This is a genomic window from Pseudoalteromonas piscicida (assembly GCF_002208135.1).
GTDB lineage: Bacteria > Pseudomonadota > Gammaproteobacteria > Enterobacterales > Alteromonadaceae > Pseudoalteromonas > Pseudoalteromonas piscicida_A.
In genome coordinates this window covers 1,050,243-1,165,585 of the sequence record NZ_CP021647.1, presented here as the reverse complement: position 1 = coordinate 1,165,585, position 115,343 = coordinate 1,050,243, and the positions used below count along the sequence as shown (strand labels likewise).

Annotated in this window: 71 protein-coding genes and 2 pseudogenes (1 of these 73 only partly in view); 39 read left to right on the top strand and 34 right to left on the bottom strand. The window is 44.0% G+C overall.

Annotation, left to right across the window (positions count from 1 at the left end; translation table 11 throughout):
• The 13 genes from B1L02_RS23535 to B1L02_RS23470 form a co-directional block, all read left to right on the top strand.
• On the top strand, positions 1–287 hold the final stretch of the coding sequence (locus tag B1L02_RS23535; protein ID WP_088533115.1) for an HlyD family secretion protein. It extends 664 nt beyond the left edge of the window; only the last 287 of its 951 coding nucleotides appear in the window; its start codon lies beyond the left edge, outside the window; its stop codon occupies positions 285–287.
• Positions 277–1,431, top strand: a complete 1,155-nt coding sequence (locus B1L02_RS23530; protein WP_088533114.1) for an efflux RND transporter periplasmic adaptor subunit — start codon at positions 277–279, stop codon at positions 1,429–1,431. The genes B1L02_RS23535 and B1L02_RS23530 overlap by 11 nt, the downstream gene beginning before the upstream one ends.
• Positions 1,428–2,618, top strand: coding sequence for an efflux RND transporter periplasmic adaptor subunit (locus tag B1L02_RS23525; RefSeq protein ID WP_088533113.1), 1,191 nt, complete (start codon positions 1,428–1,430; stop codon positions 2,616–2,618). The genes B1L02_RS23530 and B1L02_RS23525 overlap by 4 nt, the downstream gene beginning before the upstream one ends.
• The gene (locus B1L02_RS23520; protein ID WP_088533112.1) at positions 2,618–3,853 is read left to right on the top strand and encodes an ABC transporter permease; all 1,236 of its coding nucleotides are present in this window, start codon (positions 2,618–2,620) and stop codon (positions 3,851–3,853) included. Before B1L02_RS23525 ends, B1L02_RS23520 begins: the two co-directional genes overlap by 1 nt.
• A 305-nt stretch (positions 3,854–4,158) precedes the next feature.
• Positions 4,159–4,695: a hypothetical protein gene (locus tag B1L02_RS23515; protein ID WP_088533111.1), complete on the top strand. Its 537-nt coding sequence runs from the start codon at positions 4,159–4,161 to the stop codon at positions 4,693–4,695.
• Between the two features lie 507 nt (positions 4,696–5,202).
• On the top strand, positions 5,203–8,880 hold the full coding sequence (locus tag B1L02_RS23505; RefSeq protein ID WP_088533110.1) for a PKD domain-containing protein: 3,678 nt from the start codon (positions 5,203–5,205) through the stop codon (positions 8,878–8,880).
• Positions 8,881–8,890: 10 nt separating this feature from the next.
• Positions 8,891–10,837 (top strand): Hint domain-containing protein, encoded by a 1,947-nt coding sequence (locus B1L02_RS23500; protein WP_088533109.1) that lies wholly within the window; start codon positions 8,891–8,893, stop codon positions 10,835–10,837.
• A gap of 56 nt (positions 10,838–10,893) precedes the next feature.
• Positions 10,894–12,141, top strand: a complete 1,248-nt coding sequence (locus B1L02_RS23495; RefSeq protein WP_088533108.1) for an internalin — start codon at positions 10,894–10,896, stop codon at positions 12,139–12,141.
• Positions 12,142–12,152: 11 nt separating this feature from the next.
• Positions 12,153–12,992: a GEVED domain-containing protein gene (locus B1L02_RS23490; RefSeq protein WP_088533107.1), complete on the top strand. Its 840-nt coding sequence runs from the start codon at positions 12,153–12,155 to the stop codon at positions 12,990–12,992.
• 11 nt (positions 12,993–13,003) lie between these two features.
• Entirely contained in the window at positions 13,004–14,512 is a 1,509-nt protein-coding gene (locus B1L02_RS23485) for a hypothetical protein (protein WP_088533106.1), read from the top strand.
• 124 nt (positions 14,513–14,636) lie between these two features.
• Complete coding sequence (locus tag B1L02_RS23480; RefSeq protein ID WP_088533105.1) at positions 14,637–15,773, top strand: hypothetical protein; 1,137 nt, start codon at positions 14,637–14,639, stop codon at positions 15,771–15,773.
• 317 nt (positions 15,774–16,090) lie between these two features.
• Positions 16,091–18,772, top strand: a complete 2,682-nt coding sequence (locus B1L02_RS23475; RefSeq protein ID WP_088533104.1) for a leucine-rich repeat domain-containing protein — start codon at positions 16,091–16,093, stop codon at positions 18,770–18,772.
• Between the two features lie 177 nt (positions 18,773–18,949).
• Positions 18,950–19,486 carry a YaeQ family protein gene (locus B1L02_RS23470; RefSeq protein ID WP_088533103.1) on the top strand — a complete coding sequence of 179 codons (537 nt, stop codon included), beginning with the start codon at positions 18,950–18,952 and terminating at the stop codon, positions 19,484–19,486.
• A 56-nt stretch (positions 19,487–19,542) separates the two neighbouring features.
• Here the strand turns inward: B1L02_RS23470 and B1L02_RS23465 are convergent, their stop codons facing one another.
• Complete coding sequence (locus B1L02_RS23465; RefSeq protein WP_088533102.1) at positions 19,543–20,835, bottom strand: hypothetical protein; 1,293 nt, start codon at positions 20,833–20,835, stop codon at positions 19,543–19,545.
• A 236-nt stretch (positions 20,836–21,071) separates the two neighbouring features.
• The gene (locus B1L02_RS24890) at positions 21,072–21,341 is read right to left on the bottom strand and encodes a hypothetical protein (protein ID WP_232003208.1); all 270 of its coding nucleotides are present in this window, start codon (positions 21,339–21,341) and stop codon (positions 21,072–21,074) included.
• 225 nt (positions 21,342–21,566) lie between these two features.
• Here B1L02_RS24890 and B1L02_RS25155 point away from each other — a divergent pair.
• Positions 21,567–21,790: pseudogene (locus B1L02_RS25155) on the top strand (YaeQ family protein); the annotation flags it as partial.
• 130 nt (positions 21,791–21,920) lie between these two features.
• On the opposite strand, the gene B1L02_RS23450 reads toward B1L02_RS25155, so the two are convergent.
• From B1L02_RS23450 to B1L02_RS23440, 3 genes are all read right to left on the bottom strand, one after another.
• Positions 21,921–24,398 (bottom strand): M4 family metallopeptidase, encoded by a 2,478-nt coding sequence (locus B1L02_RS23450; RefSeq protein ID WP_088533101.1) that lies wholly within the window; start codon positions 24,396–24,398, stop codon positions 21,921–21,923.
• 136 nt (positions 24,399–24,534) lie between these two features.
• Positions 24,535–27,177 carry a glycosyl hydrolase family 18 protein gene (locus B1L02_RS23445; RefSeq protein WP_088533100.1) on the bottom strand — a complete coding sequence of 881 codons (2,643 nt, stop codon included), beginning with the start codon at positions 27,175–27,177 and terminating at the stop codon, positions 24,535–24,537.
• A gap of 21 nt (positions 27,178–27,198) precedes the next feature.
• On the bottom strand, positions 27,199–28,773 hold the full coding sequence (locus tag B1L02_RS23440) for a lytic polysaccharide monooxygenase (protein ID WP_088533099.1): 1,575 nt from the start codon (positions 28,771–28,773) through the stop codon (positions 27,199–27,201).
• A 679-nt stretch (positions 28,774–29,452) separates the two neighbouring features.
• Here B1L02_RS23440 and B1L02_RS23435 point away from each other — a divergent pair.
• The gene (locus tag B1L02_RS23435) at positions 29,453–29,902 is read left to right on the top strand and encodes a DM13 domain-containing protein (RefSeq protein ID WP_232003207.1); all 450 of its coding nucleotides are present in this window, start codon (positions 29,453–29,455) and stop codon (positions 29,900–29,902) included.
• A gap of 123 nt (positions 29,903–30,025) precedes the next feature.
• Here B1L02_RS23435 and B1L02_RS23430 read toward each other — a convergent pair whose 3' ends face one another.
• On the bottom strand, positions 30,026–30,487 hold the full coding sequence (locus B1L02_RS23430; RefSeq protein ID WP_088533098.1) for a hypothetical protein: 462 nt from the start codon (positions 30,485–30,487) through the stop codon (positions 30,026–30,028).
• 132 nt (positions 30,488–30,619) lie between these two features.
• Positions 30,620–31,706: pseudogene (locus B1L02_RS23425) on the bottom strand (ISAs1 family transposase).
• Between the two features lie 747 nt (positions 31,707–32,453).
• On the opposite strand from B1L02_RS23425, the gene B1L02_RS23420 reads away from it, so the two are divergent.
• Together B1L02_RS23420 and B1L02_RS23415 are read left to right on the top strand one after the other, a co-directional pair.
• Positions 32,454–32,828, top strand: coding sequence for a winged helix-turn-helix domain-containing protein (locus B1L02_RS23420; protein ID WP_088533097.1), 375 nt, complete (start codon positions 32,454–32,456; stop codon positions 32,826–32,828).
• A gap of 23 nt (positions 32,829–32,851) precedes the next feature.
• Positions 32,852–33,052 (top strand): MbtH family protein, encoded by a 201-nt coding sequence (locus B1L02_RS23415; protein WP_088533096.1) that lies wholly within the window; start codon positions 32,852–32,854, stop codon positions 33,050–33,052.
• A 136-nt stretch (positions 33,053–33,188) separates the two neighbouring features.
• Here B1L02_RS23415 and B1L02_RS23410 read toward each other — a convergent pair whose 3' ends face one another.
• The 13 genes from B1L02_RS23410 to ahpC form a co-directional block, all read right to left on the bottom strand.
• A complete protein-coding gene (locus tag B1L02_RS23410; RefSeq protein ID WP_088533095.1) occupies positions 33,189–34,127 on the bottom strand; it encodes a CPBP family intramembrane glutamic endopeptidase in 939 nt (312 codons plus the stop codon).
• A 113-nt stretch (positions 34,128–34,240) separates the two neighbouring features.
• Positions 34,241–35,110, bottom strand: coding sequence for a cupin-like domain-containing protein (locus B1L02_RS23405; protein WP_088533094.1), 870 nt, complete (start codon positions 35,108–35,110; stop codon positions 34,241–34,243).
• Between the two features lie 12 nt (positions 35,111–35,122).
• A complete protein-coding gene (locus B1L02_RS23400; RefSeq protein WP_088533093.1) occupies positions 35,123–38,209 on the bottom strand; it encodes an efflux RND transporter permease subunit in 3,087 nt (1,028 codons plus the stop codon).
• Positions 38,209–39,369, bottom strand: a complete 1,161-nt coding sequence (locus B1L02_RS23395; protein WP_157757281.1) for an efflux RND transporter periplasmic adaptor subunit — start codon at positions 39,367–39,369, stop codon at positions 38,209–38,211. The genes B1L02_RS23400 and B1L02_RS23395 overlap by 1 nt, the downstream gene beginning before the upstream one ends.
• On the bottom strand, positions 39,362–40,447 hold the full coding sequence (locus tag B1L02_RS23940; RefSeq protein WP_157757280.1) for a hypothetical protein: 1,086 nt from the start codon (positions 40,445–40,447) through the stop codon (positions 39,362–39,364). Before B1L02_RS23940 ends, B1L02_RS23395 begins: the two co-directional genes overlap by 8 nt.
• Positions 40,447–41,757 carry an MFS transporter gene (locus tag B1L02_RS23390; protein WP_088533091.1) on the bottom strand — a complete coding sequence of 437 codons (1,311 nt, stop codon included), beginning with the start codon at positions 41,755–41,757 and terminating at the stop codon, positions 40,447–40,449. The genes B1L02_RS23940 and B1L02_RS23390 overlap by 1 nt, the downstream gene beginning before the upstream one ends.
• Positions 41,757–45,842, bottom strand: a complete 4,086-nt coding sequence (locus B1L02_RS23385) for a type I polyketide synthase (protein ID WP_088533090.1) — start codon at positions 45,840–45,842, stop codon at positions 41,757–41,759. The genes B1L02_RS23390 and B1L02_RS23385 overlap by 1 nt, the downstream gene beginning before the upstream one ends.
• Positions 45,836–67,000 (bottom strand): non-ribosomal peptide synthetase, encoded by a 21,165-nt coding sequence (locus B1L02_RS23380; RefSeq protein ID WP_088533089.1) that lies wholly within the window; start codon positions 66,998–67,000, stop codon positions 45,836–45,838. Before B1L02_RS23380 ends, B1L02_RS23385 begins: the two co-directional genes overlap by 7 nt.
• A 36-nt stretch (positions 67,001–67,036) precedes the next feature.
• On the bottom strand, positions 67,037–68,185 hold the full coding sequence (locus B1L02_RS23375) for a retropepsin-like aspartic protease (RefSeq protein WP_157757279.1): 1,149 nt from the start codon (positions 68,183–68,185) through the stop codon (positions 67,037–67,039).
• 40 nt (positions 68,186–68,225) lie between these two features.
• On the bottom strand, positions 68,226–69,524 hold the full coding sequence (locus tag B1L02_RS23370) for a hypothetical protein (protein ID WP_088533087.1): 1,299 nt from the start codon (positions 69,522–69,524) through the stop codon (positions 68,226–68,228).
• 5 nt (positions 69,525–69,529) lie between these two features.
• Positions 69,530–70,903: a diaminobutyrate--2-oxoglutarate transaminase family protein gene (locus tag B1L02_RS23365; protein ID WP_088533086.1), complete on the bottom strand. Its 1,374-nt coding sequence runs from the start codon at positions 70,901–70,903 to the stop codon at positions 69,530–69,532.
• Between the two features lie 506 nt (positions 70,904–71,409).
• Positions 71,410–72,978 (bottom strand): alkyl hydroperoxide reductase subunit F, encoded by a 1,569-nt coding sequence (gene ahpF / locus B1L02_RS23360; protein WP_088533085.1) that lies wholly within the window; start codon positions 72,976–72,978, stop codon positions 71,410–71,412.
• Between the two features lie 106 nt (positions 72,979–73,084).
• Positions 73,085–73,654: an alkyl hydroperoxide reductase subunit C gene (ahpC, locus tag B1L02_RS23355; RefSeq protein WP_088533084.1), complete on the bottom strand. Its 570-nt coding sequence runs from the start codon at positions 73,652–73,654 to the stop codon at positions 73,085–73,087.
• Between the two features lie 228 nt (positions 73,655–73,882).
• Here ahpC and B1L02_RS23350 point away from each other — a divergent pair, with 228 nt between their 5' ends.
• The 3 genes from B1L02_RS23350 (at position 73,883) to B1L02_RS23340 (ending at position 76,472) form a co-directional block, all read left to right on the top strand.
• The gene (locus tag B1L02_RS23350) at positions 73,883–74,305 is read left to right on the top strand and encodes a DUF3429 domain-containing protein (protein ID WP_088533083.1); all 423 of its coding nucleotides are present in this window, start codon (positions 73,883–73,885) and stop codon (positions 74,303–74,305) included.
• Between the two features lie 82 nt (positions 74,306–74,387).
• Positions 74,388–75,215 (top strand): GGDEF domain-containing protein, encoded by an 828-nt coding sequence (locus B1L02_RS23345; RefSeq protein ID WP_232003206.1) that lies wholly within the window; start codon positions 74,388–74,390, stop codon positions 75,213–75,215.
• Between the two features lie 174 nt (positions 75,216–75,389).
• Positions 75,390–76,472, top strand: coding sequence for a methyl-accepting chemotaxis protein (locus B1L02_RS23340; RefSeq protein WP_088533081.1), 1,083 nt, complete (start codon positions 75,390–75,392; stop codon positions 76,470–76,472).
• A 103-nt stretch (positions 76,473–76,575) separates the two neighbouring features.
• Here the strand turns inward: B1L02_RS23340 and B1L02_RS23335 are convergent, their stop codons facing one another.
• Both B1L02_RS23335 and B1L02_RS25255 read right to left on the bottom strand, forming a co-directional pair.
• On the bottom strand, positions 76,576–76,878 hold the full coding sequence (locus B1L02_RS23335) for a YrhA family protein (protein WP_232003245.1): 303 nt from the start codon (positions 76,876–76,878) through the stop codon (positions 76,576–76,578).
• Positions 76,875–79,307 (bottom strand): hypothetical protein, encoded by a 2,433-nt coding sequence (locus B1L02_RS25255; protein WP_223192126.1) that lies wholly within the window; start codon positions 79,305–79,307, stop codon positions 76,875–76,877. The genes B1L02_RS23335 and B1L02_RS25255 overlap by 4 nt, the downstream gene beginning before the upstream one ends.
• Before the next feature lie 53 nt (positions 79,308–79,360).
• On the opposite strand from B1L02_RS25255, the gene B1L02_RS23315 reads away from it, so the two are divergent.
• From B1L02_RS23315 to B1L02_RS23290, 4 genes are all read left to right on the top strand, one after another.
• The gene (locus tag B1L02_RS23315) at positions 79,361–79,663 is read left to right on the top strand and encodes a helix-turn-helix domain-containing protein (RefSeq protein WP_088533080.1); all 303 of its coding nucleotides are present in this window, start codon (positions 79,361–79,363) and stop codon (positions 79,661–79,663) included.
• Positions 79,629–79,877 carry a helix-turn-helix domain-containing protein gene (locus tag B1L02_RS23310; RefSeq protein ID WP_197697000.1) on the top strand — a complete coding sequence of 83 codons (249 nt, stop codon included), beginning with the start codon at positions 79,629–79,631 and terminating at the stop codon, positions 79,875–79,877. Before B1L02_RS23315 ends, B1L02_RS23310 begins: the two co-directional genes overlap by 35 nt.
• Positions 79,878–80,611: 734 nt before the next feature.
• Complete coding sequence (locus B1L02_RS23295) at positions 80,612–81,412, top strand: class I SAM-dependent methyltransferase (RefSeq protein ID WP_088533078.1); 801 nt, start codon at positions 80,612–80,614, stop codon at positions 81,410–81,412.
• Positions 81,413–81,579: 167 nt separating this feature from the next.
• Positions 81,580–82,428: an EamA family transporter gene (locus B1L02_RS23290; protein WP_088533077.1), complete on the top strand. Its 849-nt coding sequence runs from the start codon at positions 81,580–81,582 to the stop codon at positions 82,426–82,428.
• 80 nt (positions 82,429–82,508) lie between these two features.
• Here B1L02_RS23290 and B1L02_RS23285 read toward each other — a convergent pair whose 3' ends face one another.
• Positions 82,509–84,992 carry a S9 family peptidase gene (locus tag B1L02_RS23285; RefSeq protein WP_088533076.1) on the bottom strand — a complete coding sequence of 828 codons (2,484 nt, stop codon included), beginning with the start codon at positions 84,990–84,992 and terminating at the stop codon, positions 82,509–82,511.
• Between the two features lie 137 nt (positions 84,993–85,129).
• On the opposite strand from B1L02_RS23285, the gene B1L02_RS23280 reads away from it, so the two are divergent.
• The 4 genes from B1L02_RS23280 (at position 85,130) to B1L02_RS23260 (ending at position 92,322) form a co-directional block, all read left to right on the top strand.
• Positions 85,130–86,140 carry a LacI family DNA-binding transcriptional regulator gene (locus B1L02_RS23280; RefSeq protein ID WP_088533075.1) on the top strand — a complete coding sequence of 337 codons (1,011 nt, stop codon included), beginning with the start codon at positions 85,130–85,132 and terminating at the stop codon, positions 86,138–86,140.
• 341 nt (positions 86,141–86,481) lie between these two features.
• Positions 86,482–87,708: a threonine/serine ThrE exporter family protein gene (locus B1L02_RS23275; protein WP_088533074.1), complete on the top strand. Its 1,227-nt coding sequence runs from the start codon at positions 86,482–86,484 to the stop codon at positions 87,706–87,708.
• A 443-nt stretch (positions 87,709–88,151) separates the two neighbouring features.
• Entirely contained in the window at positions 88,152–90,728 is a 2,577-nt protein-coding gene (locus B1L02_RS23265) for a TonB-dependent receptor (protein ID WP_088533072.1), read from the top strand.
• Between the two features lie 313 nt (positions 90,729–91,041).
• On the top strand, positions 91,042–92,322 hold the full coding sequence (locus B1L02_RS23260) for a TonB family protein (protein ID WP_232003205.1): 1,281 nt from the start codon (positions 91,042–91,044) through the stop codon (positions 92,320–92,322).
• A 17-nt stretch (positions 92,323–92,339) separates the two neighbouring features.
• On the opposite strand, the gene B1L02_RS23255 is transcribed toward B1L02_RS23260, so the two are convergent.
• Positions 92,340–92,816 (bottom strand): SixA phosphatase family protein, encoded by a 477-nt coding sequence (locus B1L02_RS23255; RefSeq protein ID WP_088533070.1) that lies wholly within the window; start codon positions 92,814–92,816, stop codon positions 92,340–92,342.
• The gene (locus B1L02_RS23250) at positions 92,813–94,918 is read right to left on the bottom strand and encodes a winged helix-turn-helix domain-containing protein (RefSeq protein WP_088533069.1); all 2,106 of its coding nucleotides are present in this window, start codon (positions 94,916–94,918) and stop codon (positions 92,813–92,815) included. The genes B1L02_RS23255 and B1L02_RS23250 overlap by 4 nt, the downstream gene beginning before the upstream one ends.
• A 99-nt stretch (positions 94,919–95,017) precedes the next feature.
• Between B1L02_RS23250 and B1L02_RS23245 the strand changes: the two genes are divergently transcribed.
• Complete coding sequence (locus tag B1L02_RS23245; protein WP_088533068.1) at positions 95,018–97,618, top strand: TonB-dependent receptor; 2,601 nt, start codon at positions 95,018–95,020, stop codon at positions 97,616–97,618.
• Here B1L02_RS23245 and B1L02_RS23240 read toward each other — a convergent pair.
• Positions 97,601–98,506: a LysR family transcriptional regulator gene (locus B1L02_RS23240; RefSeq protein ID WP_088533067.1), complete on the bottom strand. Its 906-nt coding sequence runs from the start codon at positions 98,504–98,506 to the stop codon at positions 97,601–97,603. The two genes, B1L02_RS23245 and B1L02_RS23240, sit on opposite strands and share 18 nt — an antisense overlap.
• Before the next feature lie 96 nt (positions 98,507–98,602).
• On the opposite strand from B1L02_RS23240, the gene B1L02_RS23235 reads away from it, so the two are divergent.
• From B1L02_RS23235 to B1L02_RS23220, 4 genes are all read left to right on the top strand, one after another.
• Positions 98,603–98,908, top strand: coding sequence for a hypothetical protein (locus B1L02_RS23235; protein ID WP_088533066.1), 306 nt, complete (start codon positions 98,603–98,605; stop codon positions 98,906–98,908).
• Between the two features lie 133 nt (positions 98,909–99,041).
• Positions 99,042–101,096, top strand: coding sequence for a S9 family peptidase (locus tag B1L02_RS23230; protein ID WP_088533065.1), 2,055 nt, complete (start codon positions 99,042–99,044; stop codon positions 101,094–101,096).
• Positions 101,097–101,154: 58 nt separating this feature from the next.
• Positions 101,155–101,700 carry a GNAT family N-acetyltransferase gene (locus B1L02_RS23225; RefSeq protein ID WP_088533064.1) on the top strand — a complete coding sequence of 182 codons (546 nt, stop codon included), beginning with the start codon at positions 101,155–101,157 and terminating at the stop codon, positions 101,698–101,700.
• A gap of 229 nt (positions 101,701–101,929) precedes the next feature.
• On the top strand, positions 101,930–102,850 hold the full coding sequence (locus tag B1L02_RS23220) for an acetoacetate decarboxylase family protein (RefSeq protein WP_088533063.1): 921 nt from the start codon (positions 101,930–101,932) through the stop codon (positions 102,848–102,850).
• Positions 102,851–102,894: 44 nt separating this feature from the next.
• Here the strand turns inward: B1L02_RS23220 and B1L02_RS23215 are convergent, their stop codons facing one another.
• The 3 genes from B1L02_RS23215 to B1L02_RS23210 form a co-directional block, all read right to left on the bottom strand.
• Complete coding sequence (locus B1L02_RS23215; RefSeq protein ID WP_088533062.1) at positions 102,895–103,146, bottom strand: TIGR03643 family protein; 252 nt, start codon at positions 103,144–103,146, stop codon at positions 102,895–102,897.
• Positions 103,147–103,206: 60 nt separating this feature from the next.
• Complete coding sequence (locus B1L02_RS24080; protein WP_171040955.1) at positions 103,207–103,380, bottom strand: hypothetical protein; 174 nt, start codon at positions 103,378–103,380, stop codon at positions 103,207–103,209.
• 324 nt (positions 103,381–103,704) lie between these two features.
• Entirely contained in the window at positions 103,705–103,959 is a 255-nt protein-coding gene (locus B1L02_RS23210; protein WP_410477314.1) for a LysR substrate-binding domain-containing protein, read from the bottom strand.
• 232 nt (positions 103,960–104,191) lie between these two features.
• Between B1L02_RS23210 and B1L02_RS23205 the strand changes: the two genes are divergently transcribed.
• On the top strand, positions 104,192–104,638 hold the full coding sequence (locus B1L02_RS23205; protein WP_010379331.1) for an Hsp20 family protein: 447 nt from the start codon (positions 104,192–104,194) through the stop codon (positions 104,636–104,638).
• Positions 104,639–105,717: 1,079 nt separating this feature from the next.
• Here B1L02_RS23205 and B1L02_RS23200 read toward each other — a convergent pair.
• The 5 genes from B1L02_RS23200 to B1L02_RS23180 all read right to left on the bottom strand — a co-directional run bounded on the left by B1L02_RS23200 (position 105,718) and on the right by B1L02_RS23180 (position 107,049).
• On the bottom strand, positions 105,718–105,939 hold the full coding sequence (locus B1L02_RS23200) for an EF-hand domain-containing protein (RefSeq protein WP_088533061.1): 222 nt from the start codon (positions 105,937–105,939) through the stop codon (positions 105,718–105,720).
• Positions 105,940–105,996: 57 nt separating this feature from the next.
• Positions 105,997–106,218, bottom strand: a complete 222-nt coding sequence (locus B1L02_RS23195) for an EF-hand domain-containing protein (RefSeq protein WP_088533060.1) — start codon at positions 106,216–106,218, stop codon at positions 105,997–105,999.
• Between the two features lie 57 nt (positions 106,219–106,275).
• A complete protein-coding gene (locus tag B1L02_RS23190; protein ID WP_088533059.1) occupies positions 106,276–106,497 on the bottom strand; it encodes a calmodulin in 222 nt (73 codons plus the stop codon).
• A 65-nt stretch (positions 106,498–106,562) separates the two neighbouring features.
• A complete protein-coding gene (locus tag B1L02_RS23185) occupies positions 106,563–106,784 on the bottom strand; it encodes a calmodulin (RefSeq protein ID WP_010604274.1) in 222 nt (73 codons plus the stop codon).
• Positions 106,785–106,827: 43 nt separating this feature from the next.
• Positions 106,828–107,049, bottom strand: coding sequence for an EF-hand domain-containing protein (locus B1L02_RS23180; protein ID WP_010369619.1), 222 nt, complete (start codon positions 107,047–107,049; stop codon positions 106,828–106,830).
• A gap of 373 nt (positions 107,050–107,422) precedes the next feature.
• Here B1L02_RS23180 and B1L02_RS23175 point away from each other — a divergent pair, with 373 nt between their 5' ends.
• The 5 genes from B1L02_RS23175 to B1L02_RS23150 all read left to right on the top strand — a co-directional run bounded on the left by B1L02_RS23175 (position 107,423) and on the right by B1L02_RS23150 (position 115,318).
• Positions 107,423–108,793, top strand: a complete 1,371-nt coding sequence (locus B1L02_RS23175) for a sensor histidine kinase (protein ID WP_088533058.1) — start codon at positions 107,423–107,425, stop codon at positions 108,791–108,793.
• Positions 108,790–109,326 (top strand): hypothetical protein, encoded by a 537-nt coding sequence (locus B1L02_RS23170; RefSeq protein ID WP_088533057.1) that lies wholly within the window; start codon positions 108,790–108,792, stop codon positions 109,324–109,326. The genes B1L02_RS23175 and B1L02_RS23170 overlap by 4 nt, the downstream gene beginning before the upstream one ends.
• Positions 109,323–110,651: a sigma-54-dependent transcriptional regulator gene (locus tag B1L02_RS23165; RefSeq protein ID WP_088533056.1), complete on the top strand. Its 1,329-nt coding sequence runs from the start codon at positions 109,323–109,325 to the stop codon at positions 110,649–110,651. Before B1L02_RS23170 ends, B1L02_RS23165 begins: the two co-directional genes overlap by 4 nt.
• 184 nt (positions 110,652–110,835) lie before the next feature.
• A complete protein-coding gene (locus B1L02_RS23155) occupies positions 110,836–112,788 on the top strand; it encodes a methyl-accepting chemotaxis protein (RefSeq protein ID WP_088533054.1) in 1,953 nt (650 codons plus the stop codon).
• 361 nt (positions 112,789–113,149) lie between these two features.
• Complete coding sequence (locus B1L02_RS23150; protein WP_088533053.1) at positions 113,150–115,318, top strand: S9 family peptidase; 2,169 nt, start codon at positions 113,150–113,152, stop codon at positions 115,316–115,318.
• Positions 115,319–115,343: the final 25 nt, after the last annotated feature.

Here is a 115,343-nt window from a genome sequence, read left to right as displayed (position 1 = left end):
AAGTAGCAGAAATCCCTTCTACAGCAGGTCTGTATCTAGAAGCATGGATCCATGAAGTAGATGCTATTGGTATTAAGGAGGGTCAAACTGCCGATTTAAAGTTTGACGCCTTTCGCTCCTCATCAACGCCTAGTACGCTCACTGAGCTATCAACACAACCTGAAAAGCGCCAAGACTGGGGCCAAGGCATGTATTACCGAGCTAAGTTCACATTCAACACCGATTTGCCACTACTACCGGGCATGAGCGGAAGCATAACTTTGCCAGGAGAGAAAAATGAAAGTTAAGTTACTGGCAGTCATCATTCCACTCTATTTACTAGGCTGCAGTCAGGCCCCCAGCGATATACATATCGTTAAGGCACAGCCAATCACTATCACAGTGGAAGCGAATGGTGAATTGGAATCAAAAAGCCGCGCTTTGATAGCACCACCTTCAATCAAGCGTATGTGGCAATACAAGATAAAACAGCTAATGCCAGAAAATACCTCGGTTCAGAAAGGTCAAATTGTTGTTTCATTTGACGATCAAACCGTTAGAGATCGCTTGATGGAATACAATTCTAAGCTAAGCCAAGCGCAAAAAGAGCTAGAAAATAAACAAGCTCAAGTCGAGAAGCAAGAAGAAGAATACAAACTCGCACTCGCTGAAGCGCAAATGAACTTTGATAAGGCAAAACGTCGCGCAGAGATCATAGATAACTCACGCTCAGACAACGATCGTAAAAAGGCGCAAATCGACTTCACCATTGCAACCAATGATTTAGAGCTTGCCCGCAGTAAACTCGCTTTTCATCTAGACAACAAAGAGCTGAGTATCCAAATGGCAAGAAGCAAGGTTGCACGAATGGATGCTGAAGTAAAAGAACTAAAACGTGACATAGAGCGTTTACAAGTAAAAGCGCCAATGGATGGGTTAATCGCATACCGAGCAAACTGGGAAGGTGAAAAGCCTAGTGTTGGTGAATCCATGCAATTTGGTCAACCTGTTGTTGAGCTATCAGTTATTGAACAAATGCAAGTAAAAGCACAAATTAAAGAAGCCGACTTTGGACGGATTAAATTGGGGCACAAGGTCAAAGTTACCATAGACAGTGCCGACGGTTATGTTATCGGCGGAACACTCGTTGAAATTGGAAAGGCCTTTAGAGAAAAGTCGCATCAAGATAAAAGCCGCATTGTCGATGCTATCATTGAGTTGGACAAGGTTGATACTGAAAAGCTGAGACCAGGCTTGAGCGCTCGCGTAGAGATAGTGACAGCACAACTCGATAACGCCTTGACCGTGCCATTGAGCGCCTTAAAACAAAGTGCTGGTAAAGTGCTCCTAGACACAAATAGCGGAGAAAAAGAAGTAACCGTCTCGTATACGACTCCGACGCTTGCCGTGCTTTCTTCTGGGATTAGTCAAGGCGCGGAGGTGAAGCTATGAGAAAAAAAATACTCGCGATTGTTGTCACACTTTGGTTACTTGGCTGCCAAGAAGCGCCTGAGCAACCAACACAACTCCTATATACCGTAGAGTCGAAGCCATTTTCGATCACTGTGGATGCAGAGGGAGAATTAGAAGCCACAAGTGAAACTGTCATATCCGCCCCAACCTCAGCGAGAGGGGCTCAAACGCTCGCTTGGATCATGCCGGAGTACACTCAGGTGAAAAAAGGCGATGTTATTGCACGTTTTGATGGCAGCCAATTAGAAAGACGAAAACGCTTTAGTGAATTCGACAAGGGCAAAGTCGCGCAAGACATCACCGTAACAGATAGTGATTTAACCACGAGAAAGTCCCATTTGGACAGCGACAAAGTGATCGTCAGTGAAGAGAAACACTTTGCTGAAACCTTTTCAATTGATGATGAACGGATCCGCTCAAAGCTCGACATTTTGGATCAAATGCAAAATGTTGAATACCTCAATGCAAAAGAGGCATATTTTGGCTGGCAGACAGAGCAGTTTTCATCCTCTGCACTTGGGGAAATGGAACTGTTAAAGCTGCAGTCAAAACAACATGAAAGCAAAATTGCGATGTACAACGCGAATTTAGAAGGTCTTGAAGTCATCGCACCACATGACGGCTTACTTACCCTAAATGCTGATTGGCGTGGCGAAAAACCAAAACCAGGGCAAGCATTATGGCCTGGCCAGAAGATCGGGGGATTACCAGATATTTCATCACTGCAAGCCAAGCTTTTCGTTCATGAAAAAGAAGCGCTCAGCCTTGCGATTGGTCAAAAGGTAGAGTTTACTCTGCTCTCGAATAGTGATGAACGCTTTGGTGGCAAAGTCACGAAAGTATCACCTTACCCACAATCTATTCGTCGCGGAGATCCACAAAAGTACTATGAGGTCATTGCCAACCTTGATGAGACTCCAGCCTACTTTAAACCTGGCAATAAGGTGCTTGCAACGTTATTTGTCCAAGAAAATAAGCAAGCGTTACTTGTGCCTAAACATAGTATTATCAATGACAACAATGCGTTTTTTGTTCAAGTTAAAGACGGTAGTCAGTTTAAACGCGTAAAAGTGGAGTTAGGTCAAAGCAACCTAAGCCATACCGAAGTATTGGCAGGTTTGTCTCCCAACCAACAAATTGCACTTGTCCCGAATAAGGAACTGTAATGAAATATTTGGATTTATTTACCGATGCTATTGTGCAATTAAAACAACATAAGCTTAGAACTTTGCTGACCCTGCTCGGGATGATTTTTGGTGTGGGTGCCGTTATTGCTATGTTAAACATCGGTGAAGGTGCTGAACGAGAAGCCCTCAAAATGATCGATTCAATGGGGATTAATAATGTTATTGTCAGCGCCAAAGACATTGAAGAGAACGACCTAAAAGAGCAGCGAAAACACTCGCAAGGTCTTAATCTACTAGACGGCCAAGTGATTGTCGACGCCCTACCCTTTGTGACCGACTTCTCGGCTGAACGACTGGTGGATACCTACCAGATATTTAGCGAATTCGGCAGCTTTGAAGGGGAAGCGGCAGGCGTCACAGCAAACTATTTTAGCCTCGCGCATTATGAACTCGCTGATGGTCGCCTATTAAATACTGAAGATAGCAAGGAATATAGGCAGGTTGCGTTACTTGGCGCAAACACCGCAAAAACCCTATTTCCACTCGGAAGCGCTGTTGGCCAACAAGTAAAAATCAACCATTTATGGTTTGAGGTTGTTGGCATTTTGCAAGCACCGCACCTGAATAAAAAGGAGTTTCAAGGCGTTGCATTAGGTGGTGAACAAAGCCGTATTTTTGTGCCTCTGACAACCGCTATTCATCGCTTTAATAAAGGATTACTTGAGCCAGAGCTTACCGAACTGAAACTCGCCATCGACAAATCGCAAAGTCCAATTTTAGCATCTCAAGCTATCACTAACATTCTTACCAACCGCCATAGCGATATTGATGACTATAGACTGACTATTCCCGCAGCTTTGCTTGCTCAGCAAAAGCAAACGCAGGCCATTTTTAATATGGTCATGTCTTGCGTTGCGGGTATATCACTCCTTGTTGGTGGTATTGGTATTATGAATATCATGCTCGCAACCGTGCTTGAACGAACCAAAGAAATCGGCTTATTACGCGCAATCGGTGCGACTCGGAAAAATATTCAAGTTCAGTTTATTACAGAGAGTTTTACCATCTCGATACTCGGCGGGCTGTTAGGTGTGGTGTTTGGTATTTTACTTTCAGAGATAATTGCATTTTATTCAAACTGGGCGGTATCTTGGTCTCTAAGCGCTATTTTCCTTTCTTTTAGTATTTGTGCCTTAGTTGGCTTAACATTTGGTGTATATCCCGCTATTAAGGCTTCAAAGCTAGACCCGATCGAAGCGTTACAAAGTGACTAACCAACAAGAAGGAGCACTACCGCTGCTCCTTTATCTCACATATAACCCGTTTCTTCGCCTGCAGCTCTATGACTAAAGTCATTAATTTGCATGCTTTTTGTTGGACTTTTTTTCGCCACAAGGTAAACTTTTATGCGATTTAACTCAAAAATAACTGGAAGCATTGTATGAGCAAAGAATGCTCGTATTGCTTTGTGTTAGTTTTACTGCTTAGTAAATCTTTGAATATGTTACTTACTAAGCGTTGAAGAAAACAGTAACACTAAGTAAAAATGCTGATGCGAATGGAACTTCAAGGACAAATAATGAAAAAAGTAACGCTTATCGCACTTTCACTTATCTCTCTCACCGCATGTAAAAGTAATGATATCAATCGCGTAGTTAACGACGGTGTTGACGGTGCCATCAACGGTATTTTTGGCGGCTCAAGCACTGTGGTTTCAGCAACGGGTAGTGGCTCTAGCAATGATTATTCAATCAAAAAAGAAAAGGTATGGCCTCACCAAGCGACAAAAACTGCTCGAGATTATGGCTCATTGGCATTTGTGAAAACGGCAAAGAACCCAGAAGGTAAAACCAGACTTAAATTTAACGAATGCAAACACCCGCGGATCGGCAAAATAAAGTGCGAAGGCTATTTGTATGAAGTTTCACCTGAGGGCTGGTTAATAAAAGGCGATTCAATTCACTTTGGTACGCATTACTACACTGATATTGTTATCCCCGCTGGGCAGTACTATATAAAAATTGAAGGTGAAGATGTGGGTAAAGATGTCTACGCGACAGGAACCATTGAAATTTCTCCCTTTGTTACTAACTATATTAATGTAACCGTCCAATAAGAGTCACAATAAGTACCTAGTTTTCGCAAAGCAGCTAGGTACTTTTTACCAGAACAATTCCCTCTTTAATCAACCAACCCAAAATGACGCTTCTTATTCATTTTATTTCATCAATATTGCAAAAAAGTTCCCAATAAAGAAACTGGCAGTCAACGCGTTAACTTTTAAATTCACTTTAAATTACAAAATGATGACTATTTTCCCTAACGTTTGAGCGCTTCTTTATTTTTCCTCAACTCTCAAAAAGTTTAGATTTATTCAACAATAATAATTAGTTAGTTAAAAATAACAAAGACTAAAACTTCTCTCTAAATTTCCAACGGAAACATAAGGTTATTATTTTGTTTATTTTTTGTTATTTATTTATTTGAAATTCTTTATTACCTTAGAGTGTGTGCTCAAAGTAATAGCACTAATAATCAGCCGCACTCATTCGCTCGTTTATCTCATGTATTGAGTCATCGCGTTTTAGTGGGAAGGAATCTTCAAAATAATTATGGAGTTAACATGCAAGGGTTAAAGTCTCTATGCGTTTTAGCATCTGCAATAAGTATGCATTGTCACGGCGCAGAACGTGTCTCCTTATTCAATGACACGCAGAAAATCGCGCCTACTTTACAACAAAAACAATCCACATTTAGTGATGATTCTAATCAAAACTATCTACTTGCGCTTAAAGCATTTACAGCGCAATACACAGGCCATACGCTTACCTTTCATCAAAGCCAAGTAGGTCAAACCAAGCAAAGCCATACCATAACTCAAAAGTACCACAATATTCCTATCTGGAATCATGACCTTGTTGTGCTGACAGACGAGAATGGAGTCGTTGAACAAGTTTATGGTGATCTCATTGTTAACGTCGCTAAAGATATACCCACGCTAACTCCTGTTACAGAAGAACAACTTAGCGCGACGCTAGACTCTATTATTTCTCAGTTTACCAGTGAACGTCCTAGAGTTTTTAGACGTGCATCAGCAGAAGAAGTCATTTATATCGATGCGCATGGTAAAGCCCGACACGCAGCCAAACTTGCTTTTTTCACTGATTTTAAATCAGGTCCTTTTAAGCCTCAAAGGATCCTCTCTTTTGTAGACTTAACAACAAACGAGCTTATCAGCCAAACCGATGTGTTGCAGCGGGTTGTGTATGAGGGCGGAAGCGGTCCATCTGGCAATGATAAGGTTTCACGTCCAGATTACCAACAAGCAGATTATGTTTCTTACCCACCAAAGACCTTTGTTGTAGCGATGGAAACAGACGCTCAGCAGACTAACTGCTTATTTGATGCAAAAAACGTAGAGACCAGAAACTACAATCACGGCACCGCACAAGTTAATACGCCATATAGCTATAACTGCTCAGATTCAACTCGTAATGATTATAAAGAATATCATGGTGCTCGCTCTGCTTTAAATGATGCCCATCATCATGGACAAACAGCGAGTTTGATGTTCGAGGCGTATCTTGGACATAAGCCCTACTTTAATAAAAAGATAATTCAAAATGTCCATTATGGTCTGAACATGGATCAGGCATTTTATGAAAACGGCGAGGTCTATTTTGGTGATGGTGACTACCTCTTCTACCCTATGGTTTCGTTGGATGTCGTTGCCCATGAAATCGCTCACGGATTTACCGAAGAATATGGCTCAAATACGCCAAAATCAATGCTGACAGGTCAAGCTCGTGCCATTAACGAAGCCTTTTCTGATATGGCGGGTGAAGCAGCTGAATTTTTCTACTCAGGGACGAATGATTGGAAAAGTAATCACGAAACGTTCCGCCTTGATGATGCACTACGTTATTTCAAAACTCCTACGCTAGATGGAAATTCAATTGATCATGTTGAGGACTATGACGACTCAGTCACTTCTCACCATGGCGCAGGCGTATTTAACAAAGCTTTTTATTACCTCACTACTGCTGATCTAGACAACGAAACCTCACCGTGGAATACAAAGTACGCCTTTATCTTGTTTGCTAACGCAAATAAAAACTGCTGGACCAGCAATAGTACTTATCTTACTGGTGCTGATTGTGTCATGCGACAAACCGACACGGTGACTGATCAGCTGATCCATGATGGGGTCAAAAAGCAAGATGGAAGCAACTGGCAAGTCACTGAATTACAAAACCACGTTCGTAAGGCATTTGCACAAGTCGGTATAGGTCTGAAGGTCGACCGTGGACTCGAGAGTGAACTTGGCTTTGATCGTCAATTCTTAGCTTTTGACTTTAAAAACTTAACTCGCCGTGACGGCCAGCAAGTTTCGGCTAGTAACAGCGAAGGCTGGCAATGGCAGTGGAATTTTGGTGATGGAAGTGCACAAAGTAGCGCCTTTGAGCCCACACACAACTATACTACTGCGGGCGAATACAATGTTGAACTGACCGCCATCGCCCCCTCTGGTCAGTCAGATACTTTTATGCTGCCTATTGAAGTTTTTGACGACTATTGCCCCGCGCAAGGCATCAATCATAGCAAGTACTACTTATCATCAGTTTCGTTGAACAGCTACAAAAACGATTCTACATCAAGCAATTATAGCGACTACTCACATGATGTAGTCGAAGTTAAGGATGGTAAAGCACTCAATGTAACGCTAACCGCAGCCCCCCATCCAGATACTCAAGACAAGACAAAGAACTTTTATGTCTGGTTAGACAAAGATAATGATGGCTTATTTCATAAGACGGAAGAACTCGCACTTTTTGGCAGCAGTAAAACGCAATTGACTGGCGAGATCTCATTGAGTGGTGAGCTAAACCAAAGCTACCGCCTTCGAACTATGGTGTCATTTGGTCTAGTGAAATCCGCGTGTGACGACATGTCTTGGGGCGAAGTTGAAGACTACACAGTGAAGCTCATTGAAAACACAGATCCTGTTGATTTAAGGATCAGCACAAACCAAGGTGTCAATCAGATTAGCTTTGAAAACAATACTGTCGATGCACGTGTTAAACGTTGGCATTGGAAATTTGGCGATGGCACAACCAGTAGTGAAAAGTCGCCTATTCACCAATATGCGCAATCTGGCAACTATGCGGTCGAGCTAAAAGCATATGACAGATTCAACAAGGTAATTGGAAGCTGGAACAAACAAGTTCAGTTCAACACCACTATCACGGCAAGATTCACACCTCGTAAATCCGGTAGTACTGTTTATGTAGATACAAATCAGAGTGTTATCCCTAAAGGTAGCACAATACAGTGGCAATTTGGAGATGGTGTCACGTCCTCGGTAAGAGACACTCAGCACACCTATCAAGCCGATGGCGAGTACACGATCACACTCACAATTAATCATGCTGATGGCACACAATCTACCACTGAAACAGTGAAAATTGGTGAGACGAGCTTTACGCCTGATGTGAGCTACACGGTAAGCGAACAAGCAGACGGTACGTTTAAGGTCAGCTTCAGTAATACCACCACAAAACCTGATAATGCTTCAAGATACCCAGATGTAACATTGGAATGGAACTTTGGAGATGGCTCAACACTTACGCAAACTGGTGATTTTGGCCAAGACACCGAACACACCTATCAAGCCGCTGGTAACTTTAGCGCAAGCCTTACTATTAGTTACAACAAACCTATTTGGGATGATTGGGGAAGCCGAGTTACAGGTACCAAAAATATGCTGCTAGAGCTTAAATCAACACAACCTGTTGAATATTGCACGGCTGTAGGTCTGACCGATTATGAACACATCAGTAACGTGACTTTCAATCAAGATGGTCCATTTAGCAATGCACAGCAACCTGGTGTCGTTAATCCTAACAATCCAATTAAGCTCTATGCCACGCAGAATAATACTTATCGTATTGAGGCAGGTTATGCAGGCAATGAAGCCTTCGCTGAAAACTACCACATCTGGATAGATTTAAACGGCGACGGTCAATTTGGCGATGGCGATTGGAGAAACAACAAATCAGAGTTGCTGGTCATGGATTTTGACCAAACTAACCAAGACTACGGTAAAGGCTATGTTGAGGGGGAATTTAGCATTCCAAGCAATAAGCTGTCACAACCTGTCACAACGACTCGAATGAGAATTTTGCAGTATTACGGATTTAGCAGAGTAAATAGTATCGATCCTTGCTCTGACTATAGCAGTGCCGCGACCTCGGGGAGCGGAGAAATTGAAGACTACCTTGTAGAAATCTATAAGAATTAAGGAAAATAAAATGAAAAAACTAAACAAAAAGGTGCTCATGCCGCTTGCAATCGCGTTAGCAGTCAGCAATGCGGTTGCTGCTAGCAACAGTGTTAATGAACAACCAACTACCACGGCGTCGAAACAGAAGTCTGGGCCTGCTGCAACCCAGGGTATTGCAGTAACTCAGCCAGACCAATTCGGGATCCGTAAACTCGATATGTCCAATCCGCAGCACTATCAATTGGCTAAGTCACGCTTAATCAAAGCAAACCGTATTGAGAGCGAGTTCCCACAGCTACACAAAACGCTAGATGTAGCAAAAGGACAGCACTTATCAGCCAAAATGAATATGACCACCTCTGAAGTGCCGCCAGTTAGTGAAACTGAAGTGGATATCATTAAAGAAGCACATTTCTTCTTGGATATGAACTTAGCTATTTCGTCTGATACAAACGAGCCTTATCTCATTGTACGTGCAAAAAGCTCACGCTTTGGTGGTACAAAGGCGACCTACATCGACTTGTTGTTAGAAGATGCAAATGGTAATCAGCTTGCGCCTTTAGGTTCTACATTTAATGTACTAGATGGTAAAGACACACTTGCAACTTCGACTATTTCCCTGAAGTCGTTGAAAGCAAACTTTCCCAACCTAGATACCATTTACGCAAGTTCATACGTTGAACTAGAGCAAGAAGATGGCACTATCAGTACGACGATGAAGTACACTGAATATCCATTTTCGTGGGAACACTTTGAAGCGCTTTATGGCTCAGCTTTGCCAGCGGCAAAAGGTGAGGCTTCTGCACTTAACGTAGGGATCAGCTCATCATTGGACACACGTCCGAAATACAATGCGACTGCACCTATCGATAAAAACAACGACGCGGTTATTAAAATCTGTTTAAACCGCAGTCACACTGACTGTGACTACGCAGCAGATCAATACCGCGAACCGAATGAAATTACTAATGTAAATATCCCATTCAACGGCGAACTACGAGTTCCTCACGAGATCACTGAGATCTATCCAACTGTAGGCGATTTGCCAAACGGTATTGATGAACCAACAAATATCTATCTACAAGAAGGTATCTATGGTGGCGCGACAAAACAAAGCTATAAGGGCCTTGAAAATGCAGTTAAGCAATTTTCTGATTATTTAGAGTTTGAAGTTGATACGGTAAATCAAGAGTCGATTATCCGTTGGAATATTCCACGCTCGGAAGGCCGTTTTGGTAATGCCAAACTATTCTCAAATATCGCTGAAGCAAACTGGTATATGACCTTTGCTGTTAAAGGTTATCCGTACTTTAAGAAAGGACGTGGTGGTGCCGTTGCATTCCAAGTTTCACTAACGTCAGAAACATCAACGCGTTTTGGTAACTTCTATAGTGAAGTATTACCTATGATGAAGTTAGGTTATAGCTGTCTAGCTACAGGCACAATGATCACCATGGCCGATGGTAAGCAACGTGCTATTGAAGACATTGCAAAAGGCGATTTGGTTTTAGGTGCACTTGCTTCGAATACCCAAGTTAAAGAACCTATGCAAGTTATTGATGTGTCAGTTGGTATTGAAGCTATCAAGATGTATCGCGTAAAAGGCGCAGATGGCTCTGATATCTTAACTACCGAGACTCACCCAATTTCGACCTCAAATAAAGGAATTATTTGGGCGAAAGAGCTAAAAGTTGGCGATCGTATCTTAACTGAGAATGGATCGGTGCTGGTAACAAGCGTGACTAAAGAGAAGTATCGCGACAAGATTTATAACCTAAAACTTGCTCCAACAGCAGATTCTAAACTAGCTGAGTCACGTAACTTTGCCATGTTTGCCAATGGTATGGCGGTAGGCGATCTTGCTACACAAGATGAGTTTAACTACAAAGATCAGGACGTACGCATGTCAGAAGAAGAGATCCTCCAACGTCTTCCTGAAAAGTGGAAAACAGACTACATCAACAGCCTGAACTAATCGCTGCTTCTGGCCTCTCCTATTGAGGGGCCATACTTCTCAGTAAGGAATTCAACATGAAATTTATATATTCTCCATTGGCACGTGCCATGGGGGTAATGGGACTTTTTGCCTGCAGTTTTTCAGCTACTGCTGATCAAATTGCTAATCCAGAGTTCACTACCCAAGCAAATAACTCTGATTTAGACTCAGTGACACTCGGTACTGCTTACCATAGTGAAAAAGAAGGTTTTTATGCACTGCAAAGTGTGCTTGGCCGAGTTGATGAAACCTATGGCAATACCGAAATGGATTTTGTCGTCGGTGTAGATATGAGCTATAGCCAACTATCTAGCATGCTAGATGGTAACTTAGGCGCTGCACTTGATGTTCCTGTCATAAAAGTGGGTGTTGGTGCAAGCTATGCAAAACAAAACGCCGCAGATAACTACACCGGTACGTACACTCTATTTCTTTCATTAAAACCAAAAAAACGGCTGTTAGTTGCGGATCCTCAAACCGGGTTTAAACCTACACAAGCTGCGCTTGATTTGGTCAATGCTAACCCTGGAGATAAATTCAATAATATTGGTAATGAGTTTGTATCAGCGATTGAGTACGGCTCTCAAGTTATGATCAACCTCAAGTTCCAATATAAAAATGACGAAGACAAAGTCAAATGGGGTGGTCAGCTAGGTGTAGACTGGGCTGGTAAAGTCAGTGTCAGTGGTAAACTGCAAAAAGTAGACGAAAACGTCAAACGTAACATCAAGATTACGGTTTCTGCGCTACAACTTGGTGGTGACCCGACAGAGCTCTTGAAAGTGATCCCAAATCAGCTCGTCAACTGTACAATGGAAAACCCAACACCATGCTTTGATGTATTTAAAAACAGTATCGATTACATCAAAACTAACTACGTCACTCAGTTTGACACCCTAGATAAATACAACGTCGGCCGAGTCTTAACACAACGTTATACCGATTCAGGGCCAAGCCTATCGCCCTTAGTACCTGATGATGTGTATCCTGCTAAAAGTATCCTGACTAAATTGGCACTCAAAAACATGAGTGACGATTGGGTGCAGGCAATACTCGATAATCGTCGTGCCGATAACCTACTCAATTACTACGCCAGTGAGTTGAATAACTCACATCGAACTGCATTAGAAACTATTCGCGATAATGCACTCTTTAACTCATTTATTCTGGCAGACGCCGTTGATTATTGTAAGCGTAATCCAATAGGTAATTACTGTCGCGATAGAGAGCTACAGACTCGTGGCCGCGTTCATCAGTATGACCGTAAATGGCTAGAATTATAAGGAATAAGACTATGTTAAAAGTCATGCTAACCAGCACATTAATAGCCTCGTTCGCTGCCACAATAGCACCATCAGCACAGGCAAACACGACTTTATTTGAATCTCGAGATGTACTTACGCCACAGCAAGCGTTAGGACGCTTTCAATGGTTGGAAAAGTGCTATCCAGGGTTATTGGTAGAAGTCTCTGACAATATCTTTGATCCCACTACCCCTATTCCAAATGATGAGAAAATAGCAAATCTGAAAAAGGTGATGCTATACAAAAATAGTACCCTCAGGACTGATGCGAAATACCTCACCTTTGGAGATGAAGATAATGCGAATCCGAAGAACTGGTTTGCGGGTAAATCTCCAAACACTTCCTGTTTACAGATCCCGTCAGATTATCGGATCAGCGCGGTGATGGTTACACCTGCAATGCCAAACTATTGCACCACGAAGTCTCGTGAACGCGCCTATGAGTTTATCAAATCGGTTAAGTTTTCAAATATTGAAAACACCAGTAGCAACACCTTTTACAGTAACTATGTTGGCGATACTGCGAAAATATATGCAGATAGAAGCTACCAGTTAACGTTAACCCCAGGGTTTAGTAGTGCAGAAACATACCCAGAAACCTGGCACGTGTTTATTGACTGGAACCAAGATGGCGACTTTAACGATACAAAAGAAACCTTATTTGCTGGTGTTTCTGAGCAAGCAGCTCAGGTAGAAATTACACCGCCAACGGGCGCCAAAAAGGGCATGACGAAAATGCGCGTTACCATGGATTACTTAGGTGGCAGCAATGACGCATGTAAAGAAGTAGACTCCGGTGAGGTAGAAGATTACCTCCTTTACGTGAAGTAATAGGTGGCAACATGAACTTATACAAACAAACTATCGCGGCACTTATTGCCAGCACTACACCTTTCGCATTCGCAGATTCCAATTTTGTGAACGAAGCAGAATTAATGCAAAAAGCACAGAATGTGAACACCTTCCAAAGTGAAATCCCTGGGTTGATGAACGATCACATTGTGCTAGGTACGGCTTATAACAGCGACCAAAAACGCTTTTTGAATGTTCAAACTGTCGCAGGTGAAACTGTTGAGACTCTCGGTAATACCCGTGTGCAATTTGAACTAGTAAACAATGGCAGCTATGACGAAGTGCTCCGTCAACTGAATGGTAATGTTGATGTTGATGTTGGCTTTCCGGTCATTCGTGTGAAAGCTGGTGGCCATTTAGCTAAAGAAATGTCCTCGACTGAGTTTTCTAATACCTATACTTTCCAAGCATCATTAACACCGAAAAAGCGTGTACTTATGCCGGCAGATGCCAACATTGGATATACGTTGACACCTTCGGGTAATACGCTAGCCAACGAGTATCAAAGTAAACTAATGAGCATGGCAGGCGATGGATTTATCAGTGAGATTGAATACGGTGCGCAGCTACTTATTAATATGAAAATTGAATACTTAAGTGAGCAGCACAAAAGTGAAATTGGCGGTTACTTAGGGGTAAGTTACGGCGCTGGTAATATTGGCATTAGCGTCGATGGTAAGCTTAATTACATTGACGAAGACCTTAAGAAAAGTGTGCGCATTACCGTCAGAGCCTTACAAAAAGGCGGTGATCCTAAACAGCTCCTCAGCATAATCCCTAACAATATTATCACTTGTTCACTCGATAACTACGAGCCTTGCTTTACCTTATTTGAGCAAGCGGTGAACTATGCGAAAAACGACTTTGGCAATCAGTTTAATGCGCTATCTGATTACAACGTCGTGCGTTACAAAGCTACGCCTTACGAGATCAGTTCACAAGATGTACGCCGCTTAGATTCAGGTAATAAAGATATTCGCTTTGAAACCACCTACCGCACTTTATGGCTTGAGGATCAATTCAAAAAGTCGGTTAATCATGAACACCGTGCACGTGGTGTGCTTGCGCAATACGCTAGCTGGATGACGGATGTACAACGTCAAAAGGCAGAGGGTGTACAAGAAGCCGCTTACAACAATGCTTGGATTTATGAGCAATATGCTCGAGTTTGTCGTGATAATCCTTATGGTACTGCTTGTACAGATGCGTGGAATGATTACCTAAATACCTGCAGTGGTAGTGGCGTCGGTTGCATACAAAACTACACACTTGCCGATCTGAATATACCAGCTGATAACATGACGCAATACTTCAAATGTGAAAATGCCCGAGAAGCAACAGCAAACTTTGGTGTCGAAGAAAATCATGTATCACTTGGGTTTAGGCAGTTAGGCTGGGCGCCTTCCTTTGTTGATGCAAATGACCCTGCTGCAGGCGTGATGGTCTGGCTACCATGTAAATCAGCCCTGCCAACCTATGGAACCGCTTTTGAAAATTAGTGAGTAGCCGACAGCGCTAAGATTCAAATAGTTCAACTGAGGCGTGGTAAGTAATACAAAATCGAATATTGAGTTGTTACTTCCTCGCCTCATCCCACAGTAAACCATTTACAGGAATTTATGTATGCACTTAAGAACCATATTAATAGTGCTCTGTGGCCTGTTAAGCTTTTATGCAAATGCACATACCTATTACTCTTTAAATACTGAGCATGAACAACTCGGACAGGGATTTGAACAGGAATTAGGCATACCGCTTGAATCGTGCCTCGATGGTCAATGGCAATTTCAGGGTGGTAGCATGGGCGACTTGGCTTATCGTGGCGATTTCGACTCGGATACCATGATCAATACCATCACAGGCAGCGTTAAAGCGGGTATAAATCTAGTTATTTTTGGTGGTTCAGCCAAATTTTCCATGCGCAGGAAAGTAACCAAAAATAGAAATTCAGCAGCTTCAGCGGTCGAATTAACCTACGAGAAAGGAAGCTATAACTTTGAAAGCCGTATGACTAAAGCGAATATTCTTGAACTCCTAAATACAGATCCGAATCAAGTAAGAAGCCGTTGTGGTGACAGCTTTATCCACAATATCAAACTGGGTTCGCGTATCTATGTCACCGCCAAACTTCACTTTAAAGATCGCACCAAATACGAATGGTTTCAAACCAAAATTAAAGTGAAGTTTCTTTTCTTTAGTAAAACCTTTACCAAGACCAAAGTATTTCAAGAGGCAACCAAAGATGCCGTATACACCATTCAAGTAAATACCGACGGCGGCATGACACCAGAACTGGCTAAGCTAACTAAAAATGGCACCATGCACTGCAAAACCGATAATCTAACGCCCTGTATTAATTATGCAGATAGTCTATTCAGTTACTTACTCGATGGCGGCAGTTATGTCGATGATCTCAAAGACGAACACTTAAACATATTAAAATATGAAGTTGAAAGTTATGAAGATTCCGGCCACTATGACCTCGCCTACGCTGGTCAAACAGCAATCTCTAACCGCTATATTGCACTGTCTGCAAGGCTCAGGAGTTATCAAGATTTAGTTTATGACGAAATAGAAAGGCTGAGCGCATTTAAAGCGGTATCTGAAGACCCACTTGAAATCGAACAGCTTACAGCTCGTATTTCTGCCCGTAATACACAGCGCATCGGACTTGAGCAAGCTGGCGAATACTGTGCAACTTTACCCGGTACAACCTTATGTGAAAATAGAATTGAATCAGCAATAGCACATGTTGACTAAAAGACCTGAGATATCGAAAGGTATTGGTGCCCATACACCTTATAGCGATTACCTGATCGCCATCCTCACAATGCTTTCCAACCAATGAGGCTATACGGCCTCTCTTACTCTCAATATTTATCAACTAGTTATAAATAATTAAGCAAGACTCTAGACATCCTATTGATCTATTGATTCTGTTGTCTCTTTAAAATCCACACCTAAAAACGCATCACCTTACCATTGCTATTCGCACGTGTAACGATTGGAAACTAGTCTCCAAATAAAGTACAATTCCGGGCCAACTGACTATTCAAAAAAACAAGATAGATATCAAGATGATCAGAAGCGCTATATACAAGGGAATCGTAACCTCATTACTCGTATCAATTCTGACCGCGTGTGGCGGGGGCAGTAGCAACGACAAAAATGATACTAGAACTGACAAGCCGGTCACACCAACTAACAAAGCACCTGTAATTGCGCCTATCGCACCAATTTCAGCAATGGAGAGAGATTCAATCACAGCCGTTGCAACCGTAACAGATGAAGATGGTGCGATTGAAACTTTGCTATGGGAGCAAACTACAGGAACAACAGTCGAGCTGATAAACAATCATAGCGAAACGCTCGAATTTCGTGCACCAAATATCAATGAAGCGACCACGCTAACGTTTAAGTTAACCGCAACCGATGATAAAGGGGACTCAAGCTCACAAGAATTGACCGTCAACCTAAGTGCGTACGCTCCACTTTCAAGCTTAACGATTTCAGACTCAGCGCTGGCGCAATGTTTATCAGATACACATCAAGATGTGGGCATTTCCATTGTTGAATGTACAGACTACCCAATTGTAACATTATCAGGGCTGTCGGATATTAGCGGCTTATCAAGCGTGTCTATTAAAAACGCAGAATTGAATAATCTCAACGAGTTAGCTCAAATCTCTACACTCACCGCTTTAAAGCTCGATAACGCGTTTGCCGCAGCTCAGAACAGCTCAAATAATGATGCACGTTTAGAACAAGTTAATAAGCTCAACAAACTTGAGTCTTTGTCTATTATTGAAGACAAAGAAGATAGCTCTGGCAAACGCCTAGCGTTGCAGATGCTAGATCTATCAGGCTTTACGCAACTTCATACGCTTGAAATAGAAAACTATAGTAGCCAATATGAAACTATACAGCTCAGTGAACTTCCAAGTGATAAGCTCACTCGTTTGACCTTACGTTCTCTAAGCATTGATGATAAAAGTACCCTAAAACGCTTTAGTAACTTGCAGAGTTTATCTTTGACATACATAAATGATCTGGACTCACTGTCATTTTTAAGCGCCATACCTAACCTCACTGCATTGACACTTGATACTATCGATGCCGCTGATTCAACAGCAATAGAAGCCAAAACAAATCTGACAACACTCGTACTCAGCAGAACGCGGATTGAAGATTTCTCATTCTTAGAAAAATTTAGTGAGTTGGAAAAACTAGGTCTTAGTACTTATTATAGCAATGTTGAGTTTGATATTGCGGACATCAGTAGTAATGCGAAACTAACCTCTCTGTCATTAAACAATTTAAGCATTGATAATGTCAGCGAGCTATCAACTTTTACGGAACTGCAATCCTTGTCTTTGAAGAGTTTAAACCTTTCTTCTCTGAGATTTTTGCAAGCGATGCCGGAGTTAACATCATTACAGCTTAATAGCCTGCATAACATTAATGATTTAGGCTGGCTAAGTTTCACACCAAACCTAACCGAATTGTACATTCGTGAATTGGATAATAACGCGGATTTTAGCGCATTGTCTGAGCTTAAAAATATGCGCGATCTCTCCGTCTCCAGCAGTTACTCAAACTTTGCACTAAACACGTTAAGTAAAATGCAAGCATTAGAAACACTTAACCTAGACGTTAGTTTATTTGAGGCTTCAAGTGAAACAGCATTACCAAGCTTAAAAACACTAAACGTAAAGGGCAGCAGCTATTCAAACATGGTGAACTTGGCTAACTTCCCCGCGCTCGAATCAGCTGAGTTATCAAAAGACTACTATTATAGTAATGAAGGAAAAATCACAACTCTCGATTCTTTAGGTTCAAACAAGAGTCTGAAGTCGTTAAAGATCAGCGGCTTTAAAGAACTAGAAGATATCACTCAGGTATCTCAATTTGAAAACTTAGAAACCCTATTGATTCACTATTCTAAAGCGGCTGACATCTCTGAGATAGCATCATTAACCAAGCTGAAGTCATTAACATTAAGCAACTTTTCTACGTTTTTTAGAGCAGACATGCTTGCCAGTTTAAGCAATCTGGAAAGACTTGAAATACAAAGTAGTGCCATTTATTGTGATGATCAGGAGCTATTAAAATCTCTCGATGGTGTAACAACAAATCTTTCTAACTATAACTGTATTATGAAGCCGGTCGATTTGAGCTTAATTACAGATGCGGCATTTAAGCAATGTATTGAAAATCAAGGATATCAAGATGCTGTAAGTAATACTTCACTCTCTTGTGATGGCTCAGCAATTGAATCATTAAATGGAATTACACAGTTTGAAGCAATTAAGACTTTAAGACTGGACAACTCAGTTAACAGTTCGTTGTTACAAGATCCTAACTTAGCTCAGCTTCATACTTTAAAGAAACTCGACATCTACAGACTAACAGGTGAACTCACGGCCAAAGCAACGCTTCCTCAATCATTGACCCACTTTGAGTTAAATACAAATAGCCAAACCGTATATGACTTTACGCTTTTTGGCTTGCCTACTACCTTAACCTATTTGGACTTGGATAGCACCAAGCTGACAAACTATGGCACAATTAAAAATTACGCCGAACTTACCCGTTTAGAGTTGGACAATACCAACATTTCAGATCTGTCACCGCTATTCGGTTTGACCAATCTACGATACCTAAGCATATGGGGAAATCCAAACATCGACTGTGCTCAAATAGGCAAACTAAAAGAGTCATTACCCAATGTTTGGCATATCTCGACTAGCTGTAACTAATATTGACGCTAAGCATTAAGTTACTCAAATAAACACAGTCTCATTGCGAGGCTGTGTTTTGTTTCTGGTTTATTCTTTCTACACCACATTTCTTTTACAATAGCATTCTGTAAATTTTTATCTCATTCCTAGCCTTAAAATCCGCTATACTAGCGCAAAAATTTTTTAAGCAAATTTATGGCGCTCAAATCCACCATCATTAAAGCCCAACTATCACTCAGTGATATGGACAGACATGTTTACCAAGACTTTAATTTAACGCTGGCCCAGCACCCCTCAGAGAATGAACAACGGTTAATGATCCGTTTACTTGCCTATGCACTAAATGCGTGTGAAGGACTGGAGTTTACCAAAGGCTTATGCGCTGACGATGAACCTGAACTATGGGTTAAAAATTACAGCGAAGAGATTGAGCTTTGGGTTGAACTAGGACTGCCTGATGAAAAGCGCCTTAAAAAAGCGTGTAATAAATCAAAGCAAGTGGTCCTCTATACTTATGGCGAAAATAATCAGGCAATTTGGTGGCAAAAACACCAGCCTAAATTATACGACTTTAAAAATCTAAGTATTTTCAGTTTGGATTATAGCGCGACTCAGGCATTAGCTCAGTTAGCAGAACGCAGTATCAAGCTCACTATTACCATTCAAGATGGTGAAGTATGGGTAAGTTCTGATAGCGCTAATATTGAAATCAAACCAAGACAGTTAATGTAATATTTAATTAAGTAGTGAGTGTTGTAGCCAACCAAAAGTGACTACAACATGTTTACCTATAACCGCGATGCGGCATCGTTTAGCAGATCTGCATAGGCAGAATCTTCACCTATCCGTTTGGTTTCAGCTCGCAAGTCATTGCTAATTCTTGCGCGGGTAAATTCATCAGTCAATAATTCATTTAGCTGGTATGGTGAACGACTTATCAAAATCGCCTGTTCAAGTGGACTTTTAGCTGCGTTAATCTGTTGTGTATATAGGCTCTCACTAGAGCGTTGAGCCGATGCACTCAATTTTGCCATCGCAATTGACAAATCTGAATACAGCTTTACGGCATCGTAATCAAATTCAGCACTATCGATATCAATATTGGGGAGATCTCGTGCTAAAAACTCATTCACAGTTTGTTTAAACTCAAGTGGTGCCTCATTCATAAACTCATCTATTCTAATAATATTAAAGAGATCTTGCCTTAGCGACTCCCGCTCTACCGTTTGTGAAGGCTCACTATTAAGAGTTTGAATATATTGCGGCAGAAATTCAGTCCTGGATTGAGGGTTAGCTAATGCGAGGCGATTATAAATTCCAGCTTTTGTTGCTCTGATAGCATCATTTGATACGTTATTAGATTTATTTTCTGATATCACAAACTGGTCATCTATCAGTAGTTTGGCTTTCTCAAAAGGAAGGTGACCAACAATAGCCTCAAGAATTGAAAAGCCCAATGCAGGATCTTCCACATTGGCTAGCTGACCACTAATTGCATCAAGTAACTGCTGTTTTACTTCGGATAAACGCGTAGCAGAAACTTTTGCCTCATCTCCATCCACCAATAAAATAGTCTCAAGTACATTTAGTAAACCAAATTTTGCACGTTCTGATGCACTTTCGAATAGCGAGATTAACTCATTGGACAGCTCAATAGGCGCCAACGCACTCATATATTCAAGCACATACAAACCTTGCTCAGACTCCACGCCTAATTGATGAACCATATTCCACAACAGACTTATTTTATCTTTCCTTGATATATTTGGATCTTTCAATAGTTCTATTAACTGTGCTTCAAAATCAAGCATGGCCTTTTTACCAAAACTATTCTTTAATGTTAAAGTCAGTGCATCTGCCAACTCTGATATTTGTTTACTTTCTTCTTTTTTTGTTAATTCAACACCCATATGATAAAAATCGGGAAGTGTATCAACTAGCTCCGACTGACTAACAAAAGGAACAGGCTTATTATCATTTGTAGAGGTTTTAACTTCCTTTTCTGCTGTGGATACAAAATAAATGACAACCAAAAAAACAACTAATAGAGAAAATACTAAATATTTTGCAATTAATTTCATATCCACCTCAAATTATCTAGCGCTTGGGAAGCTGTTGTAAAGATTTCTTGGTGTGAAAATAGTTACTAAATTCTCACCCGTGATCTTTTTATATGAATAATTAACAAAAGTATCACAACGAAACTTCGCTTTGACTTTAACAAAGCTGCCATTTTTATATACCCACTTCCCTTCTGTATATTGTGCAGTAATTGTATATTCAGGATCAAAACTACGCTGTGCCCACCCAGCCTCAATTATCTCTCCATGTCTAGTACCGCGACCGTACTTTGCCCCCAATATGAAGAGGCACTTTTAAAACTACTCAGTGTATTTTTACGAATGACAGTACCGTCATTCAACACTTCAAGTACTTTTGAGCCATCCCATATCCCAACATGTCCAGCCCAGCCTAAACCTGAAATTGATAGATCTCGAGCAACAACATCATCTACACTTGTTGGATTGCCAGCAAAAGCTGTACTACTTATAGCTAATAGTAATGCACCTACAGATATAACTTTCATGAAATTTACCTTAACTAAAAAGCAACATTAAGATAACATTAAATAAAAGAAACTCAATACCTATGAAAAGATAAATTTTTAGTATTAGAAGAAAAGAAACCGTTCAGGTAATGGTAAAAATGAAAAAATCACAATAACAAAGAGAAGCAGTTATTAAAAAACAATGATAATCATTTAAATTTTATTAAAATACAAAATAAAGCGTTAAATAAATAAAAACCCGATACTTATGAAGAAAACCATCAGGTTATTTGGTAGAAAAACCAATATAAATTATATTACTTCAAAATTATAAGTGTTTTCAGTTTGGATTATAACGCGACTCAGGCTTTAGCCCAGTTAGCGGATCGTAGCATCAAGCTCGCTATTACCATTCAAGATGACGAGTGTGGGTAAGCTTTGATAGCATTAATATTGCAATCAAACCACAACAGTTGATGAAAACCTGAATTTATCCTCTAAAAGTAAAGATAACTAAACTACTAACGTCTATTAATTCGAATAACGATTTACTTCTAAACTGACCATTTGTGTAAGCCAAATAGCCATAAGGCATTTGGCTTTTGTTTTTTAGGACAGTTAGTTACACTTTTGCAGCTTTTTCCATACTGCCCATTGGGAAGAATACTGAGCTGGATTCTGGTTACGTGTCCACCATTTGGCTTCAAATAGAAAACCTTCATGGCTTACCCTTTCACCTTTTTGGTAAACACTGGATGCTTTCCAGAGCTCAGTTTTACAGCCTGATTTAGGCTCAGTTGCAGGATCTGTGACTTGAATATGCTTTGAAACGCGCTCGGACTTAGCCCCTTTATCATCAATTGCAACAGCGCTAATGACGTGGCTGCCGGATAGTTTAGGTACGTAGTTAAAGGTAAACGGGGCACTGTGAAGCTCGGTTAATAGCCTGTTGTTTACTTTTACAACGACTTTATCGACCTTACCATCTTTATCTGCCGCAACAAGCTGTATTGGCACAGCCTCACCAACCTCTACTGAAAGCGATCCTGTCGGTTTGATAAAATCAATCGTCGGAGAATAATTGCCACGGTTCTTGCTGTCGTCAAAAGTACCGCCACATGCAACGCCTTTTTTCCAAACTCCCCAAGCGCCAGACTCAGAGGGATTTTGACCTCGATTCCACCACTGGGCAGTATATTCAAATCCCGAAAATGCAACTTTATCGCCTTTTACATAAACGTCATTTGCTTGCCAAGCGGGCGTTCTACAATCAGCTGGGTTTACCACACTAAATTGGCGAGATGCTGTTTTGGCTGTTGCGCCCTCATTGTCAGTCACCGTTGCTGTGAAAGTATAGTTACCTGCTTGAGTTGCATTCCACGTAACTTGCCATGGTGACTGGGTCACCGTGCCAATGACTTGATCATTAATTTCAAAAGCCACACTATCAACTTCACCAAATTCGTCTTGTGCATTTGCACTCAGTACAATTTCACTTCCTAGTACATGCTGACTTTGATCAGTAGGAGACATAAGCTCAATGGTTGGCGTTTTGTTGTCAAGACAAGCATATACACCAACCTGTGCAAATGCTTCACCAATGGCTTGCGTATTATAGCCAAGAGATGTTGCCGCTTTAGTTACCCCGCAGCCGAGCGCGTCAAAGTCATCGTTGTATACCCAGTAAAAACGGTTTGCTTCCACCATCACTTCAAAGGCTTTGCGGACATCCCATCCAGGGCTGTTAGACAATAAGTAAAAAGCACGATTGAACACACCTGAGCTGTAGTGGACATCCAACCCTGGCTTGTATTGATCTGCATGATCGATTGAGCGGCCATTTCTACTAGGCTTGTCAAAGTATCTAAATGCCCCATGATTACCTTTAAGAATGTCCTTTCCCAATTGCCAGTCAACTGTACAAGTCCCATCTGGTCTTTGATTTAAATAACACTCTAATGCTTCTCCCGCCATATCAGAAAAAGCTTCATTGACCCCCCCAGACTGACTGAGGTAGACCAACTTTGAATTGTACGACGTGAACCCATGCGCAACCTCATGTGCAGTAACGTTGGTAGAAACCAATGGGTGCACAACATGGTTGCCGTCGCCAAAGGTGACTTCTCGACCATTCCAAGTCGCATTTGCAAAGTTTTCGCCATAGTGAATACGCATGACCAATTGATGTGGTAAAACCGCTTGAATACCGTACCAATTTGCGAACATCTCTTGTGTCATCCGACCCAAATATAAAGCATCATTGAGCGGCGCATAAGCCCCATTTATAAACTTATGATTGTTCTCGCCACAACGAAACTCATAAGCACTGGTATTGGTCGTTCCATGCTGCATATCAATGACTTTGATTTTGTCATCTTCCATCCGACATTGGCCGTTTGCCAGCGCCGCCACCTTAATTGCAGGGCGGTCAACGCCATACTCAACTCTACCAATCTTTTCATTCCCTCCTGGACCTGTCATCAGCGCAGTACTGTGATTAATGGTGTCGTGGTGTGACAATATATTCCCAGTGTGACCATCAATAATGTTCTCTGGACGAGTGCTTCCGTGTCTATCTTCAATTAGCAAAGTAACCAAATACGCAAGCTTTACAGCACTTCCATGCGGATACACAATTAGCTCAATGTCCTGCTCCCTAGGCTCGGTACTTTTACTTGTATGTGATTTAGCGATGCTCAATGCTGACGCTTCATCAAGCGAGGGGGTAACTTCTGTGAGTGTTAAGCCAGTGATAACTCGACCCGAAATATCGACAATCTTATGCGCAGGTTGCAGCCAGCCGAAAGTGGTTTGACTGGTATCGTGATGTGTAACTATTTCACCGCCATATACTCGAAGACCTTTGTAGTATTGGCTGCGACGTTGATGTTTACCACCGGCAGCAACGCTATGTGTTTCAAATGCTAGACCAGTATCTGTTTGCGCCGTTCTAAACAAGCTATTGTCGTTATTTAATTGTTCTATCAATGCAGTCGATAGCATTTCGTTGTTATTTAATGAAACACTTTGTTGAGCAAACGCGCTCGTAGTAAAGCTTGCTGCCATAGCAAGGGTAATGGGGGTTAGTCTTTTCATTTACTGCTTACTTCTTACTTCTTACTTCTTACTTCTTTAATGTTTATCACTTTGCTATATCTAATTTTCTGCGATAAGCGAAGGATGTGATCACTGGCAGCAATACCTGCCAGTAATTTGTTAGAGGAGCTTTGGATTACAGCTTACGCCACACAGAATTAGTGCTAGGTTGCTGGCCACGAGTCCACCAGCGCGCCTGATAAGTCTCACCAGCGAAGATGACTTTATCACCACCTGTGTATACTAGGTCACTGCGCCACGCTCGAATAGTACCGTCGTCAGGAATGATTTCTTGCCATACACCGCCTTTACTTGGCACAGCGCCGCGCGTCCACCAACGTGCTTTGTATTGCACACCTTGATACCAAACCACATTGCCACCAACGTAAACTGCATTTGCATCCCACGTGGTTTTACCCGGCTCAGTTGGGGGCTCAACAGGATCGGTCGAGGTCGTGTTGTTCACAGTAACGCCAAACGTACGTGTAACTTCATTTACGCCATCGCTGATTGTGACTTTACCGATAATTTGCTGGGTTTGATCTACTTGAGATGCGGTTAATGTAACGCTCGCGCCTGTGCCTACCACGGTGTGACCAGGTACATGCCAAGTATAGCTAAGTGGTTTCCCTTCAGGATCGCTTGCAATCGCGCTAAGTGTTACCTGCTTACCTTCGTCGAGCGTCACATCCGTGATATCTGCAACTACAGGTGCTTTATTCTCGACGACAGGCGCTTTTACATTCACTTTTAGCTGACGATTCACCGTGTGTTTGCCGTCAGTTACTGCAAGGCTTACCGTGTACACGGCGTCTTGTGTAACGCTAGGCGCGGTAATCGTTAGGTGATTTTGCTCAGTTGTTAGCGTTAATGAAGCGTCACCAGACCAAGTGTAGGAAAGCGCTTTACCTTCAGGATCAGTTGCCGTTGCAGCCACTTGAACTGACTCCCCGGCCGCTACGGTTACTTCGCTCGCGAGCGTTACCACAGGCGCTTTATTAACGGGTGGTGGCATATCTCCCGTTAAACCTTCATGCATTGCATTGAGTATGTCACCGTTATCAGCATCAATTTCCCACGCAAAGATACCACCAAGATTATGCTGAAGAATGTACTGGCCTTTGGCACGAACCGAGCGCGGACTATCGTAGGTTACGAGTGTTCCCTTATCTTTATTCCAAACATACGCAGCTTCAGCTTGTTCATCATAACCCACTTCAAATCCATTCACGCCTTGCTCGTTGTCACCAATCATGTACTTTTTCAAGCCTTTATAATCAATAACGCCCGCTTCCCATACGCCCTGTGCCGTTGTGCCTTTCAGCTTGCCATTCGCTGGAGCTGTCATCGGGTTGCCTGCAATGGATGCATTTTGTGGATAAACGCCCTCCCAGCCACGTCCATACATGGCCGCGCCAACAACCAGCTTTTCACTGGGAACACCTTGAGCCAGTAACAGCTGGATAGCATTATCCATAGTGTAAGCTGGGCCTCTACGCGGCTCGCCTTTTTCATCAACACCGCTACCATTACATGCTTCATTGCTTAAATGTGAGCCACAATAAATACCGGTTTGATGACCTGTGACATTATTCCAACCGCCGTGGAAGTCATACGTCATGGCAAAGATGTAGTCCATATACTCGGCAGCTCGCTGGTAATCTACATCTTCGATTTTGTCCCAGCCAGTACCTATTGCTGACGTCAGTTCATATTCTCGGCCTGTTTGCGCTTCAAGCTCATCCAACATGGCGCGAAGTTCTTTCATTAAGGTGATATACACTTCACCATCGTTGGCTGAGCCAAGGTTTGGATTAGCACCATCTCCACCGGGGAACTCCCAGTCAATATCAATACCGTCATAGAACTTCCAAGTGGTAAGGAATTCACGCATTGAATTTACAAAGGTGTCGCGGTTGGCTTTGTTATCAAAATCAAAGAAAGGATCAGACAGCGTCCAGCCTCCTACCGAAGGTAAGATTTTCAAATCTGGGTTACGCTGTTTTAATGCCATCAATTGAGCATAAGTACCACGAATAGGATCTTTGCTATCTACTCCCGGCAGCGCCTTTTGCACCGCAGCCCACGGGTCGTGGATCACCACTTCATAATCTTTAGAGCCGCCACAGGCCAACTCAAGGGCTCGCAGACTATTTCCATTTTCAATTTCGCCCAGCGACTCATTTGGTCCGCAAACTGGAATAAACCCATACAACAAGTGCGTCAGGTTATCTGCAGGGATTTGGGTAACATCGAATTGACGACCATAAATGCCCCACTCTACAAAGTAAGCGCCAACAACCTTGTTTGGATCGGTATTAAACTGTTTGTTGTTTGGATTTACGTTGAGTTCTAGTGGCGCTAAATGACCACCATCGGTATCCGCGATTACTATCGGCTTTGCCGCTGATGTGGCGCATCCTGTGGCATCACAGAGTTGGATAGTCAACTGGTGGCGACCAGAACGCTTGTAAGGAAAGCGGATCACGCCCGATTTAGTACCAGCAGCAAGTGCCCCTTCGTTCACCAATTGATCATCAAAAAACACCTTATAGTGGTCGCCGCCCTTGCCAGACCAAGCGTTCCATTCAATCTCGATATCGACCACATCTTTAGCTTGAATTAACTGTTTGTATGAGCCTCGCCCATAGATATTTACATCGACAAATGAATAGCTCTGTGGCTTCCACGTAATGCTTGGCGTTGATGGCGCAGCTTGTGCAGCGCTTGATGCAATTGCGGCCGCGACCGCAAGTGATGATGAGAGTAATTTAAACATTATTGATACTTCCTCGGTTTATTATAATTTTTTCCACACTGAATGCAGGTCAGGTTGCTGACCTTTGGTCCACCAGCGTGCCTGATACACAACGCCTTGATAGCTCACTTTGTCGCCACCGTTATAGGCTTTATTGGCACTCCATACATTGCTGCTATCAGACTTATCTATTAACGCCCACGCATCACTTTGATCTGGTTGCTGACCTTTTACCCACCATTTAGCGCGATAGCTTTTGCCTTGATACACGGCGATATCGCCAGCGGTGTAAACTTTGTCAGCACGCCACGTATCACTACTAGATGGTGGTGTTTGGTTAGTCACTGTGATGGTAAAGCTAACGGTTTTTTCAAGCGCGCCATCTGAGATAGTTACTTGTCCTTGATAGTCGGTGTTTTTCTCGACCTCAGGCGCAGTCAAAGTGATAGTTGCACCGCTGCCGCTATAGCTCAGTGGCGAAGGGATCTGCCATGTAAAGGTGAGCGGATCTTTATCGTCATCAAAAGCATGAACATGAACTGGTGTGCTTGAGTTCTCCTTTAGCGTGATATCAGCTGGGGTATGAACCACAGGAGCGCGATTTTGTGGTTTAGCTAAAATTGAAAGATTAAAAGTGTACTTTGTATTACTGACAAATAGCTGGTTAGCCGCTAATTGCGCCGTATCAAATACAATATTTCCGTCTCTTTGCTGTACACCTATTTGCAACGTATTCGCATAATTATCGTTAAGCGTACTGGCAAATTTCGCCGCCCAATACGTGATATTACTAGGTGTTATCGACAGTTTTTCTTGTACTAGCTCTTGGCCATCACCGTCAAAGACGCGCAACCACACCGTATCACCTACATTGGCTTGTTGACCCTGCTTGATAAAAAAGCCAGCAGACGTCCAACTTACCGGCTCGGTCGGTGTGGTATCTCGTAAGATGGTGACGTCGCTACAATTGTAAAAACCTTCACCAACAACATCATCGCGCTGCCAACGCGTATATAAAATGGCGTCCCCGCTAAACTTGCTCGGTACCGCCACCTGCATTTCATAATAGCGTTTACCGTCTGGTGCGACGAAGAAATCAACATTGCCATACTCTTGCACCAGCTCTAAATCTTGCCACGCCAGGGGCTTTGACTGAATATCCGTTTCCGGTTTGGTGAGATAAAATTGCCAAAAGCTGGGGTTATGTGGCGTGGTGGCACGAAATCTAACTTTAATTTGATTTTGAGCGTCTGGCGTAATCGCGGTCTTTTGCCACTCACTCGATGCGATATTCATACCCGCTTTGTTTCTGTCACCACCCGCACAAAGTTGCCCGTCAGGAATAACAGCCTGCACCGCTTGGAGATTAAAATAATCGGGAACATTCGCTGCAAACTCATGCTTTTGAATAAACTGCACATGCTCAGACGCTAGGTAAGCTGCTCGGCATGCCGCGTTTGGGATATTGCTCCCGTCTTTTGGCCACCAAAATCCGCCCTGCTCTTCACAAATCGCTTGTCTTGCCTTTGGACTATCCATATAGCCATGCGCAAATGCGTTCGATGCTGCCATGCCAAATGCCATAGCTATACTGACTGTTAAAATAGAATTTTTCATTTTCTTCTACTCGTATTGGAGAAGTAGCCGCCGCCACTTCGATTAAGATTAGAATGAGCGAGAGTCTATCGTTGCTTGTGACACGAAACTCAACCTTGTCTTGTGCATCCTGGTTTTATTCGTTGATAAACATAATTTAGCCTGGCCGCATCACTGCACTTCGGCAGTAAAAAACAACGCTGTCATTTCTTAACAACAGATAAGCTTTTGCACGTCCATGACATGCTCGCCTTCATTTTTGTAACAAAAAGGTATCCAAGTTGGTTTAATTGTAAACCTCAGCTTGATGGCGGGGCATTTTACTCAAGCAGGAATCAATAACAATAGCTGAGATTATTAATTACATTCAATACTTTATGACTAAATACTAAAACTTCCTTTGTCCTAGAAATTTGCTCTAACTGCCTGTTTATTTTGACTATTACAATAAACAAAACAATTAAAATACTTTATTCTCTAATAATTAACAATCAGAAGTGGAAAGCTTGTGTAAAGTTTTATCTACAATAGGAACAGAAACACTCTTAATAAAAACCCTTTGTTCTTATCAAAATCTTAAAAAGCAATACTTTTTAACTTCTTTTGATTTGCAACCTAGTCATACTTGTTGGCTATACTTAGGATTTTCCATTGCTTGGTGGTAACTTTGCGAACACTATTCATACTATTATTGCTCGTTGTGATATTTATTACAGGTTTTGTTACCGGTGTGTATACCTTACCGATAATGACGCAACCTCCGGCGGCTAGCCACACAGAAATACTGGTGATCAGTAAAGCCGCAACGTATAAAGGTCGATTCGTGAAGGAGCTTAAAGATTCAGATGCACTACACTACGCCACTGGTGAAATATATTTCTCAGACAAGCATATTGCGTTTGTGGGTGAGATAGCACCAGGTCCAGATTATCGGCTTTACCTCGCCAAGAATTTTATTGAAACTGAGGCAGACTTTAACGCGCAAAAGCACACCATGGTGGAAATTGCCAACATTAACCAATTTTCGCAGTTCGTGCAGCGTAAATATCGCCAAGTTGATCTCTCCCAGTTTCAGAGCGCTATTATTTGGTGTGAGCATTTTGAGCAGTTTATATCGGCAGCGCCATTACAACGCGTTGGTAGTGAGTAGATTTTAATATCTAGCATTTATTCACCGCCCTTGCCTTGAAAGCTTTGCTTGAAAGGTTATCGGAATAGAAGTCAAAGGTTGTATTTCAGTTCTGAATAGAACTAATAAAGCAATAAAGTTGAATTATTTAACGTTAATTTTAAACAAACCGAAAATAGTGAGTGTTAATATCACCATACCTTCAATATAGTCTTCTTCAAGAATCAGCCACACAGCTAATAAAAGCGTCATAACTTCGATTAAAAATAAAGAACGACTCCACCAGCTCTTGCTAGGTAGATCAAAGGAAAAGTCTAGTCGGGAAAAAATTTCTTTTATAGGCGTTTTTACTCTTTTTAAAGGTATAAAATTATCATTTTCGTCAATCACCTTGATATCAACAGAAAAAACATTAGGATAAAATAGTATTTTTAACCTCCCACTAGGTGTTGTAATATTGAATTCATTACTCTCCCCTAAAGCATCCTGTTCATTTCTTACACGATAGATTTCATCTCCATTACAAAATAAAACAAATGAAGTACTACCAAACCAATAATTTTCCAAGATATAATCATAACAATCACATTTAAATAACATCTTCATAAAATTTAATTAACCACATAAAAATGGTCCACAACCTCAAAAAAAATCGAGGCTGTGAACACTAATGTAAAATTAATCAGCAGCTTTAGCTAGCCTGTAGACTAGGGTGAGAGCATACTTTGTTAACTACCATTAATCAAAAATAAGCTCTGCCCTGAATTCATCGTCAAAGCTGGTCCGAACACATTTGCCACATATCGAATCGTTACGGCCTGTGTGCTGTTTTACCAAATTGCGAACAACCCGTCTGAATAGCGCCCTATTCTCCGTTGAAATCTGCTCGCTGATCTAGCAAGCGTCTTCCTTAAACACGACACCCAATGCAGATGGTTTTCTATGTGCCAATGATGGCGAAAGGCTTTTTGCAAAATCTGTGCATCTGGCTCGACAGAAGTACCATAAAAATGCTTGTCTATTTTTGTTATTGAGCCGGACTTACTGTGCCTTTCGACTGCGACCAGCGAAGTAAGCCCAGGCCATTTTCCTTTTATCTCTTCAGGTAGCTTGTCTGCGTTTAGAGCGTAAGTGATGCATGTTTCCTGACGTCCATGACCACCGCTGACTTGTAAATTTTCAGGCAAGTTATTCCCTTCTTCAAAGGCTGTTTCAAAACATGAAGTAACTGTTTTATAAAGTTTTTCTGATTTTCTTTGACCTGAACCTGATAGTCTGCCCCTCTTGAAATAAGTGTTGATAATGTCGCTTTCTGACAATGTAGCGCGTCCAGAGTGACGATTGCATCTGAAGCATCGAGCACATCTAATAAGGCCCTAACTGCTGGGATCTCGTTGGATTTACTTTCTACGGTACGCTGAAACAAAGTTAAGCCAGACTCACAATCAAAAGCGGACACCAAGTGTAAGTTTTTACTGGGACCGCACAGAGTTTTGCCATCAAATGCAATAATCGGCTTGTCAGATTGAGTTCGTTGCTCGTTAACCCAACTAAACAAGGTCAAAACCAAAGAGTCAGTTTCTACCGTTTTAAGAATACGTGCAATGCTATGTCGCGTTGGAATACCGTGCTTAAATGCTCTGAACTGTCGGAGCCAAGACAGCTTGCTGTGCCCAAACACTTCGATATCTTTCCAGCCTTCACAACCGGATAAAACCGGATAAAACCGCCGAAATAATAAGAAACAAAACATCAGTAAGATCATGATGTTGGTTGATGGAAGAACGCTTATCTCAACAAGTTCAAGGTGGCTACATAACGACATAATCAGCAATAAGACAGTGATAATGTGAGCGTTATTAGATCAGAAAAGAGCTGGGTGTTAAAGCCTTTTTACAAAGTGCGATCCCACCGTGACAGCAAGGCAGTTCGTGGGTGAAAAATTGCATGCCACAAAAGTACTACCAATATGGGCTTTCGCACCTTATGGCCACTGTGTTTTCGTTAGACAGTTTGCGGATTTGTTTAAGATATTCTAGATCCGCGAGATCATGACGCGGTGAAACGATATCAATAAGCTCGATTTGAAACAGGTGCTTTTGTGGTGTTACGTGGTTAGTTTTGGTTGTATTATTCAAAAAAGCTGCAATTAAAGGGGAGTAAGATCGTTTAGATCTTCAAGTAATTCAATAAATTAAGTTGCTTTTAAGAGGAACTAGATAAGATTCACGCATAACTATCCATATCGCAAGCATTACATTACCTGTACATTTGAAATCACTATATTAAAAAAATTAACTTACACCCAAAAATGTAAAAATAAGATTGATGTATTATTTCATTTCATCGCATATATGTTGTATTAATTTTAATACAACAGTATTATGACAATCTACTTTATCGAGCGGTTCGTGTTCTTGATCGACCATTGTTAGCTCACTTATCAGATAGAATAAGCAATACAATTTGTTTACATAATAAAGCGATACAAACTATAAAAAGGTATGATCCTAGATATGTTTCCATCAATAAAGTAGATGCTGGAAGTCGTTTTCAAAGAAGGAGTTAACAGATGAATACGGTAGCCGCAAATTCGTCTGACAACGCGATGGAGTTAAATAAAGGATTCATTTTTTATCATGGTGAGGATTATATTCTCTCTGAAAACCAAGAAGTAGTTAAACTTGAACCTTTAGCATCCAAAGCTTTGCTTTATCTAATAGAGCATTCAGAGCGCGCAGTATCAGTCGAAGAGTTGTTGGTCAAAGTTTGGGGAAGTAAATTTAAATCGATGAAAGTCGTAAACCGCTGTGTGTGTTTAGCACGAAAAGCGTTAGCTGATGACATGCGTAATCCAAAATTTATAAAAACAATCCCAAAACGTGGATATAAATTTGTAGGGCACTGCATGATAAAAAATCATTATTTAGAACTAACCGCCCATTAACGAGCAATAGATAAGGAGGCACTATGCTAAACACAGTTGAAACGTATACGGTACTCATTAATGCTGAAAAGCAATATTCAGTTTGGTCCGCAGCTAAAGCGATACCTCAGGGGTGGAGCCAAATTGATATTCAAGGCAGCTTAGAAGAGTGTAATGCATATATTAACGAGCATTGGAAAGATATGCGTCCAGAGAGCCTAAGACAGGCAATGGCAAATAGTTAATAGCAAATAACTCAAGAAAAATAAGTTACTATCGACAATAACTAACTTAACTATACAACCTCATTTTGGCAGGTTAACTACAAAAGCAAAAAGCAGAATATCATCATTTTGCTTTTTGCTTTTTTTAATTTCGCTCCTAGAATTGCATATTTACTTGTAACAACGGCACACTACCACCATGTTCCAGCTCTGCTATCCCAGCAATAACGTTTATCCAATAATGAACGGCAACGGATTGTTCAAGGTCATAGTTATTACGTTGATGTAGCCACCCCAAATAACCACCGATCGCCGTCGCAGCCCCAAAACTTGCTTGATTACCACTGCCACTATGCAAAGCGCCAAACAAAAGGGATGACACAACGAGGCCAGATCGCTGCCCTAGCTGGTGGTTCAATTCGGTGTTGAGATAACCACGGAAAAAGGCTTCTTCGCCCACCGCGGTAAACATATTCCCAGCCAGGTTTGCACTGTGTGCTTCAAACAAGCTAACGCTATCGTCTCTTTCTATGGCATAGACGTTATCGCGTGAAGAAACATAAGCCGCAACCAATAACAGTGGAATATAGGTACTTGGTTTTGATAAATTTTCCCACTTAAATGGAGCTTTCCATAACTGTGATACCGGCGTCTGTGACACAGTGACCCCATTGTCAAATTGACGGTATTTGGCTCTACTTTGATATGCATCATAAGATGACATAAACATGCTATTTAATGCTACATTTGCGGCAAAATCGGCTTTTAGCGTGGTGGCATTTAGATACTCAATTTCTAATACATCGTTATCTCTTGCATCATCGTCAATATAGTCATCTTGATCAGAGTAATGACCATACCCCGCAAACCCGACCAACGTTGATGTGGCATACCATGCCGCCTTTTCGTACTGCCCATCCAAACCTTGGATCACTCCCGGAAGCACAAATCCTGATAGCGCCCCTAAGTTAGGGCTATCACTTAATATGCTCGGCTTAAAATCAAAATCATAAGGGTTGTCGTCAGTGACTTCTGCATTTGCTGTATAAGAAAATAGCCATAACGCAATGACCCCACCAATGGTTGAAAACTTCATGCTCTTACTCCTTTAAAATTAACCATTTGCGCCACTTACTGAGGATAAAAACAGTTTAAGTGGCGCTGATACCAATTCTACTCATAGGTAGATTGGCATTACCTCTTGACTACCTAAGAGACATAATTGAGGTAGCCTTTGTACAGTCGGAAAAACACCCGCTCAGGTAACAGCTTCATCAACCTCAATAAACATAAAAAGTTGTAATAAAAGTTAGTTACCGGTATGCCTTCGTATAGCGCTTTAACACCACGCCACGCGCTATGTTGATTATGAAAATCAATATTAAACGACACACAGGTATCCATAGAGCGAACATGATGCAAAGTACCACTTGGCATAAACAAAATATCACCGGCTTCAACGTCGACGACTACCGCTTTGTCCTTATCGTACTGAGCATATTGCTGCAGATCAGGTTGCTCGGGATCAAGCTTGAACCAACGCCATCCATATCTACCACAATGACGACTATCTTCATATGGCAGTAGCGTAAAGCGTTTAGTCCCCTTTATTTGGAAGAACAAATTATGCGTCAATAAGCAGTCAAAATGTAGCGGTGTGACACTTTGCGAGGGGCCAAGAAAAAACTGGCAGTATTTCCACCAATTACTATATGCAATTGGCATAAAATTACTAGGAAATTCATTTATTTCCTGCTTCAGTTCAGGCAAGGCATGAAATATAGGAATATCATGACAATAGGCCGGAAACTCCCCTTCTCCACGCTCATAGGCATCTAATTGATCACAATAATCCCCAAGCGGCATCACCTCTTTAATAATATTGCCTTTTTCAAACCGTTTTACCGGCACTTGCTGGTCTGGAAAATGCTGTTTGAAGTAGCTGGTTCCCCACCCTTGGGTCGCTTGCCAATGTTTGATAGCTCCCTTAATGAGTACAGGTCGGTCTGGCTTTAAATAATTGCGCTTAAACTCAGAAGCTGTCAGCGAGTCTACAATGTCAACTTTATACTTATCCATGAATTTTCCTTATTAACCCAAGTCAAAATTTGCAGCAGCGGTAGTCGATTTATTGTGTTTCACTGCCGCGCTTTTTAGTAGTACAGGCAACATAAATAATGTTGCGAAAGAACTGGCTATAACCCCAAATGCCAAAGACACCGCCATTGGGATCACCATGTGCGCTTGTAAATCTGTCTCAAACATCAACGGCAACAGGCCGATAAATGTCGTCAGCGACGTTAAGGTAATTGCCATAAAACGCTGGCTAGCCACTTGCACTATGCGACTACCCGGTTTTGAATGGGCCACCAACAAGATCAAGGCATCATTGACCGCGACACCGAGTGCTGCAATCACCCCAAATAGCGACATTACGCTCATACCTAGCCCCATGATCCAATGCCCAAATACCGCACCAACAAAGCAAAATGGCAGGACGCTCAAAATCAGTAAGGGTTTTTTGTAAGAGCGCAATGGAATAGCCAATAATGCGTAAATGCCAAAAAGCGATAATAGGAATAACACCGCTTGACGAGACATTCTGCCTTGCTGCTCTTTTAGCTCACCGTTTAGATTAAATGTCAGTTCAGGAAATTCAGCTGACAGCTCAACGAGAATGCTCTCTTCTAACAGCTCTGAGATGTCATCTGGATCCGCTCGCAGAGGATCCACTGACGCCATTAAGACGACATTTTGTCTACCGTTATCAGAGCGAATTTCGGTTGGAGCATGGATCAATTGATAGTCGGCAACATCTGTAAACAACAATTCAGTGCCGTCTTCTAAGTGAATATATATATTATCGAGCTGATGTAATTGAGCTCTATAGTCTTGTGGATACTTGAGCATCACCTTGACTTCAAAGCTATCTCTTAGCACTCGCTGTACCTCAATACCATAGATTGCAGTAGTAACCTGAGACATCAGCATATCTGGTGTGAGACCTAAGTTCTGTCCCATTTCGTTTAATGCTAACCGTACTTCAACATCCATATTACTTTGACTGTTTGTCACATCATAAACCGCAGATAAGGCGTTTAGCTTTTGCTCTAGTTGCTTAGCGGCAGCATCGACTTGCAATGGGGCTTCACCTACTACATTGATCTGAATGTCTCGCGATTCAGGGTCACCATCTAGTGTTTCTTGGATCCGATACTCTTTTAATCCCGGCATATTAGGAAGCGCTTGTCTCCACAGCTTAGCCAACGCAAAAGTATCTAATTTTCTCGCCTCATCATCTACTAACTTAACGTATAGCTCCGCATTTTGCGGACCATCAAGGATCACCGCAGTATGGGCAACCATACCCTGGCCATATTGCGAAGCCAGTGACTTATCAACATCTAACACGGTTTGTTCAAAAGCTCGTATCGCCTCTACCGTCATCGTTTCGGAGGCTGTACTTTCCATCCGAAGTTGAATCGAGGGAAAATCATGCGGAACGCGGGCATCTCCAATCCACTTAACATGACCTCCTGAGAGCATACCCATTGCAACCATAAATAACGCAAAAAACGCACTGACCACAGGCCAACGTTTTGGTAGCAAAGTTCTTAAAACAGGTTCGTATACGCCGCGAATAAAAGACTGCATACCAAGCGCAATGGTGTGGCGTAATTTATCTAGCACAGGGGTCACCCGCTTCTTTGGACCAATCGCAGCAAGGTGGGCTGGTAATATCAATTTAGATTCGATGATTGAAAACAACATCGCGAACACCACAACAAACCCAATACTGCGAAATAGCTCTCTTGATTCCCCTTCCACAAACAACAGCGGTAAAAATGCAGTGACTGTAGTGAGTACGCCAAATACCGTCGCGACCGACACTTTTTCAACTCCTTTTATTACGCTGGCTTGTTGATAGCCTGCGCTCTCACATTCGTGATAGACACTTTCAGACACCACGATGGCGTCGTCTACTACGATCCCCAACACCAAAATAAAGCCAAACATGCTCATTAAATTAAGCGTTACCGATACACTTTCCATGGGCAGCAGCATCATAGTGCCAAGATAGCTAATAGGGATCCCAGCCATTACCCACATGGCAATACGAGGACGTAAAAATAAACTCAGGACCACAAAAACTAACAAGGCACCTGCAAGCAGGTTTTCCATCATCATGTCCAAGCGACCTTCAACATAGTAATTAAAGTCGAGCCAAGCAGTCGCTGTTAAGCCAGCTTCTAATGACGCTGAATGCGTTGCTAGATAGCGTTTGACCGCCTCTGATACGACCGCGATATCCTGCTCCGGTGCTGCACTAATTTGAAAAATACGAGCAGGTTTACCATCAAAGCTGGCAAAAAAAGCACCATCCGCCAAGGTGTCGTTTACAGTGGCTACTTCTCCAAGCAGGATCGTGGCACCGCTGGGTAAAGTGAGCACTGGGATCGTCGCAAATTCACCAGAGCGGTATGCCTGATTCTCCATTCGCACGGTGATTTCACCTTGTTCATTGCGGATAAAACCACCCGTTTGGTTTATTGAGTAAGCATTGATCCGTTCGCTCAGTTGCGTCATGGTTAAGCCATAACGCCTTAGTGCATCAGGATCTACTTCAATACTGACCTCAAAATCGCGACCGCTATCATGGTCAACGTATTGCACCTCAGGTAACAGCGAGAGTTCCCGTTGTAGCTTTGCAGCCGCCATTTTGAGGTTTTTTTGATCTGCACTGCCGTACAAGGCTAAAAACATCACAGTATGGCGTGGCGGTAAATATTCAATCACAGGACGTTCAATGCCGATGGGGAGCGTCGATAATGCGTCAATTTCACGCTTCACACGGGCTAACAATTGTTGCGCATCACTGTCGTCACTTAAGGTCAAACGAACTCGGGCTAACTCCTTGTTGCTGAGCCCCACCATACGGCGCACCTCAGCTAACCCTTGCAGTGCATTCTCTATTTTTTCGGTCACCCCAATTTTTACTTCAGCTGCCGATGCTCCCGGATACTCAACGATGATCTCAATTTGCTGATTGGGCTCAAGTGGCAATAACTGCTTATTAATAGACAAAAACGATAACGCGCCGCCAATCAATAAAAACAACATCAGTAAATTGACGGCGATAGGGTTTTTAATAAACCAAGCAACCACATTGCGAAGCATCACTGCATCTCCTTGTTCGGTGTAGCCGTCTGCACCCACTGATCAACTGGTGAGATTTGTCTGACTTCAACTTGCATCCCAGCAACTGGGTTTTGCAGTGGGGTCACTATCAAGCGATCACCGGCTTCCAACCCAGCTGAAATTAATGCCTGATCTTCATAGAAGTTTTTAACCGTTAATTGCCTTTGGTGTAAACGGTCTTCGCCATCTACAACCCAAGCACTGCCTTGACGTAAAAATCGTGCTGGGATCGCAGTGTGACGGACACTCTGCTCAAGCTCAATCTTTGCTATTACATAATCACCAAATCGCAGCGCTCCTTGGTCTGAATGTAAGGCTAACGGATCCATAACACGTACCACCACGTGATTTACCGCATGTTCGCCCGTGGTGTTTTCAATACGTACAATTTCGCCATAGCGTTTTTTACTCAGCGATGAAGTAAGTTCAACTCGCTTTCCAATGAGCGATGGTGCGCGCTTAAGCTGAGCAACGCTTAGCGGTAGTCGAATCTGTGCGATATCTGTGCTCATCAACTGCCCTAGCACGTCTCCTTGTTCGACGTATTGACCCAGTCCCACCGAGCGAGTAGCAACAACAGCATTGAATGGTGCTCTAATCACCGTTTTATTTAAGTCTCTTTGAGCAATCAGCAAGTCCGCCTTAGCAGCTTCAATATTTGCCAGCTCTCTTGCTAGTTGTGGCTTATAAAGCGCAAGATCGGAAGGTGTTTGATCTGTAACGCCTCGCCATTCTTTCTCTGCGACCTTGGCTTGTGCTTCGATCAAGGTGTACTCCGCCTGGGCGCGGCTCAGTACAGCTTTTGCTTTTAACAGTGCGGCATGATAACTGTGCTGTTCAATACTGAGTAACGCTCCTTGGTTGCTGACCAAGTCGCCGTTGTTAAACTCGGCAGCCACTTCTTCGATCCGACCACTCACCTCCGCCGCCAGTTGAGTGTGATACAAAGGTTCAACTCGACCTCGAGTCGTTAGAGTGATCGGTGCTTCCACTTCTTGCACTGTGATGGCACTTACGACGGGCAGCTGTTGCTGTGGTTCAACGACATCCGGCTCATCTTGGGCGCTTAGTCCAACGAAAGCGACTACACCAAAAACCAAAATTGCACCTGACAAGGCAACCGTTTTAAGCTTATTCATGGTGTGCCTCCAGCAGTAATACCGACAGTGCTTGTAATTGATTAAGTAATGCAGGGATCCGAGCGGTAGCCTCATGAACTGAGCCAAGCACGGTGTCAGAGCCTTGCTCCGAACGACCAGAGACATACTCTTGGTGACGCCATAAAAGATACAACTGACGTAAAAATGCCTCAGCATAAAACGCAGCCTTTGGTACACGCTGGGTGATACAGGTTTGCAAAAACCCTTCCCCTAATGGGGCTAAGTTCGCAATCCAAGCTTGCTCATCCTGCTGTGTCATATTGTCGCCTAGAAGGAGCGGCCAAAAGTATGCACAATTAAGCCAAAAGTGCGCTAAAAACCGCAACCCTGAGTCGATAGACACTTGCGGGTCCATCACCGCAAGCTGCCCGTTGTGCTGTAACACCAGATTTTCCGGATGGATATCTTCATTCACCAGTGTCAGTGGCCATTCATGTAACGCTTGCAGTTCATAACTAAGCATTAGCGCTTCAATTAATGCCACTGCTTGTGCTTCTACGCTTATTTCTCTGATAAGATTGATAAAACGCTGCTTTTCAAATTGATACTGAAGCTGCTTTGAGGTTTCATTTTGGCCCTGTAAACCGTCTTCAGTGGTAAAAAGTAACTTGCCCATACCGTCACAAGGTGCAGGCTTTTTATAAGCGCTGAATAAAGCTCGCGCCAACGTACAACCCGCCTGATGAGCTTGTTCAGAAGTAAAATCGGCAAAGGCCACAGCCTGTTCTAATTTTGACTCTATGACCCAAAATTGACCGTCTAACTGGCCACTTTGATAGCGCTGAGGGACTGCCAATTCGCTGCCTGCAAGCGCTTGGTAAAACAATTGCGTGCCTTGATATTCTCCGGCAATCAACGACGCTGAATGGCTCTCTACTTCGCCATATGGAAACCGCTTTCTAAACTTAACCACCATTGCGGGCTGTTGTGGCCATGTCACTTCATAAGCAACGTGAATGTCCCCGTTTCCGAGCTCTTGGTACTGCATTCCTTCATGACTTGAAAACTGAGCAGCAATGAGGTGGTTAAGCTGAGTTTGACGACGTGCTGATAACATTAGATACCTCCTGCTTTAACGGCTTTATCCAATGCGGGATAGCTGGTTTTTAAAAAGTCACTCGCTTGCTCGGCTTCCAAGCGCATAAAGGTTTTAAAATGCGGCAATAAATACAAGCAAGGTGCAACCACTAATGCAACAGCTCCTAACGCCAGTAATGTGGTTGAAAAGCCCACTTGATCCACACTTATCCCGACCGCAGACATGCTGACAGGCTCAATCCCTTTACCCATAAATCCAAGTGTCGCACCAATTCTTGAGCGCAAAATATCTGGCACGGAAGCCATCACTTGCGAAGACAGAACCACGTTTGCCCATACCGTTGCCAAACCAATTAGCGTCAATGAAACAAGTACTTGGTAAATGTGAATGTTAAATGCCATGGAACCGATACACACACCTAGGAGTAAAAATGCAAATAGCATGATGCGATCTAATGACACTTTTTGGGCAATAAAACCAAATAATACCACCCCTAAAATACTGCCCACTGCCAACCCTGACTCCAGCAAGCCTACGTACCAAGCTGGTAATTGCTCCACTTCTTTTACAAGGTAAGGAACCAGTACTTCCAACGGTGCAACTGTAAAATTGATAAACATGACAATCAATGACAAACCAAGCAGTATGCGTACTTGGAAAACCACCCGGAATCCCTCTAATACCGCATTCCACCAAGTTTTAACTCCCATCACACCACTGCTCTCGCTGGCTTTTGTGTTAGCGCGGATCAACAGTGAACAAATCATCGCCACGAAGAAAGTCGCCGTATTGACCCAAAACGCCACCATCACACCAAACACAGATACCAATGCGCCGCCGAGCAGGCCACCAACGATACCCGCCATCGCGTTGATACCCTCTGTTTTATTGATGGCCTCTTTGAGTAACGCCTTATCGACTAGCTGAGCAACAATACTGCGAGATGAGCTGCTAAAAAGCGCCCCAGCAGTGGTGTTCACAGTGAACAAGGCAACTAGCAGTGCTTTATCAAAGTGATCAAACATCACACAGGCCGCCAAAGCGACAAACACGAGCGCGCGAATTATGTCACTCAAGGCAATCACATGCTTACGGCTATAACGGTCTCCGATGGGACCAAATAGTGGGGTAAGTACAACGCCTATCGCCATAGGAATGGCCAACATGGTGCCCATCACGGCAGCCGATCCGGTTTTTTCTAGGATCCACCAGCCTAACGCCAGCATGCCCACGGCATCACCAACCAATGAGAGGCTTTGTCCCAATCGGTAAATCCAAAAGTCTCTACCTAATCCTTGCTTTTTTGCGGTGCTTTTTTGCTCGTCCATTATTCTTCCTCAGTCAGTACTGCTGCACTTTTTTCTTGATTGTTAAGTTCATTTACACAGGGTAAAAATCCACGTTCCATCAGTCTTTGGATGTAACGGTTTACCGTTCCTGCACTAATTTCTGGTAGGCTGTGATGCTGTTTTTGTAGCGTTTCACAAAGCAAGTCATTATTGAAACGAAGCTGCTTATTGACTTCTGCCTCTTCCTCTTGCGCCTGTAACATACGATATAGCGGACGCTGCTGCGCTTCTGTCAGCCTCTCGGTTACCCGTTTCGCCCAAATTGTGTCATCGAGAATTTGCAGTGGATAACCTAATGCTCTGGCTTGCTCGGCTAGGTCGTGGAAGGTCAATAAATTATGTGGTACTAAGTGATATACAGAGCCTGCAGGTGCATGTTCTGCCAATGCATGAGTGATAGCGCAGGCTTGGTCAACCGGTAACATATCAACATACAATCCTGCCGCTGAGCGAGGATAAGCCGACACTTGAATACAACCTTTGATTAGTGCCCAAATCGCGTCTTTTTCATTACATTGTCCGCTTTCTTGAGGACCGGTAATGTTACCTGCTCGCAAGACAAGCGTATCAAATCCACGCGCTTTGGCCTGCCAGATCAGCTGCTCTGCCGCCCACTTACTGTGTCCATATCCAGAACTAAATTCGCCAGTTAATAGCTCAGGTTGTTCTGGAACTTGTGTTTCGCCCACATAAGCCGTATTGGAATACACTGAAATGGAAGAGGCGAAAATAAGCCGTTTTTTCGGCCCTTGAGCCGCCAATTGCAAGCAAGTTGTTACGCTATCAATATTTGCAGCGCGCAGTGACTCAACGCCATAGAAATGGTTAACAGAAGCTGCCAGGTGGTATATTTTGCTTACCTGTTGGCTTAAGGCCTCAAACGCCTCGGATGGCAGACCAAATAGAGGCTCACAGATATCACCAATGACGATCTTGATCCGCGAATTAGAGGCCTGTAGCGACAATCCGTAATGCCTAGCAGTTTGATACAGCCTTTGCCTTGCAGAACTTTCGTCTTCCGCTCGTACTAAGCAATATAAAGTACTATCACTAGAATCTAGCAACTGCTGTAGCAAGTGGATCCCCCAGAATCCTGTACACCCAGTGATAAAGGCCGCGTTAACCTGAACGTCGGTATTTTTAGGCTGCAGTGTTTCCCTCAGGGTGAGCGCGATTTCAGTTTCATTACTTTGTTTAGATTGCGTAGTAACGAGTTGACTCAGTTGGCTAGCCGTGGGAGCTTGCAAGAACTGATCAAGTGTTAAGCTTGCACCTAGTTTACTGTTGATGTCTTTCAACACACTCACCAGCAGTAGTGAGTCACCGCCAAGACTAAAGTAGTCATCCTCCACAGTGAGATCATCACGGTCAAAGTAGTCTGAAAAGACACTTAGTATCTGTGCTTCAGGGCTGAGTCCATGGGCTTGAGGTTCAGGCTCTGACGTTACAGAAGCAGCAACTTCCGTGTGGCTTAAGCGCTTTTCTCCCCACCAATAGGTTTTACGTTCAAACGGATAGGTTGGCATTACTTGACGTTGATAAGCACCTTCTCCCAACATGACGTCCCAATTAGGTTCAACCCCACACGTCCATAGTTGAGCTATCGCTCGCAACAACGACTGTTGTTCATGACCAAGCTGTTTTGCATTGCCAATGGTTGCCACGCCATAGTGATAATCTTGTCGCTTCAATAGCTGTGTGAACAGCTGCCCAGGACCGACTTCTACGCAAATATACTGCTGTGATTTTAGCAAGGCTAAACCATCAGCGAACTTCACAGTATGTCTTACATGCTCACTCCAATACTGGGGCGTTGCAGCCTTCGCAAAATCGACCCACTCGCCGCTTCGGTTTGAAATCCACGGCGTATTAGGTTGAGTAAACTTAAGTGTCGTTAAAAAACGCTCGAATTCACTTAACATGGGAGCCATTTGCTGACTGTGATAAGCGTGGGAAGTCTTTAGGCGTTTTGGCAAAAGCCCTTCTTCAGATAGGATTAACTCGGCTTCCTGAATTGCCTCAAAACTGCCCGCGATAACACAAGTGTCGTGGCTATTTTCAACGGCCAATTCAACACCGTTTGGCATTAAATCCGCAATACTTTGCCAGCTTTTCGAGACACTTAGCATCGCCCCTGTGGGCATGTTATCCATTAATCTCGCCCGTTCAATAACGGCACTAACTGCTTCTTCTAGCGACAATAATCCGCTTAGACAAGCTGCAACCCACTCCCCTAGGCTATGCCCAAGATACGCATCTGCCTGAATACCATAATAAGCCAGCAGCTTTGCTAAACTGTATTCCACAGCAAACAATACCGGCTGGGTGTTTTTGGTGATGGCCAGCTGAGCGTCATCACTGTGTAGTAGCTCGATAATGTCTACACCGCGATTTAACGCATAGGCTGCGACTTGGTCTAAGTGACGACGATATTCAGGCTCAGTCCGATATAACGCCATCCCCATTTGTACAAACTGGGTCCCTTGACCTGGGAAGATAAACGCCACTTTGGCTTGATGTTGCGCTTGATGCTCACCTACCTGCCCATACACTTCACCTTGATGCAGTAACACCGCACGCCTCAGTGGATAGCGCTCTCGGCCATGCACCATAGTCTTTACGCAGTCTCGGGATAGCTTACCCCGGCACTCAGCTTCCGCCAAGATGGCCTGATTGTAATCGCTCAACGATTTAGTTGATTTCGCGCTTAACGGAACAAAGCTCCATGGACTAAATTGCGCTGTAGCTTGCGCTTTAGTAGGCATATTTTGAAGCACCACGTGGGCATTGGTGCCACCAATACCAAATGAGCTGACTCCCGCCAATAGTGTTTCTTGCTGGTTTAACGCAACAGGTTGCTGGTTTACTCTCAGTGGACTGGTCTGCATTGCAAAGGCAGGATTTGGCTGTTCAAAATGTGGCATCGGTGGAATAACGCCTTTATCCAATACCAGTGCTGCTTTAATTACTCCTGCAATGCCTGCGGCTGCATCCAAATGACCATAGTTCGTTTTTAGCGACCCCACGTAAGTTTGCTGAGCCGTCGCACCAAGCTCTTCATAAGCACGACTCAAGGCATTGAGTTCAATTGGATCCCCCAACTTGGTTGCGGTCCCATGTGCTTCTACAAACTTGACTTGTTCAACGGGTAAATCAGCGGCGGTCATGGCTTCAATCACCAATTCTGTCTGAGCATTTTCACTGGGCGCCGTATAGCCGACCTTCTCATTGCCGTCATTATTAAGGGCCGTGGAACGGATCACCGCAATGATGTTGTCGCCGTCTTCAAGCGCCTCTTTGGTGCGCTTGAGTACCACAGCAGCTACGCCACTGCCAGTCAACGTACCTGATGCATTTTTATCAAATGGCCGACAAATTCCATCTTGTGAAAAGATAGCGCCTTCAATGTATTGGTAGCCCTTTTCATCCCCTAACTGAAGCGAGCTTCCGCCCACCAGCGCCATATCACAATGGAAGCTTTCAAGGTGTTGAACCGCCACAGATAAAGCGGTAAGCGAAGTTGAGCAGGCCGTTGCAAGCGTCATTGCCGGACCGCGTAGATTTAAATGCCACGCTACGCGAGTTGCTAGTTGGTCTGGCAAGCTGCCAGAAAACAAGCTCATGGCGTTGTGACTGTCGACGTGATGAATCACATTTTCAATAAAGTATTGGCTTGGACTGACTCCTGCAAATACGCCAACCTTGCCGTCAACTTGGCTCGGTGCATATCCTGCATGTTCCATTGCGGTTTGACATACTTCCAAAAAGCAACGCTGTTGCGGGTCAATCATCGCCGCTTCGCGAGCCGACAAATTATATAAATTAGCGTCAAAGTCAGCAGCGCCCTCTAAATTCATTGTTACCGGAACCCAATCCTTTGGTAATTGCGCTTGTTCTTCTGCGCTCAGTTGATGGACTGTCATGCCACTTTGACCAGCACACAAGGTCTGCCAAAAGGCCTCGATATTTTCAGCTTTAGGAAAACGTCCAGCCATACCTATGATGGCAATACTGTCTTCCAACTCTTCTGCCAGCTCAGTTATTGTTGTTGGTTCGCTTAGCATGTTTCTTTCCCTCTCCGTTGACGTTGACGCGCTTGACGTCGTTTATTACCGGCTTGACTACCTAGCTTCAGCTTAGCTTCAACCGTCTCATCACTTAACCAGTTGGCTTGTGCCGAAATTGTGGTGTGTTTGAATAAGGCCAATAGTTCAACTTCTTTTTCGAATGCTTGATTTATCGCCGCTTGTAATCGTGTGGCGAGAATCGATTGGCCTCCAACATCAAAGAAATTGTCCGTTACTCCAAAGTCACTATGACCCAAAATTTCTTGCCAAAGTGTCATTAAGGTCTGTTGTACCTGACCACTAGCTTGCTGCCTTGGGCCAGAGCTCACTACCTCAGCAGCCGGCAAGGCCGAGCGTTTGACTTTACCGTTGACGTCGGTGGGTAAAGCCGCAAGCTCACACCAAAGCTGAGGTACCATGTAACTCGGTACTAGTGATTGCAATTGAGCCTTGACTTGTGCAGCAGGGGCAGTGGTTACAATATAAGCAGCAAGCGCCGTGACGGTTTCGCCTTCATATTGCGGCACCACCGCAGCTTGGCTTACTTCGGCTAAGTTGCACAACACCGCTTCAACTTCTTCAAGCTCAACGCGGTGACCACGCAGCTTTATCTGATTATCGGCGCGGCCAATAAACACCAAGTTACCGTCGCCGTCATAGCGCACGAGGTCGCCAGAGTTATACAAACGGCCATAGCTTGGATGCGTGGTAAACCGCGCTGCTGTCACGTCAGGCTTGCGCCAATAACCCAGCCCCACACATGGACCGCCGATGTATAACGTACCAACTGCACCTGGTGGTACTGGTTGCAATTGCTCATCCAGTACAAACAACTTACTGCCGGGGCGTGGGACCCCCATGTGCGGTTTGCGGTTGCGACTAATATCAAAGTCACCCAATGACACACCTACCCCCGTTTCACTCGGGCCGTAGGCATTAATAATGCGACGCGCCGGCGCACTCCAAGATTGCAACAGTGCATAGGAAGGCGCTTCACCTGCGGTTAAAATGGTATGCAGTGCTGGATACGCATGAACGGGAGTATTGGCTAATACCGATGGGAACAAGATAGCAAAGTTTACCTGCATGGTTTCAAGGGTTTGTGCCAATGCAATGCCCGGCATAACGGACATTTTGTCTGCTAACAGTAAAGTTGCACCATTCATTAACGCCGCCCAAAACTCTAATACGGCAGAGTCGAAGGCGATGGAAGCAAATTGCAACACCCGAGTACCGACTTGAATATCCAGTAAATCATCTGAGTTACGGGCAAAGCCCATGACCGCACTGTGCTGTAATAAGGTGCCTTTAGGATGCCCAGTAGTACCCGAGGTATAGATCACATAAGCCAGTTGGTCGCAACGAACCTTGATTTGAGGACTTGTCCGCTCTACAGACGCAATGATGCGCTCGAGGTCATCCAAGAATAAGCATTCCCCTTGTACTGCTTGAGCTGTTTCTTGGGTACACAGTAATAAGTCGGCATCACTGTCTGATAGAATATAATCTCTACGTTCAGCTGGTAACTCGGGGTCTAACCCAATGTAAGCTGCACCCGCTTTCAACACAGCAAGGGCAGCAATAACGCTTATTTCATTACGAGGCAGACACAGCGCCACCCTTGAACCTACCTGCACGCCTCTAGCTAATAGAACACGTGCTAAGCCATTGGCCTTTTCGTCGAGCGTGCGATATGTCAGCGAGGTGCCATTTAATACCTCAACAGCAACGGCATCGGGATAAGCTTCTGCGCGGCGTTCAAACTCCCCATGTAAGGTAGCGGTTTGCGGCCACTGACCATCAACTTGACTCCAATGACCAAGTTTTTGTTGCTGCTTAGGAGAAACCACACTTAGCTGAGTGATAGGCATTGCTAACCAACTCGACAGTTGCGTTAATGCATATTCATAACTACCAATTAAGCTATCAATCAGCCCAGCTTCAAACAAGTCAACATCATACTCGAGTTGGATCACCATGCCGTCATCGCTATGCTGTACAAACCAGCATAAGTCGAGTTTTACACTTTCGGGTTCACTTTCAACTGGGGTGATAGTTAACCCGTCTAATGTGACCGAGTCCGAGGGCAAGTTGTGCAACGAGAAAGTGATCTGGAACAGTGGGTTCATTCCAGCTAAGCGGTCAGGCGCAGCAGCTTCAACAATTTGGCTCAGCGGTATGGTTTGATGATCTAGCGCATCAAATGCACTATCGCGTACCTGTGACAAGAATTGCTGGAGTGTCTGCTGAGGATCCAACTGACCGCGCAGTGGTAAAGTATTCACAAACAAGCCAACCGTGCGCTCAAACGCCACGTCATCTCGTCCCGACACAGGGAAACCTGTAACTACGTCGGTTTCTCCGGTGAATTTATGCTGTACCAACTGCCAAGCCGCCAGCAGTAACATAAAGCTAGACATGCCTTGAGATTGTGCCAGTTGCGTCAAATCGTCAGTGACATCTTGGTTTAATACCACTTCTCGTCTTGCGCCTTGCTGACGACTCAAATCTCGCTCCATTTGTAGCGGCAATTGGTGACTTTGCGGTGCAGCAGCCAAATGACCTCGCCACCAGTCTAAGCCTTCCTCAAGCTGCGTTTGCGGCAATGCTTGATACTGCCAGTAGTCTGAGCCACTGATCATGGTTGTATTTTTGGCTTCGTATAAAGCCATAAACTCTTCAGCTAAAATGGTCAGTGACCAACCATCGGCGATTAAATGCGAGACCACAAATTGTAGGCACGCCTGCGCACCTTTAGTCAGTAATACCACTTTAAATAACGCATCTCCGTCGAAGCTAAATGGCTCTGCACCAAGTTGTTGAGCTTGTGCGATAAGTGACTCATCCGGCCCTAAGCTGATGACTTCAAAGGGCACAGGCGCGGTCGCTTCACGAGCATGCTGCCAAAGACCTTGAGAGTCTTGTTTTAGATAGACACGCAAGGCTTTATGACCTTGCCAAAGTGCAGTAACCGCGTGCTCGATTCGAGCAAGGTCGTAGTTTCCATCAATCAATAACGCCAGCGGCATGTTGTAGGCGCTCTTATCACCTAGCAAGCTTTGTGCAATCCAAAAGCTTTGCTGCATCAAAGTCGCGGATTTACGCTCCACCTTAGGTAACTCTGCCAACTCGGTTTTTCCTTGCGTAAGCGGTTCGTTAGGGCCAACCAAAGCAGCCAGTTCGCGAACGGTTGCCATTTGGAAAAAGTCACGCATGGCAATTTTGTAATTGAACTGCTTTTGTAAGCGGGATATGACACGAGTTGCCAACAGTGAGTGTCCACCAATTTCAAAGAAGTTGTCATCTCGGTAAACGACTTCTAAATCGAGTAACTCAGCAAATACTTGGGCGACAAACTGCTCAGAATTGGTTTGTGGCAATTCGCCCACTCGAGCTTGTAGTGCAGCCTTAGGCTCAGGCAGTGCACGGCGGTCGACCTTACCGTTGGCAGTCAGTGGGAAAGCTTCCATCATCACAAAATAAGCAGGCACCATATATTCAGGAAGACGCTGTTGTAATGCAGCTCTAAGTTGTGCTTCACTCGCACAACCTCGACTGTCCATCACATACGCCACCAAAGCAGCATCTCCCTGCGGCTCTTTATGCGCCATGACCAGCGTTTCATCGACGCCTGCCATATCACTTAGCAAGGCCTCGATTTCACCAAGCTCAATTCTAAAACCACGAATTTTTACTTGGTTATCGCAACGGCCGAGGTATTCCAAGTCGCCATCAACCGTTACCCGTGCCAAATCACCCGAGCGGTAGAGGCGATCCCCATTGACAGTGATAAAGCGATCTGCGGTTTGCTCTGGTAAGTTGAGATACCCACGAGCCAGACCAGCACCTGCAACATAGATCTCTCCTGCTACGCCAACAGGCACTAAGTGTTGATGTTCATCTAAAATCAAAATATCAAGATCGGCTATACCATCACCAATTAAGCTGGCAGTGGCTGTCTGCTCAAGCACATCACTAGCTTGAATGCGACGATGGGTTGCATGTACTGTGATCTCGGTGATCCCGTACATATTGATAATTTCAATTTCATCTTGATAACGCTCAAACCAGCCTCGAAGCGCCGTAAAATCGATTTCCTCACCCCCAAGTACCACGCGACGCACTGGCAGTTGCTGACTACTTTGTAGGTTTTCTCGAACCACTTGTAAAAATGCCGATGGAGTTTGGCTTAACTGAGTGACGCCTTGCTCACACAACAGTTCATGAAACGCTTCGCTGTTGCGTGTTGTTTCATAAGGCACCACCACCAATTTGCCACCATGTAATAATGCCCCCCAGATCTCCCATACTGAGAAATCAAAAGTACATGATGAGAACAGGCTCCACACATCATTTTCAGTGATTGGGATCCGTGTAGCGGTTGCATCAAACAGACGCACCACATTGCGATGCTCTAGTAACACGCCTTTGGGCGTCCCAGTAGAACCCGAGGTGTAAATTACATAGGTTAAATCCTCAGGTTGACAACGCGCCGGCGGGTTATCGCTGTTATGACCAGACATCATGGTCATCGCCGTATCGAGATACTCGACCGTACTAAATTGGCTGCTGTACTGAGCATCACCAATGACCAAGGTAAGGTCAGCATCATTAACAATATAATCAATACGCTGCTGCGGATGTGTTGGGTCTAGTGGCACATAAGCACCACCAGCCTTCATCACACCTAAGATAGCAATCAACATATTGATTGAGCGATCAACACAGACACCCACTAAACTCCCCGCCGTAACGCCTCGTTCAATTAACTGCCAAGCAATACGGTTAGCTTGTTGATTGAGCATTTGATAGCGGATTGATTGTCCTTCACACACAATCGCAACGTGTTGCGGATATTGTGCAGCGATCCGTTCGAATCGGGCATGGGTCGTTTCATCACACATAAAATCCTGACGTGGCCGTTGGTAAAGCTCACACACCCTGCCCGCAACTTCATCACTAAGCAGTGGCAAGCTATCAAGCTGTGCCGTTGGCTGTGCCAACATGCGCGTTAGCATTGCGGTAAAGTTAGACATCATGTCAGCAATTGTGCTTTCATCGAATAACGCACTGCTATATTCCATTGTCAGCCATGTCCCCTCAGCTTGAGGCGTAACATTGAGCAGCAAGTCGTACTTAGCTACGTCCAATTGTGGGTCGATGGCGCTTACCTCAAGACCATCAAGCTCCAAGCCGTCATAGGCCAAGTCTTGATAGGACAGTACCGCTTGGAATACAGGCGTGCGGCTAGTATCTCTGACCTTTACGACCTCTTGCACAATGCGCTCAAACGGAACTTGTTGATTCGCCATCGCCGCTGCCAATTGACGCTGTACAAGGGCAAGCAGTTGCTCAAAGCTCTGCTGCGCATCGAATTGCAAACGCAGTGGCAGCATATTGACGAAGAAACCCACTAATTGCTCAAGTTGCGTCGTCGCTCGACCCGCCACTGGAGTACCAATAACAATGTCGTCTTGGCCGGAATAACGTCTTAACACAGTGGCAAAGGTTGCCATCATCACCATAAAGCCGGAATAACCTTGGCGTTCATAGCTATTCAATGTTGTCATTAGCGATTGCGGTAATAGGCAGCTATACGTCGCTCCAGCTTCACTGCGAGTCTGCGTACGAGGTCTGTCTGTATATAATTGCAGATCGGGCGCATCGGCCAATGTACCACGCCAGTAATCCAGTTGTGCGGTAAACGCATGATCATTAAAATGTGATCTTTGCCACTGAGCAAAATCACCATACTGACAGCTTAGTACCGGCAACTCTGGTGTTTGCTGGTCACAATAAGCACGATAGGCCTGTCGTAATTCATCAGCAATAATGGCCAAAGACCAGCCATCCGCCATGGCGTGATGTACATTGATAAGTAGTGCTACATCCTCGTTATCCAACATAAAGACATCAGCACGAAATACTGGTCCTTGGCGTAAATCAAATGGCGTCGCGGATACCTTTGCCATCATTGTCTCAAGCTCATCCTCAGCGCAGTAATGCAGATTAAAAGGCACTTTGGCGCTTGGGTCGGCTTGTTGGTAAGCTTGCTCGTTATCTAAAATAATACGGCTTTTTAGCACCACATGGCGATTAGTAACCAGTTCAATGGCTTTACTTAATGCACCTAGCCTTACCTTACCGCGCATTCGGTAAGCAAGAGGGAGGTGATACGCTAAGCTTTCTGGTTCCATATCGTGTAAGAACCACAGTCTTTCTTGAGCAAACGATAAGGGGTGTATCGCGTCAATAGCAGCGGCTTGGATGCGCTCTTGCTGCCCTGCCGCGCCATCGTTTTGAGCTTGTTGTAGCAGCGCCAGCTGATCCCCTAAACGCTGTTTTAGGAACACTTCAGCAATAGGCAGTTCGATGTCAAATTCATCTTTTACTCGATTTACAAGCTGCATAGCAAGTAACGAGTTACCACCTAGGGTAAAGAAACTATCTTGTAACGAGGGCTGTTTACCTAGCAGTTCTAGCCATATATCAGCAAGCTGTGCGGCTTGACCTTCTAGTGCACCGCTGCTTGCCAATTGCCCCCAATCTTCCGCACTTGGCGTTGGTAATACTTTGCTGTCTATCTTGCCGTTTGCATTCAACTTAAAGTGCTCTACAAAGGTAATCGTCGACGGCAACAAATAGTGCGCGACTTTATCTGTGAGCCACTGCTGGAGAGATTGGCGGGTTAACTCATGGCCTGACTTTAGCTGCACATAAGCGGCTAGATAGACCTGCTCTTCGTCTTGACGAACTTGAACATAGCTTAGCTCTACGGCGTCATGTTGGTTCACCCGAACTTGCAGTTCTTCAGGTTCGATACGGTGACCACGAATTTTCACCTGATTATCAGTACGACCAATAAAGTGCAGTACACCATCGCTATCTTGACTTACTCTATCTCCTGAACGATAGAGCTTTTCTTCACTGTATGGAGTGAAAACAAACACCCGCTCAGTTAAGTCTGGACGGTTTAAGTAGCCGTGGGCGACACCAGCACCACCTAGATACAGCTCACCAGGTACGCCTAATGGTAACAGGCTACCGTAGTCATCCATTACTAAGTGATAACTCCAAGCACAGGCACGGCCAAGTGGCACATCTTGACCAGCAAGAACACTTGGTGTCAGCGCAAATGTGGTTGAGAAAATCGTATTTTCTGTCGGTCCATAGGCACTACACAATTGCCCCTGATAGCCACTAGCTAACAAGTCACGGCAATAGCGGATTGGGATCACTTCACCGCCAGTCCAAAGTACCCGATAGTGATGTAATATTGTCGGGTCGGTTTGCACATATTGATTAAACAAGGCCACCGTCATAAAGCCATAGTCAACGCCATAATCCGCTAAAGCCTGCCCAAAGTCAGCGGGCGACAATACTTGCGAATGGGAGATCACTGCCAAACATGCGCCACTTAGGAGCGCAGACCAAATTTCGAAGCTTGCACCATCAAAAGCAGGGTTATTCATAAAGCTAACCACATTGTTTTGGGTTAACTCACCTTGCTCTGGGTTAAGCACCAAGCGGCTGATCCCACGATGAGGGGTGATCACGCCTTTCGGCTTTCCGGTAGAGCCTGAGGTATAAATAACATGGGCAACGGCCTCTGGTGAGACACGCTCAAACGGCGCAAGGGTAGAATAATGAGTGAGCGCTAAGTCCCTACTATCAATTGAGGTTAACTGGTTACTACTGAGCGTTGCTTTACTATGGTTATCAACAAATACCAACTGCATTGCTGCTTGCTCGGCCACAAAATCTATTCGCTCTTGCGGCCAAGCTGGGTCTAACGGCACATAACCTGCGCCAGCTTTGATGATAGCCAAGGCATTGATAATCCAGTCTACCGAGCGAGGCATCGCGATTGCAACCAGCGTATTTTGCTGCACCCCTTGCTCAATAAGATAGTGGGCCAGCTGGTTAGCCTGCTCGTCTAATTGTCGGTAACTCAGTGCGCTATCTTGTTGTTTTACCGCTATGCGCTCGCCGTGCTCGGCAACCACATGCGCAAAACCAGAGACGAGATCACTAGGTTCAGTCTGGGCCTCAAAATCAGCCTGCCCCAACCCTACCAATTGCTTAGCTTGCGCTGCGGACACCAAAGAAAGTGATGCAATGGGTGCCGATTGCGCTAAAACAAGCTCTCCAACAAAATGGATAAAGCCATTAACTAGTTGGTCGCCTAGCGCTTTAGGGAAGACATCCAGTGCAAATTCAAATTCACCAAACACCTGTCCTTCACGTTCAGCCATCGCGAGCAAGAGGTCAAATTTAGCCGTGTCATGACTCATTTCAAGCTCGGAGAATTGCACCGTCTCTAGCTCAGCTCCCCCTCCTTGTTGGTCAAGCGTAAACAAAGTCTGTACTAAGGGGTTAACACCAGCGATCCGTTCTTGCTCAAGAGCGTCTACTAAATGTTCAAATGGCACATCTTGATGTGCAAGCACTCCTAACCACTGCGATTTAATCTGGGCAAGATAGTCTGTGAATGCAGCTTGATGCTGACACTGACTACGCAAGGGTAAAGTGTTAACAAATAACCCAACCACTCGCTCAAGTTCTGAATGTTCACGACCAGAAACAGGGACCCCAACTATCAGATCTTGCTGCCCAGTTAAGCGCGATAAATAGGCATTATATGCAGCTAACAAGACCATAAATAATGATGCATCTTGCTGCTGGGCGAGCTTACTTAACCCAAGACTAGTAGCATCATCCAAACTAAATGCAATACTATAGCCAACAAACGAGCGCTGTTGTGGACGGCGATGTGGGGTTGGCAAGCTTAGCACCGTTGTCGCATCACTCAGCGTTTCTTGCCACCAATTGAGCTGCTCGGCAAGCTGTTGCTGATAACTATCACTCAATTGCCAGTGGACAACATCACTGAAGGTGATTGCACTTGGGTTTTGCACGGCTTCACCGCTTAATAGCGCCCGTAAGTCATCAAGTAGTAACTGACTGGACCATGCATCCGTGATCACATGGTGCATCATTAGCATCAGCACTTGCTCACCTTGCTCTGAACGCAACAAGTAAGGTGCAAACAAACTAGCAGCAAAGTCAAAGCTTTGCTCCGCTCGGTCGCGACACCAAGTCATGAGTGCTGCATCGGTATCAAATGTTTTAAGTTCAAGTGCTTGAATATCATTGCTAATATACTGTTGCTGCTGTGCAAGTTGCAGCCTTGCTCTTAACATCGGATGTTGCTGCTGCAACTGCTCAATCGCGAGGTTAAGCTGTGCTTCATCCAAGTGCCCATGCACGCGCCACAACGTTGGCATGTTGTACAGTGGCGTGCCCGGCTGCAAGGTCTCAAACCACACCATTTGCTGTTGTATCGCACTGAGTGGGAAATGCTGCTGTGGCATGAGTTCATGATGACTGATCTGCGCACGCGCCTCGGGCTGTAACTGAGTGATATATTGCGCCAATGCCTGTGGATTCGGCTGTTCAAATAGGTCTTTAACGGTAAGCGCATTACCTACCTCCAATGCACGGCGTAATGTTGAGATCAGGCGCATTGCAAGTAGTGAGTGTCCTCCTAATTGGAAGAAGTCAGACTGTCTGCCGATCCGATCGACATCAATTTTTAGTAAGGTCGCCATCTGCGCCGCAAGTTCAGACTCCAGCCCCGGTTGCGGCGCTTCACCACGCTCGTCAATTCCCGCCTCCGCTAAATTGGGGAGAGATTTGCGATCCACCTTACCATTGGCAGTAACAGGGATCTGAGCCATCAAGATATAATGGGTTGGCACCATAAAGTCCGGTAACCAAGCGGCAGCATGACGTTTTAATTCAGCCAATTCAGCGCGGCTTTCTAAATAAGCAATGAGTACCCCGTTTTCGACACTGACGACACAGCGTTTTGTCTCTGGAGCTTGTTCCATCACAGATTCAATTTCACCCATCTCAATCCGCATTCCTCGGATCTTAATCTGGAAGTCGCGGCGCCCCAGGAACTCAAGCTCGCCAAGATGGTTATAGCGTCCTAAATCTCCTGTTTTATAGAGTCGGCTGCCCGGCTCACCAAATGGATTGGCAACAAATGCATTTGCAGTTAATGACGGTGCATTTAAATAGCCTCGACCTAATACCACCTCACCTGCAACACAGATCTCCCCTACAGCCCCTTGCGGAACAGGCAGCAGATCGGCATCGAGTAAATAGATGGCCGACTGATACACAGGCTTGCCAATGGGGAGTTGCGCGTAGAACGCTGCCGGTGTTTCTTTCATCACATGCAACGTAACATCATCACTACATTCCGCAGGGCCGTAGGCATTCATCATCGGAATATGGGGGTAACGCTTAAACCACCTTCTTGCCATTTCTGGTGGCAGTGCTTCACCGGTAGGAATAAGGTGGCGCAAATCACCTAAGCTGTCATAGGCACCTGCAGCAACCTCGTCCATCAGTTGCTGAAGCTGAACCGGCACAGTTTGTAATACCGATACTTGATGACGTGTTAGTGCCTGTAAAAACAGCAGTGGGTCAAGCACAGTTTCATCACTGAAAATCGCCACGCAGCCCCCTTTCATCAATGCGCCTAGGTACTGCCAAACACTGATATCAAACGACAATGCTGCGGTCTGTGCAAAGGTATCGACAGCGCTAAATTTAAGGGTATCTAGCGCCGCCCAATTATGGTTTACCATGCCCTGATGGGTGGTCATCGCCCCTTTAGGTTTGCCCGTTGTACCTGAGGTGAATAACACATAGGCAAGCTGCTCTGGATGTCGCGCTACAGCGTTAAGATCAACGTTTTGCGTCGCTCGGTCATTTGGGTGTACCACACAAACGTCATCAAATGGGCCAGCTCTATCTGTGATCACTTGTTTTATATGATGCTCGTCTAACAACATGCGAATTCGCTCGGTTGGTAAACGCGTATCCAGCGGTAGGTAACATCCACCCGCTTTAAATATTGCCAACATCGCAATCATCACGTGGCAACTACGAGTGAGGTGAACCGCAATCGGATGATCCGCCACAGCACCTTGTTGTAATAACACACCAGCCAGTCGATTGGCTTCGTTGTTTAGCTCTCGGTAGGTCAGGCTACGCAGGCCATCATCAACAGCGATTTTATCGCCATATTGTGCGACAACTTCATCGAAGACATCCAAGTAATGTGCATTACGATGTTGAGTCGCGGGCAACGTTGCAAAGTCTTGCCAAATGCTGTTGTCGCCTTGATCAAGTAGCTCGAATTCTGCAATCACCTGTTCTGGCTCAGCACTCGCTTGCTGCAATAGCGTTAGATACTTGTGTGCAAATCGGGCGATGGTTTCAGGTTCGTATAAAGTTGCATCATATTCAAAGCGCAAACGTGTACCTTGCGATACCGACTCAAGCACCACAGTCATGTCAAATTGTGGCTGATCCGCTGGCAAATCGAGTAATGTCAGTGGCTGTCCAGCTAACCGAAGAGAATCACTTGAGAAACTATTTTGTAGATCGAACATCACATTAAATAGCGGTGACTGTCCGCCACGAGAGAGCACACTCATTACCTCATCATAAGGCAACATTTGGTTTGCCATCATGGCACCAAATTCATGACCCGATTGCTTGATAAGGTCAACAAAGCGCATTTGTGGTGAGTAACGCTGCCGATAAGAAAGCGTATTGACGAACATCCCTAATGTTTGCTCAAAGCCACTTTGCGTGCGACCAGCTGATACGGTTCCAATCACCAAATCTCGCTCACCGCTTGCATGGCTGAGCGCCAAACTAAAGGCACACAAATAAAGGTTAAATGGTGTAACAGCATATCGACTAGCCAGTTGCTCAATTTGAGCAACGACACTCGCTTCCAGATTAATATCATAATAAGCAGCGACAGCGTTACGCTCCGGACGCTTTTGGTGGTCAACCGGTAAGCTAACTCCTTCATTGGCTTGCTCTAAATATTCTTGCCAAAAGTCGCGTTGCGCTTGTGCTTCGGCGCTTTGCATCCAGTTCGTTTGTTGATAGCAATAGTCGTTATAATCCAATGCAAATGGTTCTGCTACAGCAAGTTCACCACCTTCATACGCTACAGCTAAATCATTGAATAACTTGTTTAGTGACCATCCATCCAAGGCAATGTGGTGTGCACTCAACGCTATAAAGTGTCGAGATTGGCTGTTGATTAACGTAACACGTAAAGGACAGTCGCAGGCCAAATCAAAGGTTGTGTTCACACATTGCGCTGCATATCGCTCTACCTCATGTTGATCATCACTATCAAGCTCAACCACTTCAAGCTGGCATGGGTTTCCTGCAATGCGTTGGATCACACCCGCTTGTTCTTCAAACCGTTGACATAGCACCGGATGCATATTGCTCAGCGCTATCAAGGCTTGCTGTAGTTGCTTCGCGTCAAGCGCTGCACATTGAGCCACAAGATTGATGTTGTAAGCCGTACTTGTGGGCTCCAACTGCTGCATAAAATACATGCGAGTTTGTGCAGGACTTGCTTGTGAGAATGATTCAGGTGTGGATATCGCAGCAACTTGAGACCGTTCAGCTTGCGTAAGTAACTCGGCTTGCTCTTCGAGCGTTTGCGCCATAAATAACTCAGCAATACCTAGGTCTGTCGCTAATGCCATTTTCACTTCACTAACCAACTGCATCAGCAAAATGGAGTTACCACCAAGCGCAAAGAAGTTGTCTTTTGCGGTGGGTTTCACCTTTAATAGTTTATGCCAAATGGCGGCTAGTTTTTGCTGCTGTTGGGTCAGTGGCATGTCATCTATCACTTTGCCCCAATCAGCTTCAGTTGGCTCAGGTAAGGCCCGCGCGTCTACTTTGCCATTGTGCGTAAGCGTAAATTGCTCAACTAGAGTAACAGTAGATGGAAGCAAATAATGGGCGACACGAGATTTCAGCCAAGTTAGCACGGTTTCACGGTTTATCTGCGCTTGCGGTGTTACTTTGATATACGCAGCCAAATACGCCAGCTCACTGCGTTGTTTCACAACGACAACGCTATTTTCAATATCAGGGTGCTGATCTAACTGATTTTTTAACTCTTCAGGTTCTATCCGATGACCACGGATCTTAACCTGATTATCTATGCGGCCAAGGAAGTGTACGGTGCCATCAGCCGCCATATACACCTGATCTCCTGAGCGATACAAGTTCCCTTCACCATAAGGGTTTTGAATAAATGCTTGAGCCGTTAGTTCAGGACGAGCAAGATAACCGTGCGCCAATCCTTCACCGGCTAAACATAGCTCACCCGGCGTGCCCAATGGCACTAATTGTCCTGCGGCGTTAAGTATAAGGTGACTACCCCAAGCACAGGCATGGCCAAGTGGCACATCTGTCCCTTGCACCATCGCTAAGGTGATCTCACAGGTTACTGAGAAAATCGTATTTTCCGTAGGGCCATAACCATTACACAATTTGCCTTTAAAACCACTTTCAAGCAGTGCCTTACAGCTCAAAGAGGACACCGCTTCACCGCCAATCCAAAGACGTCGATAACCGTGTAACATGCGTGGATCGGTTTTCACATATTGATTGAATAACGCAACGGTCATAAAGCCATAGTTAATTCCCGTTTGTTCAACCACTTTGGCAAACTCAGTTGGCGCAAGCACTTGCTGCTCTGTCACCACAGTCAAGCAACCGCCGCTTAGCAGCGCCGACCAAATTTCAAATGTCGCCCCATCAAACGCTGGGTTATTCATAAAACTGACCACACACTGTGAATCTAACCCACCTTCTGCTGGGTTCAGTACCAGCCTGGTGATCCCACGGTGCGGCGTCACTACCCCTTTGGGTTGACCCGTCGAACCTGAGGTATAAATAATATTGGCAACACTGTCAGCAGTTACGCTCTCTATTGGCGCTGTGGCTGCATAGTCATTTAACTGAGGAAGCAAAGCCGCCAAAGAAAGTGACGAGACTTGCTCAGACAACGATTGCTCAGCAAATGCAGTATTGATATTTGCCTGTTGTAAAACAAAGTGAATGCGCTCTTGCGGCCAACGCGGGTCAATGGGCACATAAGCCGCGCCTGTTTTGATTATGGCTACCGCTGCAAGGATCCAATCCATTGAACGAGGCATAACAATGGCAACATGACCTCCCGCCTGAACCCCACTTTCAATTAAGTAATGGGCTAATTGGTTAGTCACTCTGTCAAGCGATTGATAACTTAGTGTTTTATCTCCTTCACGCACAGCACTTCGCTGTGGATATGCCGCGGCAGTGGACATAAAACTGCTGATAAGATCGCATGAACTGTGTTGGGGAGATACCGGAGACTGGCCTAACTTAAGCAATTGCTGTTGTTGCGTCGTATCAATGAGTGGTATTGCCGCTAATGGTTTGTCTGCGTCTTGAACCACTTGCTCGACAAAATAAGTAAAGCCATTAACGAGTGCCTGTGCTTGAGTGTCATGGTAAAGATCGCTAGGAAGCTCAAAACTCCCCTGACAAAGCCGACCATCATAAGACATCGCTAACAAACAATCGAATTTGGCCGTATCGTGATCTGTCACTATTTCAGTGCAAGTCAACTCACCAAAGGTTTGTGATGCACCACCTTGTTCAAAGTTGAACATCAATTGCACAAGTGGGTTAATACCGGCGCTTCGCTCAACACCTAAACCATCAATAATCGCTTCCAACGGGGCTTGTTGATGTGCAAGTATCTCTAACCATTGTTGCTGTGTTTGTGCGAGATATGCTTTAAAACTGAGCTTTGGCTGACACTCAGCTTTGAATGGAAGTGTATTCACAAACAAGCCAACAACCTCATCAAACTCGGTACGGTCACGGCCCGCAACAGGCACCCCAGTAATTAATTGTTCAGCCCCCGTCAACAGCGACATATAAGCCGTATAGCAGCTGAGTAATAAAGTAAATAAGCTGACTTCAGCTTCTTGCGCCAACTCAGCAACCGCGCTAGAGGCCTCTGAAGACAGGCCAAAACTCCACGTTTTACCTTGGAACGTACGCTGTGATGGACGCTTTTGCGCGGTTGGTAACGCCGACACATGCGGTGCATCTTGTAAGTAGTCGCACCACCAAGATACCGCTTCTTTAACCTCTTGCTGATAGCTAGCTTGCTGCTGCCAATTCACTAAATCAGCGTAATGATAGGTACTTGTGTCTTGCACTGATTGATTACTGTAAAACGCCATCAAATCCGCCAACATCACTTGGCTTGACCAAGCATCTGAGATCAAGTGATGCATATTAAATACTACTACCTGCTCACCACTTGGCCAGCAAAGTAAAATGGGCTCGAACAAGCTAGCTGTCAGATCAAATGGCCGCTTTGCTATTGCTTTCACTGCTTGCGACATAGACGTGGTTTTGGGCACTTGAGTCACAGTCAAAGTTTGGACGTGTTCTGAGATAAACTGTACGTTACGCGTCTCATCAATACGTGCGCGCAGCATCGGGTGTTTGTGTTGTAAAAACGTCACCGCCGCTTCCAGTTTAGTGCTCTCTAGCTCGCCATGAATTTGCCAAGCGTTAGGCATGTTATAAAGCGCGGTGCCCGGCTGCAGCTTCTCAAACCACAGCATTTGCTGCTGCGTTTTTGTTAAAGCAAAATACTGGTTATCGGCAGGGGTTACTTGGGCCAATACTTCCCCCTCTGCAATAGTCGATTGGGCAACAAACGTGGCCAGTTCACTTAAGTTAGGAAAATCAAAAATCGCCTTAACCGTTGCTTTTTCGTTGAGTGAATAGTGCTTACGTAAGGCAGAAATGAGCTTCATCGCCAACAATGAGTGTCCACCTAAGCGGAAGAAATGCGCATCTCGATACACTTGGTTCACTTCTAAATCAAGCAGTTGTGCGTATTGCTTTGCCAAGTACTGCTCAATTTCCCCACAAGGTGACTCACCCACTTCCGTTTTTCTAACTTGTGCCAGTGTAGGTAATGCTTTTCTGTCGACTTTGCCGTTGGCAGTCACAGGCAGATTATCCATTATCACAAAGTAGCTAGGCACCATATGCTCTGGCAGCTGCTCTTGTGCATGAAGACGCAGTGCATCGACACTTAATTCACTTTCTAGGTATGCTAATAAGAGCCCTTGTTCAGCACATACAATACAACGAGGTGTCGCTGGTGCCATTTCCATCACGGACTCAATCTCACCAATTTCAATCCGCATTCCACGGATCTTAATTTGGAAGTCGCGACGACCAACAAACTCCAATTCACCCGCAAAATTAAAGCGACCTAAATCACCAGTTTTATACATTCTGCTGCCAGGCGCACCAAACGGGTTTGCAATAAAAGCATTCGCGGTGAGTGCTGGGGCATTTAAATAGCCACGTCCAAGTACTACCTCTCCGGCGATACAAATTTCACCGATAGCGCCGACAGGTACAGGCTGAAGCGCTTCATCTAAAAGATATACACCACACTCTGTAATGGGCATCCCAATAGGTAGAACGCTTTGAGGAGCAGGAGGAGCCACGGATAAATGATGCAACGTCACATCATCACTACATTCTGCTGGGCCGTAAGCGTTAAACATTGGAATGGAATAATTATCAAACCAGGTTCTCGCAAGGCTTGGAGGTAGCGCTTCTCCGGTTGGGATCAAAATGCGTAAGGCAGCAAGCGGGTCACTCGCCAATTGCGTTGCTTGATCTATGAGTTGTTGCAACTGCGCAGGCACTACCTGCAACACACTCGCGTTATAATGTGCTAATGCTTGCAAGAATAACAAAGGGTCGAGCACTTCTTGGTCGCTTAAAATAGCCACCCGAGCACCACACATTAACGGTGCCAAATGCTGCCACACGCTAATATCAAAAGATAATGCAGCCGTTTGCACAAAGCAGTCAGTGGTTGAGAATGACAGCTCGTCGAGCAATGCATAATTATGGTTCACCATACCTTGGTGGGTCGTCATTGCGCCTTTTGGTTTGCCCGTCGTGCCTGAAGTAAATAGCGTGTACGCCAGTTGAGCAGCAAAGCGCGGGATCTGTGTCAAATCTATCGTCTCATTGCCAACAGCATCCGAACCCACCACAGTGACACCAGTAAACGGACCTTCACTGTCGCTGATCACAAACTCTATGCTTTGATCTTCGATGAGACTGAGGATCCGCTGCGCTGGTAAGCGCATATCAAATGGTAAATAACTGCCACCGGCTTTGGCAATAGCTAACATCGCCACGAGCACTTTATGACCGCGCTCTAGATGTACCGCAACAGGTTGCTCTAACTTCACTCCAGTCTCAACTAAAGCCCTTGCTAATGCGCAAGCCTGTTGGTCGAGCTGCGCGTAAGTCAGTGTTGTCTGACTGTCTTGAACCGCGATTGCGTCAGCAAATTCAGCTACACTAGCGTCAAAGGCATCTAGATAGTGTTGATAGGGATACGAATTAGCTCGAACCGATGCATAGCTATCTACAAGTTGCTGCTCTTGGCTACTCAGTACCATCAGCTCGTATAGGGGTTGCTCTGGATGTTCGCATGCTTTGGCGAGTAGCTCACGATAAGCGGAAATAAAGCGCACAATCGTGGCTTCTTGATAGAGGCCTGCATCATACTCACAAATAATGTTAAGACCATCTTGTTGAGACTCTAAGGTGACCGTCAAGTCAAACTGAGGGTCATCAACACGCATCCGCGCGCTAGACCAATTCGCTTCGCTGTCGGCTCCCCAAGTGACTGCATTTTGCATGTCAAACATCACGTTAAACAGGCTTTCACTGCCACTAATGCTATGCTGTACTCGTTCATAAGGAAGCTGTTGCTGTGCAAATGCTTGCTGATTTTCAGTGCCGACTTGTTTGCAAATTGCTTGAAAACTATTGCTAAGATCAACACTGTAGTTTAGCGCTAACGTGTTGACGAACATGCCCACTGTATCAGCAAATCCGCCCCACTCACGACCCGCAACCGCAGTACCTAAAGTAAGCTGCCTTTCACCATTTTGATAGCCTAACTGTGCATAAAAAGCACTGAGGAAAACATTAAATGGCGTTAGCTGCCAGCGTTTAGCCAGCTCAGTTATCTGCAGGTTAATATCGTTACTGATCACCTGTTTATGCACAGCTGCACGCGCCTTATGATCCGCTTTTTTCGCAAAATCAAATGGCAATGCGCTGCTGGGGTTATGCTCAGCTAAGTATCGAGACCAGAAGTCGATACTCAGCTCGGCCTGCTCACTGGTTAACCATTGCTGCTCTAGTTGGCAATAGTCGTCAAAAGTACGGGCCTCTTCGTTGATTTCAACACCATAGTAAAGGCTATGTAGTGTCCGTAAAATGATATCTAATGACCAACCATCCACGATGCTGTGGTGTGCACCAATGTATAACGTGGCACTATTATTGTGGGTAAATAAAGCGACCCTAAAAAGACAATCGGTGTTTAAGTCATACACCTGCTGATTGAGCAAGTGCAACTGTGCATTCACGCCTTGTTCGTTAGTACAGGCATGCTCTGTTACGCCACCAAAACTGCGTGTTTCGCGCCATAAAAATTCGCCATCATAAGAAAAACCTTGCGTCAGTACTTCATGTTGGTGAATTAGTTTGTTTACCGCTGTGACTAAACGTTTTACATCAATAGGCGTCTGGCTCGTTAATGTTACGCCTAAATTATAGGCGACGCTATGAGGGTCTAATTGCTGCATAAAGTACATCCGCTGCTGCGCCGCAGACGCTAGCTTCTTATCAGTAGCGGAATAGGTTTGAAGCACGGCGTCATGCAATGGCAGCAGATGTGTGGCCATTTCATTTAATGTTGGGTGGCTGCCAATACAAGCAGAGTCTAATGCAAATCCGTGTAAATAAGCATGATGGACAAGCTTCATTGCCGCGATTGAATCGCCACCCAAGTGATAAAAATTGTCAAATCGGCCAGCCTTCACATCTAGTACGGTTTGCCATAACGCTGCCATCGCAACTTCTAACTTACCTTGTGGGGCGATGTATTCAGATTGCTCGCCACGGTCAGCGGCGCTAGGCTCCGGCAACGCTGCTTTATCAATCTTGCCGTTGGCATTTAAAGTAAAGCCAGAGACTTGAGTAATACTGGAAGGTAACATGTATGGTGGAAGACGCTCAGCAAGCCAAGATAGTAGCTCAGTTCTACGCTGTGCCGACAATACTATCGTTTTGGTAAAGCAAATAAATGCGGCTAGGTACTTTTGGCCGTTGCGTGTCATAACACGCACATGGCTTTGGGCAATATCAGGGTGTTGACCGAGTTGCACCTGTACTTCCTCAGGTTCAATTCGATGCCCTCGAATTTTTACTTGGTTGTCGGCACGCCCGACAAAGTGCAATATTCCATATTCATCCATCCACACCAAGTCGCCAGAACGATACATAGTGCCTGAGTTAAACGGATCACTGATAAACGCTTGTTCTGTTAATGTTGGTGCGGCTAAATACCCTTCCGCTAATCCTTCACCCGCTAAGTAAAGTTCACCGGTAACACCAAGCGGAAGTAGCTGCCCCTGAGGATCTAGCACGTAGTGATTTGAATAAGCACAAGCGCGTCCTAGCGCAACCGAGTTTTGCTCTAGCGCTAACTCATCAAGCAGATGAGTGGTAGAAAACACCGAATTCTCTGTTGGTCCGTAGCAGGCAATCAATTTCCCTGAAAATGAATGTTGCAATAGGCGACGACAGGTTTCGACTGGGATCACTTCACCCCCGAACCACAAAGCGTCGAGACCACATAGGATGCTAGGGTCAACTTGCACATACAGATTCACAAGGGCTACGGTTAAAAAGCTATGCGTGACACCATGCTGAGTGAGTGCATTGCCAAAACGTCTTGGCTCTTGGACTTGCTCTTGTGAAATGACAGCCAACGATGCCCCATTTAATAGCGCCAACCACATCTCAAAGCTGCAAGCGTCAAATGCGGTATTATTGCAAAAGGCAACCACACTACTTTGGTTGGTATCAACATGATCTAAGTTGAGTGCGATACGATTGAGGCCTCCGTGCTTTAATATCACACCTTTTGGCTTTCCCGTAGAACCCGAAGTATACAAAATACAAGCTCGAGTGCTAGAGTCCAGCTTACTTCTCACAGGTTCAATGGTCGCTTCACTTAACTCAGTTTTATCAAGATTGACCACAGCGACTTCTGGCACTCGCAGGGTAAAGCTATCCCCGCACAACAGTGCGGCAAATTGACACTGTTCATGCAATAGAGTCAGGCGTTCTATCGGAGTATTTAACGCAATTGGTACGTAGGCGGCGCCAAGTTTAACGACTGCCAAGCACGCCTCAACTAGTGCGGCTGAACGTGGTAACGCCACTGCCACGGTATCTCCACTAGAAACACCAAGCCCCTGTAAGATGTGCGCCAACTGTTCACTGCGCTTATCCAACTGCTCATAGGTAAGGTGAAGCGCTTCCTCCCGCACTGCTATTTGCTGCGGATGAGCCGCAACGTTTGTACGAAAGACACTTACTAAGTCACTGATCTCTGCTTTTGCTTGATAGCTTGGCTGTCCAAGTGCTAACAATGTTTGTGCTTGCTCGCCAACGAGGGCTAAGGTGTTTAATGGCGCTTGCGGTGTCGAGACCGCAGCCTTTAAAAAACCTAAAAAGCCAGTAAACAAACTTTGAGCAACCGCTTCACTGTAAAGTGCTGTTGCAAATGACATTTCACAACTATATCCAGACTCGCTATGGCGCAAACCTAATAATATCGCCATTTTTGACAAGTTGAGCTCAGCGCTATGGCTATAACTTGCAAACCCAAGCTGTGTAAACGCAGCGCAGCCAGCATGACTTTCTAGCTCATGTTGCTGCGCCAGCAAGCTAAGCGTTTCATTTGATATGGGTGAAGAAGACGCTAAAGTGGTATCACACTCCCTAATTGCCTGAGAAAAACCTGACGTAAGATCAATATTGAACAAGGCTATTTGCTGCGATAAAGGCGCAGCCTGAACTGCAAGTACTTGCTCAGAATGCAGGGTGAGTCTTGCTAAATAAGCGATAAACGCGGTGAGCAAGGTGCTGCTAGCGGATGCTTCACTTGCACTTAGTGAGCTTGAAATATCGGCTACATAATGAGTATGCTCCTGATTTGCCGAATGCTGTATATTTTCTGAGGCCGGTATCGCTGAGCGAAACCCACGTTTCGCTTGACTATCGAACCAGCGCGCTTCTGTCGATAATTGCATTGAAGTCTTAGAATTATTGTTCATTTTTGTATTCCGTTAGTAAAACGTTCCTAGGGAAGCTCAGTGTTTATGGCGAATGTCAAAACTGGCGGCGTGAAAATTAATATGCATGCGAAGACTGTCAGCGGTGTCGACACCCAGTCGACCATCACAGCGACTATGGCTGCAGTCTTGATGGTCAGCACGTACCGTCAGTTTTTTGAAATGCTGTGTAATTGATGGAAAATTGATGCTAATAGGGCCAAATTTAGCAGTTTTCTCCACTGCGCCTTTGCCTCCTAAACCATTAAACTTTCGTTCTTTCCAAGTAATGGATTGATATTGTTCGGCACTTAAGTAATCACTGGTGATTTGACTCTCCATTGCGCCGGTATCTAAAAACCAGAGTTGGTTTGTATTGTTTGTCTTGGTGATCACCATTGGGTCGTCAAACAACCAGACAAGATTTCCGGTTTTCTCTTGCTGCACCGCTGGCTTTTTGATTTCAGCGATTTGCTTGTCAAAATCTAGCGTTAAATCCAATGCTTTTATGATTGGCCACCCGATGATGCCATCGAGTTGATACCAATTAATCCCTAAAAACCGTTGTTCGAGTTCTGTGTGATCTACAACGAGCGCGAGCTGATCCTGGGCTTTAACCGGACCGAGCTGGAACGTTGGCAAACGCACTAAGTCAGCCTTGACCGTGTTTGCAGTTGCGGTATCTATTTCGACTTGTTGCTGTGAGGCAATATCAAGCTTTAATTTCTTCACCACTTTGTCTGTCACTAAGCTTTGAGAAGCACCGGTATCAAGCACAAAGTAAAAATCATATCCGTTTAGCCTCAGCTTTACTCTTGGCAGTGGCACTAACCAATGGTCTTGCAGCGGGATCGTGGCTTGTAGTTGTTCGAAATGAAGTTGCGGCAAGGGGCCAGAATCGAGTGTGCTGGCTATCACAGCACTACTGTGCGTAGAGGAAACAATTCCCTCATCAACTAGCTTACGGATCTTTTCGTATTGCTGTTGCTCGGTCAGCAACGCAACCCACTGCGGTAATACTTGAGGGACTTCCTTATATAGCTTTGCCAACTCGGATTCGGCCAACGCAAAGTTGCCAGCTATCATATAACGATAAATATCGTTTAAGGTGGCTTGCTGCTCTTCTGTGATGGCTTCCAATTCTGGCGCCCAACCGTTTATCGCTGGGTCAACTTGTGCGTGGCTCATTGATATACCTAGGAATAAAATCAAAATAAAAAACAAGTTTCTATACTGCATCGTTCACTTCTATACATTGACTTTGGGTAATTTGCTGACGTAACTGGGCATGTGCAATCCTCATTGCTTGCGCTTTTTCTTCCGCGACAATAACGAGGTTCACGCATTCTTTGGCACTATCGGAACACACTGCCAATATCGATATCCCTCGCTCGGATAGCTGACTTTTTAACGCCTGAGTGTTGATAGCAAACTGATTGCTGAATAACGTAAGCAGTAACAGGTTTTGACTTTGCTGTATGTCTTGGAGAGTTTGTAACGTTTTGTCTTGTAAGAATAAATCCATAACGAAACGCAATTCAGCAGCGCCTTTATCAACACAAAATAGTCCTAGCCGTTCGCCATGGGGCAATACTTGTACACCGCTCAATAACGCTAATGCACTCACAGGGGGACGCTCGCCACCAAAATGAATATGAGTGGCTTTTGGTGTGTTTGGATTCTTTGGACACTTTAGCGAGAGGATTAGCCGCTGTTGCCGCAACAACTGTAACGCGGGATAGTGGATTACAGACGCACCAAACTGTGATAAAACACACAGGTCGTCAAATGCAATATCGGTGATTAAACTGGCTTCAGGAATAATATTAGGATCGGCATTGCATAACCCCTCTACTTCTTTCCAGATTTCAAGGCGACTTGCATTTAACGCAACAGCCCAGATTGCAGCGGTTGTATCTGACCCATTGCGACCTAAAGTCGCTATTTGGCCATCTTCCCCTCGTGCAATAAATCCTTCACTAACATTAACGTGTTTGGCCTGTCTAGCAACCTGTTGACACAAACGGCTAATCTTCTCGATGGCTGGCTGATGCTCAGACTTTTCACCGGATAAATGAATAAATTCAGCAGCATCTAAATAGCCACAGCTAAGTCCTAAAACACGTAAAATACCGCTCATGATTTGTGCGCTCAACCGCTCGCCGAGTGTTAGCAACTCATCATGATTAACCAGCGGGTAATCAAGCCGCTCGAGTGCGTGGTCACACAGATCATAAATCACATGTTGGGTGGCAGTAAGTTCAGGTTCAGCCTGTAAAGTTAGCGCGCATTGCCTAAGTAGCTCACTGTGGAACAACTTTACTTTTTCCAGTGCACGTTTTTGGCTCGGTTTGTGTGGATCTGCGAGAATGGTTTCAAGATCGTTTGTCACGTTGCCACAGCCTGACACTATCACGACGACTCGAGTGTGCTTCTGCTGTTGCTGGATAAGCCTTGCGACACGTAATATCGATTCAGCGCATCCCAATGATGCACCGCCAAACTTCATGACAACGGGACAATTCATCTTACTTACCCCTGCGCTAGCTGACTCATGCTAAGATCAAGCAGTTCAACCGCACGCTCGAGCTCATCCATGGAGATAGTTAAGGCAGGCAGTAAACGCAATACAGCACCAAAGCGGCCGCCAGTCTCTAAAATCAAGCCATTGGCAAAGCATTGTTTTTTGATTGCTGCTGCTAATGAGCCATCGCCTAAATCAGGATGCTTTGGTGATCTGGCCGTGTTTGGATGAATAATTTCAACCCCCAGCATCAAACCCCGCCCTCTTACATCTCCGATAAAGGCATACTTTTGCTGCAATTTTTCCAGCTCGGCTTTAAGCCATGCCCCTTTTTCTCGAGCAGCTTCGGCCAGCTTATCACGGCGGATGATCTCCATACCTTTACGACCTGCGATCATCGCCAGTTGGTTTCCTCGGAAAGTGCCGGTGTGTGCACCTGGTTTCCAGTGATCATATTTTTCACGGTACACGACGACTGACATTGGCATGCCGCCGCCGAGTGCTTTTGACAGTAAAATTGCATCCGGCATGATGTCTGCACTTTGAAAGGCAAATAAATCACCGGAGCGAGCAAAACCGCACTGAATTTCGTCAAAAATTAAGGGGATATCGTATTCATCACACAACTGACGCAGTCCTTTAAGCCATTTTGCGGGTGCAGGGATACAGCCGCCTTCACCTTGGATTGCTTCTAAGATCACAGCTGCTGGCTTAGTTATACCACTTTCAGGGTCGCTAAAGACGGTTTCAATATGGTGTAAAGAGGTTTCTATTAATTCATCACCTTGTACTAAATAAGGGGAACGATAGTTATAAGGGAAAGGTAGGTAATGCACATCAGGCATCAACGATGCGACTGACTCTTTGGCGTTGAGGTTACCGGTGAGTGACAACGCACCTGCAGTCATACCATGATACCCACCATGAAATGCAAGTACCGTGCGACGCTTTGTTGCGGTTTTAAATAGCTTAATCGCCGCTTCGGTGGCATCTGCGCCAGATGGACCACAAAATTGAATGCGCGCTTCATCGCGAAATTTCTCTGGCAGTAAACCTAATAATTCCTTAGTAAACGCATACTTTGCTGGTGTTAAAATATCCAACCCTTGCATCACTTCATCTGTGTGAAGGTACTTAATTAGCTCTTGTTTGATTTCTGGATTGTTATGGCCCAGTGCTAATGTCCCCGCACAAGCCAATAGATCTACATATTCTTTTCCTTCAGCATCGGTAAGGATTGAGCCTTTGCCTGCCACAATGACTTTATCGATAACTCGCGAATACGTTCTTGCGCTAGACTCTACGTAGCTTTGGTAGGTGTACCAACTCGTTGTGTCTTGCAGTTCAGTGTGGTCACTTGTTAATTCCTGTGTTCTATCCATTTGCGTTATCACCCTCATTGTTACATTGAAGTTTCATTCACATTACAATTAAGGTTGGTCAAGATATATAAACAATTACAAATCAGCAACTCTTGTAAAATAATCTAAAACAAAACGAACCTTAAAATTAACACTACAAAAACAAAACCAAACCTTTCCATAAACATTAAGTCGATATTAATTAAACAGTTACGGAAAATGAGATTGATATTTCGATTGAGTTGCTTCATTTTTTATTTACAAAATTACTGTTGAAACATAGAGAAACCTCTTTTCAGCGTAAATAACAGGCACATAGTTGCGAATATAGAAACAAATTTTCCACTTTAAATTATGTTACGATCGCTTACTCATATGATTTCGCTACACCATGTGTAAAACAAATAACGACAGCCTGAGGTGGGTATGTGGTAAATAAATAAAAAAGCCACACCGTTGTTGGGGTGTGGCTTGGGAGCATTGCATGGGTGTAAGGTTGCAATGATTCTTTCCGATAAGGCGAGAGATTAAGCAGCTTGTTCGTCGTCTTGTCCTAAGCGAATTAGGTAGTCAAAAGCGCCTAGACTTGCTGTCGCTCCGCCGCCCATCGCAATGATAATTTGCTTAAATGGTGTGGAGGTTGCGTCGCCTGCCGCGTAAACGCCCGCCAGACTTGTCGCGCCCTTACTATCAATTTCGATTTCACCAAAGCGGCTAAGTGCAACTTCACTCGACTGTAACCATTCGGTATTTGGCACAAGCCCGATTTGCACAAAAATGCCGGCTAATGCCAATGAATGAGAGCCACCGCTCACTCTGTCTGTGTAATTAAGGCCTACAACTTTGTTGCCATCACCAACGACTTCGGTCGTTTGCGCATTTTTGATAATAGTAATGTTCGCGAGACTTTTCGCCTTTTTAATCAGCACTTCGTCGGCTCTAAGCGTATCGGCAAATTCTAATACTGTGACGTGCTCAACAATATTTGCCAAATCAATAGCCGCTTCGATGCCTGAGTTACCACCGCCGATGACAGCAACAGGTTTCCCCCTAAATAGCGGACCATCACAGTGTGGACAATATGCTACGCCTCGACCCTTGTACTCTGTTTCGCCGGGGACATTCATGCTTCTCCATCGCGCGCCGGTCGCCAATACCACAGATTTGGCTTTTAACACCGCGCCGCTTTCGAGCGTGATATCAATGGTTTCGCTCTTGTTGATTGCCGCTGCACGCTGGTTTTTCATCACGTCAACGCCATACTGGTTAACATGCTCTTCTAACTGTGCAACCAGCTTAGGACCTTCGGTTTTCTGTACAGAGATAAAGTTCTCAATACCCAACGTATCAGCAACTTGGCCACCGAAGCGCTCAGCAACTACTCCGGTATTTAGCCCTTTACGGGCAGCATAGATTGCCGCTGATGCACCAGCAGGACCACCACCGACAACCAGCACGTCAAACACGTCTTTCTCGTTAAGTAATGCCGCCTGCTTTTCACCTGCTTTGCTATCAAGTTTTAATAAAATATCGCTTAAGCTCACAGCACCTTGGCTGAATTGCTCACCATTTAAGTACACTGTTGGCACTGCCATGATGTTGCGCGATTCCACTTCTTCTTGGAATAAAGCGCCATCAATCATGGTAGTGGTGATATTTGGGTTGACAGCCGCCATGAGATTCAGAGCCTGCACCACTTGCGGGCAAGTTTGGCAGCTCAGTGAGATGTAAACCTCAAAGTTCAATACTTTGTCTATATTCCTGAGAAGTTCCAACTCGTCTGCTGATGCTTTAGTGGCATGCCCGCCTGAATGCAATAATGCAAGTACCAAGCTGGTAAACTCATGCCCCATAGGAACACCGGCAAATGTAATTTCACTCTTCGTTTCAATGCCGCGCACCACCATTTGCGGGATACGCTCACCTTCACTTGATTCAGATAGCGTAATTTTGTCGCTCAATGATGCCAAGTCTTGTGCTAACCCTTTTAGCTCTTGCGATTTTTTACTGTCATCAACAGTAATGACGAGTTCAATCGGGCGTTGTAGAGAGCTAAAATGGCTTTGTAGTTGAGTTTTAATTTGGTTGTCTAACATATAAGGTAACCCTCTGCAGAAACTACAGTAAAAATTCGCAAAAACGATGAGTTTGATTCATCTAGATGGTTGAGATGGGAGTGCATGCGGCACTCCCGTTGACAAGTTAGATTTTACCAACTAGGTCTAGTGAAGGTGCTAGTGTTTCTTCACCTGGCTGCCAAGAAGCTGGACATACTTCACCATCGTGAGATGCGATGTATTGAGCTGCTTGCACTTTACGTACTAGCTCTTTGGCGCTGCGACCAATACCTAGGTCATGCGTTTCGATAACTTTGATTTCACCCTCAGGGTTGATAACAAAAGTACCGCGAAGTGCTAGACCTTCTTCTTCGATCATCACACCGAAGTTACGAGTAATACGGCCTGTTGGGTCACCAATCATTGGGAATTGGATCTTCTTAATGGTGTCTGACGCATCGTGCCAAGCTTTGTGCGTGAAGTGCGTGTCTGTTGAGACAGAGTAAACTTCGACACCCATTTCTTGTAGCTGTGCATAGTAGTCAGCTAAGTCTCCAAGCTCTGTTGGACATACAAAAGTGAAATCGGCTGGGTAGAAGAATACGATTGACCATTTACCAAGTAGGTCTTGCTCAGAAACTTCTATAAAGTCGCCACCGTGGTATGCCGTTGCGTTGAATGGTTGAATTTTAGTATTGATTAATGAAGTGCTCATCGCTTTCCTCACTGTTGTTGAGTTTAAAATAATGTCGGCGATTACTGTTCGCCTTGGCTTGAGTACAAAGATAAGGGGAAGTGATTATTAAATAAAATGGATTGTTTGAATCACTGCAATCGAAAAAACTGATAACTCTCTTTCAAGTGATCAACTAAATCAGCGTAAGAGTATAAAAATAAGATAATTACGGTATGATCCAAGCAATTTATTAGACAGAGCGTGACTATGCACCCGTACTTCAATCATATTCAACTTGGTTACTTTGGCTTTCTTCCCTTCTTAGCGTGTGTCGCATGGACACTAATGACTGGTGCATCAAGTGACGTGCTTCATGCTTTTCAATTTTACAGTCTGGGGATTCTAGCCTTTATGGCCGGAAGTTTATGGCGTCCAGAAGAGCAAACCTACAAACAAGCAATATTGGCCGTAATTGTCGTGATCCCTTACCCATTACTCAGTGTGGCAGCACCACAATGGCTGCTCTTATACCTCGCCACCTCATATTGGCTTGTATATTTTATAGAGCGCAGCTCGTCTCGCTGGGGTGACTATCATAAAGACTATCAAAAAATGCGAACGGTACTGACTTCCCTAGTCTTTGTTAGTCATCTATTTATGATTGCTCAAGCGCTTGAGTTAAGTGCATAAGTGACTTGCTTCTGAAGCTCAGTTAACTATAACTAAAGATAACTGAAGCATCAGAAGCCAAAGTAATTTGATCAAAGCCGCATTGCCACCATTAATTATATGGATAGCCATCATTCTTTTTGGTGGCTACATGTACTATGCCGGTCATTACGAATACGAGAGCTACGAAGAGTTGTTCTGGTTTGGTATTTCTTTCACTTTATTTAATTTGATCACCAGAGAAATCGCTAACCCGTTTTTGCGCCTTGCCCTACTTGTGTATTGTGCGGGGCTACTCCTTGATATTATTGATAATTTTACCAACGGTTTTTCCATTCCCTTACTTAATTTTGACACTTCTTTGAAAAATATCGGTTTTTTACTCATCAGCTTTGGTTTTTACTGCATGATCACCAATAAAAGAGCCAGCATCGCAGAACTAAAAAAAGAAGTAGAAAGAAGAAAATTGTTAGAAGAGCGGATGCGATATGAAGCTAACCACGATGCGATGACAGGCGTAGGAAGCCGTCGCGCTTGTTTTGAAGGGCTGAAAACACATCGCTTTGATAATCAATGGCTACTCTACCTCGACTTGGATAATTTTAAGCAAGTTAATGACAACTATGGTCACCATATTGGTGACGAAGTTTTGATTAAATTTACCCAGAATATGAAAGATTACTTTGGCTTAGACTACAGCTTTCGTATCGGTGGTGACGAATTTATTGTCTATATTAATACTGTGCTTCCAGATACAGACGAAGTAAGAGCGGCATTATTAAATGGATTACTCGATTACAAAATTAACGTCAGTATTGGAATGGTCAAAGTCGACCCGGCTAAACAAGCAGATCAGCTCATTCATGAAGCCGATGAGCATATGTATGGCGATAAACGCGGTAAATCACTCAGATCTAGCGCTAGAGGGTAGTACTTCTGCATTGATTTATTGACTAAACTTCAATGGCGCTGTAAGCATCACAATCCAATCCAAACTCTGTGCTAACTTCTCTAAATTTATAAGTTTTTTAAAGCCGAAAGCGCTAGCACTATGTTCCAATGATTGCTAAGCTTGCGTTAATATCAAGTTACAAGGGAAGATAACGTGTTTGCAAAACTATTTACAAACAATGAAACCCAACAAGCCTTATTACAAGCCCAGCAAGAAATCGCCAGTTTAAAGCACGCTAATGCACAGTTAACTGCTGAAAATGAGTCTTTAAAACAAGAAGTTGTAACTTCACAAGCGGCACTCAATGATAATACTGATAATCAGCTACTGCAGTGTGCATTGACTGGGTTAAGCCAAGTACAAGGGATCCGTGAAACTGTTCTTGCAAGCTTTATGAGTATCGAAGAAGAAAGCCATTCCATTGAACAAGTGAACTCCGCCTTTTCTAAATCTGAAACCGCGCTGCGTAAAATACTTGCGGGAATGGAGCAGCTTGGCGGCAATATGGACAGGATGACCACCAATATTTCAGGTCTATCACAGATGGCAGATAGCATTAATACGTTTGTTACCACGATTTCGAAAATCTCGGATCAAACTAACCTGTTAGCACTTAATGCAGCTATTGAAGCCGCCCGAGCAGGTGAAGCAGGCCGCGGCTTTTCGGTTGTAGCCGACGAGGTTCGCGCCCTGGCAACCAACACCAATGAATCCGCCAACGAAGTCTCCGATCTGGTCAAAAAAATCATCGATACGACCCACACAACTGTGAGTGCCGTGGAAGAAATCCAAGCGTCTAATATCACGCTATCTGATAGTATTGGACACCTAAACGATGAATACGAAGGGATTGTAAGTTGTTGTGACTCAATGAAAGACACCATTTTAGTCTCTACTACTCAAACCTTTATTCAGACAGTAAAGCTCGATCATGTCGTTTGGAAAGGAGACGTATATAACGTTATTATTGGTAATAGCCATAAGAACATCAGCGACTTTGCCGATCATACGATGTGCCGCTTAGGTAAGTGGTTTAGTGGCGATGGCGCTCAAAAATTTGGTAGTCACAACGCGTTCAAACGTCTAGAAGCTCCGCACAAAGAAGTGCATAGAGCTGGTGTAGAGGCAATGAAAAAGTTTAAAGCCGGCGATTCTCAAGGCGCAGTAAAACAGCTTAACCAAATGGAACATGCCAGCGTTGAAGTGATGGACTTACTCGACCAACTAGGGCATTGATAAAAAGCACTACAAAGCTTTTCAATTTACCCGCTTAACACGTAGACTGGCAGTCACCGATTGAAAGCGGGTAACTTTTCATGTAATCTTGAGTTGGTATGCATTATTCAAACACACAACTCTCCTCAATTAATGCAAGTAACGCTTCTTCAAACGTTTCATACTCATCAATTATTTCCCAGGTAACTCTATCTATGACAGCATAGAGTCGGGTGTTCAAATTGAAAACTACACGACTCATGTTTTCATCAGCATATGCAATAAATTGCTTCAGGGAGCACTCTTCATAAAATGATTCATTGGCTTCAATTATACCTGGAAGATAAATTGGACTTTCGAAGGTGTTTGTACCATACACGTTTAAACCATTTACAGAAAAACCATTTGAAATTTTTAATAATTCTATAAACTGGTCTGATATTTTCCCCTTAAAAATCTTAATGAGTTTTCTTGCAGCTTTATAAGTTGTTTCTCAGTTGCGGGAGGAAGTAAAAAACCTTCTTGGTATTTCGATTCTTCTATTTTGTTTTTCTGTTCGATCAAATTGATTAGTACGCTCATCATCATCTCACTTAGGATAAACCAAACCTTCGGGAATCTTTTTTCTGTTACCCACTCATTACTCATTTGTTTACCATTTTTAGTTTTACCTAAACGCGCCTTATTGTATTTGGCTTCGGTGATCACAAAATCAGGTGGTGGATTTGGGTGTAAATAGATCCCATCTATACCAGTTTCGCCGGGCTTAAAATTACCGTCGGTTTTACCTAATGGTGTATAGCCTTTTTCCGTCATTAATTGATGGGCATTGTACTCACCCGCAGCCGCTTTTCTATGGTTTAGTGATTTATGTTGCGTAAAGTCACTAGGCGTTTTGCGTGATGGCGGATTAACTTTGTTAACAGGGGCACCTTTGAGATCGTTTCCTTCTGGAGCTGAAAGCTCCGGCGCTTTAGATTTCTTCGGCACATTGGTAACGCCAACCTGTGGTAACTCCCCTTGATATTCATCCAGTGCTTTATTAACTCGCTGTCCGATTTCTTGGGCGGCTTGTTGCATATGCTGGTCGATTTTGGGGGTGACGTCGTCTAGGCGTTTTACCGTGGCTTGCATGCCTTCGATAGCGGCGTCTGGAAGCAGTAGGTCGTAGTGCCAACTGGTAGACATGTCATCAAGTGAATCGCGCAGGCCTTTGACGATGTTTTTTACTTCCGTGGCGGATTGTTTTCCTAGGTCTTGCCAGTTGATGTCTCTTAGGTATTTAACTGGGTCGCCTTTACCGAGCTTGCGTAAAACGGCAAGCGCAGCAGAGAGCGATTCTCCAGTATTTTTTAAGATAACCTTACCTACGCCTTTGACTGCTGAGCCCACTACTGGCACCAAACCAATACCCGTAAGGGTAAAGGCCAGCCAAGCGTCAGTGTCGTTGGCTTCATCATCGTCAGTCAGTAACATGACATTGGCGGTGATATCTCGTAAATCCATGACTTGGTCGATAATCGGTATCATGGAAATCAAGGTACCTACCACGATTTGTGACGTGGAGGGGTTTTGATTAAAGTCGCCTTGTAGTGTGCCCCATAACCAATCACCTGCTTGAGTTGCAATGCCATTGGCTTCTATCAGTGGTGCGGTATTGCCGCTGCGTACCATTTCAGCGGCTTGCGCTGGGGTGATTTGTCCATACAGTGGGTTTTTAGGGCGATTATCTTCTGGCAGGTAATCGCGTTTATCCTCACCATATTGCACGGTGTATTGACCGGGCGGGGCATTCTCGATTTTTGCTTTACCGCTGTCATCTAAGTTACCGGTCAGCGCTGTGCCGTTTGCAAATCGAATGGTATAAGGCGCGCCCATAATTGGGCTGCCATCTTGATAGGTATAAGACAACTCAATGGTACTGCTCATCATGGTGGCGACGCCATCGGCGGCCAGTGAGAGTCGAGCATTCTCAGAGAGGGCTTGAATTTGCGGTACACTCGGCATCGTGGCGCTTTGTTTACCACCAATATCTTGCTCCATGCTGCCGTCAAACACGGTCATGGCTTTGCCTTTTAAGGTCAGTAACTTGTCTGCAAAGATGTTGACGTTACCACTTGAGTCAATACTGATTTCACTGCCACCATTGGCAAGGGCGAGGTTGCCAGAGCCATTGCCTTTTACTGCGATATTGCCTTGACTTTGAATGATTTGACTTCCCGCTGGGGCGGTGATGGTAAGGTTATTGTCTGCCTTGAGGTTTATATCACTTTGGATAACACTGCGATGGCTGCGACCCGCCTTAAGGGTCAAATTTTGTTTGGCGCTGACGTCAATTTGATTGGCGGTGACGTCTAGGTTGGTTGCTGCATCAATAATCACCGACTTTTTACTCTCCAGTGCCAGTTGTTGTTTGGCGCTGGCAATAAAGGTTTTATTGGTGAGTAGTCGAATTGCGCTTTTAACACTGCCAAGTTGTATGTCTTTGGCCGCAAAAATATTCATCGCACCAAGTTGCGCAAGCCAGTGAATATAGGGCTGCTTTTTATCCCCATGTAAGACTAAGTACTGATTGCTCGCTAGGGTTTGCAACACAATATGCGGGGTATTTGGGGTGTCATCAAACATCAACAGGTTTTGGCCGCGAGAGCACAACACGTTTTGGGTGTTATTGGCGCTAGTAACAACCGACGGTTGGGTGTCGTTAAGGGCAAACCCTAACAAGTAACTTTGGTCAGGGTCGTTGTTCATGCAACCGATGAGCACATTACTGTCTGGCAGCAGTGGAAAGTGTAATCCTGTCGGTTGCTTTTGACCGCGACAGGCATATTGTGTGAGGCGCTTTACTGATACCATTAAGTAATGATTTGTGATCTAATTGTATTTATTTTCCAACTGACAAATAAACTTTGAATACTCATACTTCTGCCGAACTTTTCAAGTTCGCTAAATCAGAAAAAGACGCGCGTAAAAAGATCCGTTATTTAGCGGTAGCGCACTACCGTGATAACCACAATAAAACGCAAATTGCTGCCATGCTACATGTCAGCAGAAGAATGGTAAATGAGTGGGTGAAGCGCTACCTTAACGAGGGGCTCACTGGCCTTGACGCTAAAAAACCTATCGGTAAACGTTGTTATTTAAACGATGCGCAGCAGACACAACTGTTCCAATATATTGAAAAATACAGTCAAAATAGACAACGGTGGTAGGCTGACAGGGTATCGTATAAAGCAATACATTGAAGATGAATTTAACGTCTCTTACCACCCTAATGCGATTTATAAATTATTGGAAAAATTAGGCTTTAGCTGGATAACTAGCCGCTCTCGCCACCCGAAACAGTCCGAACAAGTTCAGCAGGACTTTAAAAAAACTGCAAACGGAATTGATCAAAACGATCCCGCTATTTATCAACCTGAATGACGTGGATATCTGGTTTCAAGACGAGGCCAGATTTGGTCAGCAAAACACCACGACACGCCTTTGGGCAAAAAAGGGAACCCGGCCTAGAGCAGTCAAACAACAACAGTTTGATTATGCTTATCTATAGCTGGATCAAAATAAATTGCGATAGTCCAAGTGCTTAGTAAACAGCTCTTCTATAGAGCAGCGAAACTTGCGCCTGATTGATTTCGCTTGTGCCCACTGCTTTTCAATAGGAAAGTGTTCTTTTTTTAGTCTCTCTGGACTGCATCAAGATACTAAGTGCCCATTATGTGCGTTAGCGTATCGTCAACGTGAGCAAAAAGGTACACAACGAAAACTTATAGCTGACGAGCAAAACGGACAGATAAACCAACGATCCAAACCGCACAAAATGCTATGGCAGGCACAAGACTGGGGGAAGTATTTAAAGTGACTTTGCGTACGTTTGGCCGCCTACGCACTTTCCGCCCTCAAGTGGATCAAACCATTACCAATGCTTCGCCCCGCCACCTTTACTATTTCAACGTTATGTTTAGTAAGGGGAGCAATTACACTGCCGCTAGCCATTGTTTTCCCTGAAAAAGCCACCAGTTTTGCAATGCTGGCTGGAGGAATTTGGTTTTTGGCTGGTGTATTTTGTCTAGTTGGTTTTAAACTAATAAAAGAGCCAATTGCTACAAGATAATAGCCGGATTTGATAAACTCCTCCTTTTACTGATTTAGACTGTTACATGATACTCGATAAAAACTGGCGTATTCTTACCGTAGGTGACGGCGATTTAAGCTTCTCATATTCATTAGCAAAACATTTTGCACCAGCCCATCTTACTGCCAGTGTTTACGACAGTGAAAGTGAACTTAAGCATAAATATCAAGATAATGCTTTTGATAAGCTGCATGATTTAGGGGTTACTGTAGTGACTCAATTTGATGTCACTGAGGCGCATTGTTGGCAAAAAGTGCCGCCGCATGCCTTTGATGCGGTTATTTTTCAATTTCCTCTCATTCCTGCATTTGATTCATTTGAAAGCTTCCAAAACCAAACCTTGAGCGTTAACAGCCTCAATCGGAAATTGCTGCGAGAATTCTTAATAAACGCAGCGGCATATGCACTTGACCCTGACGGCGTTCAACTCGGGGTCATTACCTCAAAGGACGTAAAGCCCTATATTGAGTGGAATCTAGAAGGCAGCCTGATCAACGGACTTGAACAATATTACCTCGGCCAATCTCGGTTTGAGATTTCACAGTTCCCAGAGTATCAAATTCGTAATGTCGACCGTGATAAACACGTAAAAGACACCAGCGGTATTAGCTATTACTGGTCTGTTAACCCAGCTCACGCCATCAAAGAAAAGCTCAAAGTACCTGATTATTTGGGCGATAATTACTGTACTATTTGTAGAGCTGGCCCTTTTATCAATGACAGCGATAAGCTCGCACACTTTAGCTCAAAAAAGCATAAAAATATGCAAAGACATGAAAGTGCGTGGCTTAACTACCTGAGTACACAATCAAAATTGGAACGATAATAAAAAGAAAACATTGAAAATTAAAAGTAAATAAATCAACAAATAACCATTTCAAAAACCAAGAAAGGCATAAAATATACAAAAGTAATTGAGCCATTATTTAGACATGATTAGACTAGCCTTATATCGCCATTTTTAAGCTTGTTATTTATCTTATTGGGGTCTCAATGCCACTACTTAGCCGCGACTTTGTCATTGCGATTTTATGCCTACTTTGCGCTATGGTCACCATTCAATCCGGTGCCTCTATTGCCAAGCAGTTATTTCCGTTTGTTGGGCCTGAGGGTACCACAGCATATCGCCTTGGATTTTCAGCTCTTATTTTATGCTTGGTGTTCAAACCTTGGCGTCATATACCGACAAACTGGCGACCACTCATCGTTTATGGCCTATGCTTGGGCGGCATGAATATCACCTTTTACTATGCCATTGAGCGTATCCCTATTGGCATTGGTGTGGCATTAGAGTTTACCGGGCCGCTCGCCGTAGCACTGTTTTCATCTAAACGGAAACGAGATTATTTGTGGGTTGCATTTGCTATTTTGGGGATCTTGCTATTGTTACCAGATCTTGGCGATGTCAATGGTTTAGACCCAGTCGGTGTTGCTTTGGCCTTGGTTGCTGGCGCTTGTTGGGCTGGATATATTCTCTACGGTAAGCGCTCAGGCAATGAAAGCTCCGGCGGGGTGACTGTGGCAATTGGCATGTCGGTTGCAGCCCTTGCTATCGTGCCGTTTGGCGTGGTGTCTCAAGGTGCAGCCCTACTTGATTGGTCACTGATCCCATTAGGTATCGCGATTGGTTTATTATCCAGCGCCCTGCCTTATAGCCTAGAAATGGTAGCGCTTCGAAAAATGCCCGCACAAGGATTTAGCATTTTAATGAGCGTTGAACCTGCGGTTGCAGCGTTGGCTGGCTTTTTAATTCTTGGAGAGTTATTAACTGTTTGGCAATGGCTTGCCATTTTTATGGTAATTACCGCTTCAGTCGGCAGTTCGGTGTCCAGTAAAGAGTAGATAACTTAAGCTTCGTCTAATTGAATAGGTTAAATAGAAGGAGTAGATCTACTACTTCCCCCTATCGTATCGATTTATTGCTAGTTAACTGTCGCTTCAGTTGTTGCCGGTATCATTTCATCTGTTGATACGTCTTCAGGCACAGCTTCCTCCTCCTCGGGGAACAGGTATTTGTCAAGCCACTGCTCTTGCTCCCAAAGTACATGTAAAATACTTTCTCGCGCTTTATAGCCATGGCCTTCTTCTGGCAACATGACTAACCTTGCATTGCCACCTAAGCCATTCATTGCAGCAAACATACGTTTAGACTGCATAGGGAAAGTGCCTGAGTTTGGATCTTCCTCTCCATGGATCATCAATATAGGTTCGTTGATTTTTTCCGCATGAAAGAAAGGCGACATATTGGCATAGACATCTTGTGCTTCCCAGAAGTTACGCGGCTCCCCCTGAAAACCAAATGGAGTCAATGTGCGATTATAGGCCCCACTTCGCGCGATGCCTGTGGCAAACAAATCACTGTGGGCGAGTAAGTTAGCCACCATAAATGCTCCATAAGAATGCCCTGCAATCGCTATGCGCTTGGGATCTGCGATACCTTTTTCTACCAAGGTATCAACAGCAGCCTTTGCACTCGCAACCAGTTGCTGCCTAAAGGTATCATTTGGTTGCGTGTCACCAGCACCAACAATCGGCATCGTCGGATCATCAAAAACAGCAATACCTTTTGCTAAATACGGCATTGGTCCCCAATAACCAATGTATGGGAATTGATAAGGCGACTCACGCACCTGCGAGGCAACGGCTTTGTCTTTAAACTCGAGTGGGTAAGCCCACATCAACACAGGTATGCGGCCTTTTGATGGGTCATAATCTGTAGGAAGATAAAGATTACCCGATAACTCAACGCCATCATCACGTTTGTACTTGATTTGCTCTTTTACTACGCCTTTAAATGCAGGATAGGGATGCACAAACTTGGTTAGCTGCTCCAATGTATCAAATTGTAAGTCTCGGACAAAAAAGTTAGGTTGCTCTTGGCGTGACTCACGCACAGTAATAAAGCGCATGCCTTCGTCATCTAACATAGCACGCACTCTTTCATAATAAGGTTCACTAGACTGCCAAATACGAGTTGAAGTATTGGTTTTTACGTCAAAACGATCTAAGAAAGGAATGTTGCCTTTCTCAGATGCACCGTTGCCCGTTAAAAACAAATACCTGCCTCCAACTAACTTCAATACTCTTGAACCTAAATCGCTATTTTCATATACAAAGTTGCCAGGATCTTTGTATGCATCATTATAGCTACGCTCTGAAAACACCACGCGATTTTGATCTGGATTACGCGGAGAAAATACAGAGGAACGGACACTGCGATCGGCAAAGCGCCATTCATTCAAAATCGCAACATTATTATCTGCCCATTCAATACTCGAAAAACGACGCTCTACTTTTGCAAAAAGCTCAGGCTCCTTTTTGAATGGCGAGCTAATTGTGTAAAGGTGGTCATGATAGTCAACCTTCGCACTCATATCTCCACCATCTTGCGCCTCGGCCCATATTAGCGTCGCGCCATGGTCGTCACGCCATTGGATCTTGCGAGGACCTTCTCTAACGCTATCAAAGCCGGCGGGTAATGCGTCAGCCAGGGGCTGCCTTGCCACTTCAAATAATGGATAACCCCGCATTCCCCACACTTGCCATACCGCAGGAAAACGGCTGTACGGCACTTGGAATGAGAAAGGATCTGCCATCATACCGACCACTAGATTTGTGGAGTCTGGCGAAACCGAGAAATGCTTAAGATACGTTGGATTACCAATTTGCTGCGCATTAGCATTAAGATTTAGCTTAATTAGCTGCCCCTCAGAATAGAACTTAAATAGCTGAATATCATAAGGACTAGACAACAAATTCTGATAAGTGCGTGTTGATGCTTTCTTGCCAGATGTGGTTTGTACTATTGGCGTTAGACTGGATTTATCTTTTGCGCTTGGTTGTTTGCCATGATTAATTGCTATATTCGCGATAATCGCGGTGCTATCTGGTAGCCATTGGTATGGAGTAGCAGTCACCACCCCATTTAATGTTGATTGGGTAAGCTGCTTAAGATTGCGCTGCTCAATATCATAAGCCCAAAGCGTAGCACTATTTTCTTGTTCAAGAATAAACGCAAGGTAACGGCTATCAGCACTCCAACTGGGAGACTTGACCTTGCCTTTTGGTAGACCGGTCACCTTAACTAAGGCACCTGTAGCTACATGTTTAAACTCAATGGAGCTGTATTGGCGGCTAGATGTTCTCATAAACGTTTGTGGGTTGAACTTTATCCCAGCAAGCGCCTGCTCAGGCTGCCCTAGCTCCTCAAGCGTGAGTACTCTATTGCGCTGTAACAAGGCCAACCAATTGCCGTTCGCACTCAACTTAGAGGTTGGGATCAATGGTGCATCGACAAGCTTTGCCAGCTCTGGAGAAGGTGTCATGTAGCCTTGCTCTTGTGCACATACCGTATATGATACGATTGTCATTAATATGATAAATGTGATTTGTTTTAATAATTTCACTGTATTTACCTATCTTCGGCGTTTAGCGGGTGATCATATAACGATTATCGGGAAATGTGCAGAGATTTGCGATTTAATGCGATGAAAACTTGATGTACACTTAAACACTTAACCAGCCATAATTGATACGAATTAGCATGAACAACGATAAAAAACTCGCTAAGGTTACCATTTTCGATGTTGCCGAAGAGGCAAAAGTTTCTAAATCAACAGTATCCCTTGTCCTGACCCATAGTGATAAAGTCAGCGACAAAAGCAAAGAGAAAGTATTAAAAGCCATCGAAAAGCTGGGCTACGTCTATAATCGCGACGCAGCAGCGTTACGTAGTAAAAAGTCTAATCTTGTTGCGGTTGTTATCAACGACTTAACTAACCCCTATTCAGCACAGCTTGCTGTTGGATTAGAAAAACATATTTACGCGTTAGGTATGGTACCAATGTTGGTTAATACTGGCGAAGACTTTAATCGCCAACGCCAAGTGGTTAACACACTTAAAGAATATAACGTTTGTGCCTTTGTCATGGTGCCCGCACCAAGTACCCCACGAGAGTGGCTGGACCAATTGGCTGACTCTGGATTTCCAGTTATTACCATTATGCGTGAAGTAGCCTTTGCGAAAGCTCCCTGTATTCTACCTGATAATAAAAAAGGGACTCACCTAGCAACGACTCACCTCATCGAGCAGGGAATAAAGAATATTGCCTTTCTCGGTGGTACCCCTGAAATTTCAGATTACCATGAGCGACTGTCTGGATTTCAAAGCGCCCTAAAGCTCAATGGATTAAATGAAGATCAACCTGCAATCGCCGCCCCAACAAATCGTCAAGGGGGGCGAGAAGCGTTTAATACCCTCATCGCCAACCATAAAGAGATAAAAGCTATCGTTTGCTTTAGTGACGTCATTGCATACGGTGCAATTGAAGCCATGCGCGATCACGGACTGGTACCCGGTGAAGACATCAAAGTTGTCGGTTTTGATGACTTGCAAGACTCCCAGCTCATGAAGCCCGCATTAACGAGTGTCAGAATTGATGCAGACGACATCGGTAAGCGGACATGCCATACGTTGTCTGAAATTTTAAATAAGTCACAACCTGCCGTTAGAACCTTAGTGGATGTTTCATTACAGATCAGAGAATCATCGTAACTCCTAGAGCCACTTCATCGCTTAACAAGAAACGTAGCGTTAAGACCTGTTTATAAAAAATGCAAATATTTGCGGCCAAAACTATAGACATTACTGAGAATCTGGATAGAATTCGCACCAATCTTGGCCGCCAAATTTACCTATGCAAATAGCCGGTTGCGAATATCAAATTTGTGTACAAAAACATAACTGAAATCTAAATGATATGTACATTACTAGCAGCGCGTATCCATGATGAACTCAGTTTGATTTTTTTAATTTCAAACACCATACTTTTTAACATTTTCGCCAATTCGCTTCATTCAGTGGAATTGGTATTACATATTTAAGGCTCTCTTTCGTTGAATAACGCAACCTTTACAGAGAAACGCCGCTTTATTGTGAAGTTAGGCAAAATGCTTCACAAATACGGTACCCCTGCCTATCGACTCGAAGCACACTTAATGGAAATAGCCACTCACTTAGGGTTGAAGTCTTCCTTTGTCATGTCTCCGACGTCTGTCACTTTTGTGATTTGGACCGAAGGTCATGAAGAAGAATATACCCATGTGGCGCGTGTTGATCCCGGCGACCACGATTTAGGTTCATTGGCAGATACGGATGATGTCGCAACGCGCGTGTTATCTGGTGAACTGTCAATCCAAGAAGCCGAACAATGCCTCGAAGCCATTTTGCACGCAAAACCCCCGTATAATAAGCTAATGACTGGCCTCGCATTTGCAACATCAAGTGGCGCGTTTGCAATGCTGATGGGAACTAGCTGGAATGATGTCTGGTGGTCAGCACTAATATCACTTGTGGTCTATTTATTTGTGCTTTGGGCTAGCATTTCCAAACGTGTAACCCATATGCTTGAGCCTTTGGTCGCTATCGTATCAGCGGTTGCGGCTTGCGCAGTGTCTGTATACATTGACCCGCAGATCAATATCCGTTTAGTGGTGCTTTCAGCGATTATCGTGTTTATACCAGGTTTGGCGTTGGCACTTGGGTTCGCTGAACTCTCAGCTCGGCACTTAGTGTCAGGCACCGCAAGGGTGATGGACTCTATTATGCTGCTATTTAAACTCTACTTCGGTGCGTTTTTGGGGATCAGTTTAGGGTTTGCGTTTTTTGGTCAAGTTGACTTTTTACAGCCATCACCACTACCACGCTGGACTGCTTGGCTTGCAGTACTGTTACTCTGTAGCAGCCTTGTTGTTATCTTTAGAACAAAATTACGCCATGCAAGTTGGTCGCTCGCATCAGGTTTTATCGCTTACGCGGCAAGTATCAGCTCTGCGGTTTACTTTGACTATGCACTCGGTACTTTTGTGGGCGCGTTTGCAGTGGGTGTCTTTAGTAATATCTTTAACCGTGTGGTGAATGCCCCTGCGTCCATTGTTGCAATGCAAGGCTTGATTGTTCTGGTTCCTGGTTCTAAAACCTATATTGGACTTAATTCACTGATTGAAGGCCAGAGCTTTGTTCATGCGGATCACATTGGCCAACAAACCTTCTTAATATTTATGTCTCTTATCGCTGGCCTTATCTTCTCAAACGTTGTGCTGCCACCTAAAAAGAGCTTATAACGCGCCAAAAGAACTGGAAAGGCGACTTTCCAGTTCTTTGTAGTTGTGAATGTTAACAAAAAACTAAGTAAATCCACTCCAGTAAACTTAACTTAAACTACAAAGTTTCCAATAAGAAAAATTTTATATCCATATATTTCAATAAAATAAAAATTATTAAAGTAAAAAACCGTTAAATTCATAACTATTCATTTCAATTCAAGATTTAACAAACCCCGCTGGTGTTTAATCTTTCTCGAGATCAATCTCTCAATCACAAGTAATACCAATTACCTTAATTAAGTGGTCTATTTTGAGGCGAGAAAACCTTGTCGATAACCAGGCAAAAATTTTGCTATTTAGTTGTTCTAAATAAGAAATTTTTAACGCCGTTAGCGTCAGATTTACTTCTTCAAATTGAGCAAGTATTAAGGCTGTTTGGTACAAGTACTCAAGGGGAATTTATGTTTCGCAATAATAAGAAAAAACTGGCTGTACTAATCAGCCAATCTTTGCTCGGCTCGGTACTTTTTGCACCGGGTCTAGCGCTCGCTGAAGAAAACAACAATCAAGAAGCAGCTAAAAATGGTGAAGTTGAAGTTATTCAAGTGAGAGGGATCCGTGGCAGCGTTGTTCAATCACTCAATACAAAAAGATACTCAGACGCCATTGTCGATGCAGTAACCGCCGAGGACATTGGCAAATTTCCAGATCAAAACGTTGCCGAATCACTACAACGCATTACCGGTGTTTCAATCACGCGTAGTTTTGGTGAAGGTGAACGCGTTAGCATTCGAGGCACAGGTGAAAGCCAAAACCGGACCTTATTGAATGGACAAGCCGTTGGCTCAGCGGATTGGTGGACTAATTCAGCGGCGAGCCGTGGGTTTAACTATACAATGTTACCCTCTGAAATCATTTCTGGGCTTGAAGTTTACAAATCACCAGAAGCCGATATTGACGAAGGTTCTATTGGTGGAACCGTGATTGTTAGAACACGTAAGCCGCTTGATTTAGAGGCAAATAAAATTGCAGGTTCAATTATCGCACAGCACAGCGAAGTGTCAGGTGAAACCGATCCGCAACTTTCCGCTATGTACAACTTTAAGACCGATGATGAATCTTTTGGCGCCTTAATTTCTGTCGTGCGCCAAGAACGTAACTTGCGTCGTGATGGTATTGAAGCATGGTCTTGGACCTATCGTGATATCACACTTGAAGATGGTACCGTCGTCGACAATGTCTACAGCCCTGGCGGTGGCGGCTCAGCAATGTTCTCACAGCAGCGCGTGCGCACGGGGATAAACCTCGCCCTGCAATATCGTCCAAGTGAAAATATGGACATTGTATTTAATGCGTTAGACTCTACGCTTGAAGCCGATAATGAAAACCAAAACTTCCTTTGGTTACCTGGTTACGGCGGCTCACAATACACTGACATTACGGTTATCGACCATCCTGTGGTTGGAAAGATGGCCGTGGGCGGTACACTTGGCTTATCGCCAGATGGTAATAACATTCTGGATGAGACCAAAGTGCGTAACTCTGAGCTCAAAACCAAATCGTACGACTTAAAAGTCGAACATCAAGGCCAACTTTGGGAATCTTCGTATCACTTAGGTTACACCGAAGGTTCGGGTGGGTCACAAGCGGATCGCTCCGTTGGTTGGGAAGGCAACTATGTTCACAGCTTTGATGCGTCACAAGAGGAAGACGTAAAGACCAGTTATGCCGCCGATCCAAACGATGGTAATAAATGGAATTTAGGCTTTTTACGCTATGACAGCAATGATGCGAAAGATGATGAAACTTACTTTCAAGCTGATTTTAAGCGCCCAATTGATGTTGCTATCTTCAGTCAGATAAAAGTCGGCTTTAAATATCGCGATCACAGTCGTTTTAATACCAAACACACAACGGACAATCGTACCGACTTAAACTGGAGTCTGGCAGATTACTCCAAAGCTATGCCATCTGATTACCTATCAGGCATAGGCTCATCAGGCACCACACGCAGCTATGCGATTACTGATTCAGACAAAATACGTCAAGAAGGTGATGCGCTGGGTTGGAATTACCGAGTATTGAAGGCCAGTACTTTCGATATCAATGAAAAAATTACCGCAGGCTACATTAAAGCGAATCTGGATGCGGATGGTCTACGCGGTAATTTAGGTGTAAGACTTGTAAATACCAAACAAACCTCATCCGCGTTTGCCGGTGAGTCAGGTGCTGAGATATGGACTACGGAAGAAAAGGACTACTTCGACATTCTTCCAAGCATTAACTTGGCAATTGACTTAGATGACGATTTATTAATGCGTTTTTCTGCGGCACGAGTTATGTCTCGCCCAGATTACGCCGATATGACCGCATCAACTTCATACAACCTAGAAACACAAACCGGCACTGGCGGTAACCCTGACATCGACCCATATCGAGCGACGCAGTTTGATACCGGTATCGAGTGGTACTTTAGCGACGCAGGTCTATTCTCTGCAGTATTTTTCTACAAAGATATTCAGTCGTTTATTGAGAGCCAACCAGCCCTTGAGACTCACGAAGGTAGAGAAGTACTGATCAGCCGTCCTGTTAATGGTAAGGCTGGCCGTATTCAAGGCCTAGAGGTCGGTTATCAACAAGAGCTATATGAAGGTTTTGGCGTAGCTGCCAACTATACCTATGTAGATGGTGAAGCCAAAGACGATGAAGGTAACGATATCACTATCCCAGGCAACTCTGAGCATACTGTTAACTTGAGTTCTTATTATGAAAACGAATTCATTAGTGCCCGTATCTCATACAACTTCAGAACAGGGTATGATACAGGTCGAGACTGGCCAGGATACATTGACGATTATGGTCAAGTAGATGCCAACCTTACCTATAACTACAATGAGAATGTGGCATTTATTCTTGAGGCCATCAACTTAACGGATGAACATACATTTAGCTATCAGGAAAAGGGAGTTGAGCAAGCACTAACGGGTGTCTATGCCGATGGAAGGCGCTTTAGCGCGGGGCTTAGATTTAACTTCTAACCCCGAATAATGAATGATGAATGAAACTTTTACCGCTAAATCTGGTCTTATTAGTCGTAAAGAAAATAGTTTCACGACTCGAATTAAGTCGCTTCTAAGCTAACACAGGTGCGACTTAGTAAACTCCCTGCCCGGAGTTCCAAAAAGCTGATAGCGTTTGCTATCAGCTTTATTATTTAAATTTCCCTTATATTGTGGTTATATAGCCTATTCAAAATGACCACAGCAACCCCAAAGAGCAGTCCGAGGATGAGTAATCAATAAAATGCGCAACAATCTCATTTCTGGGCTTATTTTTTCATTTTTTCTGAGCATGAGCTGGCTGACAAAAGCCGATCTTTATGATGCAACCCTCGCTTATCAGAATGAAGAATTCGCTCTTGCATTTTCCGAATTCAACCGCTTAGCTCAATTAGGTAATGCAGACGCCATGTATAATCTTGGGGTGATGCATTTGTACGGTCAAGGTACCGAACAAAGCGCCGCAAATGCCTTTGCTTGGTTTTCACTGGCTAAGGAATTCGGTATTGCTGAAGCCTTTCAAACTGCGCAACTCGTTTTACAGCAGTCCGATGACCACAGCGGCCTAAAAGACTTCCTAAAACTTCAAAAGAATCGTTTGGCAAACACCTACTTACTTGATTCAACGCTTGCCCGGCTCAAACAACCCAATATCGTTTCGACGCCGAGTAAAACTCACGATGTATTACCTGATTACCCTGATGAGGCGGTAAGGCAAGGGATTGAGGGCTGGGTTTGGTTAGAGTTTGATATCGACCAAAGCGGCAAGGCAACCAATATTGAGGTCGTAGATAGCTACCCGAAGCATATATTCACCGCAAGCCTGCTCAATGCAGTAGAGAAGTGGCGTTATAGCGGCCCAAAACAAGCACACACGTTGGTTTACCATTTTGCGACATACAAAGGCGAGCAATATCGCGAAACCTTAGCCATTCAAAAGAAGGCCTACGAAAAACAGCTAAAGCAGAATATCGATGCGGCAGAGCGTGGGGTGGCGCAGGTACAATACTATATTGCTAACTGGTTGAGTATGAGAGATTACAACGCGTATCAGCTGCTGCGCTACCACTGGCGCTCTGAAGAACCAGTAAATGAGCTCTATCTAGCAGCAGCCAAAAATGGCTTAGACTTGGCACAATATCGTCTAGCCACTCAGCTTATCAATGTGGGAGAGCATCGACTTGGTGTACTTTGGCTAGAACACGCAGCACAAACCATGGATATCGCAAAATATCGTTTAGCAAGAGCACTACTCACAAACAGTGAACAACAGGATGTTCCACGTGCCCTACAAGTGCTTACCGAGGCCTCGAATAACGGCCATTTGCGCTCCACACTTTTATTAGCAAACACTTATTTATCTCGTCTCAACGATAAAACTCAGGCCAAGACTTGGCTGCATCATGGTCTCACCATCGATCCCGAACACCCAGAACTGCTGCTACTGTTCGCCAAGCTTACAGATAATCAGTCACAAGCCAAAAAGCTTGCCTCACAAGCATTGAAGTCGGCATCACAGCGCAATTGGAGTAGTAAATCAATACGCTTATTCCAGCAGAAATTGGCTAACTAACTTTATTTAGCCTCAGATTATTTAAGAAAAACATGCCGGATATGGTGACAGTTTGAAGGAGAAAGCTGCACCCAATGCGAAATATCACACGCTAATTCTACATAACCGGCAGTCACTATATTTTCAAGATTCAACTCAGTTAGCCAATTTACGAGTGATAGTAAAGCGGGGTTGTGCGCCACCAACAAGACATCGTTTGCTTCATCCGGCAATCTATATAGCGCTTGCTGTAGAGTCTGCATTTCAAAGGTATAAAGCGCCTTGTTTATTGTAACTTCTCGAGAACCACAGCATGCCTTAGCGATAATATCTGCGGTTTGTAGAGCTCGTTTAGCATGGCTTGAATGAATTTGAGTTGCAGGTAATTCCCCCAGCATCTTGGCAAGTAAACTACAGCGCTTATGCCCTTTGGCTTTTAATGGCCGATTGACATCCTCGACCGCAAGGTCTTTCCAACTAGACTTGGCGTGTCTAAGCAGTCTTAATATTTTCATCTGTTACCGTACTCAAGTAATACTATGTCACTTTCATAGTTGTTGATCCGATTGAATATCACCTGACTGCCATCAAAGCTTGCCAGTACCTGTAATTCGGTAAACCCCGCGTAAAGATGTAATCCTATTGATTGAATCTCTTCAGCCTTGTTTTCATCACTTAAATAGCGATAGAGCACCAATTGGTGCCCTCTTTTCAGTACAAAGTAAATCCCGTCTCGGTATACTGCAGGTTGGTAAAGAGACAAAGACCCACGCAACTGCTCCACATCAAATGTCTCAGCGAGTACAGTGATTAGATATTCCCTGACTTGCTCTTTATACCCCACAAAGCTGGGGTTCTTCTGAATAAGGGGTAAATCAGGCAATTGGACCACCAAAGGTTGTTGCTCACTGCGCCCTTGAGATACCGTGAATTGCCAAGCCTGCCATTTTGCTTCCATAGAGAGCTTTGCTCGATAATACAGGTTTCTACCATCCTGTGACCAACGCAAGTCAGAAATTTCAGCAAAGTTATCAACTACTTTTTTAACTTCTTTAGTAAAAGAGCTTATTAAATACACTTTGTGCGACTTAGATAATACGGCGAGATATTCGTTATTAGGCGACAGCAATAGCAGAATCGGCACTTCCCCCAGCGGCATAGTACCAAGCAAACTCGACGTTGGCCGAAAAGCATGTTTATGCCACAACTCAAATTGTGGCGCATCATTATTTTTGGCTGTCACCGAAGCATACACAAAATGTGCACCGTCTTCGGACAAAGCGGCAAGTAGGTCCATTCTTGCGGGCGACGTTAACTGCTTTTGCTGTGCCTCACCTCGTGCGTCCGGAGCAAGCTGATAAAAGTTAATTTCAGCCACGCCCTCAGTGTGCGCAGAAGCACGTAATTGCGTGTTGACATCAATCTCAGATATCGCGCCAAACCCGGAATATAACACTTGCTGCTCACGGCCTTTAAGCACACTCAAGTTGTGTTTGGCAATAATGACCGTATCGTCCTGATAACCGTGACTCAATGCCGAAAAAGACTGCTTGGAGAGCGAGGTCGCTTGGCTTTCAAGCTCCCCAAGTTGACCCAGATTAAGTCGGTAAACGCCCTGCTCTTTTATCTGATACAACAGTGTTTGTTGATTAACTTGGTAATGTGTTACATCGCGAATTGGCAACGCCGTGGTGTTGAGCACCTTAGGATGATTATCAGCAAAAGTGACCTCTGCAGATTGCAAATACGTGCCTGCTTTATCCCAAGACTTAGTAATAAAATGACCCGTTTGATATTCAAGCCAAGGTGCCGAGTCTTGTGCGCTATTACAGCTGCCAAGCACGCTATCGCGCGCCAGTCGCCACATTTCTATAGGGCCTTTTACATGTAGCGCTCGCACTTCACAGGAAACCGGATCAGAGCGCGAATAAATCAGCCAATTACCATCTAAAGACCAACTTGCCGACTCTTCACTATAACCGCTGCTTTTTATCGTATGGGTTGTCTTTGTCTCAAGATCATAGACCGCCAAATCAAACTGATCAGCTCCCTCGGCTAGATAGCTGTAGACTAAATACTTACCATTTGGAGAAAAGCGCACAAAGACTTCAGCGCCAGGTGTAGAAGTGATCCGAGTTGCTGAAACTGACTGTTGTTGCAATTCACTTTGCCACCGCTCAGCGATAAAAACACCAAGCAAAGTCACCACAAGACCCACAAAAAAACCGAGCAAGGCAAATTGCGCGCCGCGACCACGAGATAGCTCCTCCACTTGCTCAAGTAACGTTGGGGCTTTTTCGATTTGTGCAATACATTGATACCCTAGGCGTGGTACCGTTTTAATTATTTTTGGGTCGTTTGAACTGTCACCAAGCAACTTACGTAGTTGAACCACCAGCTGACTAACAGAGTTATCACTGACGATAGTCCCTGGCCATACGATATCTAAGATGGCGTCTCTGGTAACAACCTGTCCCTTGTTTGCAATCAATAGACGCAATAATGCCGCATGTTTCGCTTCGATGCTTCTCCAAGAACCGTCAACACACACAGATAAATTGCTCAGGTCGACAAGTATCTCATTGATTAAAAAACGTTTATCTAAGTTTTCAACCATCAACTACTAAAAATTTGTAAAACTATGGTTAGGCTCGTAATAAAAGCGTATTATGGGTATCAACTAAAGGTAACTTACTCGTATTATAAGTTGAGCACAATGTCAGAATTTCTCATCCGAACAGTTTCTTGTAGCGCATTCTTTATTACAGCTGCAAGTTATGCCGTTGAGCAAAATCAGACAGCTGAAAATGCCATAGAACGCATCGAAATCCGTGCCTTTCATGACAGCGTTGTCAAGTCTCTCAGTAATAAACGCCACAATCAACAAATTTCAGATACGATCAGTGCTGAAGACATAGGTAAGTTTCCAGATAAAAACGTCGCAGAGGCGCTGCAACGGATCACCGGTATCTCACTTTCTCGAGCACAAGGAGAAGGTGAGCGGATCGGTGTGCGAGGTACAACTCCCGAGCAAAATAGAACCTATTTGAATGGCCAATATCTCGCCTCGGCGGACTGGTGGATCTCAAGTCAACCAAGCCGTGGCTTTAATTTTACTTTATTACCCAGTGAAATCGTCTCTAGCCTCGAGGTGTTCAAAACACCACAAGCTATGCAGGATGAAGGTTCGTTAGGTGGTGCAATCAATATAAAAACCCGCGACCCCCTGCTTACGCCTTCAGGCTATGGCGTTGTAACGGCCCAGTTCCAATACAGTGACTTGAGCGATAAACTCGACCCACAATTATCTGCAATTTATAACTACCATAGCGAAAGTGGCGACTATGCTGTGCTTTTTACCGCAACACGACGAGATCGCAGCCTCAGACGCGACGGCCTAGAATCGTGGGGATGGCACGATAGGACGTTATACCAAGGTGATGATGATACTTGGTATGCTACCCAGCAGACCCCACAAGATAAAAGCCAAACGTTGTGGTTTCCTGGTGGTGGAGGCTCCGCGATTTTTCAGCAACAAAGAGAATTGCAGGCTTATACAGTCAATGCCGCGTTCCAACTTTCCCCACGGCTTAGGTTAAATAGTCACTTACTTTATTCTCATCTAAACGCAGACAACAACAATCAAAACTTTCTCTGGCAAAGTGCAAAGTCTATCGATCTAGGCGGCGGGGTAACCGATTTACGAGTACAAGAGGGTACTTTGGTGAGCGCCCATTATTTACCCACACCGGCGCCGTTCAATACCAGCATGGAAGCCATTTGGCGAGATTCGCAGATCAGCACCAAAAGTGCCCATCTAGACTTGGTATATGATGGCATTTATTGGTCGAGCCAGTTTCAAGTGGGTCTGAGCCACGGCTCAGGCGGCACCAAAGAAGACGTCACGTCACAGTTTTCTGCTAATACCCGTTTTCATGTTGATACTTCTATGCGAAAGAATATCGTCGCAAGTTATGGGATTTCACCGTTAGATGCAGCGAGTTGGTTTATCACCGAAGCTCGAAATGACAGCCAAGATGGCAAGGATAAATCATACTTCGCGCAAGCCGACTTTGCCTACGATATCGACTTTAAACAGGTCGACACGATTAAATTTGGCGTAAAACTCAAGGACCATCAACGAAACTTTTTGCGCCACCGTTCAATAGATGGAGGGCTTGATGGTCTAGCCGGTGAGCTTGACACTACTCTGGCCGCCTATCCTGGCACTTTTGTGGATGGTTATTTGCGCGGTGTAGGCAATGCAAATACGTTAAAAAACTACAGTTATGCCGATATTGCGCTGCTCGCTAAAGACTTTGATACGCTCAATTTTGAACAAGAGATAGAAAAAGCCAGTCGTTTTAATATTACAGAAAAAACCGCCGCCGCTTACGGTCAAATGCAACTCGCAGGTGAGTCCTATGCTGCCAACCTTGGGGTCCGGGTCGTCAAAACCTTTCAAGACTCTGGCGCATTTAAACGTGTCGCCTCTCCCATCGAAGCGCCCGACAGCTATATTTGGCATGAAGAGTCTCGGGATTACATCGATATTCTACCCAGCGCTAATATCAAGTTTGATCTAAGCGAGAGTCTGGTTGGCCGTTTTTCTGTTGCACGCGTCATGTCGCGAGCGCAATTTCATCACCTTATGCCTTCTACAAATTACAACGTGACTCAAGCTCAAGGACAAGGTGGCAACGCCAGCCTAGATCCATATAGAGCGGCGCAGTTTGATGCCAGCCTTGAGTGGTACTTTGATGATGCAGGACTCGCCTCAATCGCCTTATTTAACAAAGATGTAGAGTCTTTTATTGAATTTGAGCGAAAACTTGAGCGTCATGAAGGCATTTTGATGTCTATCGATAGGCCCAGTAATGGTGCTGGCGGCAGTATCCGTGGTGTTGAACTCAGTTACCAACAGACACTAGCGTACGGTTTTGGGTTAATCGCCAATTACACCTACGTTGATGGGGAACGTGATAACATTGACGTTGGCTTACAGGACAAAGTACCGGGCACCTCAAAACACAGCGCTAACCTCACCGCGTACTACGAAAACCACCAATTTAGCGCACGGCTTAGCTATAATTATCGAACCCAGTTTGCCACCGGTGTAGGCGAGACCATGATGGATAATTACGGCCAATTAGACGGCAGCCTCACGGTTAAATTAAGTGATAACCTCGATGCACAATTTGAGTTTATTAATTTAACCGACGAACAAATCTATACCTATGATCGCAACGAGTACGCACCAACAGGGGTATATGTGAATGGTCGACGCTACTACGCGGGGCTAAGATACCAATTCTGATTTGCACGATAATTGCGCCTGTACAAATCCTAAAAATAGGTCCAGCTTTGCAGAGTGCTCTCGTTTCACTTTATATATTGCATGCAAAGTAACTTCGGGCCTATTTTGTTCAGGGAACAGCTCAACCAAAGCGCCCGAATCAATATCCCGTTGGCAGAAATAAGACGGTAGCATGGCAACCCCCAATCCTGCCAACACCGCCTCTCTAATGTGAAAGCGACTATTCGCTATCAAGTTACCTTGCAGAGAATAACTGCGAGTTCCGTCATGCCAACTATCTTCAACATGGTTAAGTTTAGATAACAACATATTGTGCCTACTCAGCTCGTCTAATTGCTCAGGCTTCCCGTGAGCCGCTAAATAGCTGGGAGCGGCAACAAAAGTCGAGTTTATATTGATTAATTTCAAGACATAAAATTGACTATCTTTCAATTCGGCCGAAAGCCTAAAAGCAACATCAATCTCATCTTCGATTAAATCCTGGTTTGCTGCGGTAAACATCAGCTCTAACTTTATTTGTGGATAGCGCTTTTGAAAATCGATACAAATTTGGCTCAGTAACATACGCCCTATCGTATTTGGAAAGGTTATTTTTAGGTGACCAGATTGATGCACTCCAACCTGTTCGACTTCTTCTTCCAAATCGCGTAGCGCACGAAGGATCTTTTTCCCTTTTTCGTACACCAATTTACCAGCATCAGACAATGCGAGTTTACGGGTTGTTCGATTTAAAAGTACTTGTCCATAAGATGACTCTAGCTGAGCTATCGATTTACTCACCGCTGATGTCGTGGTACCGAGCTGTTCTGCAGCTCGGCTGAAGGAGTGCTGCTCAGCAACACAACACAATATTTTGAGTAAGTGAAGTTTATCGTATTCCTTTCTCATTATTTCCTCTTAGGAAAAAGTCTTTACACCAAATGAATATATATTAACTAAAAATAAAAAGTAAACTTAATTCAAAAGAAAATAAAGGACATCAACATGATCGCCACATCGTGCCACTGCGGCCAGATCCACTATCGTATTTTCACCACGACAACAGCCAACGAAATATGCTCTGGTGTGCAGTTTATTCAGGCTCACGGCCTTATCGAAAACGCTTGTAAATCTCTCGCGCGATTTGTAGTGCCGCATTCGAAAGCTCAAACCATCCAAGAGCATGGTTTTTGCAAACACTGTGGTGCTTCTATTTACATCATGGATGACAAAGGCAACGTTTCGTATGCAGTTAATCACCTTACGCCATTTCAGGTCGATTATTCAGGCTCACTGAATTTTGGACTATAAGGATAGCCTCTTCGCTTTATCAGGCTTAACCGACAATTAATCGCAAACATTGGTTTTTATTCTAGTGACAAGTAGAATGCCTAAAAACTTCATCTAGAAGTTACAACAAGTGAATGAAAATTTAGGATAAATAATGAAACTACTTAAGTCTGCTTTGGCTTTAGCAATGGGCTTCACCAGCGCTGCAAGCCTCGCAAGCGATACCATCACCATTGAAGACATCCCAAAGATCCAATCGGTAAGCTCAACGTCGGTGAGTCCTGATGGCGAACTCGTTGCTTTTACTCGCTCGGTACCGCGTGAGCTTTACGTTGACCAAAATGGTTCTAATTACAGTGAGCTTTATGTGGTTGACGACGAAGGTGTCGAGCGCCCATTCATCACCGGCAAAGTCAGCATCTCAAGCATCTCTTGGTCAGCCGACGGTCAGTTCATTTATTTCCTAACCAAGAAAAAAGAAGACAAGCAACGCGCCCTTTATCGCATCGCGGTAAACGGTGGGGAAGCACAGAAAGTGCTTTCACTAAAAGGCACTGGGATCTCGGCTTATAGCCTAAGCCCTGATGGCAAACAGGTTGCGATCCTTGCAATGCCAGCTGCCGATAAGTCAGAAAAAGAGCTAAAAAAGCTTGGTTTTATGGCTGAAGTGTATGAACTGGGTTTAAAAAACAAACAGCTTCATATCATTGATCTTGCAGCATCAGAAAAACCGCTGACCCCAGCGGCACTGAACATCGAAGGCTATGTAAGTGAAATCAACTGGGCTGACGATGCCTCTAAATTACTGGTAAAAACCCAGCCAACAGCGCTTATTGATGACAAATATATGAAGTCACAATGGCATGTACTTGACGCAAAAACACAACAAATTACCACGTCATTCAAAACAGAAGGTAAACTTGGCACCGCTGAGTTTTCTCACGATGGTAAATACATCGCGATTTTAGGCGCTGAAGACAAGCACGACCCGGCAACTGGTCGCTTATACCTTGCCAATGCACAAAGCGGCAAAGTAGAAGAGTGGATCCCGAACTTTATGGGTCACATTGGTGATTTTGAATGGTCAAACCGCAAAAACCAGCTGACTTTTGTCGCAAATGTCGGCGCTGAAAGTTTTGTAGGCCAAATTAAAGTCGGTTCAAATAAATACAAAAAGCTGATCAAAGAAGGTAAATTTATAGCGTCAAACCTATCTATCTCTGATTCAGACAAAACCATTGCCCTACGTGCAAACACAGCTAAGCACCCAAATGAAGTGTTTATGATCCGCTCAAGCAAGGCAACTCGTCTGTCAAACTCTAACCCATGGTTAGATAACAAACGTTTTGCAAAACAAGAGGCTATTAACTTCAAAGCCCGCGATGGCGTTGAAATTGGTGGCGTATTAATTTATCCACTGGATTACCAAGAAGGTACACGTTATCCACTGATCATGTCGGTGCACGGTGGTCCGGAAAGCCACGACAAAAATGGCTGGCTCACGAGCTATTCAGATCCAGGTCAAATGGGCGCAGCACGCGGCTATGCGGTATTCTATCCAAACTACCGAGGTTCGACAGGTAAAGGCGTTGATTACTCAAAACTTGGCCAAGGCGACTACGCTGGCAAAGAGTTTGACGACTTGGTAGATATGAAAGAATACCTAGTCAATACCGGTTTAGTGGATACTAAACGTGTTGGTATTACCGGTGGCTCTTACGGCGGTTATGCCTCTGCTTGGGGTGCTACAAAACTAACTGAACACTTTGCGGCAAGCGTGATGTTTGTTGGGGTAACTAACCAACTATCTAAGTTTGGTACTACCGATATCTCAAACGAAATGTACTTAGTGCACGCTCGCTCTTACCCTTGGGATAAATGGCAGTGGTACCTAGAGCGCAGTCCGATTTACTGGGCAGGCCAATCTAAAACACCATTACTAATTATGCATGGTAAAGATGACCCACGTGTACATCCAGCACAATCTATGGAGCTATATCGCTATATGAAAGTGCAAGGTAAAGACGTACGTCTAGTTTACTATCCAGGCGAAGGTCACGGTAACCGCAAAGCTGCGGCTCAATATGACTACAGCTTGCGCTTGATGCGCTGGATGGACAACTACCTAATCGAAGGCAAAAAAGACATGCCAGATTATGAAATTGACCACGCTGCGAAGCTAAAAGCAGTTAAAGACGCGAATAAATAAGCCTTCTTATTGTTTGAGGGCGCTAATATGCGCCCTTTTTTATCAAGGAAAAAAGATATTGCAATTAACGACAATCAAACTCGACACCGAGCGATTCACACTTAGACCCTTAACCTCACAAGACGCCGAAGCACTATTTGCCATATTCTCGGACGCAGACGTCATGCGCTATTGGAACACGCCACCTTGGGAATGCCTTGACGATGCAACACAATTTATCAAGCAATCACATGAAGACTTGACTACGCAACAAGCGATCACACTGGCCATTGTTTCGAAAAGTGATGAAACAGTAATTGGTAAATGTTTACTGTTTAGCTGGGATAAAGCGTCACGTCGTGCCGAAATTGGCTTTGGTATTGCCAAATCTCACTGGGGGCAAGGTGTCATTCAAGAAGCGGGCTCTGCACTCATTGACTATGCTTTTTCAACACTACAGTTGAGGCGTATTGAAGCTGAGATTGATCCCGCTAATACCGGTTCAGCCAAAGTACTCGCAAAACTAGGGTTTACTAAAGAAGGCCACTTGCGCGCTCGCTGGGAAATTGCTGGCGAAGTTTCAGACTCTGCACTATATGGCTTACTCGCAAGCGATGTAAACTAACCAAAGTGATAGCCTTTTCCCTAAATTAAATTAGCTACTTAATCACTTTAAATCAGCGACATACTTAATGTCGCTTTGAGAACTAACCACCAATATACTCTATCAACTAAAGCACTTTGATTTTTCACATTCCGCTGTTAACATAAAATCCCAAAAAAGGAAACAATTACTCAACTTGTCTTGAATTAGACAATCTACTTTGTTGATCTCACTACTTAAGGAAAGCAAAATGATAAAAAATGCAGTCGTGCTAGGACTCATCTTTAGCGCCCATACTCTCGCCTTTGACCTCGAAAGTACATACCCAACCACTGAAATAAAATACTTGGATGACGGCACTGAAATCTCTGTCCCTTTTCATGTCAAGGGAGAAGCAACCAGTGCAGTCCTCGGTTTAATTAATGCAAAACGAGCAAAACGATTTTTATGGAATGACGGTTGGAAAGTTGTTACGCCAAAATGTGATGGCAAAAGCTCCGGAAAAGGTATTGCGGCTTTTTACACTCAAAAAATCACAGAAAGTCCAGCAGGAGCATACAACGAAACGGTCGCAACGTTTTTTATTCAACGCAGAAATGCGCCAGATCTCGACTTACCTTGTCCAAGCGACCTGAACTCCCTTGAAGCACAAGTAAACTATGCAATGGCTGCATTTACAACTATCACTACTGCTAATGCTGAAAAGCAGTCGATGGGGCTCCCTCACGACTACGCCTCATTCAACTTTCATTTGATGCTGGACAATGCAAAAGCGGTTGAGGCCGGTGAAATATGGGGTTACCCCAAACAATTGGCTCAAGTTGACATCACTCTAAGTGAGCATACACATCGTCTTGAGCTGGCCAAGAAAAATGGTAAGCCTTTGCTCAGTGCTGAATATCAGCGCAAAATTGGCACAAACACGCCACTGTACTCGGTCGGTGACAACGTTGTGCCCAGCTTTAACCTTCCCGATGAGTCTAAGCTCCCTCAACTAAGTGGCGTATTGGCCTCTGCTAGCGGCTGGATCTTGCCTTTCGTTGGTAAGTTTACGATTCACTCACCAAAAAGTGTCACCACGCGATTTTTACGCAAAACGCAGTTTACTCCTATCGCGGTGTTAGAATTCACTAACGTTGAAGGCGTTGCACTACCACTTTACGATAGATAACCTTCATTAGTATAGGCGGAGGCTTGACGGCCTCTGCTTTTACATTACCTTTGCTTGTATTGCGTTTTGCAATATCCGCGATTGACCGCTTTGCTTCTAAGTTTAACATGTTTGGTATTACGACCATTTACTCGTTGTCGCCAAAGCTTAAAACTACTGGACCTTAAGCTACTACGCATCAACTTGATCACTTCTGGTTCACTAAGTTCAAACTGTCGTTCGATAGCTTCAAACGGCGTTCTATCTTCCCACGCCATTTCTATGATCCTGGAAATTTCTGAGTCACTAAATTGCACTTGCTTAATCTTGTTGTGTTCTAATCAAGATCACACATACGCACCGAGTGCCAAAATAGATTAAAAATACTTACGGCCAATCAATATTCCCATCGCAATACCGATAGGCAAGGTGTACATGATTTGCCCTGATGCAACGCCCACGGCTGTGCCAATTCCTGCGCCGATAGCGAGCCCCAGACCTATTTTTCGATTGGCATTTTGTTTATCACATTTCATTGATTGTTCCATCATCTAAACCAGTAGTTAATGTGGCAAAGTAATGAAGAAATGTAAACCACCTTAAAAAGTAATACCTATTTAACCTGAGGTTTGGATAAGGAATGTTCCAACTCATTGTTGCTAAAGCACAACTTAGTTTTCTCCTTGTCTAGCCAGAGAGTTTTAGGGAAAACACCGCTTCCGCGTCCTGCTCTCGCTAAGGTACCTACATCCTGTAGGCAAGGCGAATTTACGCACCAATAGCTGGCTATTGGAAGTGAATTCAACGCAGTTAGCGCTAAAACTGGCTGCTAGAAAGGCATTAATTATCCGCAGCTCAGGTTATTTACTTAACAATCAGTGCCCGTCACGCTTAAACCAAGCCTGTAAAAACTCGATACATTGAAGTACCACGGCTGGCACAAATTGGCGTGCGGGATACAGTGCATATAAGGCTAGAGTAGGTTTATCAGCATGCCGCAAAATACTAACTATCTCACCCTTTTCAAGTGCTTCTCTACAGGCAAATTCAGGTAAAACCCCTATTCCCAAATGGCTTTTAATTGCCTGCAACATAAAAAGGACATTGTTCACTTTAAGGGAGCCTTTTATGGTGCTTCTTCACCTGCAAAGAGAATTTTCTTGAAAAAGAATCCTATAAAATTCAGGTAAATAAAAACTTTTTTAAAAAAGTTTCTTGAAAAGTATTTGTCTCGTCCATAGATAGCATTGTGAGGACGCCGACAGGGTCCCAACCCAAACTAAGTAAATGTTTTATATGCTATTTATTGGCTTTAATTGAAGCAATAAATAGCTTAATTATCGCTTTATGAGGATACAAATTATGCGTACAGTAGACCTATCTCCACTTTATCGTTCATTCATCGGTTTTGACCATTTAGCACAGTTAATGGATGCAGCATCACGCAACGAAAAGCAACCAAGCTTTCCACCATATAACATTGAAGCCACCGGTGAAGACAAATACCAAATTACCATGGCTGTTGCCGGATTTACCGAGCAAGAGCTTAGCCTTGAGTCAGAAAACAATACCCTGACAGTCAAAGGCGAAAAGCAAAACAAAGAAGACAAAGCTGAGCGCAAATTTATCCATCAAGGCATCGCAGAGCGTAACTTTGAGCGTAAATTCCAACTTGGCGATCACGTCAAGGTGATTGGTGCAGGACTTGAAAATGGCCTGTTAGTCATTGACCTTGAGCGCGAAATTCCAGAAGCACTCAAGCCAAGAAAGATTGAAATTGGCAAAGGCAATCTCATCGAAAATAAATAATCGATTGAGGTCACTTCCCCCTGTTTTTACATGATGTCACGTTTCCAAGTCGCCCTCGGGCGACTTTTTTGCTTTGAGTTGCTAGTTTACCCATTTTTAGCGTTGAGTACGTTTTGAGTTAGCAGCGTATATATCTATACCACCTGATTGGCGACTTAGGAATAACCATCAAACATAAAAACACAAAGATCGCTGCGTAAAGCATCTCCTACTTCGCAGTGTTGGACTTTTAAAGGTGGCACTTTAATTGGCATGGAGTTGCGATAAGTAAAACCGACTTGCTGGGTAGATTGAGCTGTGATTTTTATGTAGATCACCATTTATACTGACAGCAACCGGAAGAGGAGTGTTGCCTAGCTTTCTCTCTACGTTGAGCTTCACGAGCAGCTTGTTTACTAGCTCTGTCGATTGCTTTAACAACCTTTATTACAGTTCTTAAACCGCTTCCTCGTCTAGCCAATGTTACTCTCCTTTGCGTAATAAAGTTACGCTTATGATGCTAGCACAACTGAATTGGGGTTGTTGTTAAGCTCGACTGTGATGTTAAATAAAGCTAGAAGCTAACTTTTACATGGCTAAAGCAGGATTATCAGACTTTCGATAAGGGGAAAAAGAATATCTAAGCGTGGCTTAATATTTATCTATTCAATCAAGTTTCACTCTATATGGGACAAAAAATTAATACTCACCGTCTTAAGGGCGTTTGCGGCTCGCTCAGCATAAAACATAACGAAAGCCCAAAAACAAAAAAAGCTTGGCTATCAAGCCAAGCTTTGGGTGCGGTGCGAATAACCGCCTTACTCTTACCGACTATGATCCTTCACTTTACTTCCCTAATGACATCCAAACTCTCAATTTGGAGCTCAAAGATTCTGATAGCGATGCCTCGCTGTAAGTATTCCTTTATACCAGTTTGTTTAAACTCGCCCGAAAGAAGGCGCTTAGTTGAACAAATCAGTAATGTTGCCAAGTAACTCAACAATAATCATAATCTTTGAACTCTATTCCCTGCTCCCTGACATCAGTTCCTTTTCCTCTGTCACTCCCTTGCGCAGGTAAATTTACTTCTCGAGCTCTAATTAGCCTTTAAAGTTTGCGAATTCTGTTTCGCTTAGCTCGCCGTTTGCATCAATGTCTAGCTCTTTAAATTGCTCCGCCAGTGCCGTGTGTGCTTGTGCTTCACTCATGCTGATTGTGCCGCTTTGATCTGTATCTAGCGCAGCAAAGTCTTCACCTGCCATTGCATTAACAGAAGCAAAAGATAAACCTGTGATTGATAGTGCAATTAGTACGTTTTTCATCATTTATTCCTCAAAAATTTAAATACTGTTCGTTTTGTGAAATTGGAGGGCTATCGATTAGCCTTTAAAGTTTGCGAATTCTGTTTCGCTTAGCTCGCCGTTTGCATCAGCGTCTAGCTCTTTAAATTGCTCTGCAAGTGCAGTATGCGCTTGTGCTTCACTCATGCTGATTGTGCCGCTTTGATCTGTATCTAGCGCTGCGAAGTCTTCACTCGCCATTGCATTAACAGACGCGAAAGATAAACCTGAGATTGATAGTGCAATTAGTACATTTTTCATCATTTATTCCTCAAAAATTTAAATACTGTTCGTTTCACGAAATTGGAGGGCTGTTACTCAGCCTTTAAAATTTGCGAATTCTGATTCACTTAACTCGCCGTCAGCGTTACCGTCTAGCTGAGTAAATTGCTCAACAAGATTGGGATTTACTTTCGCTTCGCTCATGCTGATTGTGCCACTACCATCGGCATCGTATTTGGCGAAGTCGTCACCAGCTATCGCATTAACTGATGCCATTGATAGACCCGCTAGGGAAACTGCTACTAATAGATTTTTCATCATATTCTCCTTAAAATTTAGTCTTGGCGGAGAGTCCGAAGACTCACCGATACCAAACTTTCAAATTAGCCTTCAAAGTGCTCGTACTCTGACTCGCTTAGCTCGCCGTTACCGTCAACATCAAGTGTCTTGAATTGCTCAGCTAACTTAGGGTTAACCTGCGCCTCACTCATGCTGATCGTGCCGCTGCCATCTGTGTCGTACTTTTCGAAGTCATCCATCGCCATTGCCGATGCTGAAACTAATGTCATACCTGTAATTGAAAGTGCTGCTAGTAAATTTTTCATGATCTTCTCCTAAACGATTAAAGTGATGTGATAACTGGGCGAATTAACCTTCGTAGTTATCAAATTCTGCTTGGCTTAGTTGACCGTCTTGGTCAGCGTCTAGCTCGTTGAATTGAGCAAGAAGGCCTTCATCTGCTTTTGCTTCTTCAATAGAGATGTAACCGTCACCATTCATGTCTAATTTGTCGAAATCCGTGTTTGCGTGTGCACCTACTGATGCCAAAGTCATTACTGCTGCTGATACTGCGATTGCTAAATTTTTCATCGTGCTTTCCTCGTAAGATTAAAAACTAAATTCTGTGTTAAACATTTTGCTGTTAAAGCTAAAACTGATTTTGCATTTGTTTTTGCGTTTCGTTTTTCGCTTTCGAGATAACTATTCCAACTTTGATGCCAACATTGAAAAAATACCGTTTATCAATGAGTTAAGTTAAATCACTTAAAAAGATTAAGGTTGGATTAAGGCTGGCTGTTGCTAAATGGCAACAGTTAAAAAAGCGAAAAATAAAAAGTCTTTATTTTTCTTAAAGTTAGATTGTCGCAGCTTTGCAACAGGTAAATTTTTGGGTAGAAAATTTTGCAAATCTCGCAACACCATTTGATTGAAACTTGTGCACCCTTTTTAAGGATTTAGCATCGTGAAAAAAATTTTTTCTCAGTCATTACAAAAACAGGCACTTATTGCCATGTTTATTGGTGTGCTTCCAATACTCACATTGACTTTGTGGTACGCCCAGGCACTGTCCAAAAACCAACAAAAAACACAGGATATTTATAATAAAAATCAAAAACTTATTCTTGAATACAATTTTGTGAAAGCAGATATCAGTGCGCTTGAAAAAGCACTGCAAAATAATCAGCTGCTGCAAAGTGAAACACTGCAAGAAAGCATCGAGCAGAAGTGGCAAAACACCAAAAAACGCATTCAATTATTAAAAATAAACCTACCCGATTCGCTGTTTGTTGCTAAATGGCGACAGTTCGCTCCTGATGAGATCAATGCCACTTCAAAAGCTGAAGAGTTCCAACAATTGGTTAAGGTGCTTAATCAATTCGAGGAAAGCTTTCAGCAAACACTTAATAAACGCTTATCTGATCAAGAAGCCCATTTCGTGCAGCTGCAAACATGGTTTATGTTTGGTCTCGTTATCTTGCTACCCACCCTTATCGTGATCAGCATCTTTTTGATCAACCGGATTTGTCAGCAACTTAATCAGGTAGAATCTGCGGTATCTGAGGTAGGTAAAGGTAATTTTGATAAGTCAGTTGAACTCTCTGGCAGTCATGAATTGCAGCAATTGGGTGACAGGCTAAATTGGTTAAGGCTCGAACTTAAGCGTATTCAACAACAAAAAGAAACCTTCTTGCGCCATGTTACTCATGAGCTTAAAACCCCTTTAGCATCGCTAAACGAAGGAAGCAGCTTATTAAATAGTGGATTGCTTGGAGATGTTAATCCAAAACAACAACGTATTCTCATCATTATGGAAAACTCTGTTGCAAAGCTTGGCTCATTGATCGATGATTTGCTCAGCTATAGTGCAGCCAGTCACCCAGATAGCCTGCATCACGACGCCGAAATGAATCTTATCCAAGAAGAAGTCTCAAAGCATCTTAGCGATAAGCTAGGAAAGACTGATGTGATAGTGAACTGGCAAAATCATGATGACCTAAAAGTACCTTATCTTCCGTGCAAATTAGTGTTAACTCAATTAGTGAGCAATGCCATTGATCACGCTAAAAGCAATGTCACTATTTCAATTAAAGAACAAAATGGCGAAGTATTGTTGATAGTCTGTGACGACGGTGATGGCATCGACATCAATGAAGCCGATTCATTATTCCAGCCATTTGTTCGTGGTGAAAAAAATAAAAATAATAATGGCAGTGGCTTAGGTTTAGCCATTGTCTCTGAGTGTGTGAAGCAATTAAAAGGCGATGTGAAATGGCTATCAGTAGAATCTGGCGCCAGTATTCAAGTCGCCTTTCCAAAAAGGGATCCAAAATGAAATATATCGCATTAAGTATCACGCTATTTTTGCTCGGTGGTTGTGCCACAACGGAGCAAAACGTCGAGCAAACAAAGCAATTTATTGGCCCTGTAAAAACAGAAACCAGCGCTAAGTTTGTACCTTTAGCTGAGGTGATCAAAGCCTTAGTCAGCCAATGCGCCAAAAAACATAACGTGACATTTAACGATTACTATAAAGGTGCGCTGCACTTACAGGGCTTTATTCACACCTATTGCGGTACAGACTCAACCACCAAGCAACTTAAAGCCATTGAAGAAGTGAAACTACAAGATTATTGGCCAGACGATTACAACATTTGGTTTAAATCGCTGGCTTGGCATACTCAAAGCCTTCGTGAGCAAAAAATCAGTAATTATTACTCTGACAATAAGGCGCAACAGCACCAAGAGCAATTGTTGCAGACACAAAAACAGCTTGCCGAGCTAAAACAAAAGCTTGCCGACATAGAAAAACAACGTTTAGAAACCGATCTTTCTGAAAACCCATCACTTGAGGAGGATTCACTATGAGTCAAACACAACAGGGCGCAAAGTTACTTTTAGTGGATGACGATACGTCTTTAACTGAGCTACTGGCAATGCGTTTAGAAAGTCACGGCTACGAAGTTGAAGTTGCGCACCGCGGTACGCAAGCGTTAAATATCCTCAAGCAAATGCCTATCGACTTGGTCATCACCGATTTGAAGATGGCGCACATGAATGGCTTTGAACTTAATGAGCAAATAAAGAAGTATTATACCGGCATGCCCGTTGTGATGATGACCGCTCACGGCTCTATTCCTGACGCTGTTGACGCCATGCAGCAAGGCTTTGTGAGCTTTTTAACCAAACCTATAGATTCTCAGCAAATGCTCGATGTCATCAATGAGGCGCTTGCAGGAAAAGTAAGAACTGCACAAACTTCGGATCCAAATAACTTCCATGGGTTGTTATTCCAAAGTGCCGCAATGCGTCAATTGGTACAACAAATTCAAGCACTTGCCAGCAGTAACGCAAATATTCTCATCCAAGGCGAGAGCGGTACCGGTAAAGAGGTGACGGCAAAAGCAATCCATTTAGCCAGTAATCAAGCGCAAGGCCCTTTTATTGCGATTAACTGTGGCGCAATGCCCGCTCACCTATTGGAATCTGAACTATTCGGCCATAAAAAAGGCGCGTTTACCGGCGCGGTGAACGACAAAGAAGGCTTAGTACAAGCAGCAGATGGCGGCACCCTATTCCTCGACGAAATTGGTGATATGCCGCTTGATTTGCAAGTTAAGCTACTGCGTGTTTTACAAGAGCGAACCGTTCGTCCTGTGGGCGGCCAAACCGAGCATAAGGTCAATGTTCGTTTTGTCTCTGCAAGCCATAAGAACATTCAAAGCGCCGTTGCCGAAAAGCAATTTCGTGAAGATTTATACTATCGATTAAACGTGGTGTCTGTTGAAATCCCAAGCTTAAGAGAGCGATTGGAAGATATTCCACTACTTGCATCACGCTTCTTAAGTGCACTTAGCGATGGCGAAAAGCAATTTAACCAACAAAGTATTACGCATTTGTTGAACTATCATTGGCCGGGCAACATCCGCCAGCTCCATAATATCGTGGAGCACTGTGTTGCTATTACTCCAGGTAAAATGATCACTGAAGATATCGTACAAAAAGCCTTGCCTAAGGATAAAGAGCAGAATGCGTTTACAGGATTAAATGAAGCGAAACGCCAGTTTGAATATGACTACATCCAAAAAGTACTGGCACTTTGCGAAGGGAATGTGTCGGAAGCTGCAAAACTTGCGCAACGTAATCGCTCTGATTTTTACAAATTACTTAAAAAACATGAGATCCAATGCTAAACCTATTAGAGGGCTAAAATTAGTTTTAATTTCTAAAGCGCGCTGATTGGTCAAATTTACGGCTGCAAAGTGTTTGTAGTAATGGATCTTTACGAGCCACGCCCGTGGCTCAGATTTTGCCCTGAGAATATGCGCTCCTCCTAGGAGCATAATAAAAACACTCGGATAGTTAAGGGTTGTCTGTATGAAAATGCGCAAAAAGCTCATCATTAGCTTTGTTCTCACTGTGATCATTCCTATTTTAGCGATTGCTGTGGTCAGCATTTCTCAGACCAAAAGCGACTCTCTTGATAAATTTCTTGATGCATCCGGCAATGAGATAAGACAAGCCGAACAGTCTTTTGTACTGTTTTTTGAGCAGATGAAGAAAAATGCTCGCTTCCTCGCCGAGTCCAAGACCGTGCAACAAGTAGGTCAGGATACCACTACTTATTTTGGTGCAGAGAAACCGATGACTCCGCTACAAAACGGTCAAACAGAAGCCAATATTTTTGAGCTTTACCGGGCATTTGGACAAACCCACGAAGAATTATTGTTTGTGTATCTTGGCACTGAATCTGGTGGCTTTATTCAGTATCCTGCGGAGCCCCTTGGCGATTACGATCCAAGAAAACGCCCTTGGTATCAAAACGCCTCTGAAGATCCCAACAAGGTTATCCTTACTGAGCCTTATCAAGGGGTAACGGGGCAAGCCATGGTGTCGGTTGCCACCGCTATAAAACGTGATGGCAAAGTGATTGGCGTACAATCATTAGATGTAACGCTCGCAACATTGACCGATATTGTTAGCAATATCCGTCTCGGGGAGTCTGGGTATTTAATCCTCCTTGATGCTGATGGCACTGTACTGGCCGATCCCAAAAATAAAAATAACAACTTTAAACACATTAAAGATCTCACTGGGCCACTCTACGAGGCTATACGAAACGCCACAAACAAACCCTACCTTACCATTGAGACTGATAATAAAACCTATGACGCTAAGATTTATCGCTCCGACACGCTTGGCTGGCAATTTATCGCGGTGATTGATGAAGATGAAATCTTGGCTTCAGCTTACGATATGACAATTAGCATCACGATTATCGCTGTTGTCATGGTAATTCTGTTTATTATCATTGCAATAACGCTTGCCAATAAGATAGTTAAACCTATCGAAATGGTGTCTGAAGGCTTAAAAGAAATAGCACAAGGTGAAGGCAATCTTTCCAAACGTTTAAAAGTCGTCACCCATGATGAAATTGGAGAGCTGGCCGCGTGGTTCAATAAATTCTTGGACTCAATTAACTCGCTCGTAAAAGATATTCAAAGTAATGCCTCAACATTGAATGATGCTGCATTAGGGTCACAAAAGAGTATCAATGATATTCGAAATCAATGCCATGCGCAGGCTGAAGACTCCGCCAGTGCCACCACAACCACAGAGACTGTAGAGCAACTTGCCGCTGAAATCAGTGAGAGTTGCAGTCATACTTTGGAGGATGTTGTCACTGCGGACGGACACGCACAGCGTGGTAACAGCACAATAGAAAGCACGGTATCGCAGGTTGCGAGGCTTAACCATTCGTTGGCTGAGTCCGCCAACGCCATGAACCAGCTCGAAAGTGAAAGCCAAGATATCACCAACATTTTAGGGGTGATCCGTTCCATCGCAGAACAAACTAACCTTTTAGCATTAAATGCAGCGATTGAAGCTGCTCGTGCAGGTGAACAAGGCCGGGGCTTTGCGGTGGTTGCTGATGAAGTCAGAACGCTCGCGCAGCGCTCACATGACGCCACACAGGAAATAGAGCAAGTGTTAACCAACCTCATCGCACAAACGAGGACGGTATCGGCCCAAATGACGTCGAGCGTAAGCGAGTCTGAAACTACTATCAAACAATCACAAAGCGCTCAGCAAGCGTTTACTGATATCGCTCAGGCAGTATCAAGAATTAAAACTTCTGTTTCAAATATAGGGTCACAAGCCTCATTACAAGGAGAAAATGCCGGTCATACTAGACGTTTGATTGATTCGGTGGATGTTTCCGTACGACAAGTCGGAGAAGAAACGGCAGCATTAAATGCAGGCGCTGACCAATTAGTTAGTTTAGCCAAAGACTTAGAGCGCTTGGTCGGCCGCTTTAATATTGATTAAGTAACCTGAGCTTCGGATAATTAATGCTTTTCTAGCAGCCAGTTTTAGCGCTAACTGCGTTGAATTTACTTCCAATAGCCAGCTATTGGAAGTAAATTCGCCTTGCCTAAAGGATGTAAGTACCTTAGTAAGAGCAGGACGCGAAAGCGGAGTTATCCCCAAAACTCTCTGGCTAGATAAGAAGATAATTTAAGGTGATTAAAAAAACAATGAGTTAGCTCATTCCTTATCCAAGCCTCAGGTTAAGTAATAAGTTGACATTTTACTTTTAGCAATTGCTACAAAATATCGTCTCAATTGGTTGTCCTCATAATAAGAACTAGATAGACTCGATGAATTGATTTATTACAGAAGAATAAAAATGAAGAAATTTAAATTTACATTAGTAGCTGCATCTTTGGTTGCTGTACTTGGTTGTCAAGAAGCGCCATCTCAAAAAGCTACATCTGACGTGAAAGCTGAACAATCCACAGCTGTTGTGGCGCCAGTTGCAGAAAAGATCCCACACAAGACGACCATTCACGGTCAAGAACTTGTCGATAATTATCACTGGCTACGTGACGATACTAGAAGCGATGAAAAGGTACTGTCACACTTAACCAAAGAAAATGTCTATACCGACAGCAAGCTCGTCAACACAGAGCAACTCCAACAAACCTTATTTGAAGAAATCAAAAACAAAGTGGTTAAAGATGACCGCAGCGTGCCAGTGCTAAACGGCAGTTATTATTATTTTAGTGCCACTGAGGGTGACAAAGAATACTTCACTTATTACCGCAGTGAACACAAAGATGGTAAAAATGCAGAAGCTATCTTTGATGCGAATATTCGCGCTGAAGGGCAAAACTATTATGGTGTCGGTGGTCTTTCCGTTTCAACCAACGAAAATCTATTAGCTTTTGCTGAAGATACGGTAAGTCGTCGAATTTATACTATTAGAATCAAAGATTTAACAACAGGTAAGTTACTGGACGATACGATCGAAGGTGCTTCAGGCCCCATCGTTTGGGCGAACGATAATAAAACCATCTATTACATCAAAAAAGATCCGGTTACTTTGCTCGGTTATCAAGTATTCCGCCACACTCTAGGCACAGCGCAAAGCACCGATGAACTGATTTACGAAGAAAAAGATAACAGCTATTACACCTATATCTCAAAGAGTAAAGACAAGAGCAAAATATACATTCACCACTCCAGCACCGAGGCATCAGGTGTTTCTTTACTAGACGCTGATAATGCAAAAGCAACTCCTGAGCGCTTTATTCCAAGAGAAAGTGGTCATGAATATAGCGTCGCCAAACTTGGTGACTGGTATTACATCCACACCAACAAAGATGCCGTGAACTTTAAGCTGATGCGCGTCAAAGCCAGTGAAGCAAGCGATATTTCAAAATGGCAAACCGTCGTGCCGCATAATGCAGACGCTAAGCTAGACAACTTTGAGCTATTTAATCAGCACCTAGTTTACGAAACGCGTGAAAATGGCCTTAGCCAAATCAACGTATTAAATTTAGATAATAACGAAAGCAAGCGTTTAACCTTTAACGACCCGGCTTACGCGGTTTATCTAACTGGTAACGAAAACCTAGATGCGGACGCGGTAAGAATTGGTTATCAGAGTATGACGACCCCGGCTTCTGTGTATGATGTCGACCTTGCTAGTTTGGACAAAACATTATTAAAGCAAGACAAAGTATTAGGCGACTTTGCACCTGAAAACTACCAATCTGAACGTATTTTTATCACCGCACGTGACGGCATAAAAGTACCGGTTTCAATTGTTTATCGTAAAGATAAGTTCAAGCAAGATGGTTCTAACCCGTTACTGCAATACGGTTATGGTTCATATGGTTCTAATGTTGAGCCAACTTTCTCGATCAGCCGCTTAAGCCTTTTAGACCGTGGTTTTGTCTATGCTATAGCACATATTCGTGGTTCAGAAACCCTTGGCCGCCCTTGGTATGATAACGGCAAAAAGTTAAACAAAAAGAACACCTTTAACGACTTTGTCGATGTCACAAAAGCACTAGTAGAGCAAAAATATGGCGATGCTTCACGTATTTATGCCAGAGGTGGCAGCGCAGGTGGCCTATTAATGGGTGCGGTGATTAACCAGGCGCCAGAGTTATACGATGGTGTACATGCAGCAGTGCCGTTTGTAGACGTTATCAATACCATGCTGGATGAAACCCTACCGCTTACCACAAATGAGTACGACGAATGGGGTAACCCAAATGAGAAGACATATTTTGACTATATGCTGTCTTACTCACCTTATGATCAAGTGAAAGCGCAAGCATACCCTAACCTGCTTGTGACCACGGGGTTACATGATTCTCAAGTGCAGTACTTCGAGCCTGCGAAATGGGTCGCTAAGCTACGTGAATATAAAACAGACGATAATCTACTGCTGCTAAAAACCGATATGGAAGCAGGCCACGGTGGTGCGTCTGGTCGCTTTAAGCGTATTCACGATGTCGCATTAAGCTATAGTTTCTTTATTGCACTCGCTGAAAATAAACTGTAGTCAACGGTCACATTAAACAAAGGAG

Excerpts from the sequence above, each read along its gene's own strand:
- B1L02_RS23400 (WP_088533093.1), bottom strand. The coding sequence starts at position 38,209 with ATGCTTCGCAATGTGGTTGCTTGGTTTATTAAAAACCCTATCGCCGTC.
- B1L02_RS23465 (WP_088533102.1), bottom strand. The coding sequence starts at position 20,835 with ATGAAATTAATTGCAAAATATTTAGTATTTTCTCTATTAGTTGTTTTT.
- B1L02_RS23220 (WP_088533063.1), top strand. The coding sequence starts at position 101,930 with ATGATAAAAAATGCAGTCGTGCTAGGACTCATCTTTAGCGCCCATACT.
- B1L02_RS23380 (WP_088533089.1), bottom strand. The coding sequence starts at position 67,000 with ATGAACAATAATTCTAAGACTTCAATGCAATTATCGACAGAAGCGCGC.
- B1L02_RS23200 (WP_088533061.1), bottom strand. The coding sequence starts at position 105,939 with ATGAAAAACGTACTAATTGCACTATCAATCACAGGTTTATCTTTTGCT.
- B1L02_RS24890 (WP_232003208.1), bottom strand. The coding sequence starts at position 21,341 with ATGAAAGTTATATCTGTAGGTGCATTACTATTAGCTATAAGTAGTACA.
- B1L02_RS25255 (WP_223192126.1), bottom strand. The coding sequence starts at position 79,307 with ATGGTATCAGTAAAGCGCCTCACACAATATGCCTGTCGCGGTCAAAAG.
- B1L02_RS23375 (WP_157757279.1), bottom strand. The coding sequence starts at position 68,185 with ATGAGCCACGCACAAGTTGACCCAGCGATAAACGGTTGGGCGCCAGAA.
- B1L02_RS23240 (WP_088533067.1), bottom strand. The coding sequence starts at position 98,506 with ATGAGAAAGGAATACGATAAACTTCACTTACTCAAAATATTGTGTTGT.
- B1L02_RS23155 (WP_088533054.1), top strand. The coding sequence starts at position 110,836 with ATGAAAATGCGCAAAAAGCTCATCATTAGCTTTGTTCTCACTGTGATC.
- ahpC (WP_088533084.1), bottom strand. The coding sequence starts at position 73,654 with ATGAGCACTTCATTAATCAATACTAAAATTCAACCATTCAACGCAACG.
- B1L02_RS23450 (WP_088533101.1), bottom strand. The coding sequence starts at position 24,398 with ATGAAAAGACTAACCCCCATTACCCTTGCTATGGCAGCAAGCTTTACT.
- B1L02_RS24080 (WP_171040955.1), bottom strand. The coding sequence starts at position 103,380 with ATGATGGAACAATCAATGAAATGTGATAAACAAAATGCCAATCGAAAA.
- B1L02_RS23260 (WP_232003205.1), top strand. The coding sequence starts at position 91,042 with ATGAGCTGGCTGACAAAAGCCGATCTTTATGATGCAACCCTCGCTTAT.
- B1L02_RS23480 (WP_088533105.1), top strand. The coding sequence starts at position 14,637 with ATGCACTTAAGAACCATATTAATAGTGCTCTGTGGCCTGTTAAGCTTT.
- B1L02_RS23205 (WP_010379331.1), top strand. The coding sequence starts at position 104,192 with ATGCGTACAGTAGACCTATCTCCACTTTATCGTTCATTCATCGGTTTT.
- B1L02_RS23230 (WP_088533065.1), top strand. The coding sequence starts at position 99,042 with ATGAAACTACTTAAGTCTGCTTTGGCTTTAGCAATGGGCTTCACCAGC.
- ahpF (WP_088533085.1), bottom strand. The coding sequence starts at position 72,978 with ATGTTAGACAACCAAATTAAAACTCAACTACAAAGCCATTTTAGCTCT.
- B1L02_RS23515 (WP_088533111.1), top strand. The coding sequence starts at position 4,159 with ATGAAAAAAGTAACGCTTATCGCACTTTCACTTATCTCTCTCACCGCA.
- B1L02_RS23475 (WP_088533104.1), top strand. The coding sequence starts at position 16,091 with ATGATCAGAAGCGCTATATACAAGGGAATCGTAACCTCATTACTCGTA.
- B1L02_RS23395 (WP_157757281.1), bottom strand. The coding sequence starts at position 39,369 with ATGAATAAGCTTAAAACGGTTGCCTTGTCAGGTGCAATTTTGGTTTTT.
- B1L02_RS23365 (WP_088533086.1), bottom strand. The coding sequence starts at position 70,903 with ATGGATAGAACACAGGAATTAACAAGTGACCACACTGAACTGCAAGAC.
- B1L02_RS23235 (WP_088533066.1), top strand. The coding sequence starts at position 98,603 with ATGATCGCCACATCGTGCCACTGCGGCCAGATCCACTATCGTATTTTC.
- B1L02_RS23250 (WP_088533069.1), bottom strand. The coding sequence starts at position 94,918 with ATGGTTGAAAACTTAGATAAACGTTTTTTAATCAATGAGATACTTGTC.
- B1L02_RS23170 (WP_088533057.1), top strand. The coding sequence starts at position 108,790 with ATGAAATATATCGCATTAAGTATCACGCTATTTTTGCTCGGTGGTTGT.
- B1L02_RS23495 (WP_088533108.1), top strand. The coding sequence starts at position 10,894 with ATGAAATTTATATATTCTCCATTGGCACGTGCCATGGGGGTAATGGGA.
- B1L02_RS23165 (WP_088533056.1), top strand. The coding sequence starts at position 109,323 with ATGAGTCAAACACAACAGGGCGCAAAGTTACTTTTAGTGGATGACGAT.
- B1L02_RS23525 (WP_088533113.1), top strand. The coding sequence starts at position 1,428 with ATGAGAAAAAAAATACTCGCGATTGTTGTCACACTTTGGTTACTTGGC.
- B1L02_RS23385 (WP_088533090.1), bottom strand. The coding sequence starts at position 45,842 with ATGCTAAGCGAACCAACAACAATAACTGAGCTGGCAGAAGAGTTGGAA.
- B1L02_RS23245 (WP_088533068.1), top strand. The coding sequence starts at position 95,018 with ATGTCAGAATTTCTCATCCGAACAGTTTCTTGTAGCGCATTCTTTATT.
- B1L02_RS23350 (WP_088533083.1), top strand. The coding sequence starts at position 73,883 with ATGCACCCGTACTTCAATCATATTCAACTTGGTTACTTTGGCTTTCTT.
- B1L02_RS23195 (WP_088533060.1), bottom strand. The coding sequence starts at position 106,218 with ATGAAAAATGTACTAATTGCACTATCAATCTCAGGTTTATCTTTCGCG.
- B1L02_RS23445 (WP_088533100.1), bottom strand. The coding sequence starts at position 27,177 with ATGTTTAAATTACTCTCATCATCACTTGCGGTCGCGGCCGCAATTGCA.
- B1L02_RS23940 (WP_157757280.1), bottom strand. The coding sequence starts at position 40,447 with ATGTTATCAGCACGTCGTCAAACTCAGCTTAACCACCTCATTGCTGCT.
- B1L02_RS23280 (WP_088533075.1), top strand. The coding sequence starts at position 85,130 with ATGAACAACGATAAAAAACTCGCTAAGGTTACCATTTTCGATGTTGCC.
- B1L02_RS23485 (WP_088533106.1), top strand. The coding sequence starts at position 13,004 with ATGAACTTATACAAACAAACTATCGCGGCACTTATTGCCAGCACTACA.
- B1L02_RS23500 (WP_088533109.1), top strand. The coding sequence starts at position 8,891 with ATGAAAAAACTAAACAAAAAGGTGCTCATGCCGCTTGCAATCGCGTTA.
- B1L02_RS23505 (WP_088533110.1), top strand. The coding sequence starts at position 5,203 with ATGCAAGGGTTAAAGTCTCTATGCGTTTTAGCATCTGCAATAAGTATG.
- B1L02_RS23185 (WP_010604274.1), bottom strand. The coding sequence starts at position 106,784 with ATGAAAAATTTACTAGCAGCACTTTCAATTACAGGTATGACATTAGTT.
- B1L02_RS23290 (WP_088533077.1), top strand. The coding sequence starts at position 81,580 with ATGCCACTACTTAGCCGCGACTTTGTCATTGCGATTTTATGCCTACTT.
- B1L02_RS23530 (WP_088533114.1), top strand. The coding sequence starts at position 277 with ATGAAAGTTAAGTTACTGGCAGTCATCATTCCACTCTATTTACTAGGC.
- B1L02_RS23265 (WP_088533072.1), top strand. The coding sequence starts at position 88,152 with ATGTTTCGCAATAATAAGAAAAAACTGGCTGTACTAATCAGCCAATCT.
- B1L02_RS23405 (WP_088533094.1), bottom strand. The coding sequence starts at position 35,110 with ATGGATAAGTATAAAGTTGACATTGTAGACTCGCTGACAGCTTCTGAG.
- B1L02_RS23370 (WP_088533087.1), bottom strand. The coding sequence starts at position 69,524 with ATGAATTGTCCCGTTGTCATGAAGTTTGGCGGTGCATCATTGGGATGC.
- B1L02_RS23415 (WP_088533096.1), top strand. The coding sequence starts at position 32,852 with ATGCTAAACACAGTTGAAACGTATACGGTACTCATTAATGCTGAAAAG.
- B1L02_RS23180 (WP_010369619.1), bottom strand. The coding sequence starts at position 107,049 with ATGAAAAATTTAGCAATCGCAGTATCAGCAGCAGTAATGACTTTGGCA.
- B1L02_RS23440 (WP_088533099.1), bottom strand. The coding sequence starts at position 28,773 with ATGAAAAATTCTATTTTAACAGTCAGTATAGCTATGGCATTTGGCATG.
- B1L02_RS23410 (WP_088533095.1), bottom strand. The coding sequence starts at position 34,127 with ATGAAGTTTTCAACCATTGGTGGGGTCATTGCGTTATGGCTATTTTCT.
- B1L02_RS23295 (WP_088533078.1), top strand. The coding sequence starts at position 80,612 with ATGATACTCGATAAAAACTGGCGTATTCTTACCGTAGGTGACGGCGAT.
- B1L02_RS23520 (WP_088533112.1), top strand. The coding sequence starts at position 2,618 with ATGAAATATTTGGATTTATTTACCGATGCTATTGTGCAATTAAAACAA.
- B1L02_RS23150 (WP_088533053.1), top strand. The coding sequence starts at position 113,150 with ATGAAGAAATTTAAATTTACATTAGTAGCTGCATCTTTGGTTGCTGTA.
- B1L02_RS23430 (WP_088533098.1), bottom strand. The coding sequence starts at position 30,487 with ATGAAGATGTTATTTAAATGTGATTGTTATGATTATATCTTGGAAAAT.
- B1L02_RS23490 (WP_088533107.1), top strand. The coding sequence starts at position 12,153 with ATGTTAAAAGTCATGCTAACCAGCACATTAATAGCCTCGTTCGCTGCC.
- B1L02_RS23420 (WP_088533097.1), top strand. The coding sequence starts at position 32,454 with ATGAATACGGTAGCCGCAAATTCGTCTGACAACGCGATGGAGTTAAAT.
- B1L02_RS23190 (WP_088533059.1), bottom strand. The coding sequence starts at position 106,497 with ATGAAAAATCTATTAGTAGCAGTTTCCCTAGCGGGTCTATCAATGGCA.
- B1L02_RS23255 (WP_088533070.1), bottom strand. The coding sequence starts at position 92,816 with ATGAAAATATTAAGACTGCTTAGACACGCCAAGTCTAGTTGGAAAGAC.
- B1L02_RS23470 (WP_088533103.1), top strand. The coding sequence starts at position 18,950 with ATGGCGCTCAAATCCACCATCATTAAAGCCCAACTATCACTCAGTGAT.
- B1L02_RS23390 (WP_088533091.1), bottom strand. The coding sequence starts at position 41,757 with ATGGACGAGCAAAAAAGCACCGCAAAAAAGCAAGGATTAGGTAGAGAC.